This is a genomic window from Escherichia sp. F1, assembly GCF_046764225.1.
Taxonomy (GTDB): domain Bacteria; phylum Pseudomonadota; class Gammaproteobacteria; order Enterobacterales; family Enterobacteriaceae; genus Escherichia; species Escherichia coli.
Window position 1 is genome coordinate 115,343 of the sequence record NZ_CP177202.1, and the last position, 115,343, is coordinate 230,685.

97 protein-coding genes, 1 tRNA gene and 1 other RNA gene (2 of these 99 running past the window's edge) are annotated in these 115,343 nt (G+C 51.8%); 53 read left to right on the forward strand and 46 right to left on the reverse strand.

All coding sequences use genetic code 11. The features are described from left to right. The 3 genes in view from ACK8NJ_RS00500 to gpmM are tightly spaced (at most 33 nt apart) and all read right to left on the reverse strand, a layout consistent with a single transcriptional unit that may run on beyond the window. On the reverse strand, nucleotides 1-494 hold the 5' portion of the coding sequence (locus tag ACK8NJ_RS00500; RefSeq protein ID WP_032281840.1) for a divergent polysaccharide deacetylase family protein. It extends 466 nt beyond the left edge of the window; 494 of the gene's 960 nt are visible here — the first part of the coding sequence; it begins with the start codon at nucleotides 492-494; the stop codon falls past the left edge of the window. Nucleotides 495-497: 3 nt separating this feature from the next. Further along, the gene (envC, locus tag ACK8NJ_RS00505; protein ID WP_000196271.1) at nucleotides 498-1,757 is read right to left on the reverse strand and encodes a murein hydrolase activator EnvC; all 1,260 of its coding nucleotides are present in this window, start codon (nucleotides 1,755-1,757) and stop codon (nucleotides 498-500) included. 33 nt (nucleotides 1,758-1,790) lie between these two features. Then, entirely contained in the window at nucleotides 1,791-3,335 is a 1,545-nt protein-coding gene (gene gpmM, locus ACK8NJ_RS00510; protein ID WP_000116566.1) for a 2,3-bisphosphoglycerate-independent phosphoglycerate mutase, read from the reverse strand. 244 nt (nucleotides 3,336-3,579) lie between these two features. On the opposite strand from gpmM, the gene ACK8NJ_RS00515 reads away from it, so the two are divergent. From ACK8NJ_RS00515 to cysE, 5 genes are all read left to right on the forward strand, one after another. Continuing rightward, the gene (locus ACK8NJ_RS00515) at nucleotides 3,580-4,011 is read left to right on the forward strand and encodes a rhodanese-like domain-containing protein (protein ID WP_001156181.1); all 432 of its coding nucleotides are present in this window, start codon (nucleotides 3,580-3,582) and stop codon (nucleotides 4,009-4,011) included. A gap of 141 nt (nucleotides 4,012-4,152) precedes the next feature. Continuing rightward, a complete protein-coding gene (gene grxC / locus ACK8NJ_RS00520) occupies nucleotides 4,153-4,404 on the forward strand; it encodes a glutaredoxin 3 (RefSeq protein WP_000024392.1) in 252 nt (83 codons plus the stop codon). Between the two features lie 62 nt (nucleotides 4,405-4,466). Continuing rightward, nucleotides 4,467-4,934 carry a protein-export chaperone SecB gene (gene secB / locus ACK8NJ_RS00525; RefSeq protein ID WP_000003377.1) on the forward strand — a complete coding sequence of 156 codons (468 nt, stop codon included), beginning with the start codon at nucleotides 4,467-4,469 and terminating at the stop codon, nucleotides 4,932-4,934. Further along, entirely contained in the window at nucleotides 4,934-5,953 is a 1,020-nt protein-coding gene (gene gpsA, locus ACK8NJ_RS00530) for an NAD(P)H-dependent glycerol-3-phosphate dehydrogenase (RefSeq protein WP_001076194.1), read from the forward strand. Before secB ends, gpsA begins: the two co-directional genes overlap by 1 nt. A 79-nt stretch (nucleotides 5,954-6,032) precedes the next feature. Next, entirely contained in the window at nucleotides 6,033-6,854 is an 822-nt protein-coding gene (gene cysE, locus ACK8NJ_RS00535) for a serine O-acetyltransferase (protein WP_001277561.1), read from the forward strand. Nucleotides 6,855-6,906: 52 nt separating this feature from the next. Here the strand turns inward: cysE and trmL are convergent, their stop codons facing one another. The 7 genes from trmL to ACK8NJ_RS00570 all read right to left on the reverse strand — a co-directional run bounded on the left by trmL (nucleotide 6,907) and on the right by ACK8NJ_RS00570 (nucleotide 18,266). Next, a complete protein-coding gene (trmL, locus tag ACK8NJ_RS00540) occupies nucleotides 6,907-7,380 on the reverse strand; it encodes a tRNA (uridine(34)/cytosine(34)/5-carboxymethylaminomethyluridine(34)-2'-O)-methyltransferase TrmL (protein ID WP_000932347.1) in 474 nt (157 codons plus the stop codon). Nucleotides 7,381-7,452: 72 nt separating this feature from the next. Then, on the reverse strand, nucleotides 7,453-8,643 hold the full coding sequence (gene lldD, locus ACK8NJ_RS00545; protein ID WP_411962036.1) for a quinone-dependent L-lactate dehydrogenase: 1,191 nt from the start codon (nucleotides 8,641-8,643) through the stop codon (nucleotides 7,453-7,455). Beyond that, nucleotides 8,640-9,416: a transcriptional regulator LldR gene (gene lldR / locus ACK8NJ_RS00550; protein ID WP_001304974.1), complete on the reverse strand. Its 777-nt coding sequence runs from the start codon at nucleotides 9,414-9,416 to the stop codon at nucleotides 8,640-8,642. The genes lldD and lldR overlap by 4 nt, the downstream gene beginning before the upstream one ends. After that, nucleotides 9,416-11,071 (reverse strand): L-lactate permease, encoded by a 1,656-nt coding sequence (gene lldP / locus ACK8NJ_RS00555; RefSeq protein ID WP_001306611.1) that lies wholly within the window; start codon nucleotides 11,069-11,071, stop codon nucleotides 9,416-9,418. Before lldP ends, lldR begins: the two co-directional genes overlap by 1 nt. Before the next feature lie 297 nt (nucleotides 11,072-11,368). Continuing rightward, entirely contained in the window at nucleotides 11,369-16,618 is a 5,250-nt protein-coding gene (locus ACK8NJ_RS00560; protein ID WP_411962037.1) for a YadA-like family protein, read from the reverse strand. A 43-nt stretch (nucleotides 16,619-16,661) separates the two neighbouring features. Beyond that, nucleotides 16,662-17,345 (reverse strand): DUF3251 domain-containing protein, encoded by a 684-nt coding sequence (locus tag ACK8NJ_RS00565; RefSeq protein ID WP_001049677.1) that lies wholly within the window; start codon nucleotides 17,343-17,345, stop codon nucleotides 16,662-16,664. 558 nt (nucleotides 17,346-17,903) lie between these two features. Then, nucleotides 17,904-18,266, reverse strand: a complete 363-nt coding sequence (locus ACK8NJ_RS00570; protein WP_000665680.1) for a YibL family ribosome-associated protein — start codon at nucleotides 18,264-18,266, stop codon at nucleotides 17,904-17,906. Between the two features lie 283 nt (nucleotides 18,267-18,549). On the opposite strand from ACK8NJ_RS00570, the gene yibT reads away from it, so the two are divergent. Beyond that, nucleotides 18,550-18,759 (forward strand): protein YibT, encoded by a 210-nt coding sequence (gene yibT / locus ACK8NJ_RS00575; protein WP_000517100.1) that lies wholly within the window; start codon nucleotides 18,550-18,552, stop codon nucleotides 18,757-18,759. Nucleotides 18,760-18,770: 11 nt separating this feature from the next. On the opposite strand, the gene mtlR is transcribed toward yibT, so the two are convergent. The 3 genes from mtlR to mtlA form a co-directional block, all read right to left on the reverse strand. Further along, the gene (gene mtlR / locus ACK8NJ_RS00580) at nucleotides 18,771-19,358 is read right to left on the reverse strand and encodes a mannitol operon repressor MtlR (protein WP_000228269.1); all 588 of its coding nucleotides are present in this window, start codon (nucleotides 19,356-19,358) and stop codon (nucleotides 18,771-18,773) included. After that, complete coding sequence (mtlD, locus tag ACK8NJ_RS00585; RefSeq protein ID WP_411962038.1) at nucleotides 19,358-20,506, reverse strand: mannitol-1-phosphate 5-dehydrogenase; 1,149 nt, start codon at nucleotides 20,504-20,506, stop codon at nucleotides 19,358-19,360. The genes mtlR and mtlD overlap by 1 nt, the downstream gene beginning before the upstream one ends. Before the next feature lie 228 nt (nucleotides 20,507-20,734). Continuing rightward, nucleotides 20,735-22,648 carry a PTS mannitol transporter subunit IICBA gene (mtlA, locus tag ACK8NJ_RS00590; protein WP_000093245.1) on the reverse strand — a complete coding sequence of 638 codons (1,914 nt, stop codon included), beginning with the start codon at nucleotides 22,646-22,648 and terminating at the stop codon, nucleotides 20,735-20,737. Between the two features lie 536 nt (nucleotides 22,649-23,184). Between mtlA and ACK8NJ_RS00595 the strand changes: the two genes are divergently transcribed. From ACK8NJ_RS00595 to ACK8NJ_RS00635, 9 genes are all read left to right on the forward strand, one after another. Then, nucleotides 23,185-23,547 carry a DUF3302 domain-containing protein gene (locus ACK8NJ_RS00595; RefSeq protein WP_000479624.1) on the forward strand — a complete coding sequence of 121 codons (363 nt, stop codon included), beginning with the start codon at nucleotides 23,185-23,187 and terminating at the stop codon, nucleotides 23,545-23,547. A 2-nt stretch (nucleotides 23,548-23,549) separates the two neighbouring features. Then, nucleotides 23,550-24,686 (forward strand): HlyD family secretion protein, encoded by a 1,137-nt coding sequence (locus tag ACK8NJ_RS00600; RefSeq protein WP_000364939.1) that lies wholly within the window; start codon nucleotides 23,550-23,552, stop codon nucleotides 24,684-24,686. A gap of 70 nt (nucleotides 24,687-24,756) precedes the next feature. Next, nucleotides 24,757-25,365 (forward strand): glutathione S-transferase, encoded by a 609-nt coding sequence (locus ACK8NJ_RS00605; RefSeq protein ID WP_000779792.1) that lies wholly within the window; start codon nucleotides 24,757-24,759, stop codon nucleotides 25,363-25,365. A 97-nt stretch (nucleotides 25,366-25,462) separates the two neighbouring features. Then, nucleotides 25,463-26,854, forward strand: coding sequence for an L-seryl-tRNA(Sec) selenium transferase (gene selA, locus ACK8NJ_RS00610; RefSeq protein ID WP_000206247.1), 1,392 nt, complete (start codon nucleotides 25,463-25,465; stop codon nucleotides 26,852-26,854). Beyond that, nucleotides 26,851-28,695 (forward strand): selenocysteine-specific translation elongation factor, encoded by a 1,845-nt coding sequence (gene selB / locus ACK8NJ_RS00615; protein ID WP_411962039.1) that lies wholly within the window; start codon nucleotides 26,851-26,853, stop codon nucleotides 28,693-28,695. Before selA ends, selB begins: the two co-directional genes overlap by 4 nt. 189 nt (nucleotides 28,696-28,884) lie before the next feature. Next, on the forward strand, nucleotides 28,885-30,036 hold the full coding sequence (yiaY, locus tag ACK8NJ_RS00620; RefSeq protein ID WP_000741508.1) for an L-threonine dehydrogenase: 1,152 nt from the start codon (nucleotides 28,885-28,887) through the stop codon (nucleotides 30,034-30,036). A 200-nt stretch (nucleotides 30,037-30,236) separates the two neighbouring features. Then, nucleotides 30,237-31,775, forward strand: coding sequence for an aldehyde dehydrogenase AldB (gene aldB, locus ACK8NJ_RS00625; protein ID WP_000183978.1), 1,539 nt, complete (start codon nucleotides 30,237-30,239; stop codon nucleotides 31,773-31,775). A gap of 277 nt (nucleotides 31,776-32,052) precedes the next feature. Continuing rightward, nucleotides 32,053-32,238, forward strand: coding sequence for a type II toxin-antitoxin system HicA family toxin (locus ACK8NJ_RS00630; protein ID WP_000833473.1), 186 nt, complete (start codon nucleotides 32,053-32,055; stop codon nucleotides 32,236-32,238). 16 nt (nucleotides 32,239-32,254) lie between these two features. Further along, a complete protein-coding gene (locus ACK8NJ_RS00635) occupies nucleotides 32,255-32,665 on the forward strand; it encodes a type II toxin-antitoxin system HicB family antitoxin (RefSeq protein WP_000499744.1) in 411 nt (136 codons plus the stop codon). A gap of 71 nt (nucleotides 32,666-32,736) precedes the next feature. On the opposite strand, the gene ACK8NJ_RS00640 is transcribed toward ACK8NJ_RS00635, so the two are convergent. Both ACK8NJ_RS00640 and ACK8NJ_RS00645 read right to left on the reverse strand, forming a co-directional pair. Further along, nucleotides 32,737-34,701 carry a glycoside hydrolase family 127 protein gene (locus tag ACK8NJ_RS00640; RefSeq protein WP_085459996.1) on the reverse strand — a complete coding sequence of 655 codons (1,965 nt, stop codon included), beginning with the start codon at nucleotides 34,699-34,701 and terminating at the stop codon, nucleotides 32,737-32,739. A gap of 10 nt (nucleotides 34,702-34,711) precedes the next feature. Then, on the reverse strand, nucleotides 34,712-36,112 hold the full coding sequence (locus ACK8NJ_RS00645; RefSeq protein WP_000204800.1) for an MFS transporter: 1,401 nt from the start codon (nucleotides 36,110-36,112) through the stop codon (nucleotides 34,712-34,714). Between the two features lie 225 nt (nucleotides 36,113-36,337). Here ACK8NJ_RS00645 and ACK8NJ_RS00650 point away from each other — a divergent pair, with 225 nt between their 5' ends. Continuing rightward, nucleotides 36,338-37,153, forward strand: coding sequence for an AraC family transcriptional regulator (locus tag ACK8NJ_RS00650; RefSeq protein ID WP_000891823.1), 816 nt, complete (start codon nucleotides 36,338-36,340; stop codon nucleotides 37,151-37,153). A gap of 31 nt (nucleotides 37,154-37,184) precedes the next feature. Here the strand turns inward: ACK8NJ_RS00650 and araD are convergent, their stop codons facing one another. The 9 genes from araD to yiaK form a co-directional block, all read right to left on the reverse strand. Then, nucleotides 37,185-37,880 (reverse strand): L-ribulose-5-phosphate 4-epimerase, encoded by a 696-nt coding sequence (gene araD, locus ACK8NJ_RS00655; protein ID WP_328180643.1) that lies wholly within the window; start codon nucleotides 37,878-37,880, stop codon nucleotides 37,185-37,187. Continuing rightward, a complete protein-coding gene (locus ACK8NJ_RS00660; RefSeq protein WP_001329953.1) occupies nucleotides 37,874-38,734 on the reverse strand; it encodes an L-ribulose-5-phosphate 3-epimerase in 861 nt (286 codons plus the stop codon). The genes araD and ACK8NJ_RS00660 overlap by 7 nt, the downstream gene beginning before the upstream one ends. Then, nucleotides 38,727-39,389 carry a 3-keto-L-gulonate-6-phosphate decarboxylase UlaD gene (gene ulaD, locus ACK8NJ_RS00665; RefSeq protein ID WP_105476840.1) on the reverse strand — a complete coding sequence of 221 codons (663 nt, stop codon included), beginning with the start codon at nucleotides 39,387-39,389 and terminating at the stop codon, nucleotides 38,727-38,729. The genes ACK8NJ_RS00660 and ulaD overlap by 8 nt, the downstream gene beginning before the upstream one ends. Next, the gene (lyxK, locus tag ACK8NJ_RS00670) at nucleotides 39,386-40,882 is read right to left on the reverse strand and encodes an L-xylulokinase (protein WP_115186855.1); all 1,497 of its coding nucleotides are present in this window, start codon (nucleotides 40,880-40,882) and stop codon (nucleotides 39,386-39,388) included. The genes ulaD and lyxK overlap by 4 nt, the downstream gene beginning before the upstream one ends. A 3-nt stretch (nucleotides 40,883-40,885) precedes the next feature. After that, nucleotides 40,886-41,872 (reverse strand): 2,3-diketo-L-gulonate TRAP transporter substrate-binding protein YiaO, encoded by a 987-nt coding sequence (gene yiaO, locus ACK8NJ_RS00675; RefSeq protein WP_112065890.1) that lies wholly within the window; start codon nucleotides 41,870-41,872, stop codon nucleotides 40,886-40,888. Nucleotides 41,873-41,884: 12 nt separating this feature from the next. Then, the gene (gene yiaN, locus ACK8NJ_RS00680) at nucleotides 41,885-43,162 is read right to left on the reverse strand and encodes a 2,3-diketo-L-gulonate TRAP transporter large permease YiaN (protein WP_000279612.1); all 1,278 of its coding nucleotides are present in this window, start codon (nucleotides 43,160-43,162) and stop codon (nucleotides 41,885-41,887) included. Between the two features lie 2 nt (nucleotides 43,163-43,164). Then, the gene (gene yiaM / locus ACK8NJ_RS00685) at nucleotides 43,165-43,638 is read right to left on the reverse strand and encodes a 2,3-diketo-L-gulonate TRAP transporter small permease YiaM (RefSeq protein ID WP_000721664.1); all 474 of its coding nucleotides are present in this window, start codon (nucleotides 43,636-43,638) and stop codon (nucleotides 43,165-43,167) included. A 117-nt stretch (nucleotides 43,639-43,755) separates the two neighbouring features. Continuing rightward, a complete protein-coding gene (locus tag ACK8NJ_RS00690; RefSeq protein ID WP_001600681.1) occupies nucleotides 43,756-44,223 on the reverse strand; it encodes a YhcH/YjgK/YiaL family protein in 468 nt (155 codons plus the stop codon). Between the two features lie 11 nt (nucleotides 44,224-44,234). Beyond that, on the reverse strand, nucleotides 44,235-45,233 hold the full coding sequence (gene yiaK / locus ACK8NJ_RS00695; RefSeq protein WP_000869042.1) for a 3-dehydro-L-gulonate 2-dehydrogenase: 999 nt from the start codon (nucleotides 45,231-45,233) through the stop codon (nucleotides 44,235-44,237). 201 nt (nucleotides 45,234-45,434) lie between these two features. Here yiaK and yiaJ point away from each other — a divergent pair, with 201 nt between their 5' ends. Further along, nucleotides 45,435-46,283 (forward strand): IclR family transcriptional regulator YiaJ, encoded by an 849-nt coding sequence (yiaJ, locus tag ACK8NJ_RS00700; protein ID WP_000514241.1) that lies wholly within the window; start codon nucleotides 45,435-45,437, stop codon nucleotides 46,281-46,283. Between the two features lie 101 nt (nucleotides 46,284-46,384). Then, a complete protein-coding gene (locus tag ACK8NJ_RS00705; RefSeq protein WP_001296520.1) occupies nucleotides 46,385-46,858 on the forward strand; it encodes a 4Fe-4S binding protein in 474 nt (157 codons plus the stop codon). Between the two features lie 151 nt (nucleotides 46,859-47,009). Here the strand turns inward: ACK8NJ_RS00705 and avtA are convergent, their stop codons facing one another. Both avtA and malS read right to left on the reverse strand, forming a co-directional pair. Next, on the reverse strand, nucleotides 47,010-48,263 hold the full coding sequence (gene avtA, locus ACK8NJ_RS00710; protein ID WP_411962040.1) for a valine--pyruvate transaminase: 1,254 nt from the start codon (nucleotides 48,261-48,263) through the stop codon (nucleotides 47,010-47,012). Nucleotides 48,264-48,440: 177 nt separating this feature from the next. Continuing rightward, nucleotides 48,441-50,471, reverse strand: coding sequence for an alpha-amylase (gene malS, locus ACK8NJ_RS00715; RefSeq protein ID WP_411962041.1), 2,031 nt, complete (start codon nucleotides 50,469-50,471; stop codon nucleotides 48,441-48,443). Nucleotides 50,472-50,790: 319 nt separating this feature from the next. Between malS and ACK8NJ_RS00720 the strand changes: the two genes are divergently transcribed. After that, complete coding sequence (locus ACK8NJ_RS00720) at nucleotides 50,791-51,615, forward strand: protein bax (protein ID WP_001297957.1); 825 nt, start codon at nucleotides 50,791-50,793, stop codon at nucleotides 51,613-51,615. A gap of 107 nt (nucleotides 51,616-51,722) precedes the next feature. Here the strand turns inward: ACK8NJ_RS00720 and xylR are convergent, their stop codons facing one another. From xylR to xylF, 4 genes are all read right to left on the reverse strand, one after another. Then, the gene (xylR, locus tag ACK8NJ_RS00725) at nucleotides 51,723-52,901 is read right to left on the reverse strand and encodes a D-xylose utilization transcriptional activator XylR (protein ID WP_000494484.1); all 1,179 of its coding nucleotides are present in this window, start codon (nucleotides 52,899-52,901) and stop codon (nucleotides 51,723-51,725) included. Nucleotides 52,902-52,978: 77 nt separating this feature from the next. Then, a complete protein-coding gene (xylH, locus tag ACK8NJ_RS00730) occupies nucleotides 52,979-54,160 on the reverse strand; it encodes a xylose ABC transporter permease XylH (protein WP_000045984.1) in 1,182 nt (393 codons plus the stop codon). After that, the gene (xylG, locus tag ACK8NJ_RS00735) at nucleotides 54,138-55,679 is read right to left on the reverse strand and encodes a D-xylose ABC transporter ATP-binding protein (protein WP_001146509.1); all 1,542 of its coding nucleotides are present in this window, start codon (nucleotides 55,677-55,679) and stop codon (nucleotides 54,138-54,140) included. Before xylG ends, xylH begins: the two co-directional genes overlap by 23 nt. A gap of 77 nt (nucleotides 55,680-55,756) precedes the next feature. Beyond that, on the reverse strand, nucleotides 55,757-56,749 hold the full coding sequence (xylF, locus tag ACK8NJ_RS00740; RefSeq protein ID WP_001306606.1) for a D-xylose ABC transporter substrate-binding protein: 993 nt from the start codon (nucleotides 56,747-56,749) through the stop codon (nucleotides 55,757-55,759). A 365-nt stretch (nucleotides 56,750-57,114) separates the two neighbouring features. On the opposite strand from xylF, the gene xylA reads away from it, so the two are divergent. The 4 genes from xylA (at nucleotide 57,115) to yiaA (ending at nucleotide 60,955) form a co-directional block, all read left to right on the forward strand. Further along, on the forward strand, nucleotides 57,115-58,437 hold the full coding sequence (xylA, locus tag ACK8NJ_RS00745) for a xylose isomerase (protein ID WP_001149573.1): 1,323 nt from the start codon (nucleotides 57,115-57,117) through the stop codon (nucleotides 58,435-58,437). A gap of 71 nt (nucleotides 58,438-58,508) precedes the next feature. Then, entirely contained in the window at nucleotides 58,509-59,963 is a 1,455-nt protein-coding gene (xylB, locus tag ACK8NJ_RS00750; RefSeq protein WP_087890849.1) for a xylulokinase, read from the forward strand. Between the two features lie 168 nt (nucleotides 59,964-60,131). Further along, nucleotides 60,132-60,473 carry an inner membrane protein YiaB gene (gene yiaB / locus ACK8NJ_RS00755; RefSeq protein WP_001377116.1) on the forward strand — a complete coding sequence of 114 codons (342 nt, stop codon included), beginning with the start codon at nucleotides 60,132-60,134 and terminating at the stop codon, nucleotides 60,471-60,473. Between the two features lie 44 nt (nucleotides 60,474-60,517). Then, on the forward strand, nucleotides 60,518-60,955 hold the full coding sequence (gene yiaA / locus ACK8NJ_RS00760; RefSeq protein WP_085459120.1) for an inner membrane protein YiaA: 438 nt from the start codon (nucleotides 60,518-60,520) through the stop codon (nucleotides 60,953-60,955). Nucleotides 60,956-60,996: 41 nt separating this feature from the next. Here the strand turns inward: yiaA and wecH are convergent, their stop codons facing one another. Beyond that, the gene (wecH, locus tag ACK8NJ_RS00765) at nucleotides 60,997-61,992 is read right to left on the reverse strand and encodes an O-acetyltransferase WecH (RefSeq protein ID WP_001182663.1); all 996 of its coding nucleotides are present in this window, start codon (nucleotides 61,990-61,992) and stop codon (nucleotides 60,997-60,999) included. Between the two features lie 174 nt (nucleotides 61,993-62,166). On the opposite strand from wecH, the gene ACK8NJ_RS00770 reads away from it, so the two are divergent. The 4 genes from ACK8NJ_RS00770 (at nucleotide 62,167) to hokA (ending at nucleotide 66,034) form a co-directional block, all read left to right on the forward strand. Continuing rightward, nucleotides 62,167-62,475 (forward strand): YsaB family lipoprotein, encoded by a 309-nt coding sequence (locus ACK8NJ_RS00770; protein ID WP_000980158.1) that lies wholly within the window; start codon nucleotides 62,167-62,169, stop codon nucleotides 62,473-62,475. Nucleotides 62,476-62,569: 94 nt separating this feature from the next. Further along, complete coding sequence (glyQ, locus tag ACK8NJ_RS00775; protein WP_001168544.1) at nucleotides 62,570-63,481, forward strand: glycine--tRNA ligase subunit alpha; 912 nt, start codon at nucleotides 62,570-62,572, stop codon at nucleotides 63,479-63,481. Between the two features lie 9 nt (nucleotides 63,482-63,490). After that, nucleotides 63,491-65,560, forward strand: a complete 2,070-nt coding sequence (gene glyS, locus ACK8NJ_RS00780) for a glycine--tRNA ligase subunit beta (protein ID WP_001291786.1) — start codon at nucleotides 63,491-63,493, stop codon at nucleotides 65,558-65,560. Nucleotides 65,561-65,881: 321 nt separating this feature from the next. Beyond that, nucleotides 65,882-66,034, forward strand: a complete 153-nt coding sequence (gene hokA / locus ACK8NJ_RS00785; protein WP_001135738.1) for a type I toxin-antitoxin system toxin HokA — start codon at nucleotides 65,882-65,884, stop codon at nucleotides 66,032-66,034. Here the strand turns inward: hokA and ACK8NJ_RS00790 are convergent. The 3 genes from ACK8NJ_RS00790 to ACK8NJ_RS00800 all read right to left on the reverse strand — a co-directional run bounded on the left by ACK8NJ_RS00790 (nucleotide 66,011) and on the right by ACK8NJ_RS00800 (nucleotide 67,005). Beyond that, nucleotides 66,011-66,082: a hypothetical protein gene (locus ACK8NJ_RS00790; RefSeq protein ID WP_336477598.1), complete on the reverse strand. Its 72-nt coding sequence runs from the start codon at nucleotides 66,080-66,082 to the stop codon at nucleotides 66,011-66,013. The genes hokA and ACK8NJ_RS00790 overlap by 24 nt on opposite strands. A 139-nt stretch (nucleotides 66,083-66,221) precedes the next feature. Then, nucleotides 66,222-66,434 (reverse strand): transcription antiterminator/RNA stability regulator CspE, encoded by a 213-nt coding sequence (gene cspE, locus ACK8NJ_RS00795; protein WP_000014594.1) that lies wholly within the window; start codon nucleotides 66,432-66,434, stop codon nucleotides 66,222-66,224. 280 nt (nucleotides 66,435-66,714) lie between these two features. Then, complete coding sequence (locus tag ACK8NJ_RS00800) at nucleotides 66,715-67,005, reverse strand: HTH-type transcriptional regulator (RefSeq protein WP_000455798.1); 291 nt, start codon at nucleotides 67,003-67,005, stop codon at nucleotides 66,715-66,717. A gap of 433 nt (nucleotides 67,006-67,438) precedes the next feature. Between ACK8NJ_RS00800 and ACK8NJ_RS00805 the strand changes: the two genes are divergently transcribed. Then, entirely contained in the window at nucleotides 67,439-68,149 is a 711-nt protein-coding gene (locus tag ACK8NJ_RS00805; RefSeq protein ID WP_000190516.1) for a DUF3053 domain-containing protein, read from the forward strand. A 49-nt stretch (nucleotides 68,150-68,198) separates the two neighbouring features. On the opposite strand, the gene ghrB is transcribed toward ACK8NJ_RS00805, so the two are convergent. Together ghrB and ACK8NJ_RS00815 are read right to left on the reverse strand one after the other, a co-directional pair. Continuing rightward, entirely contained in the window at nucleotides 68,199-69,173 is a 975-nt protein-coding gene (gene ghrB / locus ACK8NJ_RS00810) for a glyoxylate/hydroxypyruvate reductase GhrB (RefSeq protein ID WP_000805027.1), read from the reverse strand. 103 nt (nucleotides 69,174-69,276) lie between these two features. Continuing rightward, nucleotides 69,277-69,936, reverse strand: coding sequence for an OmpA family lipoprotein (locus tag ACK8NJ_RS00815; protein WP_000747625.1), 660 nt, complete (start codon nucleotides 69,934-69,936; stop codon nucleotides 69,277-69,279). Nucleotides 69,937-70,088: 152 nt separating this feature from the next. On the opposite strand from ACK8NJ_RS00815, the gene bisC reads away from it, so the two are divergent. Then, on the forward strand, nucleotides 70,089-72,422 hold the full coding sequence (bisC, locus tag ACK8NJ_RS00820) for a biotin sulfoxide reductase (protein WP_411962042.1): 2,334 nt from the start codon (nucleotides 70,089-70,091) through the stop codon (nucleotides 72,420-72,422). On the opposite strand, the gene ACK8NJ_RS00825 is transcribed toward bisC, so the two are convergent. Together ACK8NJ_RS00825 and tag are read right to left on the reverse strand one after the other, a co-directional pair. Continuing rightward, the gene (locus ACK8NJ_RS00825) at nucleotides 72,391-72,831 is read right to left on the reverse strand and encodes an N-acetyltransferase (RefSeq protein WP_000617470.1); all 441 of its coding nucleotides are present in this window, start codon (nucleotides 72,829-72,831) and stop codon (nucleotides 72,391-72,393) included. The genes bisC and ACK8NJ_RS00825 overlap by 32 nt on opposite strands. Beyond that, nucleotides 72,828-73,391, reverse strand: a complete 564-nt coding sequence (gene tag, locus ACK8NJ_RS00830; RefSeq protein WP_000438962.1) for a DNA-3-methyladenine glycosylase I — start codon at nucleotides 73,389-73,391, stop codon at nucleotides 72,828-72,830. Before tag ends, ACK8NJ_RS00825 begins: the two co-directional genes overlap by 4 nt. Nucleotides 73,392-73,548: 157 nt before the next feature. Here tag and ACK8NJ_RS00835 point away from each other — a divergent pair, with 157 nt between their 5' ends. The 10 genes from ACK8NJ_RS00835 (at nucleotide 73,549) to dppF (ending at nucleotide 84,348) form a co-directional block, all read left to right on the forward strand. Next, a complete protein-coding gene (locus ACK8NJ_RS00835; protein ID WP_059341680.1) occupies nucleotides 73,549-74,247 on the forward strand; it encodes an autotransporter outer membrane beta-barrel domain-containing protein in 699 nt (232 codons plus the stop codon). Nucleotides 74,248-74,475: 228 nt separating this feature from the next. Then, nucleotides 74,476-75,684, forward strand: coding sequence for an L-lactate MFS transporter (locus ACK8NJ_RS00840; protein ID WP_411962043.1), 1,209 nt, complete (start codon nucleotides 74,476-74,478; stop codon nucleotides 75,682-75,684). Nucleotides 75,685-76,007: 323 nt separating this feature from the next. Continuing rightward, a complete protein-coding gene (gene eptB / locus ACK8NJ_RS00845) occupies nucleotides 76,008-77,699 on the forward strand; it encodes a kdo(2)-lipid A phosphoethanolamine 7''-transferase (RefSeq protein WP_001269195.1) in 1,692 nt (563 codons plus the stop codon). Between the two features lie 91 nt (nucleotides 77,700-77,790). After that, nucleotides 77,791-77,867 (forward strand) — tRNA-Pro (locus ACK8NJ_RS00850). Nucleotides 77,868-77,900: 33 nt separating this feature from the next. Next, nucleotides 77,901-78,035: non-coding RNA, RtT sRNA (locus tag ACK8NJ_RS00855), on the forward strand. A gap of 628 nt (nucleotides 78,036-78,663) precedes the next feature. Next, nucleotides 78,664-80,271, forward strand: coding sequence for a dipeptide ABC transporter substrate-binding protein DppA (gene dppA / locus ACK8NJ_RS00860; RefSeq protein WP_001222876.1), 1,608 nt, complete (start codon nucleotides 78,664-78,666; stop codon nucleotides 80,269-80,271). 150 nt (nucleotides 80,272-80,421) lie between these two features. Further along, nucleotides 80,422-81,441 (forward strand): dipeptide ABC transporter permease DppB, encoded by a 1,020-nt coding sequence (gene dppB / locus ACK8NJ_RS00865; protein WP_000938855.1) that lies wholly within the window; start codon nucleotides 80,422-80,424, stop codon nucleotides 81,439-81,441. Between the two features lie 9 nt (nucleotides 81,442-81,450). Beyond that, entirely contained in the window at nucleotides 81,451-82,353 is a 903-nt protein-coding gene (gene dppC / locus ACK8NJ_RS00870) for a dipeptide ABC transporter permease DppC (protein WP_411962044.1), read from the forward strand. Nucleotides 82,354-82,363: 10 nt separating this feature from the next. Next, the gene (gene dppD, locus ACK8NJ_RS00875; protein WP_256270623.1) at nucleotides 82,364-83,347 is read left to right on the forward strand and encodes a dipeptide ABC transporter ATP-binding protein; all 984 of its coding nucleotides are present in this window, start codon (nucleotides 82,364-82,366) and stop codon (nucleotides 83,345-83,347) included. Further along, the gene (gene dppF, locus ACK8NJ_RS00880) at nucleotides 83,344-84,348 is read left to right on the forward strand and encodes a dipeptide ABC transporter ATP-binding subunit DppF (protein ID WP_411962045.1); all 1,005 of its coding nucleotides are present in this window, start codon (nucleotides 83,344-83,346) and stop codon (nucleotides 84,346-84,348) included. Before dppD ends, dppF begins: the two co-directional genes overlap by 4 nt. Before the next feature lie 29 nt (nucleotides 84,349-84,377). Here the strand turns inward: dppF and ACK8NJ_RS00885 are convergent, their stop codons facing one another. Continuing rightward, nucleotides 84,378-85,649: an aromatic amino acid transport family protein gene (locus ACK8NJ_RS00885; protein ID WP_001313380.1), complete on the reverse strand. Its 1,272-nt coding sequence runs from the start codon at nucleotides 85,647-85,649 to the stop codon at nucleotides 84,378-84,380. Nucleotides 85,650-86,124: 475 nt separating this feature from the next. Here ACK8NJ_RS00885 and ACK8NJ_RS00890 point away from each other — a divergent pair, with 475 nt between their 5' ends. Together ACK8NJ_RS00890 and ACK8NJ_RS00895 are read left to right on the forward strand one after the other, a co-directional pair. After that, nucleotides 86,125-86,232 carry a type I toxin-antitoxin system toxin Ldr family protein gene (locus ACK8NJ_RS00890; protein ID WP_001295224.1) on the forward strand — a complete coding sequence of 36 codons (108 nt, stop codon included), beginning with the start codon at nucleotides 86,125-86,127 and terminating at the stop codon, nucleotides 86,230-86,232. Nucleotides 86,233-86,607: 375 nt separating this feature from the next. After that, nucleotides 86,608-86,715 carry a type I toxin-antitoxin system toxin Ldr family protein gene (locus ACK8NJ_RS00895; protein ID WP_001295224.1) on the forward strand — a complete coding sequence of 36 codons (108 nt, stop codon included), beginning with the start codon at nucleotides 86,608-86,610 and terminating at the stop codon, nucleotides 86,713-86,715. An 86-nt stretch (nucleotides 86,716-86,801) separates the two neighbouring features. Here ACK8NJ_RS00895 and bcsG read toward each other — a convergent pair whose 3' ends face one another. The 3 genes from bcsG to bcsE are packed head-to-tail and all read right to left on the reverse strand — an operon-like array spanning nucleotide 86,802 to nucleotide 90,237. Continuing rightward, nucleotides 86,802-88,481 (reverse strand): cellulose biosynthesis protein BcsG, encoded by a 1,680-nt coding sequence (gene bcsG / locus ACK8NJ_RS00900; RefSeq protein WP_000191581.1) that lies wholly within the window; start codon nucleotides 88,479-88,481, stop codon nucleotides 86,802-86,804. Next, nucleotides 88,478-88,669 (reverse strand): cellulose biosynthesis protein BcsF, encoded by a 192-nt coding sequence (gene bcsF / locus ACK8NJ_RS00905; protein WP_000988308.1) that lies wholly within the window; start codon nucleotides 88,667-88,669, stop codon nucleotides 88,478-88,480. Before bcsF ends, bcsG begins: the two co-directional genes overlap by 4 nt. Beyond that, nucleotides 88,666-90,237, reverse strand: a complete 1,572-nt coding sequence (gene bcsE / locus ACK8NJ_RS00910; RefSeq protein ID WP_001204912.1) for a cellulose biosynthesis c-di-GMP-binding protein BcsE — start codon at nucleotides 90,235-90,237, stop codon at nucleotides 88,666-88,668. The genes bcsF and bcsE overlap by 4 nt, the downstream gene beginning before the upstream one ends. Before the next feature lie 271 nt (nucleotides 90,238-90,508). Between bcsE and bcsR the strand changes: the two genes are divergently transcribed. The 9 genes from bcsR to ACK8NJ_RS00955 all read left to right on the forward strand — a co-directional run bounded on the left by bcsR (nucleotide 90,509) and on the right by ACK8NJ_RS00955 (nucleotide 106,249). Then, nucleotides 90,509-90,697 (forward strand): cellulose biosynthesis protein BcsR, encoded by a 189-nt coding sequence (gene bcsR / locus ACK8NJ_RS00915; RefSeq protein WP_001063314.1) that lies wholly within the window; start codon nucleotides 90,509-90,511, stop codon nucleotides 90,695-90,697. An 11-nt stretch (nucleotides 90,698-90,708) separates the two neighbouring features. Then, the gene (bcsQ, locus tag ACK8NJ_RS00920; protein WP_411962046.1) at nucleotides 90,709-91,461 is read left to right on the forward strand and encodes a cellulose biosynthesis protein BcsQ; all 753 of its coding nucleotides are present in this window, start codon (nucleotides 90,709-90,711) and stop codon (nucleotides 91,459-91,461) included. After that, on the forward strand, nucleotides 91,458-94,076 hold the full coding sequence (bcsA, locus tag ACK8NJ_RS00925) for a UDP-forming cellulose synthase catalytic subunit (protein WP_042096803.1): 2,619 nt from the start codon (nucleotides 91,458-91,460) through the stop codon (nucleotides 94,074-94,076). The genes bcsQ and bcsA overlap by 4 nt, the downstream gene beginning before the upstream one ends. A 10-nt stretch (nucleotides 94,077-94,086) precedes the next feature. Further along, a complete protein-coding gene (gene bcsB / locus ACK8NJ_RS00930) occupies nucleotides 94,087-96,426 on the forward strand; it encodes a cellulose biosynthesis cyclic di-GMP-binding regulatory protein BcsB (protein WP_411962047.1) in 2,340 nt (779 codons plus the stop codon). A 6-nt stretch (nucleotides 96,427-96,432) separates the two neighbouring features. After that, nucleotides 96,433-97,539, forward strand: a complete 1,107-nt coding sequence (gene bcsZ, locus ACK8NJ_RS00935; protein WP_001330682.1) for a cellulose synthase complex periplasmic endoglucanase BcsZ — start codon at nucleotides 96,433-96,435, stop codon at nucleotides 97,537-97,539. Then, nucleotides 97,521-100,994 carry a cellulose synthase complex outer membrane protein BcsC gene (gene bcsC, locus ACK8NJ_RS00940; RefSeq protein WP_328180649.1) on the forward strand — a complete coding sequence of 1,158 codons (3,474 nt, stop codon included), beginning with the start codon at nucleotides 97,521-97,523 and terminating at the stop codon, nucleotides 100,992-100,994. The genes bcsZ and bcsC overlap by 19 nt, the downstream gene beginning before the upstream one ends. A gap of 81 nt (nucleotides 100,995-101,075) precedes the next feature. Continuing rightward, nucleotides 101,076-103,064, forward strand: a complete 1,989-nt coding sequence (gene hmsP / locus ACK8NJ_RS00945) for a biofilm formation regulator HmsP (RefSeq protein ID WP_001266310.1) — start codon at nucleotides 101,076-101,078, stop codon at nucleotides 103,062-103,064. A 182-nt stretch (nucleotides 103,065-103,246) separates the two neighbouring features. Next, entirely contained in the window at nucleotides 103,247-104,533 is a 1,287-nt protein-coding gene (gene dctA, locus ACK8NJ_RS00950; RefSeq protein ID WP_000858213.1) for a C4-dicarboxylate transporter DctC, read from the forward strand. 219 nt (nucleotides 104,534-104,752) lie between these two features. After that, nucleotides 104,753-106,249 carry a M16 family metallopeptidase gene (locus ACK8NJ_RS00955; RefSeq protein WP_001562260.1) on the forward strand — a complete coding sequence of 499 codons (1,497 nt, stop codon included), beginning with the start codon at nucleotides 104,753-104,755 and terminating at the stop codon, nucleotides 106,247-106,249. Between the two features lie 95 nt (nucleotides 106,250-106,344). On the opposite strand, the gene kdgK is transcribed toward ACK8NJ_RS00955, so the two are convergent. Next, nucleotides 106,345-107,274 carry a 2-dehydro-3-deoxygluconokinase gene (gene kdgK / locus ACK8NJ_RS00960; protein WP_001296796.1) on the reverse strand — a complete coding sequence of 310 codons (930 nt, stop codon included), beginning with the start codon at nucleotides 107,272-107,274 and terminating at the stop codon, nucleotides 106,345-106,347. A gap of 231 nt (nucleotides 107,275-107,505) precedes the next feature. Here kdgK and pdeH point away from each other — a divergent pair, with 231 nt between their 5' ends. Together pdeH and ACK8NJ_RS00970 are read left to right on the forward strand one after the other, a co-directional pair. Beyond that, the gene (gene pdeH, locus ACK8NJ_RS00965; RefSeq protein ID WP_001469364.1) at nucleotides 107,506-108,273 is read left to right on the forward strand and encodes a cyclic-guanylate-specific phosphodiesterase; all 768 of its coding nucleotides are present in this window, start codon (nucleotides 107,506-107,508) and stop codon (nucleotides 108,271-108,273) included. A 69-nt stretch (nucleotides 108,274-108,342) separates the two neighbouring features. Continuing rightward, the gene (locus tag ACK8NJ_RS00970; protein ID WP_411962048.1) at nucleotides 108,343-110,403 is read left to right on the forward strand and encodes an AsmA family protein; all 2,061 of its coding nucleotides are present in this window, start codon (nucleotides 108,343-108,345) and stop codon (nucleotides 110,401-110,403) included. A 181-nt stretch (nucleotides 110,404-110,584) separates the two neighbouring features. Here the strand turns inward: ACK8NJ_RS00970 and ACK8NJ_RS00975 are convergent, their stop codons facing one another. The 3 genes from ACK8NJ_RS00975 to ACK8NJ_RS00985 form a co-directional block, all read right to left on the reverse strand. Then, a complete protein-coding gene (locus ACK8NJ_RS00975; RefSeq protein WP_001149003.1) occupies nucleotides 110,585-111,907 on the reverse strand; it encodes an MFS transporter in 1,323 nt (440 codons plus the stop codon). Between the two features lie 410 nt (nucleotides 111,908-112,317). Then, nucleotides 112,318-113,331, reverse strand: coding sequence for an inner membrane protein YhjD (gene yhjD / locus ACK8NJ_RS00980; protein WP_000191257.1), 1,014 nt, complete (start codon nucleotides 113,329-113,331; stop codon nucleotides 112,318-112,320). A 48-nt stretch (nucleotides 113,332-113,379) separates the two neighbouring features. After that, nucleotides 113,380-114,279: a LysR family transcriptional regulator gene (locus ACK8NJ_RS00985; RefSeq protein ID WP_054496099.1), complete on the reverse strand. Its 900-nt coding sequence runs from the start codon at nucleotides 114,277-114,279 to the stop codon at nucleotides 113,380-113,382. 519 nt (nucleotides 114,280-114,798) lie between these two features. Here ACK8NJ_RS00985 and ACK8NJ_RS00990 point away from each other — a divergent pair. Further along, a protein-coding gene (locus ACK8NJ_RS00990) for a helix-turn-helix transcriptional regulator (RefSeq protein ID WP_001167676.1) crosses the window boundary here: on the forward strand, nucleotides 114,799-115,343 show its 5' portion. The gene runs 58 nt beyond the window's last position; 545 of the gene's 603 nt are visible here — the first part of the coding sequence; its start codon is at nucleotides 114,799-114,801; its stop codon lies off the right edge, out of view.

Below are 115,343 nucleotides of genomic sequence, written 5' to 3' on the forward strand. Positions count from 1 at the left end.
TGTGCGGCGCGCATCGCTTGGGTATTACCGATGGTTACGCTGTCGAGGAAGTAAAGATTGTAACGCTCCAGCGCCTGCATCACTTTCTGCATACCAAACAGGTTAGAGGTCATCTTGCTGCCCATGTGGTTGTTGATCCCCACGGCATAGGGCACGTTATTGACCGCACTACGAATAATGCGCTCAATTTCGTCGCTGCTCATCTCCGGGCGTAGCGTATTTTTCTCCAGCGGCTGTTTACTCAACGGTGCCATTGGCAGATGAATCAACACTTCGTGACCGCTGTTATGCGCTTTGGTCGCCATCTCTCTGGCGTGCGGTGAATCGGGTAATACAGCGACGGAGATAGCGGAAGGCATCGCCAGCACCTGGTTTTCGTTGTGCGGGCGATACCCAAAATCATCAATGACGATGGCAAGTTTGCCAGCAATTACGGGGGAGGAGAGCGCCAACAGAGCGGCAAATGCAAGAACGTTACGACGAAATGGAAACAAAACTTATCTTCCCAACCACGGCTGTGGATTGACCGCCTGACCCTGGCGGCGAATTTCGAAATAGAGTGAAGGCCGACCCTGACCGCCACTGCTGCCCACCAGTGCAATCGGCTGGCCCGCGCGAACCTGCGAACCAACGCTCACCAGTGCGCTCTGATTATAGCCGTAAAGACTCATGTCGCCTTTACCATGCTCAACCACCACCACCAGACCGTAGCCTTGCAGCCAGTCAGCCAGAATCACCCGACCGTCGGCAATTGCTTTAACTTCAGTACCTTCAGAGGCACCGATAACCATTCCTTTCCAGCGTAATTCGCCCTGTAGCTGCTCGCCATAGCGATGCAGCGTCGGCCCGCGAACTGGCCAGAATGCCTGACCACGCGGCGCACCCAGGCCACCAGTTCGGGACATCAGCGATTTTTCGCTTTCGGTCGGTTTGTAGGTGGTGCCTTTGCGCGTCGCTTCTTTCTGGCGGTCGCGAACCGCCTGGGCCTCACGCGCTTCTCGTTCAGCACGCGCTTTCGCCGCGGCTTCCGCACGGGCAATGCTGTTACGCAGACGGGATTCGTTGGCGCGCAGCTCGCTCAACTGTTGCTGACCTTGCTGGATGGAAGACTCCAGCCCTGCCAGCGTCTTTTTACGTTCGTTCAGCGCCTGGGTCAGCTTCGCCTGTTGGGCGCGCTGCTCATACAACAGCGTTTGTTGCTCGCTCTGTTTCTCTTCCAGCTCGGCGCGTTGCATAGCGACTTCTTCACGCGTTTGTTTCAACTGAGCAATGGTTTCTTGTCGCGCCTGGTTGAGATAGCCGAAATAAGCCTGTAAACGCTGTCCACGCTGGCTTTCTTCACCGCTGAGAATCAGCTGAATACCGGTATGCTCGCCCTGACGGAATGCGGCATCCAGTTGTGCGGCGAGGCTGCGCTCCTGGGCGGCTTTTTGCTGCTCCAGTTTGGCAATCGACGCGTTCATCTCATCAATCTGTTTATTCAGTTGATTGAGCGTGTTTTGCGTTTCGCGCAGCTTACGGGTGGCTTCCGAGATCGCTTCTTCCTGCTTTTTCAACTGAGCAAGCAGGCTGGAGCGTTGTTGTTGCTTTTGGCGTACCGCGCGCTCTTTCGCGGCGATATCTGCCTGAATAGATTTGAGTTGGTCACGCTCATCCGCGTGGGCGGAAAAGGCGCACAACAATACGCCAGCGCTAAGAACGCTGGCGTAGATGATGGGCCTGATTGCAAACCTGCGCGGTTTCACGGCCCGTGTCATGGTATTAATCGCCTTTCCCCTCATGGGGAGGGATTATTCCACGATGAACAGCGGCTTACCAGTCATCTCTTGCGGGATTTCCATACCCATCAGCGACAACATGGTCGGCGCGATGTCAGAAAGTTTGCCGCCTTCAACCGCTTTCACGTTCTTATCACCAACGTAAATCAGCGGAACTGGCAGGTTGGTGTGTGCCGTGTGTGCCTGACCCGTTGCCGGATCGCGCATCTGTTCAGCGTTACCGTGGTCAGCGGTGATCAGCAGTTGTCCACCCACGGACTCAACCGCTTTCGCGACTTCTTCCACGCAGTGATCCAGCGCTTCAACCGCTTTAACCGCCGCTTCCATCACCCCGGTGTGACCTACCATGTCGCCGTTCGGATAGTTACAGATAATGGTGTCGTATTTGCCGCTCTTGATTGCCGCAACCAGTTTTTCGGTCAGCTCTGCGGAGCTCATTTCCGGTTGCAGATCGTAGGTAGCCACTTTCGGTGAGTTGATCAGAATGCGATCTTCGCCTTTGAACGACTCTTCTACGCCACCGTTGAAGAAGAAAGTAACGTGGGCATATTTTTCGGTTTCGGAAATACGCAACTGAGTTTTGTCGTTTTTCGCCATCCACTCGCCGAAGGTGTTAACCAGGGACGCTGGTGGGTAAGCAACCGCAGTTTTGATGTCAGCGGCGTATTCGGTCAGCATCACGAAATCGACGTTAACCACTTTCTTGCGCGCGAAGCCATCGAAATCAGCGTTCACGAATGCACGAGTGATTTCACGCGCGCGGTCAGCACGGAAGTTCATGAAAATTAGCGCATCGCCGTCTTCCATTGCCGCGTCTGGCTGACCTTCTGCACGAATAACGGTCGCTTTCACGAATTCGTCGTTTTCGTCGCGAGCATAAGCAGCCTGCAAACCAGCAACGGCGGTATCGGCCTGGAACTCACCCTGCGCCAGAGTCAGCAGGTCATAAGCTTTTTCAACGCGATCCCAGCGGTTATCGCGGTCCATGGCGTAGTAACGACCAATGATGGACGCTACGCGGCCTTTACCCAGCGCGGCAAATTTCTCTTCGAATTTTTTCAGCGAGGATTCAGCACTGCGCGGCGGAGTGTCGCGACCGTCAAGGAATGCGTGCAGGTAGATTTTTTCTGCGCCGCGTTCAGCGGCCAGTTCTACCATCGCCATGATGTGATCTTCGTGGCTGTGTACGCCGCCTGCGGAGAGCAGACCCATAATGTGAACTGCTTTGCCTGCGTTTTTCGCTTTATCTACCGCGCCAGTCAGTACCGGGTTAGCGAAGAAAGCGCGATCTTTGATTTCAACGTCCAGACGAGTCAGGTCCTGATACACGATGCGGCCGGCACCCAGGTTAACGTGACCTACTTCGGAGTTACCCATCTGACGGTCAGGCAGACCAACTTCCAGACCGGAAGCGTCGATCAGGGTATGCGGACGATTGGCCCACAGTGCATCCATTACCGGGGTTTTAGCACTAAAAATGGCGTTATCCTGCTGTTCTTCACGATAGCCATAGCCATCCAGAATCACCAGTACCATAGGTTTTTTAGAAACCGACATTGCGACAACCTCATACTCAAGAGTCAAAATTTGCGTAATTTTACTACAGCTGAATCGATAAAATAGCCTCTGAAGATCAAAATATACGACCGCTCGCAGCAAGCCGATGCCAGATTTGCGCTTTTTTTTCGTCGCGCCCCGCAAAATTGCATTCCAGTTAACGCGCTGGCTGTATTTGCCGCACCGCGCAGGTATACTCCTTTCCTGGTTTTTTTAATCACTACGTCGGGAGTTGTTACCCCCCATGCAAGAAATTATGCAATTTGTTGGCCGTCATCCCATACTGAGTATCGCCTGGATCGCGTTACTGGTGGCGGTTCTTGTGACTACGTTTAAGAGCCTGACCTCGAAAGTGAAGGTGATTACTCGTGGTGAAGCTACGCGTCTGATCAACAAAGAAGATGCTGTGGTTGTGGATTTACGTCAGCGTGATGACTTCCGTAAAGGCCATATCGCAGGTTCTATCAACCTGTTGCCGAGCGAAATCAAAGCCAACAATGTTGGTGAGCTTGAGAAGCACAAAGACAAACCGGTTATCGTGGTAGACGGTTCTGGCATGCAGTGCCAGGAGCCTGCAAACGCGCTGACGAAAGCTGGTTTTGCGCAAGTATTCGTGCTGAAAGAGGGCGTTGCTGGCTGGGCTGGCGAAAACTTGCCTCTGGTGCGCGGCAAATAATTTACCTGTCGTCTTTCATGATGCAGGCCGTTAGCTGCAATTAGGCCCCCAGCGACTTATTGTTATAAGCTTCTGGGGACACTCCATTTTGCAGCCGCCCTGCAACATGAAATTTCAGGGTAAAAAAACAGGAGCTAAGTTATGGCCAATGTTGAAATCTATACCAAAGAAACCTGCCCGTATTGCCATCGTGCAAAAGCACTGCTGAGCAGCAAGGGCGTGAGTTTTCAGGAGTTGCCGATCGATGGCAACGCCGCTAAGCGTGAAGAGATGATCAAACGCAGCGGTCGCACCACGGTTCCCCAGATTTTTATTGACGCACAGCACATTGGCGGCTGTGATGACTTGTATGCATTGGATGCACGTGGTGGACTGGATCCCCTGCTGAAATAACGTGTGAACGTTGGCATTACATTGCGCAGTATTTAAGGACAACACTTAAGGGTTTTCTACACATGTCAGAACAAAACAACACCGAAATGACTTTCCAGATCCAACGTATTTATACCAAGGATATTTCTTTCGAAGCGCCGAACGCGCCGCACGTTTTCCAGAAAGATTGGCAGCCAGAAGTTAAACTTGATCTGGATACGGCATCTTCTCAACTGGCAGATGACGTTTACGAAGTGGTACTGCGTGTTACCGTAACGGCCTCCCTGGGCGAAGAAACCGCGTTCCTGTGTGAAGTTCAGCAGGGCGGTATTTTCTCCATCGCGGGTATCGAAGGCACCCAGATGGCACATTGCCTGGGTGCATACTGCCCGAACATTCTGTTCCCGTATGCTCGTGAGTGCATCACCAGCATGGTATCCCGCGGTACATTCCCGCAACTGAACCTTGCGCCGGTTAACTTCGATGCGCTGTTCATGAACTATTTGCAGCAGCAGGCTGGCGAAGGTACTGAAGAACATCAGGATGCCTGATGAACCAACGTAATGCTTCAATGACTGTGATCGGTGCCGGCTCGTACGGCACCGCTCTTGCCATCACCCTGGCAAGAAATGGCCACGAGGTTGTCCTCTGGGGCCATGACCCTGAACATATCGCAACGCTTGAACGCGACCGCTGTAACGCCGCGTTTCTCCCCGATGTGCCTTTTCCCGATACGCTCCATCTTGAAAGCGATCTCGCCACTGCGCTGGCAGCCAGCCGTAATATTCTCGTCGTCGTACCCAGCCATGTCTTTGGTGAAGTGCTGCGTCAGATTAAACCGCTGATGCGTCCTGATGCGCGTCTGGTGTGGGCGACCAAAGGGCTGGAAGCGGAAACCGGGCGTCTGTTGCAGGACGTGGCGCGTGAGGCGTTAGGCGATCAAATTCCGCTGGCGGTTATCTCTGGCCCAACGTTTGCGAAAGAACTGGCGGCAGGTCTACCAACGGCTATTTCGCTGGCCTCGACCGACCAGACCTTTGCCGATGATCTCCAGCAGTTGCTGCACTGCGGCAAAAGTTTCCGCGTTTACAGCAACCCGGATTTCATTGGCGTGCAGCTTGGCGGCGCGGTGAAAAACGTCATTGCCATTGGCGCGGGGATGTCCGACGGTATCGGTTTTGGTGCGAATGCGCGTACGGCGCTGATCACTCGTGGGCTGGCTGAGATGTCGCGTCTTGGCGCGGCGCTGGGGGCCGATCCTGCCACCTTTATGGGCATGGCGGGGCTGGGCGATCTGGTGCTTACCTGTACCGACAACCAGTCGCGTAACCGCCGTTTTGGCATGATGCTCGGTCAGGGCATGGATGTACAAAGCGCGCAGGAGAAGATTGGTCAGGTGGTGGAAGGCTACCGCAATACGAAAGAAGTCCGCGAACTGGCGCATCGCTTCGGCGTTGAAATGCCAATAACCGAGGAAATTTATCAAGTATTATATTGCGGAAAAAACGCGCGCGAGGCAGCATTGACGTTATTAGGTCGTGCACGCAAGGACGAGCGCAGCAGCCACTAAACCAAGGGAACCTTTGTTACCTCTATGACCCGGCCCGCGCAGAACGGGCCGGTCATTATCTCATCGTGTGGAGTAAGCAATGTCGTGTGAAGAACTGGAAATTGTCTGGAACAATATTAAAGCTGAAGCCAGAACGCTGGCGGACTGTGAGCCAATGCTGGCCAGTTTTTACCACGCGACGCTACTCAAGCACGAAAACCTGGGCAGTGCACTGAGCTACATGCTGGCGAACAAGCTGTCATCGCCAATTATGCCTGCTATTGCTATCCGTGAAGTGGTGGAAGAAGCCTACGCCGCCGACCCGGAAATGATCGCCTCTGCGGCCTGTGATATTCAGGCAGTGCGCACCCGCGACCCGGCGGTGGATAAATACTCAACCCCCTTGTTATATCTGAAAGGTTTTCATGCCTTGCAGGCCTATCGTATCGGTCACTGGCTGTGGAATCAGGGCCGCCGCGCACTGGCAATCTTTCTGCAAAACCAGGTTTCTGTGACGTTCCAGGTTGATATTCACCCGGCAGCAAAAATTGGTCGCGGTATCATGCTTGACCACGCCACGGGCATCGTTGTGGGTGAAACGGCGGTGATTGAAAACGACGTATCGATTCTGCAATCTGTGACGCTTGGCGGTACGGGTAAATCTGGTGGCGACCGTCATCCGAAAATTCGTGAAGGTGTGATGATTGGCGCGGGCGCGAAAATCCTCGGCAATATTGAAGTTGGGCGCGGCGCGAAGATTGGCGCAGGTTCCGTGGTGCTGCAACCGGTTCCGCCGCATACCACCGCCGCTGGCGTTCCGGCACGCATTGTCGGTAAGCCGGATAGCGATAAACCGTCAATGGATATGGATCAGCATTTCAACGGTATTAACCATACGTTTGAATATGGGGATGGGATCTGACGTCCTGTGATTGTGCCGGATGCGATGTAATCATCTATCCGGCATACAGTAACTAATCTCTCAACACCGCTCCCGGATATCCCAGCTGCCGCCAGGCTTCATACACCACGACCGACACCGCATTGGACAGGTTCATGCTGCGGCTGTCCGGCACCATTGGAATGCGAATTTTTTGTTCAGCGGGCAGGGCATCAAGAATGCTTGCTGGCAGGCCGCGCGTTTCCGGGCCGAACATCAGATAATCGCCATCCTGATAGCTTACGGCGCTGTGAGCAGGCGTACCTTTCGTGGTGAGGGCAAACAGGCGCTGGGGATTTTCTGCTTCGAGGAACGCGCGATAGTCATGATGACGCGTAACGGCGGTAAACTCGTGATAGTCCAGCCCCGCGCGGCGCAGGCGCTTATCGTCCCAGGCAAATCCCATCGGTTCGATGATATGCAGACGAAAGCCGGTATTAGCGCAAAGACGGATGATGTTGCCAGTATTTGGCGGAATTTCTGGTTCGTAAAGTACGATGTTTAGCATACTGCCCCCTTAGTGCGGGGGCAGGATAGCAGAAAATTGGTGATTGGTACGGCCTTTTCCCCTCACCCCCAACTATGCCGCATTCCCTTTCGCCATCGGAGCCAGTGCCGCAGGCAATTCTTTACCCAGCCCCTGCACCAGCGAATCTTGCGTAATTTCGCTAATCGATTTCGCGCCAGTCAGCGTCATTGCCACTTTCATCTCTTTTTCGATCAGATTCAGCAGGTTAGCTACACCCGCCTGGCCCGCTGTTGCCAGCGCATACAGGAAAGCACGACCCAGCAGTACGGTGTCGGCACCGAGCGCAATCATACGCACGACATCAAGCCCGTTACGAATTCCGCTATCCGCCAGAATGGCTATATCACCTTTCACCGCATCTGCAATAGCGGGCAACGCACGAGCGGAAGAGAGTACACCGTCCAGCTGGCGGCCACCGTGGTTAGAAACTACAATCCCATCAGCACCAAAACGTACTGCATCGCGCGCATCTTCCGGATCGAGGATCCCTTTGATCACCATCGGACCATCCCAGAAATCGCGGATCCACTCAAGGTCTTTCCATGAGATGGATGGATCGAAGTTATTCCCCAACCAGCCGATGTAATCTTCCAGTCCGGTCGGTTTGCCGAGGTAAGCCGAGATATTACCTAAATCATGTGGACGACCGTTCAGGCCCACATCCCACGCCCATTGCGGATGCGTCACCGCCTGCAAGTAACGGCGCATTGCCGCATTTGGGCCGCTCATACCCGAGTGTGCATCACGGTAACGCGCGCCCGGTGTCGGCATATCCACGGTGAAAACCAGCGTCGAGCAGCCTGCCGCTTTTGCTCGCTCCAGCGCGTTACGCATAAAGCCGCGATCGCGCAGCACATAAAGCTGGAACCACATCGGACGTTTAATGGCTGGAGCGACTTCTTCAATCGGGCAAACGGAAACCGTCGAGAGAGTAAACGGAATGCCATGCGCATCCGCCGCTTTGGCAGCCTGAACTTCGCCACGACGCGCATACATGCCACACAAACCCACCGGAGCCAGCGCCACCGGCATCGACAATTTCTCATTAAACAGCGTCGTTTCCAGGCTTAAGTCAGACATGTTTTTCAGAATACGCTGGCGCAGCGCCACTTCTGACAAATCTTCCACGTTGCGGCGCAGCGTGTATTCAGAATATGCACCCCCATCCATATAGTGGAACAGGAACGGCGGCAGAATGCGTTGTGCTGCGCCGCGATAATCGCTGGCTGCGGAAATAATCATGCGTTTTTCTCCCTCGAATGCTCATTATGGTCACCAGGCAGGCGGGTAATGCGTGCATGGCGAGCTTGATCTTCATCGAATCGTTTCATGGTGGTGTGAACAAAGCTAAGGTGCGCCATCATTGCTTTACGCGCCCCGTCAGCATCACCGGCAAAAATGGCGTCAATGACTGCCTGATGTTGTTCGGTCAGCTGTGAAAAAACCGGGGGTACCAGATACATCCGCTGGCGGCTATGCTTCACAGAGGATTGCAGGACATCGAAGAAACCGCGCATGGTTTGCAGCAGCACGATGTTATGTGAGGCTTCGGCAATCGCCAGATGAAAACGAACGTCCGCTTGTGAGGCGAGATCCGGGTCTTCACTTAGCGTTGCTTCAAAGCAAAGCTGAATTTTCTCTTTTTCGCCAGGTGTGGCGCGCATTGCCGCATGCCACGCGGTGCTGGCTTCAATGGCGTAGCGAGCTTCCAGAATATCGAAACTGTAATCCGGATCATCGGCCATCAGCGTTTTCAGCGGCTGGACGATGTTTTGCTCCGACCATGTGTCATGACGCCAGCGAATAAACGTCCCGCCGCCGCGTCGGCTAAGCAGCACGCCTTCGCTCACCAGTTTTGCCAGCGCCTCGCGCAGTGAATTACGCGATACGCCGAGTTGCATCGCCAGTTGACGTTCAGCGGGCAACTTCATGCCCGCCTCCAGGTTTTTTTCATCAATCAGCGCCCGCACGCGATCGGCAACCTCGTCTGACAGGCGTCTGGGTAAAACAATCATTAAGGAATCATCCACGTTAAGACATAAGCCTGAAGCGTGGTGATCACGCCCACCATACAGGTGAAGATCAGGCTGTGTTTGACGGTAAAGCGGAACAGATCTGACTCTTTGCCTACCAGGCCTACCGCCGCACAGGCGATAGCGATAGATTGCGGAGAGATCATCTTACCGGTGACACCACCGGTGGTGTTGGCGGCAACCAACAACAGGTCAGAAACGCCAATTTGTTGTGCTGCAGTGGCTTGCAGCGCAGCGAACAGGGCGTTAGATGAGGTATCCGATCCGGTCAGGAAGACACCAAGCCAGCCGAGGAACGGCGAGAAGAAGGTGAATGCATGGCCGGTGTGCGCCAGTGCCAGCGCCAGCGTTGATGATAGTCCGGAATAGTTCGAGATAAAGGCGAACGCCAGCACCATACCGATGGAGTAGATAGGCAGAGCCAGTTCTTTCAGCGTGCTGCCGAAGGTGCTGATAGCGTCAGATGGTTTCATCTTCAGCCAGACAATCGAGAGCAGGGCAGCAAAAAGAATGGCGGTACCGGTGGCAGAGAACCAGTCGAACTTAAACACGGCGGCATACGCTGTCGCTTCGCTGACCACTGGCGGCATACGGGCAACCAGTTTATCGAGGTACGGCACCGGAATATTGATCACCCATTCATACAGCGCACCACCCGAAGCGAACAGGGCTTTAAACGGTGGAATACTCCACAGCGTTACGGTGGCGGTCAGGAACAGGAACGGTGTCCAGGCGCGAAGCACCTGACCTGCGGTGTAACCGGTGTGAGCCAGCGTCATATCAACCTGTGACGCCCCCAAGTCACCGAAGCGGAATACGCGCACTGGTTGCCAGCGTTTGAGGAACAGCGTCAGGCAGAGCAGTGATACCAGCGAAGAGATAATGTCTGGCAGTTCCGGCCCAATGAAGTTAGAGCTGAGGTATTGAGCAATGGCAAACGAACCACCTGCAACCACGACCGCAGGCCACGTTTCTTTGATTCCGCGCCAACCGTCCATAATCGCCATGATCCAGAACAGCACGATAATGGTCATAAACGGCAGCTGACGCCCCACCATCTGACCAATCTCAAAGCTGTCGATGCCTGTTACCTGCCCGGCGACCAGAATCGGAATGCCCATCGCACCAAATGCCACTGGCGCGGTGTTAACAATCAGGCACAGTCCGGCGGCGTACAGTGGTTTAAAGCCCAGACCGACCAGCAATGCGGCGGTAATTGCTACCGGTGCGCCAAAGCCTGCGGCTCCCTCAAGGAAAGCGCCGAAACAGAAACCGACGATCAGCATTTGCAGTCGCTGGTCAGGGGTTATCGAAAGAATAGACGAGCGGATGATGTCAAACTGCCCGGTTTTCACCGAGATCTTATAGACGAACACCGCTGCAATAATGATCCACGCGATGGGCCACAAACCGTAGAAGAAGCCATAAATCACCGAGGCCAGCGCGTTAGCGACCGGCATTTTATAGAACAGCAAAGCCACGGCAAGGGCGATTGCCACCGTCCATGAGGCGGCGACATAACCTTTGAGTTTGAGCTTAATCAGCGCAAAGAAGAAAAACAGGATGGGAAGCGATGCTATCAGGCTGGAAAGCCAGATATTCCCGGCGGGATCGTAGTTTTGTTGCCAGAGATTCATTGCAGGTCTCCTGCAGTCCACACACGCCGTGTAATGAGTCTGTTGCCCATCTCTTTGTCACACGTTGTGTAAAAGTGGCACTGCCAATTGTGTTGTGTAGGGATAATGACAATGAATGGTTAACTAAATGTTATGCATTGGCAACATTGATGTGAGTTTTAATTGGGGAATTGTGAACCAGAGGTCAGATAAGCGAAGAATTGGTAGGGCCAATTCTTGGTGGAGGGAGATGTCTGGTAAAGAAAAGGGCAATCCTCATCAGAGAATTGCCCTTAGTCACACTAAGTTAATGGATCATTACCACTGAATACCGGCACCGAGTGCGGCGGAGTATTCACCCTGGCTATTGGTACTACCTTGTAATTTGTAGACCCAACGACCATTGGCGCTCACCATCGACACACCTAAAGCAACAGCCGATTCACCATTGTAAGTACCGCCACCAATAGAGGCCATGCTGGCACCTGGAGTGTAAGCCTGCGGCAGACCGGTCATTGCCATTGCAGAAGCGATACCACCGCTCAACTTGCTTTCGGTTTTGGACAGTTTGTTATCCATCTCAACCATCCGCTGATCGGTATATTGCTTCGTTTCCTGCACGCTTTGCTTCAGCTGCGCATAGTTCACTGCGTCGTTGTTGTTGACGCCAGCGGAGACGTTGCTGATGCGAGTCGTACCGCCATTACCACCACCGAGAGTGATGTTGCTGTAGTCTACAGAGCCATCAGCTTTGGTGTCGTAACGAACGCCGCCTGCCTCAGAAGACTTCAGCTGCGAAACGTTAACCGCATCGGTGGCATTAACACCTGCAGCAACGTTGGTGATACGACGCTGGTTGGTAGAAGAACCCACAGAGATGGTGTTTTCTTCGTTGGCCACGGAACCGGTACCCAGCGCGACGCTGTTGTCAGCGGCAGCAATGGAACCAGAACCAATCGCAACACTGTCTTTACCCTGCGCGTTGGCATCTACGCCATCGGTGTTGGTCTTGAAGTATTTGGTGCTACCGGTGGTTACGATATCGCCAATGCCGTTTTCGATATTGGTAACGCGAGTATCCAGATTCGTCACCTGATTGTTCAGGTTAGTAATGCTCTGGGTATTCTGGGAAACCTGCGCGTCCGTTACTTTCAACTGACCCACGTTAACCGCATCGGTATCAGCCGAACCAGCCGCGACGTTGGTGATCTGACGTTGACCGTCTTCACTGCCGACAGAGAACTCACCCACAGAGTTCTGTGGTGCGTCCATGTTGTAGGCGGTGTAGCCAGTTTGAGCACCACGAGTCGTCTGTGAGCCATTACCCATAGCAATGCTGTTTGCATGGTTTGCACGCGCGTTGCTACCAATAGCAATACCGTTGATCGCATCAGACAGAACCAGAGTGTTCAGGCCGATACCAATGCCCGCATTACCATTAACGATAGTATTCGCGCCCATTGCCAGCGAGTCTTCCCCGACAGCCAGTGAGTCTTCAGCCGTTGAGTTGGCGTGGAAGTATTTAGTCGGCGTGGTTGCGACCGCACCAATGGCATTTTGCAACTGGCGAACCGTAACGGCGTCATGGGCTTCGGAACCATCGGCTACGTTGATGATTTGACGATATTTACCGTCATCACCAATAGACAACGCACCAAGTAGTTCGCCATCCGTGGTGTCATAACCAATCACAACACCTTCTTCCGACACGCTGGTGTCACGAGAACCTTTAACTATTACACGGCTGGAAACAGAACTGCTACCCAGGGCGATACCCGTATCAACGGAGCTGCTGCTGCCCTGACCGATGGCTACGCTGCTTTCGCCTGAGGCAACAGAGTTATAACCCACGGCGGTAGAGCCAATACCTGAAGCGCTGGCATCGTTGAATGCTAAGCCGTTGTCGTTGGTACGCACATAGTTAATACCCGCGCCATTTTCTTCGATATAGGTTTCGCTGGTGTTACCGGCAAGCTGATTGATGATTTCGCTGTTCTGCTGGATCAGCATATTGGTGTTAAACAGCTGAGAACCGTTGATGGCGTCGGTACTGCCTTCGCCAATGTTACCATCAGCAACGTTTGTGATGATGCTGGCCTTGCCGTCATGGCTGGCGTTGTAGGCACCTGCATCTTCGTCCCACAGTAGAGCATTCTCATCGAGCGCATCCAGAGCTTCACCAACGTTGTTGTAATCGGTATTTGCAATGGTGTAAGTCGGCGCAGTAATAGAACCATCAGCGTTGACTTCTGCGTCACCACCCAGCGCATCAGCGATGTACTTATTGGTGGTATAGAGTTGTGAGCCGTTAATAGCATCGCTGCTGGTGGAGGAAATTGCACCGTCTGCGACGTTAGTAATGACGCTGGCCGTTTTATCTACCCCGCGACCGGCGCTAAATGCACCATTGCCATCATTGGCTGTTGCATCCCACAACAGAGCGTCATCCAGCGTGGTATCGATCGCTTCCAGCGCGTCACCGACGTTGCTGTAACTGCCGCCAGCGATGGCATAAGTCGGTGCGGTGATTGTGCCGTCAGCATTGACTTCTGCGTCACCACCCAGAGTATCGGCAATGTACTTGCTGGTGTCATAGAGCTGTGAGCCGTTAATAGCGTCGCTGCTGGTAGAGGAAATTGCACCGTCTGCAACATTAGTAATGATGCTGGCTGTGTTATCTGTCCCGCGACCGGCGCTAAACGCACCGTCACCGCCCTTGGCGGTCGCATCCCAGAGTAGGGCATCACCGAGTGATGTGCTAAATGACGTGTTAATGGCAGCCAGAGCATCACCGACGTTATTGTAGTCAGTACCACCAATAGTGTAGGTTGGCCCGGTTAATACACCCGCATCACTGATATCAGCACCACCGCCAAGGTATGACGTAAATGAATCAGCTAAGCCATAAAGTTGTGAGCCATTAATGGCGTCAGTGCTATCAGAGGATACAGTGCCTGCCAGTAAGTTGGTGATTTTGCTATCAGTACCGTTGGTACCGTGTTTGGCACTGAATGCACCCGCCGTAGCATTCCACAGCAGAGAGTCGTCACCGAGACTGTCAACAGCATCAGTCAGGTTGTTGATATTGGTAGTGTTGGTGGTGATATTGGCAGTATTGGTCGCCACGTTATCGTTGGTGGTTTTCAGCTGAGAGCCGTTAACCGCGTCAGTACTGCCAGCCGCCAGTTCACCGTCTTTGACGTTAGTGATTTTGCTGGTGGCATCGGTGCCGTGCGCGGCGCTGAATGCTTTCGCTGCATCATTCCACAGCAGAGAGTCATCACCGAGACTGTCAACAGCATCAGTCAGGTTGTTGATATTGGTAGTGTTGGTGGTGATATTGGCAGTATTGGTCGCCACGTTATCGTTGGTGGTTTTCAGCTGAGAGCCGTTAACCGCGTCGGTGCTGCCAGCCGTCAGGTCACCGTCTTTGACGTTAGTGATTTTGCTGGTGGCATCGGAACCGTGAGCGGCGCTGAATGCTTTCGCTGCATCATTCCACAGCAGAGAGTCATCACCGAGACTGTCAACAGCGTCAGTCAGGTTGGTGATGTTGGTGGTGTTCGTGGCGATATTGGTGGTGTTGGCTGCCACGGCATCGTTAGTGGTTTTGAGCTGAGAGCCGTTAACCGCGTCGGTGCTGCCAGCCGTCAGGTCACCGTCTTTGACGTTGGTGATTTTGCTGGTGGCATCAGTACCGTGCGCGGCACTGAATGCCCCCGCAGTAGCGTTCCACAGCAGAGAGTCATCACCGAGACTGTCAACAGCGTCAGTCAGGTTGGTGATGTTGGTGGTGTTCGTGGCGATATTGGTGGTGTTGGCTGCCACGGCATCGTTAGTGGTTTTGAGCTGAGAGCCGTTAACCGCGTCAGTGCTGCCAGCCGTCAGGTCACCGTCTTTGACGTTGGTGATTTTGCTGGTGGCATCGGTACCGTGAGCGGCGCTGAATGCGGTGCCATTCCACAGCAGGGCATCGTCTTTAAGGTCGCCAACGGAATCAGTCAGGTTGGTGATATTGGTGGTGTTGGTCGCTACGTTATCGTTGGTGGTTTTCAGCTGAGAGCCGTTAATGGCGTCTTTACTGGTAGCCGAAATATCGCCATCTTTTACATTGATGATTTTGTTTTCTGCTACGGTACTGGCAATCGTTCCATCAGCATTTTTAACAATATAACTGGCGCTGAAAGCCCCTTTAGCTGAGTCCCAGTGCAGAGTTTCATTGTCAAGGTACTGGAGTGCTTCACCAACGTTATTGAAATCCCTTTTCTTCAGTTTATAAGACATCCCCTTTATTGTTCCGTTACTGGCTACATCTGCTCCGCCTCCCAGCCTGTCTGCTACCGACCGACTAATGGCGTAAAGTTGTGAACCGTTAATGGCTTCTTTACTGTCTGTTGAGATTTCACCTGCCGCCATATTGACGATGCGACGCTGTGCTGACCCTGAGCCGACCGACACAACGTTGTCTTCATCTGCAGTAGAGCTTGCACCAATCGCGACGGAATTATTCCCTCCTGCAGAAGATGAACTTCCCAATGCAAGACTGTTTGATCCAACCGCAGAACTTCCTGTACCGATCGCAATAGCATTTGCGGTTGATGCGCTGCTGTTCTGGCCTAATGCAATGGTGTTTGTGTTTGATGCTTGCGCATTTTGCCCCAAGGCAAGAGCACTTGCGCCAGCAGCCGCTGCTGTATATCCCAGGGCAACAGAACCTTCACCTGTTGAATCACTGTTTGCACCTAATGCAAGACTGTTTTTGCCTCGAGCTTTCGCTTTAGTACCTACAGCCGTCGCATTTTCAGCGGCTTCGCTTTCAGCACCAATCGTAATGGCGTTCGCTGCACTGGCAAGTGATTGTCTACCTAATGCGAGGCTGTCTACGCCAGCAGCAGCACTGTTGCGGCCTACTGCAATCGCGTTAGCCGCAGATGCGGCGCTACTTGCACCCAGCGCCATTGAATATTCTTTTGACGCATTGGCATTATCACCGAGGGCGATGCTCATAATTTCGTAAGCTTTAGCCGTATTTCCTAACGCAATAGTTTTTTCACCATCGGCAAGGGAGGAGTCCCCAACAGCAAGAGATGTAAAACCGTTCGTCTTTGCGTAACGACCAAGAGCCATCGAACGATCGCCAGTTGCTGTTGAAGATGCACCCAGCGCGACACTTCTGTCACCTAATGCTTTTGCACTAACCCCAAACGCCATGGATGCTCCACCACTTGCGAGGGTTTTTGACCCGATGGCAGAGCTGTACTCACCTTCGGCTATCGCGTCATAACCTAAAGCTGTACTCGCGCCGCTTGTGTTCATAAAGGTATTTGCTTTTGAACCTTTACCGATAGCAACCCAGCCGTCACCTGCTGAGCCATCGCCATAATCAGTTGGCTGCCCCTCGTAGTTATTAGCTAACGCTCCAAATGACGACAACAACCCACCCGCAACCAACGCAGAAATTAACAGCTTACTGCGCCCGCTCTTTTTGCCACGACTCTTCGCCGTTTCGCTGGCAACGCTGTAACTGCCCGTCGCTGGATTCCAGATAACTTTAAAAATTTTGTTCATTATTGATGCTCTCTATTCCTTGATATAAGCGCAGAAGCTGCATTTATTTTTTGTTTTTTCGCTGCCGAGTTTCAGCAGATTGAACAGTGTCGAACTGGAGATTTGCCATATTGATGGACAACTTCAGATACTTCAGGTTATTAGGCGAAACGCCTTTTAATGTCAGATTAATGTCTTGCCATTGACCAGGCATTAATTGCAGAGTGGAATTCATGGTGGTGTTGAAAAGTAATTGTTGCCACTTCGCCAGAGCTTTGGCATCGGTGGGTCTTTCATTGCCCCATGTCGCATGAAAGCCAATATTTGATACGGGAACGCTTAATAGATTGACTAGTGAAATACGAATAACGCTGCCGTTTTCAACCGCATCAATAGCCAGCACCCGACCTGCCAAACCGACAGAACCGTTATTTAGAATGAAGTATTGTGTTTGTGCCGGGTTAAATTCTGTAAAGACAAATTCGTCCTGTTTGTCTTTAACCGCCTTCACCACGCCAGCGAGCGTCTTGGTACTATTTATGATAGTAGTTTGTTGTTTTTCAAAATGTTCTATCTTTCGCTTATCGAGTTCCTGTTGTTTCTCAAGCGCCTCAATTTTGCTTTTTTGCAACTCTTGCTGTGTAACGAGGTCGTCGACCTTACTCGCTTTTTCAATATAGTCACACCCTGCCAATAAGCAGAGAGGCACTATTATTAACACGCTTAACAGTGTTTTCTTTAGGTTCATAGGATGAATTCCTTTTCATAATCCCGATACAGTTGATAATTACGGCACAATCATTTTTTTTATGAATGATTAGAGTGGAGCATATCCGACAAATAAATTTGTTAGAGAATTTTTGTATTAATTGGTTGTGCGAATATGTTATTAAGTGTCAAACAATTTCGGTTTGTAGCCAATAATATTAATCGCGCGGATTTTAATGATCGGTGTCAATCAATGTCAAATGTTTCACCGGATAAAGGCCTAGGGCAGGGAAAGGTAAATATTCAGTTGAGTGATGTTTTATTGCGAAGTTTGCGATGCTGATAGAAAAATTTAAATAATTAATTATGTTTCAAGCATTGATATGCGGCGATTCATTGTTAATATTGATACATCATTCTTTAATTTGTACCTGATTTTCAGAATTTAGCCTGCTCCGAGCGCTCAGAAGTGTAGGTGGAGTTAAATATATAATGTTAAGAACGTTATAAATATTCGATCTCTACAACAGGCTCCTGCATGTGCCAGCAGGAGCGAGTAAATCGTGAGTGGCTGTAATTACAGCGACGAGAAAGGAACTTAAAACGCGGTCTTAGAGAACCCTGTCATCTCTTGTAGGCCCATTTCGCGGCCCAGCGCGGTCATTGGGTGCACAACGACCAGTCCGCGAACGCTCTTCTTCAGTTTGCCCATATCAGCTTGCTCTTTTTTAGTAATCGCGCGCTGGAACGGCATCTTCATCAGCTTCTGTGCTTCCTTACTGAGTTTCTGGCTGTGAACTTCGCGCAGGCGAGCAATTTCTGCTTCCAGAGTGGCTTTCTCTTTTTCCAGTTCGGCGTATTTGTCTGCGGCTTCAACCAGCGACAGATCGGCCTGCTGGTGACGGATGGCGTCCAGGCGATCGCTGAGACGTTTGATTTCGTTTTTTTCGACTTCTTTCATGTGATGGCTTCTGATAAAGATAAATTTATAGCCCCTAGTATGCGCGACCAGGTGCTTTGTTCACAACTGATGACATTGCAATAGTTCTATAACGTAAACATTAACATGCTTAAAAACTACGCAATTTATTGATTAGTTAAGAAATTTAAAGAAAAAAGATAGTTAATAGAAACGGATGATTATTGAGGATTGAGCACGTTTTCCTTAATGTCATTTATACCGGGATCTAAACTAAAATTGGCGGCCGCGCATTCCCGGCGCGGGGTAATACGGAGATATCATCATGGGCAAATTAGGTGAAAACGTTCCGCTTCTTATCGATAAAGCCGTAGATTTCATGGCATCGAGCCAGGCGTTCCGGGAGTATCTGAAAAAACTACCTCCCCGTAACGCGATTCCGTCCGGAATACCTGATGAAAGCGTGCCGTTATATCTACAACGTCTGGAGTATTATCGTCGGCTTTATCGGCCGAAGCAGGTAGAGGGGCAGTAAGCAGACGTTGCTTACTTTTGGAAGGCTTTTTTTAAGCTGATTTTGGAAATCAGCTCTGTCAGTGAAAGGACCATTGTTGATCGCACAGCCTGTTGGTAACGCTGAATTTGCATTGCATACAAACTGGAGTCTGCAGGTTCAAACTGTGGCGGCGGTGGTAACGCCGCCACGCAATGCAGTTCACCAAAGGGTCCAAGGATTTCGTCGTCGGTAAACGCGTACTCGTTGCCGTCGTGATTTAGCTCTTCACGCAATGCCATCAGTAGCTCCGCATCTTCGTATTCCTGGCGGTTAATGACGCCCAACCCGTAAATGAGTTTTAAACGCACAGAAAGATCGCCCAGCGGACCGTCGCCGTCGAGTAACGGTTCTACAGCATACTTCACCGCGTAATCGTCTTTGCGGAATACCTGAAGCACCAGAAGATTTACCGCCTCGGTCAAAAGCTCGACGGCGGTGATCAGAAAGCTTCGCACGGTTTTGCCAGCATTCAGACGCTCAAGCACACGGTTTTCAAAGGCCTGGGTTTGTTCCATTGTTGCCTGCATATCTGACAATCTGTTATTCGGGCGCAGGGTGTCCTGCGCCTGGTCCACCATTATTGCATTGCTTTATAAGCGGTTACCGCCTCGGATACAACCTCGCTGTTGGCATCAAGACCAGAAATCTGTGCCAGCGCCGCCTGCGGACCTTTGTCGGCGATCAGCGCTGCCAGTTCCTGAGCCTGCGGATCATCTTCACTGCGGAAGTGCATTGCAGCGGCAATCCCCTGAATCAGATTCTTGTGCGGAAGGCCGTATTCCAGCGTACCGAGCAGTGGCTTGATCAGACGGTCGCCAGCACTCAGTTTACGCAGCGGCTGACGGCCTACGCGCTCTACATCATCTTTCAGATACGGGTTCTCAAAACGACCAAGGATTTTCTGGATGTACGCCGCATGTTTGTCAGCGTCAAAGCTGTAACGCTTGATCAGTACCGCGCCGCTTTCTTCCATCGCACCTTTTACCACCGCGCGGATTTTCTCGTCGAGAATCGCATCACGAATGGTCTGATGACCCGCCAGTTTTCCGAGGTACGCGGTTATAGCATGACCCGTATTCAGGGTGAAGAGTTTACGTTCGACAAATGCCATCAGGTTGTCGGTTAACTCCATGCCTGGGATGTTCGGCAGCGCGCCTTTGAACTGGGTTTTATCAACAATCCATTCGCTGAATGTTTCTACCGTCACTTCCAGCGGATCGTTGGTTGCAGAAGCCGAAGGCGGCACGATGCGGTCAACGGCGGAATCAACAAAGCCAACGTGTTCTTCTACCCACGCTTTGGCATCTTCCGGCAGGGCGTTCATCACATGGCCTTTCAGCTGCGTGGTGCCGCGTACCATGTTTTCACAAGCGATGATGTTCTGCGGGGATTCATTACCTTGTTCTTTACGTTTCACCAGCCCTTTGGCGATTGCCGGAGCAATACGTTCCAGCACAACCGGACCAACGGCGGTAGTGACTAAATCGACCTGAGCGATTAAATCAACGACATCATCACCAATGCTGCTGACGGCATCGACACCAGAAACGGTATCTACCTGCTCGGTTTCACCGACCACATGAACCTGATAGCTATGACGGGCATTCAGGGCATCAAGTACCACCTGATTGACATCGGCAAACGTCAGTTGGATACCCGCGTCTGCCAGCAGTTTACCGATAAAGCCACGACCGATATTACCTGCGCCAAAATGTAATGCTTTCATAGTATTAACCTTCATCAATGTTTTTACCCGAGAGGGCTGGGGTGAGGCTTTTCCCTCACCCAAACCCTCTCCATGTGGAGAGGGGCCGTGCCGGATGCGGCGTAAACGCCTTATCCGGCCTACAAGAACGTGCAAATTCAACAAACTGCGCTTTGTTTTGTAGGCCTGATAAGCGTAGCGCATCAGGCAATAAGCCCCACCTTCTCCATGTGGAGAGGTGGGATTGGATTACTTACGACCTGCCAGCAGTTCCAGCACTTCATCCACGCTGGTAGTGTGTGCCAGACGCTCGATGACAGACTCATCATCCAGTGCATTGGTCAGGCTGGTGATAACCTGAATGTGCTCGTTGTTACGGGCAGCAATACCAATCACCAGACGGGCAATGTCATCTTCTTCTTCACCGAAGCGTACGCCTTCCGGGTACTGGCAGAACACGACGCCCGTTTTGAGTACGCGATCTTTCGCTTCAACCGTACCGTGTGGCACCGCGATAGACTCACCCAGATAAGTCGGGGTCAGTTTTTCACGATCCAGCATCGCCTGAACGTATTCTGGCTCAACGTAACCGCCTTTCACCAGCTGCTCGCCAGCAAAACGAATCGCTTCTTCTTTGGTTGCCGCTTTGCGACCGAGGAAGATGTTCTCCGCGCCCAGTTTGAACAGGTTAGCACTGGAATCGTCAAAGCTGTCTTTCAGACTGTCTTTCACTTTTACTTCGTTTTCAGTATGGCGCTGGGCAGCAACCAGACGTTCGGTCAGGCTGGTGTACAAGCCGCTGTCGAGGAAGTTGGTCAGCGAAATATGCTGTGCCTGCGGAACCTGGCGCATAGCGCGTTCGGTCAGGTCACGGTGAGTGATGACCAGGTCCACATCTGGCGGCAGGTTGTTGATCGCGCTGTTAGTAACAGAAATCTGCGACAGACCTGCATCCTGAATTTTCTTACGCAGCACACCTGCGCCCATCGCACTGGAACCCATACCGGCGTCACAGGCAACGATGATTTTACGTACGTGGCTCAGGTCGTTAGTCACATCGCCCGCAGACAGCGGAGACGCACCTTTAGACTCAGCTTTCATTTCCTGAACGCGACGTGCAGCAGCTTCAATATCATCTTCTTCTTTCACTTTGCTGGTTTTCAGCAAAATAGCAGAGACAACGAAGGAGACAGCCATCGCCGCACACACACCCGCGATGTTAGCGAAATAAGCACCTTTTGGTGTCATCGCCAGTACAGCAAGGATAGAACCCGGAGATGCCGGAGAAACCAGACCACCGCCCAGGATAGTCAGCGTGAACACGCCAGTCATACCGCCGAGGATAACGGCCAGAATCAGACGCGGATTCATCAGCACATACGGGAAGTAGATTTCGTGGATACCACCCAGGAAGTGGATGATTGCCGCACCGCCCGCAGATTGTTTAGCACTGCCACGACCAAAGAACATGTACGCCAGCAGCACGCCCATACCTGGACCTGGGTTAGCTTCAATCAGGAAGAAGATGGATTTACCCAGTTCATGGGACTGCTGAATACCCAGCGGCGAGAAGATACCGTGGTTAATGGCGTTGTTGAGGAACAGGATTTTCGCCGGTTCAACAAAGATAGACGCCAGCGGCAGCATGTCATGGACAACCATGAAGTTAACGCCCGCAGCCAGCATTTTGGACAGGGCTTCAACAATCGGGCCAATGCCGAGGAATGCCAGAATAGCGAGGATCATCCCGATGATGCCTGCGGAGAAGTTATTCACCAGCATCTCAAAACCGGATTTGATCTTACCGTCTACCCAGCGGTCGAAGTGCTTAATGCACCAGCCGCCCAGTGGACCTGCAATCATCGAACCGAGGAACATCGGCATGTCTGCGCCGACGATAACGCCCATGGTAGTGATGGCACCGACTACGCCGCCACGTTCGCCGCCTACCAGCTTACCACCGGTATAACCGATCAGCAGCGGCAGGAGATAAGTGATCATCGGCCCGACCAGCTTCGCCAGCGTTTCGTTCGGTAACCACCCTGTTGGAATAAATAACGCGGTGATGATACCCCACGCGATAAACGCGCCGATATTTGGCATCACCATGTTGCTGAGGAAACGACCAAAGCTTTGCACTTTGATCTTAATATCGGATGACATAAAAACACCCCTTCTTATGTTTGCTGTCGCGCAGGCTGGAAGCCCGAGGTTTTTTGTTAATGTGGCGGCAGAGGTAGCCGGACCTTGTAGATACTGCGAAATCTGGCACTGAATCGGTTAACTGTCCAGTCGACGGCCTTTTGTGTGATATCGGTCACATAAATATAGGGGGTAGAGAGGTAATTGACGTGATGCTCATCACAAAACTCTTGTGTAAAAAAGCAACAAGGCGGCGATTTTCGCTAAAAATGGCATTTAAATGTGAGTAATGTCACATTTTTGTTTTGTTGGTTTGTTGAATCTTTGTGATCTGAATCACAAGATATTTTCTTACGGCGTTCACCTGATGTGATCTGCAGCATGTTATGCCCTCGTCATAAAATCGTTATGTAACTAAGCAACTCATCACCTCTAAAAATTATTCTTTGGTGTTATGGCGAGAATCGCGAACCCGAATTATTGTCAAAATATCAGCCTGACTCCCTTCTGGCTGCCAGCCAAAAAACAACACTGATAAACGTGAATCCGAGGCAGATATGTTTCTAAACTATTTCGCGTTGGGAGTGCTGATCTTCGTCTTTCTGGTGATTTTTTATGGAATCATCGCGATACATGACATCCCTTATCTGATTGCCAAAAAGCGCAACCATCCCCATGCCGACGCTATTCATACGGCGGGCTGGGTGAGCCTGTTTACTCTGCATGTTATCTGGCCGTTTCTGTGGATCTGGGCGACGCTCTATCAACCGGAGCGTGGCTGGGGTATGCAGTCACATGTTGCGTCGCAGGAGAAAGCGACTGACCCGGAAATCGCCGCACTTTCTGACCGAATTTCCCGGCTGGAGCATCAACTCGCCGCCGAGAAAAAGACTGACTATTCCACGTTCCCGGAGATCTAAATATGGATCTATTGATTGTATTAACTTACGTGGCGCTGGCGTGGGCGGTCTTTAAAATCTTCCGCATTCCGGTAAATCAGTGGACGCTGGCGACGGCGGCGCTGGGAGGCGTGTTTCTGGTGAGTGGTTTGATTTTGTTGATGAACTACAACCACCCTTACACTTTTACCGCGCAAAAGGCAGTGATTGCGATCCCTATCACGCCACAGGTGACGGGAATTGTTACTGAAGTCACCGACAAAAATAATCAGCTTATTCAAAAGGGCGAGGTGCTTTTTAAACTCGACCCGGTTCGTTACCAGGCGCGAGTTGACAGACTTCAGGCTGACCTGATGACGGCGACGCATAATATAAAGACGCTGCGCGCGCAGCTCACTGAAGCGCAGGCCAACACCACCCAGGTTTCAGCGGAGCGCGACCGTCTGTTTAAAAATTATCAACGTTATCTGAAAGGCAGCCAGGCGGCGGTGAATCCGTTCTCGGAACGTGACATCGACGATGCGCGGCAAAATTTCCTCGCGCAGGATGCGCTGGTGAAAGGCTCGGTGGCGGAGCAGGCGCAGATCCAGAGCCAGCTCGATAGTATGGTTAACGGCGAGCAATCGCAGATTGTGAGCTTAAGAGCGCAACTTACTGAAGCAAAATATAACCTTGAGCAGACTGTCATTCGCGCGCCGAGCAATGGCTACGTTACTCAGGTACTGATCCGCCCAGGTACATACGCAGCTGCCTTGCCGTTGCGTCCGGTGATGGTTTTCATCCCCGAGCAAAAACGGCAAATTGTCGCCCAATTTCGGCAAAACTCGCTGTTACGTCTGAAACCCGGCGATGATGCGGAAGTGGTGTTTAACGCGCTACCTGGGCAGGTGTTCCACGGCAAACTGACCAGTATTTTACCTGTCGTGCCAGGCGGTTCTTATCAGGCGCAGGGGGTATTGCAATCATTAACGGTCGTGCCCGGCACGGACGGTGTGCTGGGAACCATTGAACTGGACCCTAACGATGATATCGATGCCTTACCCGACGGCATCTACGCCCAGGTGGCGGTTTACTCCGACCATTTCAGCCATGTTTCGGTGATGCGGAAAGTGCTGCTAAGAATGACCAGCTGGATGCATTATCTTTATTTGGATCATTGAGACTTATATCACCTGTGTTTTGCGTGAGCCTGAGCCATACTGATATTTTTCCTCGCACAAAGGACTCGGCATGAAACTCGTCGGTAGCTACACCAGCCCGTTTGTACGCAAACTTTCTATTCTGTTGTTAGAAAAGGGCATAACTTTCGAATTTATTAATGAACTGCCCTATAACGCGGACAACGGCGTGGCGCAATTTAACCCGTTAGGGAAAGTGCCGGTGCTGGTGACCGAAGAGGGCGAATGTTGGTTTGATTCGCCGATCATCGCTGAATATATTGAATTAATGAATGTCGCTCCGGCGATGTTGCCGCGCGATCCGCTGGAGTCGTTGCGGGTGCGCAAAATTGAGGCGCTGGCGGATGGCATTATGGATGCCGGGCTGGTATCGGTGCGTGAACAGGCGCGTCCGGCGGCGCAGCAGTCTGAAGATGAATTGTTACGCCAGCGGGAGAAAATCAACCGCAGTCTGGATGTGCTGGAAGGATATCTGGTCGATGGCACGCTCAAAACCGATACGGTCAATCTGGCGACTATCGCCATTGCCTGTGCCGTCGGATATCTCAATTTCCGCCGCGTTGCGCCAGGCTGGTGTGTCGACCGCCCACACTTAGTCAAACTGGTCGAAAACCTGTTTAGCCGCGAAAGTTTTGCTCGCACCGAACCGCCAAAGGCTTGATGCGCGATATGTCCTCCTGACCCATCTCACGTTACAATCCGTGGTTATGTTAAACGCCCTTCTCCGTGTGAGAGGGCCTTGATCAGCCAGGTTTCCTATGACAACCGAAACGCGTTCCCTCTATAGTCAACTTCCGGCTATTGATCGCTTATTGCGCGATAGCTCCTTCCTTTCTTTGCGTGATACTTATGGTCACACCCGCGTGGTGGAATTGCTGCGTCAGATGCTTGACGAAGCGCGAGAAGTGATTCGTGACAGCCAGACGCTGCCCGCATGGTGTGAAAACTGGGCGCAAGAAGTCGATGCCCGACTGACGAAGGAGGCGCAGAGTGCGCTGCGTCCGGTGATCAACCTGACGGGAACCGTGCTGCATACCAATCTTGGGCGAGCTTTACAGGCAGAAGCCGCGGTGGAAGCCGTTGCGCAGGCTATGCGTTCGCCAGTGACCCTCGAGTACGATCTGGACGACGCCGGACGCGGACATCGCGATCGGGCGCTGGCGCAGCTGCTGTGCCGCATTACGGGAGCGGAAGATGCCTGTATCGTTAATAACAATGCGGCGGCGGTGTTATTGATGTTGGCGGCCACTGCCAGCGGGAAAGAGGTGGTGGTATCTCGCGGCGAACTGGTGGAGATTGGCGGCGCGTTTCGTATTCCTGATGTCATGCGTCAGGCAGGCTGCACCCTACACGAAGTGGGGACCACCAACCGCACGCACGCTAATGATTATCGTCAGGCGGTGAATGAAAATACCGCGCTGTTGATGAAAGTACATACCAGTAACTACAGCATTCAGGGATTCACCAAAGCGATAGATGAAGCGGAACTGGTGGCGCTCGGCAAAGAGCTGGATGTTCCCGTAGTGACTGATTTAGGCAGTGGCTCGCTGGTTGATCTTAGCCAGTACGGTTTGCCGAAAGAGCCAATGCCGCAGGAGTTGATTGCGGCGGGTGTCAGTCTGGTGAGCTTCTCCGGCGACAAGTTGTTAGGCGGGCCGCAGGCAGGAATTATTGTTGGTAAAAAAGAGATGATCGCCCGCCTGCAAAGCCACCCGCTGAAGCGTGCATTACGCGCGGATAAAATGACCCTCGCGGCGCTGGAAGCCACGTTGCGTCTTTATTTACACCCTGAAGCTCTGAGTGAAAAATTACCGACCCTGCGCCTGCTTACCCGCAGCGCAGAGGTCATTCAAATCCAGGCACAACGTTTACAGGCTCCCCTTGCCGCACATTACGGCGCGGAGTTTGCGGTACAGGTTATGCCATGTCTTTCGCAGATTGGCAGTGGTTCGCTGCCGGTTGATCGCCTGCCGAGCGCGGCATTAACGTTTACACCCCATGATGGACGCGGTAGCCACCTTGAGTCATTAGCCGCCCGCTGGCGTGAATTGCCAGTGCCGGTGATTGGTCGTATTTATGACGGACGATTGTGGCTGGATTTACGCTGCCTTGAAGATGAGCAACGGTTTTTGGAGATGTTGTTGAAATGATTATTGCGACTGCCGGACACGTTGACCACGGCAAAACAACCTTATTGCAGGCGATTACTGGCGTAAATGCCGACCGTCTGCCGGAAGAAAAAAAGCGCGGCATGACCATCGATCTCGGTTATGCCTACTGGCCGCAGCCGGATGGCCGCGTGCCTGGTTTTATCGACGTACCCGGTCATGAAAAGTTTCTTTCCAACATGCTGGCGGGCGTTGGTGGTATCGATCACGCGCTGTTGGTGGTGGCGTGCGATGACGGCGTGATGGCACAGACCCGTGAGCATCTGGCGATTTTGCAGCTGACCGGTAACCCGATGCTGACAGTGGCGCTGACCAAAGCCGATCGCGTGGACGAAGCGCGTGTTAATGAGGTTGAACGCCAGGTAAAGGAGGTGCTGCGGGAATACGGTTTTGCTGAGGCAAAACTGTTTATCACCGCAGCAACCGAAGGTCGGGGAATTGATGCCCTGCGCGAGCATTTGCTTCAGTTACCAGAACGTGAACACGCCAGCCAACATAGTTTCCGCCTCGCGATCGACCGTGCATTTACCGTAAAAGGTGCCGGGCTGGTCGTCACCGGTACGGCGTTAAGCGGGGAAGTGAAGGTAGGCGATTCACTCTGGCTGACTGGTGTAAATAAACCGATGCGCGTGCGTGCGCTACATGCGCAAAATCAGCCAACAGAAACTGCCCATGCCGGTCAGCGTATCGCGCTTAACATCGCGGGTGATGCGGAAAAAGAGCAGATTAACCGTGGTGACTGGCTGCTTGCCGATGCGCCGCCGGAGCCTTTCACACGGGTGATTGTCGAGCTTCAAACCCATACACCGCTGACCCAGTGGCAGCCGCTGCATATTCACCACGCCGCCAGCCACGTCACGGGACGCGTTTCGCTGCTGGAAGATAACCTTGCCGAGCTGGTGTTCGACACGCCGCTGTGGCTGGCGGATAACGATCGCCTGGTGCTGCGCGATATCTCGGCCCGCAACACGCTGGCGGGGGCGCGTGTGGTGATGCTTAACCCGCCGCGTCGCGGTAAGCGTAAGCCGGAATATCTGCAATGGCTGGCGTCTCTTGCACGGGTGCAGAGCGATGCCGATGCGTTATCTGTTCATCTGGAACGCGGAGCGGTTAACCTTGCAGATTTCGCCTGGGCACGGCAGCTCAACGGCGAAGGGATGCGCGAACTGCTGCAACAGCCTGGTTATATTCAGGCTGGTTATAGCTTGTTGAATGCGCCGGTTGCCGCCCGCTGGCAGCGGAAAATTCTCGACACATTAGCGACTTATCATGAGCAACATCGCGATGAACCTGGTCCTGGGCGAGAACGTCTGCGACGTATGGCGTTGCCAATGGAAGATGAAGCGCTGGTACTGTTGCTGATTGAAAAGATGCGCGAAAGCGGCGACATCCTCAGTCATCACGGTTGGCTGCATCTGCCGGATCATAAAGCGGGCTTCAGCGAAGAGCAGCAGGCCATCTGGCAAAAAGCAGAGCCGCTGTTTGGTGACGAGCCGTGGTGGGTGCGTGATCTGGCAAAAGAGACGGGAACCGACGAGCAGGCAATGCGCCTGACGCTACGCCAGGCGGCGCAGCAAGGAATTATTACCGCGATCGTTAAAGATCGTTATTACCGTAACGATCGGATTGTCGAGTTTGCCAATATGATCCGCGATCTCGATCAGGAGTGTGGTTCAACCTGCGCGGCGGATTTCCGCGATCGCTTAGGTGTTGGTCGAAAACTGGCAATTCAAATTCTGGAATATTTTGACCGCATTGGCTTTACGCGTCGTCGTGGAAATGATCATTTATTGCGCGACGCATTATTATTTCCGGAAAAATAAGGAAATGATTAATTAAGTTTTAAAATAAATTAATACAAAATTCTTATGAATTTAAAAAAAGCACATTGTTTAATGAATACAATGTGCTTTTTATTAGATTAATTTTGATAATCAATAATACTGATCATATTTTTGAATGAAAATCCTCAGTAAGCTGCCCGCCCTTTTTTACACTTTCAGGAGTGTGTTATGGCAGCTTCAACCTTTTTTATTCCTTCCGTGAATGTTATTGGTGCTGATTCATTGAATGATGCAATGAATATGATGGCAGATTATGGATTTACCCGTACCTTAATTGTCACTGACAATATGTTAACGAAATTGGGTATGGCGGGTGATGTGCAAAAAGCACTGGAAGAACGCAATATTTTTAGCGTTATTTATGATGGCACCCAACCTAACCCCACCACGGAAAACGTCGCTGCAGGTTTGAAATTACTTAAAGAAAATAATTGCGATAGCGTGATTTCCTTAGGCGGTGGTTCTCCACACGACTGCGCAAAAGGTATTGCGCTGGTGGCAGCCAATGGTGGCGATATTCGCGATTACGAAGGCGTTGACCGCTCTGCAAAACCGCAGCTGCCGATGATCGCCATCAATACCACGGCGGGTACGGCCTCTGAAATGACCCGTTTCTGCATCATCACTGACGAAGCGCGTCATATCAAAATGGCGATTGTTGATAAACATGTAACTCCGTTGCTTTCTGTCAATGACTCATCTCTGATGGTCGGTATGCCGAAGTCACTGACCGCCGCAACGGGTATGGATGCCTTAACGCACGCTATCGAAGCGTATGTTTCTATTGCCGCCACGCCGATCACTGACGCTTGCGCACTGAAAGCGGTGACCATGATTGCCGAAAATCTGCCGTTAGCCGTTGAAGATGGCAGCAATGCTAAAGCGCGTGAAGCAATGGCTTATGCCCAGTTCCTCGCTGGCATGGCATTCAACAACGCTTCTCTGGGTTATGTTCATGCGATGGCGCACCAGCTGGGCGGTTTCTACAATCTGCCGCACGGTGTATGTAACGCCGTTCTGCTGCCACACGTTCAGGTGTTCAACAGCAAAGTCGCTGCTGCGCGTCTGCGTGACTGTGCTGCTGCTATGGGCGTGAACGTGACAGGCAAAAATGACGCGGAAGGCGCAGAAGCGTGCATCAATGCCATCCGTGAACTGGCGAAGAAAGTGAATATCCCGGCAGGCCTACGCGACCTGAACGTGAAAGAAGAAGATTTCGCGGTTCTGGCGACTAATGCCCTGAAAGATGCCTGCGGCTTTACTAACCCGATCCAGGCAACTCACGAAGAAATTGTGGCGATTTATCGCGCTGCGATGTAATCATCATTCCCCCAATGGCTGGCTAATTGTCAGCCATTTTTTAAACTCTCTCAAAATTTGCGATTTTTGAGAGAGTTTTAGTTATCTCTGTAATCCTTGCCCGTAAATTCGTGATAGCCGTCGTAAAGCTGTTACCGACTGGCGAAGATTTCGCCAGTCACGTCTACCCTTGTTATACCTCACACCGCAAGGAGACGATCATGACCAATAATCCCCCTTCAGCACAGATTAAGCCCGGCGAGTATGGTTTCCCCCTCAAGTTAAAAGCCCGCTACGACAACTTTATTGGCGGCGAATGGGTAGCCCCTGCCGACGGCGAGTATTACCAGAACCTGACGCCGGTGACCGGGCAGCTGCTGTGCGAAGTGGCGTCTTCGGGCAAACGAGACATCGATCTGGCGCTGGATGCTGCGCACAAAGTGAAAGATAAATGGGCGCATACCTCGGTGCAGGATCGCGCGGCGATTCTGTTTAAGATTGCCGATCGGATGGAGCAGAACCTCGAACTGTTAGCGACCGCTGAAACCTGGGATAACGGCAAACCCATTCGCGAAACCAGTGCTGCTGATGTGCCGCTGGCGATTGACCATTTTCGCTATTTTGCCTCGTGTATTCGGGCGCAGGAAGGCGGTATTAGTGAAGTGGATAGCGAAACTGTGGCTTATCACTTCCACGAACCGTTAGGCGTGGTGGGGCAGATTATTCCGTGGAACTTCCCGCTGCTGATGGCGAGCTGGAAAATGGCTCCCGCGCTGGCGGCGGGCAACTGTGTGGTGCTGAAACCCGCACGTCTTACCCCGCTTTCTGTACTGCTGCTAATGGAAATCGTCGGTGATTTACTGCCGCCGGGCGTGGTGAACGTGGTTAACGGCGCAGGTGGGGAAATTGGCGAATATCTGGCGACCTCAAAACGCATCGCCAAAGTGGCGTTTACCGGCTCAACGGAAGTGGGCCAACAAATTATGCAGTACGCCACGCAAAATATTATACCGGTGACGCTGGAGCTGGGCGGCAAATCCCCAAATATCTTCTTTGCTGATGTGATGGATGAAGAAGATGCCTTTTTCGATAAAGCGCTGGAAGGCTTTGCACTGTTTGCCTTTAACCAGGGCGAAGTTTGCACCTGTCCAAGCCGTGCTTTAGTGCAGGAGTCTATCTACGAACGCTTTATGGAACGCGCCATCCGCCGTGTTGAAAGTATTCGTAGCGGTAACCCGCTCGACAGCGTGACGCAAATGGGCGCGCAGGTATCTCACGGGCAACTGGAAACCATCCTCAATTACATTGATATCGGCAAAAAAGAGGGCGCAGATGTGCTTACCGGCGGGCGGCGCAAGCTGCTGGAAGGCGAACTGAAAGACGGCTACTACCTCGAACCGACGATTTTGTTTGGTCAGAACAATATGCGCGTGTTCCAGGAGGAGATTTTTGGCCCGGTGCTGGCGGTAACCACCTTCAAAACGATGGAAGAAGCGCTGGAGCTGGCGAACGATACGCAATATGGCCTGGGCGCGGGCGTCTGGAGCCGCAACGGTAATCTGGCCTATAAGATGGGGCGCGGCATTCAGGCCGGGCGCGTGTGGACCAACTGTTATCACGCTTACCCGGCACATGCGGCGTTTGGCGGCTACAAACAGTCGGGCATCGGACGCGAAACCCATAAGATGATGCTTGAGCATTACCAGCAAACCAAGTGCCTGCTGGTGAGCTACTCGGATAAACCGTTGGGGCTGTTCTGATATAAGAAGCTGGTCGCATTGGGTATTCATTGCCTGATGCGACGTTTGCGCGTTTTATCAATTCAAATGTCTACGTCTTGAATGACTGAATATTGATTGAACTTAATTACGAGTCTCCTCGCATATTTTCTACCAATTACTGCACACCGTTATTCTTCTTCCGAGTGGCATTCCTGAGTCAACTTTATCCCCCTGACGGCCCATATAAATCGCGCTATCGTGATTGTTATCGCTAATTGTGTGTGTATCGTGTGTATAATCATGGAAGGGCAGGGATGTGAAAAGTGCAGACGTGATCGCCATCCTGAAGCAGCATGGCTGGGAACATATTCGAACCCGTGGCAGTCATCATCAGTTCCGCCACCCTGTTCATCCGGGTCTGGTGACGGTTCCGCACCCTAAAAAAGATATTAAGCCCGGTACGCTGGCGCAAATTGGGCGTCAGGCTGGTTTAACATTTTAAAATTTCAGGAGGCAATATGTTTTATCCCGCCTATATCCACAGTGATCCTGACGGCAGCGCCAGCGGTTTTTTCCCTGATGTTCCAGGCTGTTATTTTGCTGGTGATACGCTGGACAACGCTTTCCAGGATGCGCGAAGTGCACTGGTCGCGCACTTCGAAACCTTATGCGAGATGAATGAAGAGTTGCCGCTTCCAGGCTCTGTGGAAACACATCTGGTCCAGCGTGCGCAGGACTTTATTGGCGGGCAATGGTTGCTGGTGGATATCAATATGAATCAGTTCGAAGGTCGGGCTGAACGTATCAATATTACGATGCCGAAAAGGTTACTGAACAAGATTGATACCTACGTGCGCAATAACCCAGACTACGCCAACAGAAGTGCGTTTCTGGCAGAAGCTGCCCGGCGTGTATTGCCGGGCGTTTAATCTCGCGTTTCGATGGTTAGCGGGCAACCGCACCGATATGTTGATACTGATAAGACGCGTTAAGCGTCGCATCATGCGCTGGTTTCCTCATTCACCCAGATCCGCATTTCGCCTTCACCCCGGTTAGCCCAGCTAAACCACGGGATAAACGTCAGAGTTTGCGGCTGGCGTTTGGCTGGCGCACTGTCGTAATGCCAAAGCGGTTGCTGCTCTGGATTGCTCTGTTCATACCGGTAACCCGGTGCCTGGATTAAGATCTTATGGCTGAACAATCCCTTGCCTTCAAAGGTCGTAAATGGCGCATCGGCGGGCAGCCACAGGTTATGCAGTGACTCGCCGTTGTCGGCCTGTTCCAGGCAATACACCAGCGGGCCGCGCTGAATCGCCACTTTTCCGGCGACGTGACGCACCAGAGGGTTACCGTAAACGCGGCGTACCGGCATCGGCAAAGTCAGATTCAGCGTATCGCCCTCCTGCCATTCGCGGGTAATGTGCAAATACCCTTTACGAATATCCTGCTCGACCTCTTCCCCATTCAATATGATCTGCGGCTGTGTGCACCAGTCCGGCAGACGTAAAGCCAGCGTATGACGCACCGGCTGGGGCGATTCAACCGCAATTGTCACCTGTTCCTGCCACGGATAGTTCCCGCTAACCCGCAGGCACAACGTGCCATTTTCTACCGGCACTTCCATGCTGTTTCCTGCGTATATGTTGATATACAACGCATCTTCACGCGGCGTGTAGAGATAATGACCAATCGAGGTCAGTACGCGGGCGATATTTGGCGGACAACAAGCGCAACCAAACCAACGCTGGCGGATCGGCTTAACGTGATCGTAGATATGGTTGAATTTCAGCGATTTTGGATGTACTTCCAGCGGATTCACATAGAAGAAATGTTTGCCATCCAGTGCCATGCCGCCGAGCACAGTGTTGTACAGCGCGCGCTCCATCACATCGGCATATTGACTGTCGCCTTCCATTTCCAGCATTCGCCGGGCAAACATCATCAGGCCGATGGAGGCGCAACTTTCAGCGTATACCGTGTCATTCGGCAGATCGTAATCGCTGCTGAACGCTTCGCCGCTGCTTTGTGAGCCAATGCCGCCGGTAATATATAACTGACGCTGGGCCATATTGTTCCACAGCCGCAGGCAGTCCTGACGCTTGCTTTCATCGTGACTTAAACGCGCGAGATGCGCGACGCCGGTCATCAGGTAGACAAAACGTACCGCGTGACCAATAGCGGTTTGCTGCTGTGCGATGGGCAAATGTGCCTGGCTGTAGGCTTTGTCTTTCACCATCCACGCCGGGCCGTAGGTGTGCCAGTGCGAGGTCTGCCCGCGCTTTTCATATTCCTGGTCGTAATAGTGCGGTTGCGCACCACGCTGTTCGACAAAATAGTTCGTCAGCGCCAGGTAGCGCGGCTCTTCGGTCACTTCATACAGGCGCATTAGTGCCAGTTCAATTTCCGGGTGACCAGGATAACCGTGTAACTTACTTTCACCTGGACCAAATACGCTGTCGATATGATCGGCCAGACGGCAAACCACTTCCAGCAAGCGCCGCTTGCTCGTGGCCTGGAAGAAGGCGACTCCGGCTTCAATCAGATGACCGGCGCAGTAAAGTTCATGACACTCCGCCAGATTGCTCCAGCGTTCTTCGGGCGCTTTTACCGTAAAGTAAGTATTGAGATAGCCATCTTCGCACTGGGCGGAAGCGACCAGTTCGATTACCTCGTCGGCGGTTTTTTCCAGTTCGGCGTCCGGCTTCTGGCACAGCGACCAGGCTACCGCTTCCAGCCATTTGGCGACGTCGCTGTCCTGAAACACCATCCCGTAAAATTCACCGTCTTGCAGTCCGGCGGCAATGCGAAAGTTTTCAATCGCATGGCTGGGTTCCGCTTCTGGGATACGATCGTTCAAGGCATCCCACTGATAAGGAATCACCACGTCGCGGACCAGTTGTTGGTACTGACCGAGGAACGGATCGCTGACCGTCAGTTTATGCAGATCGACTTCCGAAATGTTCATCTTGTGCTCCTTAAGGCTGTACATGACGCTGACGCAGGTCGCTAGCAATGCGTGACATCATAGGGTTATTGAGTTTGCAAAAGCGGATCGCCCCTGCCAGCAGCAGGTGGAATAGCGCAGGCAGTAATGTTTCCATCGCCGCGATCCCGCCCAGCGAACTGGTGGTCTGGTTTTCCACGCCTGGCTGGTAGGCGACAAAAATAAACAGCAGGCTGATGATCCCGGCGCTGGAGGCCCAGGCCAGTTTGATGAAAAACAGATTGAAGGCGAAGTTCATGCCGGAAGAACGTACGCGGGTTTTCCACTCGCCGTAGTCATCGGCAAAGGCCATCAATGAGAAGTGCAATGGCAATGTGAAGCCAAGAATCACGCCATTACCGAGGATCACCGCCAGCCACAGCGTTTGATAAGCCGGGCCAGAAGGCAGGAACCACATCAACACCGCCAGCGCGGCGAGGAGCAGGTTGGTGTAGTAGTAAATTTTGACGGTATCGAAACGTCGCGTTAACGGGCTGACAATCACCGAGCCGATAATGGAGGCGAAGGTGACCATGGTGAAGAACAGCGACGTGTAGCCCGTACTGCCTTGTAAGACGTAGGTAATGAAGTACATATACCCACCGCCGCGAATGTTAAAGACGTTAATCAGCAGGAAAGACATGACCAGCATCAGCAGTAGTTGGTCGTTGTTCCGCAGCCCGGCAAGATGTTCGCGCAGGGTAAATTTCCCCATTGTGGAGAGCGGTACCCGTTCACGAACCCAGAAGAAACAGCACAGGAACATCACCACGGCGGTGGCGCACAGTACGCCGACGCCCAGTTGATAGCCGCGCGCGGCATTACCCTGACCGAAGAGATCCACCATCCACGGCAGGCCAACCGAAACCAGAAATCCCGCTACGCCGCAGAGAACGAATCGCCAGGACTGGCAGGAGATCACTTCATTGTGGCGGGTGGTCATGGTGTTGATCAGCGCGCAGTACGGCACGTTAATGGCGGTATAACCGACTGAAAGGAGCAGGTAAGTGCCGAACGCCCAGGCGATTTTTACTCCCATGCTGGCATCTGGCACGGTGAACGTCAGGATACCGATAATGCCGATGGGAATGGCAATCCATAACTGCCACGGACGAAAGCGCCCCCAGCGACTTTGCGTCCGGTCGGCAATGACGCCCATCACCGGGTCGGAGATGGCATCAAACACGCGCAGTGCAATAAACAGCGTGCCGACCAGCGCCGGAGTTAAGCCAAAAACGTCGGTGTAGAAAAAGGTGAGAAAGTTCATGATCAGGCAAGTTATTACGGTGCCGCCTGCGTCACCCAGGCCGTAGCCTATTTTTTCCCGTACAGATAACGCATCGTCAATTTTACCTTTAGCGATATCAGCGGCAGTAATCGGTGTAGAGGTCATAGATATTCCTCGTGAATAGGGAGCAATTTTTAGTTTTATTGCAATGACATGATTAATTCTGCCGTGAACGGGAATATCAACAAGGCGAGAAAAGAGTAAAAAAAGGTGACGATTCCGACCTGAATTTAAAAGTGTGAAATGGATCAGGTGAAATTAATGTTTTTGATTAATAATCAAAAGGTAATGTGTATAATCATTAATGAATAAGCGGGAAATTACATATCAATGCTCGAATTATCCATGACGTTACCGATTAAAGTGCAAAATGGTGGATTATTTATTTCCCGTGGCGTAGGGAGGCATCCGGCAAGGCGGCTGGAGTCATGGGAAATTATCTTTGTCGAAAAAGGTCGATTAGCGATTCAGGAAGAAGAGCGGATATTTCTGGTCGATGCGGGAGAGAGTTTATTACTCTGGCCGAACCGACAGCATGTTGGGGTAGAGGATTTTCCCGCCGATCTCAAATTTTACTGGCTGCATTTTGAGGTTAAAGCGCCGGATAGCGACCCGCGCTGGCTCACTCATCTTAGCGTGCCGCAACAAACGAAGGTTGCCGATCCGCAGGCGCTGGTGGCCCTGTTTCGCCAGTTCTTAAGCGAACAGGAAAAGCATCAACGCACTCCGGCGCTGGAGTTTATTGTGCTGCTGATTTTGCAGCAACTCACCCGTGACGCGCGTCTTGATGAACAGGCCGATGCCGCAGGTACCACGCTTGCCTGGAAAGCGCAGAAACTGATCCGCACGCAATATCATCGCCCGCTTTCTACGGCGCTTTTAGCCCGCGAGCTGTACTGCAATGCCGATTATCTTGGGCGCGTCTATCGGCGGGTGTTTCATCTGACGTTAACAGAAGCAATCCATCGCCAGCGAGTGCGCGAAGCCGAAAAGCTGTTAATTAGCGAAGCGCGATCGCTCACTGAAGTGGCGGCGTTGTGCGGGTTTAATGACGTTGGCTATTTCCGGCAGATTTTTCGCAAACACACTGGTTTAACGCCAGCAGCGTGGAAGCGGCGTTACAGCAAGGAACATATCAATTCGTAGTGCCGGGGCAATGAAGCCCCGGCGTGAGGGATTACTGCCCGTAATAGGCATTGGCCCCATGCTTACGCAGGTAGTGCTTATCCAACAGTTCGTTTTGCATCGCAGGGAGCTGCGGCGCAAGCTGGCGCGAGAACAGGCCCATATAGGCGCATTCTTCCAGTACTACGGCATTATGCACCGCATCGGCGGCGTTTTCACCCCATGCGAACGGGCCGTGAGAATGCACCAGCACCGCCGGGATTTGCGCCGGACTCCTGCTGCGTTCTTCGAAAGTTTCAATGATCACTTCGCCGGTCTGGTATTCATACTCGCCGTTGATCTCCTCTGCGGTCATCTGTCGCGTGCAGGGGATTGCGCCATAGAAATAATCAGCGTGCGTGGTGCCCCAGGCGGGGAGATCCAGCCCGGCCTGTGACCAGATGGTGGCGTGGCGCGAGTGGGTATGCACAATGCCACCGATTTCGGCATAGCGACGGTAAAGCGCCAGATGCGTTGGCGTATCGGACGAGGGCTTTTTGCTACCTTCCACCACCTTGCCGCTGGCTATCTCAACCACCACCATATCGTCGGCGGTCATCACGTCGTACTCGACGCCGGAAGGTTTGATTACCATCCATTGCCGCGTTTCGTCTACCGCGCTGACATTGCCCCAGGTGAACGTCACCAGATGGTGAGCGGGAAGTGCCAGATTTGCCGCCAGCACGTCGGCTTTCAGTTGCTCTAACATATAAATCCAGCCTCCTGCATACGCGCTTCAATCCAGCGCCGCGCCTGAATAATCTCCAGCACCGGCTCTTTGGCTTTTTCGGTCCACATCTCAATCAGGAAAGAACCGCGATAGTTCAGTTCATGCAGCGTTTTGAAGATGCCAACGAAATCGACGCAGCCTTCGCCAAACGGCACGTCGCGGAACTGTCCGGGGCTTTGCCCGGTGACTGGCAGGGTGTCTTTCAGGTGGATCGCGGCGATACGATCAATGCCCAGTTTCAGTTCGGCGGGAACATCATTGCCCCAGGCGCTGAGGTTGCCGACGTCCGGGTAGACGGTGAACCACGGCGAGGCGAGCATCTCGTCCCACTTTTTCCATTTGCTGATGGAGTTCATAAACGCGGTATCCATAATCTCCACTGCCAGCATTACTTGTGATGCCGCCGCCTGTTCGACCGCCCACGCCAGCCCTTCAGCAAAACGTTGCTGGGTGCCTTCGTCGTGGTCTTCGTAATAGACGTCGTAGCCCGCCAGCTGGATGGTGCGAATGCCGAGATCGCGCGCCAGGCGAATCGCTTTACTCATGATTTCCCGCGCCCGTTCGCGCACTGCCTCGTCCCGACTGCCAAAGGGGAAACGACGATGGGCAGACAGGCACATTGACGGAATGGCAACACCCGTTTCGATCATCGCAGTGACCAGCGAAGCACGTTGTGCGGCGCTCCAGTCAAGACGTGAGAGCCGTTCGTCAGTTTCATCCACCGACATTTCGACAAAATCAAAACCGCAGCTTTTCGCCAGCACCAGCCGCTCCGGCCAGGAGAGATCTTTCGCCAGCGCTTTTTCATAAATCCCTAACGGATGATTACGCACGCTTGCCTCCCCAGATAGCGTCGATTTGCGCATGGAAATCGCCAGCCACCTGCGCCGGATTTGCTGCGCCTGCCAGCGCCCGCCCGGCAATAAACGCTTTCACGCGGATATCTTTAAACAGCGGCAGGTCAGCAGGGGTAATCCCGCCGGTAATGGAAAGCTCAAGGCCGATATCGGAAAGTGCCTTCATGCGTGCCAGATCGGCTTCGCCCCACTGTTGCCCGCTGGCCTGTGCATCACGACCACGATGATAAATGGCCTGCCGCACGCCAATACGATGCCAGTCGCGGGCGTCGTCCAGCGTCCAGTTGCCGAACAGTTCTATCTGAATTTCACCACCGCAGCGTTGCGCCATGGCGTGGCCTTTTTCCACCGTCGCGAGCGGCGCGGCGCAGATGATGGTCATCCAGTTGGCACCCGCGCCAAACGCCTGTTGCGCGAGCGTTTCACCCGCGTCGGCGACCTTCCAGTCGGCAACGATGATTTTGTCCGGGCACTGTTCGCGCAAGGCTTTCACCGCGCCAAGCCCTTCGTTTAAACAGAGAATGGTGCCCGCTTCGACGATATCGACGCTGTCTTTTAACAGCGTCACGTCGCGCTGCGCGGCTTCAAGTGATGAGTGGTCGAGGGCCAGTTGCAGAAGTGGTCGGCTCATAATGTGTGCTCCTTGATGCGGGCGTGAAAGCCCTGAAGTGCGGCAATGAGATGCTGATAGCGTTGGTATTTTTGTTGGTAAAGCTGATGGGCGGTCATATCCGGCAGCAGGGTGCGTACCGGGTGCTGCAAGTCACGTTGGGCTTCGCTGAAATCGCGATAAACCCCGGTGCCGACGCGGGCGGCAAGCGCCGCGCCAAAACAGCCCGTTTCTTCCACCTGCGGCAACTCGATACGCAGACCGCTGACGTCCGCCAGCATTTGCATCCAGACATCGGAGTGCGCCGGGCCGCCAGTGACGCGCAGGGTGTGCACATCAGTAAAACGTTCGCGCATCCGGTTGAGATGGGTCATATGGCTGAACACCACGCCTTCATAAATGGCCTGCAACAGGTGTACGCGGGTGTGAATGGCCTGCATCCCGTAGAAACCGCTGGTCATCTCGAGTCCGGCGTTGCTGCCGTACAGGAACGGCAGGAAAAAGAGATCGCCACCGGCTTTCGGCAAGCTGGCAACGGCCTGGTTGATCTCATCAAACGAGATTTCTCCCCACTGTGCGGTAAACCATTCGAGGTTGCCGGAAGAAGTAGGGCTTGCTTCATGAACGATAAATTGACCATCGTTAACGTAGCGACCATAGACATACGGATGCGCTTCACCGTCACGTAAACCACGGGTTATGCCGCTGGTCACCGCCCAGGTTCCCATCACCGCATTGAGGGTAAATTCGTCTTCGAGCCCGGCGCAGAGTGCGGTGGAAACCACATCAAACAGGCCGCCGACAACGGGCGTACCCGCTTTCAGACCGGTCAGTGCGGCTGTCTGAGCGGTGATCTCCCCGCAGATTTCGGCAGATCCCACAACAGGCGGCAGGGCGTGGTTGATTTCAGCGATCCCCAGCCAGTCGGTGAGGCACGGGTCATATTCCCCAAGACTCATGTTGTAGAGATTTGACTCGGAAATATTGCTCTCTTCGCAGCCTTTGACGCCGGTTAAACACCAGCGCAGGTAGTCGTGCGTCATCATCACGCAGCCAATTTGCGCGTAGCGTTCCGGTTCGTGCTCTTTCAGCCAGCGTAACAGCGACACCGGATGCCCGGTCCACAAGGTTTGTCGGGTCAGCGGATAGAGTTTTTCCGGGATGCCATCTTCCTGCCAGCGACGAACGATTTCCATCGCCCGGCGATCCGAGGACAAAATGGCGTTACCGAGCGGCTTATCGTTTTTATCCAGCAAAAACAAGCCCTTTCCCTGTGCGGAGATACCGATACCCACTATTTGTTCCCCGCTAACGCCGGAATGGGTAAGCAGTTCGCGAATGACAGCCATGCAGCATTGCCACAGTTCTGCCATATCGCGCTCTGCCCAGCCTGGCTGCGGGCTTAATGCGCACAGCGGCAGGCGCTTCACGCCCGCCTCCCGGCCTTCGCGGTCATACAGCCCGGCTTTCAGCCAGCTACCGCCACAATCTAACCCCAGCCAGTATTGCGTCATGGTTTATTGCACCTCATCCACGGCTTTCAGCAGATCAGCGCCCTGCGGAACATCTTTAACAAACATGTCGCGGACCTGATTACCCAGCGCGTCGCTAAAGGCTTTGCGGTCGAGATCGGTAATCACTTCCACGCCCGCGTCTTTCATACCGTCGATGATTTTTTGCTGATCTTCGGCGACCAGTTTGCGCTGATAGCTACCCGCTTCCTGCGCAGATGAGATCAGTGCCTGCTGGAACTCAGGCGTTAAGCCATCAAACTTCGATTTGTTGATCACCACCAGAAGTGGCGAATAGGCGTGGTGCGTCAGAGAAAGGTACTTCTGTACTTCGAAAAATTTTGCTGACCAGACGACGTTGATCGGGTGTTCCTGAGCGTCGATAGTGCGCGTTTCCAGCCCGGTATAGACTTCGGCAAACGGCATCGGGATCGGGTTAGCGCCAAAGACTTTGAATGCGGCGATATTCATCGGGCTATTGTTGGTGCGGATTTTCAACCCTTTCAGGTCTGCGGGGGTTTTAACTGGTGCGCGGGAGTTGGTGACATCGCGCCAGCCGTTTTCCCAGTAGGCAAGTACTTTCAGTCCTTTACCTTCAAGTGAGGCTTTCAAATCATCACCGACTTTGCCGTCGAGCGTTTTATGCGCGTGAGCGGTATCGCGGAACAGGAAAGGGACATCAAGCAAGTTCATCACTGGTGATAACCCGGCAAAGTTATTCGAGCCGGACATTTCCATATCGATGGTGCCGCCACGTACGCCGCTGATCATCGCCTGCGCGTTACCGAGAGTGCTGTCCGGGAACAGTTTTAATTTCAGCTCGCCTTTGGTTCTCTCCTGCAATAAATCATTGAATTTTTTCGCCGCAATATGTTGCGAGTCGGTTTGTGAGGTTTCATAACCGAAACGTAAAGACTGCGCCGCCATTGAAGATGTACTAAATGCAGCCAGGCCAGCAATGAATAATGCGTAGGTTACAGAGCGTAATTTCATAATATTTTCCTTTTAATTAATCCATTTCAAAGGGAGGATGATGAGATCGGGAATAAAAACAAATACGACTAATAATGAATATAAAACCAGGACGTAAGGGAAAACGCCTCTGACTGCATCATCGAATTTGAGTTTTGCCACCCCTGAAATAACGTTAAGCACATTACCGATAGGCGGTGTAATTAAGCCGATTGAGCAGTTAATGATAAACATGACACCGAAATAAATCGGATCGATTCCTGCCTCTTTAACTAAAGGCATTAATACCGGGGTAAGAATTAATACCGTCGGCGTTAAATCCATGACCATGCCGACAATCAGGATAGCCACCATAATGACGATAAACAGCAGACGCGGTGAATCGACCAGCGGTTGCAGTAAATCAGAAACCATCATCGGCAGTTCAGCAATGGTGATCAGCCAGGCGGAAACTTGTGCCGAGGCCACCAGAAACATCACCACTGAGGTCGTTTTCGCTGCGCCAATGAGCACATGCCAAAGTGTGGCGAAGGTCATTTCACGGTAAATAACTGTGGCGACAAACAGCGCATAGAAAGCAGCAACGGCCCCGGCTTCGGTAGGGGTAAACAGACCGGAGCGAAACCCGCCAATAATGATGACTGGAAGAAACAGCGCCCAGATACCGGAGACAAAAGAGTGCCAGATTTCCTGCATCGTTGCTTTTTGCTGGCGGGGTAAATTAAGGCGACTGGCCTGCCACCACCAGGTAAGCATCAGCGTTGCGCCCATCATCATGCCAGGGGCAATGCCCGCCATAAACAGCTTACTGATGGATAATCCGCTGGAAACGCCGAAAATAATAAACGGAATGGAAGGGGGAATAATTGGCGCGATAATGCCGCCAGAGGCAATCAGCCCCGCCGCCCGGTTGACCGGGTAGTTGGCGCTGCGCATCATCGGCACCAGTAGAGCGGCAACGGCGGCGGTATCCGCAACGGCAGAACCAGAAAGGCTTGCCATAATCATAGCCGCCAGCACGCCGACGTAGCCCAGCCCGCCTGGTTTATGCCCCACCAGTTTCATCGGCAGGTCAACAATGCGTTTTGACAAGCCGCCCGCATTCATGATTTCACCCGCCAGCACAAAGAACGGAATCGCCAGCAGGGAGAAGCTGTCGGCTCCGTTCACCAGCGTTTGTGCCATGATCTGGACATCAAACATCTCCAGCCAGAACATTAACGCCGCCCCGCACAACAACAGTGCCCAGGCAATAGGCAAACCGATAGCAATACCACCCAACAGACAGCCCAGAAAAATCAGCACAGCCATGATTAAGCTCCTTGCGGTGGCGACGTTAGAGAATTGCTACGCGTGATGAGTTGATATAAATGACGCAGTTCAAAGAATGCGATAACGAGGCTGGTGGGCAGACAAGCGGCATACATCAGGCCGATGGGCAAACCGAGGATCGGTGAATAATCGCTCCAGTCCTGAATTGTTTTTAGCGTTGCGCCCCAGGCCAGTGCGCCACAAATAAATAAGATTAAGGAATGGGTAACCAGAGCGACTCGTCGCTGCCATGCGGGGGAGAGTTTCTCCACCAGAAAGGTGACCTGAACGTGGGCGTTATCCATAAAAGCCACAATCGCGCCAATAAATGTTAACCAGACAAATAAATAACGTGACAATTCATCTACAGATAAAATGCTTGTCTGAAAACCATATCTTAAAATAATGTTTATAAACACAATACAGGAAAGTACGGCGAGATTAATCGCCAGTATTGCTTCAAGTATTTTTTTCATAGCTATTCCTTGAGGCTATGTCTGTCATAATTCAAGTTGCATGTGCAGCAACCTAAATTATTAATATAGTTAGAGCAATAACATTACCCAGGCGTTCTGGCGTAGACGATTATTCGATTAATTCAGCGCTGTTAATGCGACTTTAACCACAATTTTTCGTATCTCAGAGGCTGTTTGCAGAATACAACCTGGTCGATGAACATCCTGCGGGAAGAAAATAGCGTAGCTGCCCGGTATCATTTCTATAAATGATTCATGTTCACTATCGTGATAAAAAATAATATCGCGCTGCTCTAATAGTGATTCGCTGACTTTATTATTTCCCGTATCAATAGCAATGCCGATTTTCTCTTCACCCCACGCCAGAAACTGAATATCGATATACCGACGATGCACTTCCGGACGGTTTTCGATTTTATCTCGCGTCGTTAAGTCGATAATTTGCGCATAAATATTCTTGCCGTCGATTTCGACAACACCCGGCTCCAGGGCGTTGAAATCGGTAGCGCGCAGAAAATCGAGCGCCTTTTCAATGGCGGCAGGCAAACGGCACGGGTCAGGCTGCGCGATATGTCCAAAAATCATGACTTATCTCCTCATAACGCCTGGATTTTGGCCCACACGCTGTCATCAACGGTGATGCCGTTACGGCGGTTTTCGGCCAGCAGGGTAGTAAATTCGTGGCCGGGTAAGCGGATGGCCTGGTTTTCGTCAGCGCGTTCAGCGGTAGTAACGTAATCCATGATGCGTTGCAGCTTGGCATCGCGGGTGGGGCCGTCGATCAATTTATCCACTTCGATGGCGATAAAGATTTGCGAAACGCCGTATTCGTCGCTGTTGTCCTGGGTGACTTCGGCAACCGATGCGCCGTCAGAAAGGAGAGTGGCGATCATATCCAGCACAATCGACATGCCCGAACCTTTCCAGTAACCCATCGGCAAAATGCGGCGATTTTTCTCGATAACGCCAGGTTCTTTGGTCAAATTGCCCTCATCATCAAAGCCACCATCTACCGGGAGCTGACGACCTGCCAGACGGTTAACTTCTAACATGCCGTAAGAGAACATCGACATCGACATATCGACCATGGTGATTGGGGTAGAAGGAATGGCGACGATCAGCGGGTTGGTGCCGATGCGACACTCTTTTGCGCCCCACGGCGGCATTACGGCGATGGAGTTGGTCCAGCAAATGCCAATATAGCCTTTTTCCGCCGCCTGCCAGCCGTAGCTGCCGCCGCGCATCCAGTGGTTGGCATTACGTAGTGCCACCAGACCAATACCATGATCGGCAGCCAGTTCGATGGCGCGATCCATCATCTTTTTCGCTGTCAGGTTACCGATCGAACGCTGGGCGTCCCACTGTTCAATTGCGCCGAGGCTGGTTATACGTTTGGGTTGGGCATCAGGAATGATATCGCCGTTTTCCAGTTGTTGAATGAAACGAGGGAAACGGTTGACGCCGTGAGAATAAACGCCGGATTCGGTGGTGCGGGCGAACATTTCGGCACAGGCATCAGCCGTTTCGCTGTCAACGCCGCGTGAAATTAAGACTCGATTAAAGGCTGCTTTTAACTGCTCAAATGTCACTTTCATCCCTGGCTTCCTTGTTTTTTTTGATCGCTTTTTTGGCTTAAAATTTCAATATGCGAAATCTGATTTCAAATATATCGATCGCTTTTTAACAAAGCAATCTGATTGATGAATTTCAAAAAACTTAAAAATCAAGTGGTTATAAATTATCTGTCGAGATCGTGAACTACGACACACTTTGCGCTACCATCAGGACGCGACAAAATGGGGAAAGAAGTGATGGGAAAAAAAGAGAACGAGATGGCGCAGGAAAAAGAGCGTCCAGCCGGAAGCCAGAGTCTGTTTCGCGGGTTGATGCTGATTGAGATTTTGAGCAACTATCCAAACGGTTGTCCGTTGGCGCATCTTTCGGAACTGGCTGGTTTAAATAAGAGTACCGTCCATCGCTTATTGCAGGGATTACAGTCCTGCGGCTATGTGACCACCGCGCCCGCCGCAGGGAGTTACCGCCTGACTACCAAATTTATTGCCGTCGGGCAGAAGGCGCTGTCTTCGCTGAATATCATTCATATCGCCGCTCCGCATCTTGAGGCACTGAACATCGCCACTGGTGAAACCATTAACTTCTCCAGCCGCGAAGACGATCACGCTATTTTGATTTATAAGCTGGAACCCACAACCGGGATGCTGCGAACCCGTGCCTATATAGGCCAGCATATGCCGCTCTACTGTTCCGCAATGGGCAAGATCTACATGGCGTTTGGTCACCCGGACTACGTGAAGTCATACTGGGAAAGCCATCAGCATGAGATCCAGCCGTTAACCCGCAATACCATTACCGAGCTGCCCGCGATGTTCGACGAACTGGCGCACATTCGTGAAAGCGGAGCGGCGATGGACAGAGAAGAAAACGAACTCGGCGTCTCCTGTATTGCTGTTCCGGTGTTTGATATTCATGGGCGGGTGCCGTACGCCGTGTCGATTTCTCTTTCGACATCACGTCTGAAACAGGTGGGGGAGAAAAATCTCCTGAAACCACTGCGTGAAACCGCGCAGGCTATTTCTAATGAACTGGGATTTACTGTCAGGGACGACCAGGGCGCGATCACATAACCCTTTGGACAAGTGCCAAAACTTTAACATTTCCTTCGTTGGATCAAAGCAGTAGAGACGCGCTCTCTGGCACTCTGCTGTTTTAGTGCAAAGGAGTGATCATGAACCGGTTTATTATTGCGGATGCGACGAAATGTATCGGTTGCCGTACCTGTGAAGTGGCTTGCGCAGTGTCGCATCAGGAGAATCAGGATTGCGCTGCGTTGTCACCAGACGAGTTTATTTCCCGTATTCGTGTTATTAAAGACCACAGCTGGACCACGGCTGTAGCCTGCCATCAATGTGAAGATGCACCGTGCGCGAATGTCTGCCCTGTTGACGCGATAAGCCGCGAACATGGGCATATTTTCGTTGAACAATCACGTTGCATTGGCTGTAAAAGCTGTATGCTGGCTTGCCCGTTTGGTGCGATGGAGGTCGTTTCTTCGCGCAAAAAGGCGAGGGCGATTAAGTGCGATCTGTGCTGGCATCGGGCGACGGGACCGGCCTGTGTTGAAGCCTGCCCGACAAAGGCGTTGCAGTGCATGGATGTCGAGAAAGTGCAGCGACATCGGCTACGGCAGCAGCCTGTTTGAAACGTTTTTCCGGCGTTTCTCAACGCCGGGATAGTGCGCTTTGTTTATGCCGGATGCGGCTAAAACGCCTTATCCGGCCTACAAATTCTACCAAATTCAATATATTGCAGAAATCATGTAGGCCTGATAAGCGTAGCGCATCAGGCAATTTTTAGTGACTTTCAGCCCAGGCTATTTCTATCTCTTCTGCCAGAATCTTCACACCCGCCTCAATTTTCTCCGGCTCCGGCACGTAGTTCATGCGCATACATTGATGTGTATGTGGCCACGGTTTATCCAGCCCTGGGAAGAAGTTGTGCCCCGGCACCATCAGCACGCCCCGTGCTTTCAGGCGCTGGTAGAGCTGCTCGGTCGTAATTGGCAAATCCTTAAACCATAGCCAGAGGAAAATGGCTCCTTCGGGTTTATGAATCAGGCAGCGATCTTCCGGTAAATAGCGGCGAATGATAGCGATAGTTTCCTGAACACGCTGGTAGTAAAACGGTTTGATGACTGTTTCAGACAGGCGCAGCAGATCGTTACGCTTAATCATTTCACACATCATCGCCGGACCAATACCGCCAGGTGCCAGGCTGATAATGCCGTTCATATTGGTGATGGCGGTGATGATTTTTTCATTGGCGATGATAATGCCGCAGCGGGAGCCTGGTAGACCCAGCTTGGAAAGACTCATGCACAGTACGATATTCGGATTCCACAGCGGGCGCGCTTCGCTGAAGATGATACCCGGGAACGGGACGCCATAAGCGTTATCAATCACCAGCGGAATGCCGTGTTGATTCGCCAGCGCGTCAAGCTTCAGCAACTCTTCGTCAGTAATCACATTGCCTGTTGGATTCGTCGGCCGGGAGACGCAAATCATCCCAGTTTCTTCGCCAATATGCAGATGCTCAAAATCGACGTGGTATTTAAACTGGCCTTCCGGCAGCAGTTCAATATTCGGACGCGCAGAGACAAACAGATCTTCTTCCAGTCCGGCGTCAGCGTAGCCAATGTACTCCGGTGCCAGCGGGAACAGCACTTTTTTGACCCGACCATCGGCACGGCGTCCGGCAAACAGATTAAATAAGTAGAAAAACGCGCTCTGGCTGCCGTTTGTTAGTGCAATATTCTGTGGTTCGATATCCCAACCCAACTTCTCGCGCAGCATTCCGGCAAGCAGTGTGAGTAGCTCCGTTTTCCCCTGTGGACCGTCGTAATTGCACAGTGCATCAGTCGCTTTGCCACTTTCCAGCATGTCGGTCAGTAGCGTCTGGAAGTAGTCCTGCATTTCCGGGATCTGCGCCGGATTACCGCCGCCGAGCATAATCGCGCCGGGCGTGCGTAAACCGTCGTTCAGATCTTCCATCAGCAGCGTAATGCCGGAGTGGCGGGTAAATTTGTCACCAAAAAGGGAGAATGTCATAGCGGGATATCTGTCGAACTCTGTAGCAAGGAAGGTAACAATAACGCTACATTTGCTGGGGTGCAAATCGCTCTGTTGAAGAGGGAGCGGTGCTTTATCCTGCAACGCTGATTAGCTCTGACATTTTATCCTGGTTGGCGGCTTCCCGAGGTACTGACGAACGGGAAGCCGGAAAAGTCACTGTTGCCCAGCCCAGATGACCAGCACTTTATCGTCGCCATGCTCACGAACAAAGCCGTAGCCCTGCTTCAGCGAAAGTGTCGTTTGTTTGCCCTCGCCAATTGCGGGATGGCGGGCGCGGAACTGGCTGATTTTCTGCCAGTGCGCGACGCTGGCGGCAGATTTACCGCTAACATCCTGCCAGTTCATATCCGAACGCGTACCTTGCAGCGGATCTGAACCGGTGGGGCCGAACGGACGTGAGGATTCATCACCATAAAAGATTTGTACCGCGCCTGGCGCTAATAATAATAACTCTGCTGCTTTGTCGCCCCCTTCACGGAACAGGCGGGTATCATGCGACGAGAGGTAGCTCAACACGTTGAAATCCTGCAATTTCTCCGCCATTTGCTGCCAGGTCGTATCCATCTGCGCCAGACAATCGACTGCTTTAGCCGCCTGCTCCTGATAATCGAAATTGATCATCGCATCGAAGCCGTGGCGATAGTAGTCACTTTGCATCACGCCGTGGCCCCAGGCTTCACCGGTCATCCAGAACGGTTTGTCATCTAATGTTTTGTCGGGGTTAGCTTTTTTCCATTCGCGAAGTGCGGCGCTGGCTTCGGTTTTCAGTTGCTGCCAGGCGGGCAACTCAACATGTTTGGCGGTGTCGACCCGAAAACCATCAATCCCATAGTCGCGGACCCACTGACTTAACCAGTGGGTTAAGTAATCGCGAGGGGTAAAGCCGTCGATGACTTTAGCGTGGGTATCCGTTTTGTTTTTATAGAATACCGGCAGACCAGAAGCGGTCGTTGATTCGGTTTTGATATCCGGCAAAAAGGCCAGCGACATAGTGAGATCGTCGAATCCAGGATTGTCGTAATCGCCGATATCGGTTCTGATCCAGTTTTTTCCCCACCATTTATCCCAGCCTGTTTTGTCGCTGAAATTAATGTAATCGTTAAAGCTATGCCAGGTTTGCCCGGCGGCAGGTTTCCAGTCGCTCCAGCGTTCACCCAACGTTTTTTTCACTTCGTCACCAGAAAGATATAACGCGCCAAACTGATACTCCTGCATATCCGCCAGTGTGGCATAGCCGGTGTGGTTCATCACGACATCAAAGAGAATACGAATACCGCGCTGATGCGCGCTATCAACCACTGTCCGTAGATCGGCTTCACTGCCCATATTGGCATCAAGATTCGTCCAGTCCTGTGTGTAATAACCGTGGTAGGCATAATGCGGGAAATCGCCTTTTGTACCGCCGCCGACCCAGCCGTGAATTTGCTCAAATGGGGCACTTATCCATAAAGCATTGACGCCCAGCTGCTGGAGGTAATCCAGTTTGTTGGTCAGGCCGCGTAAATCGCCGCCGTGAAAAGTGCCAATTTCTGCCATACCGTCTTTATGACGTCCGTAACTCTGGTCATTATTGGGATCGCCGTTTTCGAAACGATCTGTCAGCACAAAGTAAACCGTGGCGTTATGCCAGTCGAAAGGGGCGGATGTGTCAGTTTCTGCCCGTTCCAGCAGGAGTAAACCGTTGCTGGTGGCAGCGGGTTGTAACGTTATTTGACCGTTCTTCACTATCGCAATTTGCTGGCTGTAATAATCCCGGACAGCGGCTCCCTCCGGAAAAGTGGCGCTGACATCCAGTGTGAGCGGTAATCCATCCCATTTCGGGCATTCACGGACCAGGCTTGCTACCGGTTCGACGGCGTTCTGGATGGAAATCATCAATGTTGGTGTACCGGAGCGGGTGTCTAGTTGCAGCGTATATTCGCCGTCCCTGAACAATCGCCATTGAGGCGGCGTGTTGCTACAAGGTTGCAGGGAAAGCATCTGATTGAGTTTTATCGCATCCGCAGGCTGCCAGCACTGTTGGTCAAAATTTAGCGTTAGTGGACGCGTACCTTTGGGCAACTGCGCGTGGCTGACAAATGTTCCCGTCCCCTGTTCGCTAAAGGCAGGGAATCCCGGAGAAGTCCAGCTGGCGGCAACGGCGAAGCCAGGAAGGAGTGTCAGAAAACAGACGGCGAGTTTCATGGCGGATGAGTCCTTATTGCTGCGATTTCAGACAGTTTGCCAGCGATAAGCCAGACAAAACTCATCCCTGAGCGGTAAGTCCACAGGATGAGAAGCAAGGGTGAGCGATCGCGCGCAAAAAACGGCTGAATTTTGCGATAAACCCCACATTTTCTGCGATTTAGCGCCAATCTGAATCGTTAACTCGTGACATAGTTTCAGATTTGGACTATTCCTTGGGGTGCTCTTGACAGCTATTTTTGATATGATTTGAGATTCAACTCTCAAATTTGTGAAAAATATAAGGTGTTGGAATGATTAAATCCGACCAGGAGACCTGATGATTTTGACTCCCATACGACGATATGGGGCGATGATTCTTATGTTACTCACTCTGGTGTTTTCGAGTGAGGTGTTAGCGAAGACGCACACAACAACAGCGAGTCAAAAGTCCCACTTAACTAAAGCTAGTAATAAACAGGTAAGCAGTAAACAAGAGTATTCTCGCAATAGTGCAAAGAGTAGTTCACTTCCTGATTTGCGAAAATACCCTTCCGGAACACCAAGGAAAAAGGCGTTTCTCCGGACTGTAATGCCTTACATTACCAGCCAAAATGCGGCCATTACTGCGGAACGTAACTGGCTCATTTCAAAACAGTATCAGGGCCAATGGTCACCTGCTGAGCGTGCGCGTCTGAAAGACATCGCCAAACGCTACAAGGTGAAGTGGTCTGGTAATACGCGCAAAATCCCGTGGAATACCTTGCTTGAACGCGTAGACATTATCCCCACTAGTATGGTGGCGACGATGGCTGCAGCAGAAAGCGGTTGGGGAACGTCGAAGCTGGCGCGCAACAACAACAACCTGTTCGGCATGAAATGCATGAAAGGACGTTGTACTAATGCGCCGGGTAAAGTGAAGGGGTACTCACAGTTTAGTTCTGTCAAAGAATCGGTGAGCGCCTATGTCACTAACCTGAATACTCACCCGGCTTACTCTTCGTTCCGTAAATCGCGTGCACAGCTGCGTAAAGCGGATCAGGAAGTGACTGCCACAGCGATGATTCACAAGCTGAAGGGCTACTCGACCAAAGGGAAGAGTTATAACAACTACCTGTTCGCAATGTACCAGGATAACCAACGGTTAATCGCGGCACATATGTAATTGCATTTCCTCGAGCCTTATCCGACTTGTCAGTCGGATAAGGCTTTTGCTCGTATCAGGTGGTTGTGCTGGGTTACCTGATGTGACGCCGACAATTCTCATCATCGCTACAACATGACCTCGCTATTTACATCGCGATACTCTTTTGGCGTCGTGTCATATGCTTTTTTAAAAACAGAGTAGAAATATTGCAGCGATGGATAACCGCACATTTGCGATATCTCATTGATCGACAAGGTGGTTGAAATCAGCAGACTGCGCGCTTTCTCCAGCTTCTCGGCATGAATCATGGCATGGATGGTTTCACCCACCTCTTCTTTAAAACGCTTCTCAAGATTGGAGCGCGAGATCCCGACCGCATCGAGTACCTGATCCACTTTAATCCCTTTACAGGCGTGATTACGAATGTAATGCATGGCCTGAATAACGGCGGGATCGGTCAGCGAGCGGTAATCTGTTGAGCGCCGTTCAATGACGCGAACTGGTGGGACCAAAATCCGCTGTAGCGGCATTTCTTCTTTATCTAATAATCGATGCAACAGTTTTGCCGCCTGATAGCCCATTTGCCGCGCGCCCTGAGCGACCGAAGAAAGGGCGACACGCGACAGATAGCGGGTCAGTTCTTCGTTATCGATGCCAATCACGCATAATTTTTCCGGTACGGGAATGTGTAGATGTTCACATACTTGCAGAATATGCCGCGCCCGGGCGTCAGTAACGGCAATAATCCCGGTTTGCGGTGGCAGCGTTTGTAGCCAGTCTGCCAGCCGATTTTGCGCGTGTTGCCAGTTCTCTGGCGCGGTTTCTAATCCCTGATAAACCACTCCGCGATACTTTTCTTCGGCGACAAGCTGACGAAATGCATATTCGCGTTCAGTGGCCCAACGTTTACCGCTTGATTCCGGAAGACCATAAAAAGCAAAGCGGTTAACGCCTTTCTCTTTTAAATGCAAAAATGCGCTTTCAACCAGCGCATAGTTATCGGTGGCAATGTAATGAACGGGTGGGTAACTTTCGGCAAGGTGATACGAGCCACCAACCCCAACAATGGGGACGTCGACATCAGCCAGCGCTTGCTCGATTTGTTTGTCGTCGAAGTCGGCAATGACGCCATCTCCTAACCAGTCCTTGATTTTATCAATGCGGGCGCGGAAATCTTCTTCAATGAAAATATCCCATTCCGATTGTGACGCCTGTAAATATTCCCCTACGCCTTCTACTACCTGCCGGTCATAGGCTTTATTGGCATTGAACAGTAATGTGATGCGGTGACGTTTAGTAAACATGGTTCTTTTCCTGCTGAATCATGCAAAAACTCAAAACCGGTAATACGTTACCGGCTTTGAGAAAATTTTTATCAAAATCAAGAACGGCGTTTGGTTGCGGAGTCCATCCATACTGCCAGCAACAGAATCGCACCTTTAACGATATACTGCCAGAAGGTCGGTACATCCATCATACTCATGCCGTTATCCAGTGAAGCCATGATGAATGCCCCCATAACCGCTCCGGCCACGCTCCCGACGCCGCCTGCCAGACTGGTGCCGCCAATCACACATGCGGCAATTGCGTCCAGTTCGGCGATATTTCCCGCAGAAGGTGAACCAGCGCCAAGTCGAGAACTGAGGATTAATCCGGCGATAGCGACCATTAATCCGTTAATAGCGAATACGGCAAGTTTGGTGCGTTCAACGTTAATCCCGGAGAGACGTGCTGCTTCCAGATTGCCGCCGATGGCATAAATGCGTCGTCCAAATGCCGTCCGCGTTGCCATAAACATTCCGCCGAGTAACAGCAACGTCAGCATCAGAACAGGAGTGGGAACGCCACGGTAATCGTTCAACAGCCAGATTGCGCCTAAGACGATAATCGCCGTTAATGCCTGGCGACCGACAACTGCGGTAGAGGCCGGAGACTGCAAACCCAAAGCCTGACGGCGCATTCTTCCGCGCCATTGCCAGCCAACAAAAGCCATTAAGCCAAGCGCGCCAATGATGAAGCCGGTGCTGGCGGGTAGATAGCTTTGCCCGATTTGTGACATCGCGGCGCTGGTGGGGGAAACAGTCGTGCCGTTGGTGATGCCAATGAGTATGCCGCGAAATGCCAACATGCCCGCGAGGGTGACAATAAATGAAGGGACTTTGCGGTACGCGACCCACCATCCGTTCCAGGCACCGAGAAGCAGTCCCAGAACCAAAGTCACAATGATGGTAAGTGGCAAAGGCCAGCCTAGCCAGACGTCACAAATCGCCGCGACGCCACCTAATAGCCCCATCATTGAGCCGACGGAAAGGTCGATTTCAGCAGAAATTATGACGAACACCATTCCTACCGCGAGGATGCCGGTAATCGCGGTCTGGCGTAACAGGTTGGAGACGTTACGAGCGCTTAAGTAGGCACCATCGGTGGTCCAGGTAAAGAACAGCATGATTGCGATGATAGCTGCAATCATCACGAAGACCTGCAAATTCAGTGACTTCAACCCGGAAAAGCCACCGGATGTCGGTACGGCCAATTTCACTTCAGACGGATTGCTTTTCGACATGATGTTCGCTCCTCAATGCGGCTTCCATCACCTGCTCCTGAGTCAGGTTATGATTTATCAGGTTGGCTTTTAGTTTCCCTTCATGCATCACCAGTACACGATCGCTAAGGCCGAGCACTTCAGGTAATTCGGAAGAGATGACAATAACGGCAATACCCTGCTGGACGAGTTGGTTAATTAATTTGTAGATCTCGTATTTCGCGCCAATATCGATACCCCTGGTGGGCTCATCAAGAATGAGAATGCGCGGGTTGAGTAACAGGCAGCGAGCGAGGATCGCTTTTTGCTGATTACCGCCGCTCAAACGTCCAATAGCAAGGTCGGGGGACGACGTTTTAACTTTGAGTTGCTGGATTGATTCCAGAATACATTTTTGCTCTGCCGCGTCATCAAGCTGGCTAATACCGCCGGTAAATTTATTGAGTGCGGCGAGGGTAATATTTTTACCAACCGCCATTACCGGAACGATGCCGTCGCGCTTTCTGTCTTCGGGTACCATCGCAATCCCCTGGGCGATGGCTTGCTGACAGTTACGAATATCTACCTGTTTGCCATCAATATAAATTTTTCCTTCCCATTGTCCGGGCCACACGCCAAACAGGCACTGAATGGTCTCGGTACGTCCGGCACCAACGAGTCCGGCAATACCCAGTATTTCGCCACGTTTCAGGGAAAACGAGACATCATTAACTCGTTTAATATGACGATTGACCGGATGCCATGCCGTCAGATGTTCAATACGTAATATTTCATCTCCGGTGGTATGTGGTTCATTAGGGTAAAGCGCGGTTAACTCTCGCCCGACCATCATGGTGATAATATCGTCTTCACTCATTCCGGCAGCATCACGCGTACCAATGTGCTGACCGTCGCGAATAACGCAAATCGTATCGGAAATCGCTTTGACTTCGTTGAGTTTGTGCGAAATATAAATACAGGCGATACCGTGCTGTTGTAGATCGCGAATAATATCCAGTAAAACCGACGTTTCCTGCTCAGTTAATGAGGCTGTCGGCTCATCGAGAATTAACAAACGCACCTGTTTATTAAGTGCCTTGGCAATTTCAACCAGTTGTTGTTGCCCAAGCCCTAAATCGCCAACGCGGGTATCTGGTGAAATAGATAAACTGACCTGTGCGAGCAGCTTCTGACAGCGTAGCGTCATCAGATCATAATCCATAATGCCATTATGGGTTATTTCGTTACCCAGGAAGATATTTTCCAGCACGGTCAATTCTTTCACCAGGGCCAATTCCTGGTGAATGATGGCGATACCTTTGCGTTCGGTATCGCGGATGTGACTCGCCTGAATCTCTTCTCCCGCAAAAATAATTTCGCCTTCGTAGGAGCCATGGGGATAAATACCACACAGCACTTTCATCAGCGTTGATTTACCAGACCCATTTTCCCCACAGAGTGAGACGATTTCGCCAGCATTCAACCGCAAGCTGACGTTATCAATCGCCTTCACACTGCCGAAGGTTTTGGTAATGTTCTTCATTTCAAGTAGATAAGGCATAACGACTCCACCTAAGCCAATTCATTCACGCGGCATGGAGAGAAATCACGCCCCCGCTCCTCGCCGGGGCGTAACGCTTACAGCTCGCTCTCTTTGTGGAATCCGTCTTTAACTACCGTTTCTTTGATGTTGTTTTTATTCACATCGATCGGTGTCAGCAGGCGGGAGGGAACATCTTTCAGACCATTATTCAGAGTGGTATCTGCTTTTGGTTCCTGACCATTGCCCAACTCAACGGCAATTTCTGCGGCAGTATTTGCCAACAATGTAATAGGTTTATACACCGTCATAGTTTGCGTACCGGCAGCAATACGTTTAATACCTGCGAGATCCGCATCCTGGCCGGAAATTGCTACTTTCCCTGATAAACCTTGCGCGCTTAATGCCTGAATTGCCCCACCTGCGGTGGCATCGTTTGAGGCAACTACAGCATCAATTTTGTTATTATTGGCGGTTAGCGCGTTTTCCATAATTTTCAATGCGTTTTCCGGTAACCAGCCATCAACCCATTGGTCACCAACGACTTTAATTTTTCCGGAATCAACGTAAGGTTTTAACACTTTCATTTGCCCGGCGCGGAACAGCTTGGCGTTGTTATCTACCGGCGAGCCGCCCATCAGGAAGTAATTACCTTGCGGAACAATATCGACCAGGGCTTTTGCCTGCAGTTCACCGACTTTTTCGTTATCGAAAGAAATATAAAAATCGATATCCGCATCGTTAATCATACGGTCGTAAGCTAATACTTTAATACCTTCTTGTTTGGCTTCTTTTACAACGTTACTTAATACCTGACCGTTATACGGAATAATGACAAGAACATCGACGCCCCGGTTAATCATGTTTTCAATCTGCGACATTTGTGTTTCTTCATTGCCATTTGCAGACTGTACAAATACTTTCGCGCCGAGAGATTCTGCCTTTTTCACAAAAATATCTCGATCTTTTTGCCAGCGTTCAAGACGGAGATCATCAATCGCCATACCTATTTTGACTTCTTTGGCGTGTGCCGCAACGTTGGTAAGCAGAAGTGAGGTGCAAAGGGTGAGTAGAATGTTCTTTATTTTCATGGTGTAGGGCCTTCTGTAGGTAGAGGACAGCTTTAATAAGTAACAATCACCGCGATAAACGTAACCAATTTTTAGCAACTAAACAGGGGAAAACAATTACAGATTTTTATCTTTCGATTACGATTTTTGGTTTATTTCTTGATTTATGACAGAGATCTTACTTTTGTTGCGCAATTGTACTTATTGCATTTTTCTCTTCGAGGAATTACCCAGTTTCATCATTCCATTTTATTTTGCGAGCGAGCGCACACTTGTGAATTATCTCAATAGCAGTGTGAAATAACATAATTGAGCAACTGAAAGGGAGTGCCCAATATTACGACATCATCCATCACCCGCGGCATTACCTGATTATGGAGTTCAATATGCAAGCCTATTTTGACCAGCTCGATCGCGTTCGTTATGAAGGCTCAAAATCCTCTAACCCGTTAGCATTCCATCACTATAATCCCGACGAACTGGTGTTGGGCAAGCGTATGGAAGAGCACTTGCGTTTTGCCGCCTGCTACTGGCACACCTTCTGCTGGAACGGGGCGGACATGTTTGGTGTGGGGGCGTTTAATCGTCCGTGGCAGCAGCCTGGTGAGGCACTGGCGTTGGCGAAGCGTAAAGCAGATGTCGCATTTGAGTTTTTCCACAAGTTACATGTGCCATTTTATTGCTTCCACGATGTGGATGTTTCCCCTGAGGGCGCGTCGTTAAAAGAGTACATCAATAATTTTGCGCAAATGGTTGATGTCCTGGCAGGCAAGCAAGAAGAGAGCGGCGTGAAGCTGCTGTGGGGAACCGCTAACTGCTTTACAAACCCTCGCTATGGTGCGGGTGCGGCGACGAACCCAGATCCAGAAGTCTTTAGTTGGGCGGCAACTCAAGTTGTTACAGCGATGGAAGCAACCCATAAATTGGGCGGTGAAAACTATGTCCTGTGGGGCGGTCGTGAAGGTTACGAAACGTTGTTAAATACCGACTTGCGTCAGGAGCGTGAACAGCTGGGCCGCTTTATGCAAATGGTGGTTGAGCATAAACATAAAATCGGCTTCCAGGGTACGTTGCTTATCGAACCGAAACCGCAAGAACCGACTAAACATCAATATGATTACGATGCTGCGACGGTGTATGGCTTCCTGAAACAGTTTGGTCTGGAAAAAGAGATTAAACTGAACATTGAAGCTAACCACGCGACGCTGGCAGGTCACTCTTTCCATCATGAAATAGCCACCGCCATTGCGCTTGGCCTGTTCGGTTCTGTCGACGCTAACCGTGGCGATGCACAACTGGGCTGGGACACCGACCAGTTCCCGAACAGTGTGGAAGAGAATGCGTTGGTGATGTATGAAATTCTCAAAGCAGGCGGTTTCACCACCGGCGGTCTGAACTTCGATGCCAAAGTACGTCGTCAAAGTACTGATAAATATGATCTGTTTTACGGTCATATCGGCGCGATGGATACGATGGCGTTGGCGCTGAAAATTGCAGCACGCATGATTGAAGATGGCGAGCTGGATAAACGCATCGCGCAGCGTTATTCCGGCTGGAATAGCGAATTGGGCCAGCAAATCCTGAAAGGCCAAATGTCACTGGCAGATTTAGCCAAATATGCTCAGGAACATAATTTGTCTCCGGTGCATCAGAGTGGTCGCCAGGAGCAACTGGAAAATCTGGTAAATCATTATCTGTTCGACAAATAACGGCTAACTGTGCAGTCCGTTGGCCCGGTTATCGGTAGCGATACCGGGCATTTTTTTAAGGAACGATCGATATGTATATCGGGATAGATCTTGGCACCTCGGGCGTAAAAGTTATTTTGCTCAACGAGCAGGGTGAGGTGGTTGCTTCGCAAACGGAAAAGCTGACCGTTTCGCGCCCGCATCCACTCTGGTCGGAACAAGACCCGGAACAGTGGTGGCAGGCAACTGATCGCGCAATGAAAGCCCTGGGCGATCAGCATTCTCTGCAGGACGTTAAAGCATTGGGTATTGCCGGCCAGATGCACGGTGCAACCTTACTGGATGCCCAGCAACGGTTATTACGCCCTGCCATTTTGTGGAACGACGGGCGCTGTGCGCAAGAGTGCACTTTGCTGGAAGCGCGAGTTCCGCAATCGCGGGTGATTACCGGTAACCTGATGATGCCCGGATTTACTGCGCCTAAATTGCTATGGGTTCAGCGGCATGAGCCGGAGATATTCCGTCAAATCGACAAAGTATTATTACCGAAAGATTACTTGCGTCTGCGTATGACGGGGGAGTTTGCCAGCGATATGTCTGACGCAGCTGGCACCATGTGGCTGGATGTCGCAAAGCGTGACTGGAGTGACGACATGCTGCAGGCTTGCCACTTATCTCGTGACCAGATGCCCGCATTATACGAAGGCAGCGAAATTACTGGTGCTTTGCTACCTGAAGTTGCGAAAGCGTGGGGTATGGCGGCGGTGCCAGTTGTCGCAGGCGGTGGTGATAATGCAGCTGGTGCGGTTGGTGTAGGAATGGTTGATGCTAATCAGGCAATGTTATCGCTGGGGACGTCGGGGGTCTATTTTGCTGTCAGCGAAGGGTTCTTAAGCAAGCCAGAAAGCGCCGTACACAGCTTTTGCCATGCGCTACCGCAGCGTTGGCATTTAATGTCTGTAATGCTGAGTGCAGCGTCGTGTCTGGATTGGGCTGCGAAATTAACGGGCCTGAACAATGTCCCAGCTTTAATCGCGGCTGCTCAACAGGCTGATGAAAGTGCCGAGCCAGTTTGGTTTCTGCCTTATCTTTCCGGCGAGCGTACACCACACAATAATCCCCAGGCGAAGGGGGTTTTCTTTGGTTTGACTCATCAACATGGCCCCAATGAACTGGCGCGAGCAGTGCTGGAAGGCGTGGGTTATGCGCTGGCAGATGGCATGGATGTCGTGCATGCCTGCGGCATTAAACCGCAAAGTGTTACGTTGATTGGTGGCGGGGCGCGTAGTGAGTACTGGCGTCAGATGCTGGCGGATATCAGCGGTCAGCAACTCGATTACCGCACGGGGGGGGATGTGGGGCCAGCTCTGGGCGCAGCAAGGCTGGCGCAGATTGCGGCGAATCCAGAGAAATCGCTCATTGAGTTGTTGCCGCAACTGCCGTTAGAACAGTCGCATCTACCAGATGCGCAGCGTTATGCCGCTTATCAGCCACGACGAGAAACGTTCCGTCGCCTCTATCAGCAACTTCTGCCATTAATGGCGTAAACGTTATCCCCTGCCTGACCGGGTGGGGGATAATTCACATCTATATATCTCAGTAATTAATTAATATTTAGTATGAATTTATTCTGAAAATCATTTGTTAATGGCATTTTTCAGTTTTGTCTTTCGTTGGTTACTCGTAATGTATCGCTGGTAGATATGGAGATCGTTATGAAAACCTCAAAAACTGTGGCAAAACTATTATTTGTTGTCGGAGCGCTGGTTTATCTGCTTGGGCTATGGATCTCATGCCCATTGTTAAGTGGAAAAGGCTATTTTCTTGGCGTGTTAATGACAGCAACTTTTGGTAACTATGCATATCTTCGCGCAGAAAAACTCGGGCAACTGGATAATTTTTTTACCCATATCTGCCAGTTAGTCGCGTTAATCACTATCGGTCTCTTGTTTATCGGTGTTTTAAATGCACCTATCAATGCTTATGAAATGGTGATCTACCCCATCGCCTTTTTTGTCTGCTTGTTTGGTCAAATGCGTTTGTTTCGCTCGGCATGAGCAACATAAAGCTCTTACACATTCAGGAATGAAGGAATACTGTGATGGACAACAAAATATCAACCTATTCACCGGCCTTTAGTATTGTGTCATGGATAGCTCTCGTTGGTGGTATCGTTACCTATCTGTTAGGGCTATGGAATGCAGAGATGCAGTTAAATGAAAAAGGATATTATTTTGCCGTACTGGTATTAGGACTGTTTTCTGCTGCGTCTTATCAAAAGACCGTTCGGGACAAGTATGAAGGCATACCGACCACTTCCATTTATTATATGACCTGCCTGACTGTCTTTATTATCTCTGTTGCATTACTGATGGTAGGTCTGTGGAATGCGACATTATTACTCAGCGAGAAAGGTTTTTATGGACTAGCTTTCTTCTTAAGCTTGTTTGGTGCAGTAGCGGTGCAGAAAAATATTCGTGATGCCGGAATAAACCCACCAAAAGAAACACAGCTTACCCAGGAAGAATACAGCGAATAATTCACATAAGCCCGGTCAGTCCAATGTGACCGGGCTTTTATTTAACTCACTAGTCTGTTTCTGTCGATTCGTTGTACCAGCATAGAAAGTAACAAACTCGCTGCCAACGTCGCGCAAAAGATCCAAATAATATCGAGTATTGGCCAGTTTTTAAGCTCAATCCCCCGGGTGCGCAGTGCATGGATAATCAAGGCGTGGAATCCGTATATACCCAACGAATGGCGGGAGATTAAGCCAAGTCCACGAACGGTACGCGTATCCAGCGTGTTTTTAACCAGAGTCAATAGCGTGATTGCGCAGATAAAAACCATCGGCCCACAGTAAAGATACCAGGTATCGGCAAAATTTCCGCGCCACTGCAATTCATATAATGTCCCGCGAGAGATAATAAAAACCCCCGTCACAAACAGTGCGGCGCACACCCACGACAGTGCTTTATGCTGTGTGTCCATCATCCCTATAGCGCGGCCCAACATGCCATACAGGATGTAGTAAAAAGTATCGCCATTGATATATAAGTTAATTGGCAGCCATTCAAAACCGTCAATTTTCTGCGGCACTGTGTTTGGGTTAGCGATAATGCCAATCACCACCATTAGCACCAGCAACATTTTTCCGCCGACGTTCTTCACCTGAATCAGCGGTGAAACCAGATAAATCACCGCAATCGCGAAGAAAAACCACAAGTGGTAAAACACTGGCTTTTGCAGCAGGTTTTTCAGCGCTAACTCCATATTGATGGAGGTAAACAGCGCAATGTAGAGCAGTGCGATTGCGCTATAAAAAAGCAGACATAAGCCGATACGCAAGAAATGGCGCGGCTGGGCGCTGCGTTCGCCAAAAAAGAGATAGCCGGAAATCATGAAAAATAGCGGCACGCTGACACGAGAGGCAGAATTCAGAACATTGGCGATATCCCATGTGACGGGGCTAACACTATGAGCATTGGTCACATACCAGGTAGTGGTGTGAATCATCACCACCATTAAACACGCTATCCCTCGCAGGTTATCAATCCAGTAAATTTTGGGCTGCATCTGTGTCTCTGTATCTGGTTAAAAAAAGTCTGACCGATAAATCATTCGGTTGGCGCACTGGAATAATCTGAGTTTTATCACTACAGCTTATAGAGGCTTAAGGAAATTCGTAAGATATCAGCCACTATACCGATATAAATAATAAGACTCACCTGCAAACCAGACGGTAATTTAATGATGATGAACTCTTTCTTTCCGGCAATGGCGCTTATGGTGCTTATGGCGCTAGTGGGTTGTTCTACACCGCCACCCGTGCAGAAAGCACAACGGGTAAAGGTTGATCCTCTGCGTTCGTTGAATATGGAAGGGCTATGCAAAGATCAGGCGGCAAAACGCTATAATACAGGTGCGCAAAAAATCGACGTCACCGCATTTGAACAGTTCCAGGGGAGCTACGAAATGCGCGGTTATACCTTCCGTAAAGAGCAGTTTGTCTGTTCTTTTGACGCAGATGGCCATTTTTTGCATCTTTCCATGCGTTAAGCCCTGCTTTTTCCCGTTTCGTACTGTATATCTTCCATCCAGCGGGTATACTGATCCCTTCCTTTAAATCCACACGTATCCAGCACGAAATAATATGCAAAAGTTTGATACCAGGACCTTCCAGGGCTTGATCCTGACCTTACAGGATTACTGGGCTCGCCAGGGCTGCACCATTGTTCAACCATTGGACATGGAAGTCGGCGCGGGAACCTCTCACCCAATGACCTGTCTGCGCGCGCTGGGGCCAGAACCGATGGCGGCTGCTTATGTTCAGCCTTCTCGTCGCCCGACCGATGGTCGCTACGGCGAAAACCCCAACCGTTTACAGCACTACTATCAGTTCCAGGTGGTCATTAAGCCATCGCCGGACAATATTCAGGAGCTGTACCTTGGTTCTCTGAAAGAGCTGGGCATGGACCCGACCATCCACGACATCCGTTTCGTGGAAGATAACTGGGAAAACCCGACGCTGGGTGCCTGGGGGCTGGGCTGGGAAGTGTGGCTGAACGGCATGGAAGTGACGCAGTTCACTTACTTCCAGCAGGTTGGTGGTCTGGAGTGTAAACCGGTTACCGGCGAGATCACCTACGGTCTGGAACGTCTGGCAATGTACATTCAGGGCGTAGACAGCGTTTACGACCTGGTCTGGAGCGACGGCCCGCTGGGTAAAACCACCTACGGCGACGTGTTCCATCAGAACGAAGTGGAGCAGTCCACTTACAACTTCGAATACGCGGATGTGGACTTCCTGTTCACCTGCTTTGAGCAGTACGAGAAAGAAGCGCAGCAGCTGCTGGCGCTGGAAAATCCGCTGCCGCTGCCAGCCTACGAGCGTATTCTGAAAGCCGCCCACAGCTTCAACCTGCTGGATGCGCGTAAAGCCATCTCCGTCACCGAGCGTCAGCGCTACATTCTGCGCATTCGCACCCTGACCAAAGCAGTGGCAGAAGCATACTACGCTTCCCGTGAAGCCCTCGGCTTCCCGATGTGCAACAAAGATAAGTAAGAGGCGGCTATGTCTGAGAAAACTTTTCTGGTGGAAATTGGCACTGAAGAGCTGCCACCAAAAGCACTGCGCAGCCTGGCTGAGTCCTTTGCTGCGAACTTTACTGCGGAGCTGGATAACGCTGGCCTCGCACACGGCACCGTTCAATGGTTTGCTGCTCCGCGTCGTCTGGCGCTGAAAGTAGCTAACCTGGCGGAAGCGCAACCGGATCGTGAAATCGAAAAACGCGGCCCGGCGATTGCTCAGGCGTTCGACGCTGAAGGCAAACCGAGCAAAGCGGCAGAAGGCTGGGCGCGTGGTTGCGGTATTACCGTAGACCAGGCTGAGCGTCTGACTACCGATAAAGGTGAATGGCTGCTGTATCGCGCCCACGTGAAGGGCGAAAGCACCGAAGCACTGCTGCCGAATATGGTTGCGACTTCGCTGGCGAAACTGCCGATCCCGAAACTGATGCGCTGGGGCGCAAGCGACGTGCACTTCGTGCGTCCGGTGCACACCGTGACTCTGTTGCTGGGCGACAAAGTTATTCCGGCTACCATTCTGGGCATTCAGTCCGATCGCGTAATTCGCGGCCACCGCTTTATGGGCGAGCCGGAATTCACTATCGACAATGCCGATCAGTATCCGGAAATTCTGCGTGAGCGCGGGAAAGTCATCGCCGATTACGAAGAACGTAAGGCGAAGATTAAAGCCGATGCCGAAGAAGCGGCGCGTAAGATTGGCGGTAACGCTGACTTAAGCGAAAGCCTGTTGGAAGAAGTGGCTTCGCTGGTGGAATGGCCGGTTGTGCTGACCGCAAAATTCGAAGAGAAATTCCTCGCGGTGCCGTCTGAAGCGCTGGTTTACACCATGAAAGGTGACCAGAAATACTTCCCGGTGTATGCGAACGACGGCAAACTGCTGCCGAACTTTATCTTCGTTGCCAATATCGAATCGAAAGATCCGCAGCAAATTATCTCTGGTAACGAGAAAGTCGTTCGTCCACGTTTGGCGGATGCCGAGTTCTTCTTCAACACCGACCGTAAAAAACGTCTGGAAGATAACCTGCCGCGCCTGCAAACCGTGTTGTTTCAGCAACAGCTGGGTACACTGCGCGACAAAACTGACCGCATCCAGGCGCTGGCTGGCTGGATTGCTGAACAGATTGGCGCTGACGTTAACCACGCTACCCGTGCGGGCCTGCTGTCTAAGTGTGACCTGATGACCAACATGGTCTTCGAGTTCACCGACACCCAGGGCGTTATGGGGATGCACTACGCGCGTCACGATGGCGAAGCGGAAGATGTCGCGGTGGCGCTGAATGAGCAGTATCAGCCGCGCTTTGCCGGTGATGACCTGCCGTCCAATCCGGTAGCCTGTGCGTTGGCGATCGCTGACAAGATGGATACTCTGGCGGGTATCTTCGGTATCGGTCAGCATCCGAAAGGCGACAAAGACCCGTTTGCGCTGCGTCGTGCCGCACTTGGCGTGCTGCGTATTATCGTTGAGAAGAACCTCAACCTTGATCTGCAAACGCTGACCGAAGAAGCGGTGCGTCTGTATGGCGATAAGCTGACTAATGCCAACGTAGTTGATGATGTTATCGACTTTATGCTCGGTCGCTTCCGCGCCTGGTATCAGGACGAAGGTTATACCGTTGATACCATCCAGGCGGTACTGGCGCGTCGTCCGACTCGTCCGGCAGATTTCGATGCCCGTATGAAGGCGGTATCGCACTTCCGTACCCTGGATGCAGCTGCTGCACTGGCGGCGGCGAACAAGCGTGTATCTAACATTCTGGCGAAGTCTGACGAAGTGCTGAGCGATCGCGTGAATGCTTCTACTCTGAAAGAGCCGGAAGAAATTAAACTGGCGATGCAGGTGGTTGTGCTGCGCGATAAACTGGAGCCGTACTTTGCTGAAGGTCGTTACCAGGATGCGCTGGTCGAACTGGCTGAGCTGCGTGAACCGGTTGATGCCTTCTTCGATAAAGTGATGGTCATGGTTGATGACAAAGAATTGCGTATCAACCGTTTGACCATGCTGGAGAAACTGCGCGAACTGTTCCTGCGCGTTGCGGATATTTCGCTGTTACAGTAATAACGCCGTTATTAAAAAGCCTGCCATCTGGCAGGCTTTTTTATCGCTAAATAATAGAGCAACCTTTAATAATCTTCTGCTGAATAAAGATTGTCTCATATATTAATTTTATGAGATTTTTTTAGGATTATATCAAGGAGAAGAAACGAACTTATTAAGCTAGAATAGCTGCGGGTGCTTGAGACTGTTTGTCTCAGGTATTCACCGAAAGGCAGACAGAGAAAAGCCCCACCTGACTATAAATCAAAGTGAGGCTACCCTATGCCTGAACACCATAAGGTTAGCCTCTTACTCGTTGGAAATCAACACAGGGGGCTGGGAATGCCGCAGAAATATAGATTACTTTCTTTAATAGTGATTTGTTTCACGCTTTTATTTTTCACCTGGATGATAAGAGATTCACTGTGTGAATTGCATATTAAACAGGGGAGTTATGAGCTGGCGGCATTTTTAGCCTGCAATTTGAAAGAGTAAGAGTTTTCGGCGGGAAGTTATTCCCGCCTTTCTTACGGCGTTGCGCATTCTCATTGCACCCAAATTTATTTTTCACAAAAATAATAATAGATTTTATTACGCGATCGATTATTTATTTCCTGAAAAACAAATAAAAAAATCCCCGCCAAATGGCAGGGATCTTAGATTCTGTGCTTTTAAGCAGAGATTACAGGCTGGTTACGTTACCAGCTGCCGGGCCTTTAGCGCCGCTTTCGATGGTGAAGGACACTTTCTGACCTTCGTCCAGAGATTTGTAACCATCGTTCTGGATAGCAGAGAAGTGTACGAACACGTCTTTAGAGCCATCGTCAGGAGTGATGAAGCCGAAGCCTTTGTCAGCGTTGAACCATTTTACGATACCAGTCATTTTACCGGACATAGTGTATTACCTTTAATAATTAAGTGTGCCTTTCGGCGATATGGCGTGCTTTACAGATTTTGAAGCGTTAAAGGAATGTGCACTACGAGGGGTATCAACGATAACTCTTGAAGGGACTTGCCTTACTACACTGCTTTAATGGTCTGTACGTCAAACCGTTGATGTGCATTAAGCCACGCATTGGCGGGTGATGCAACAATTATTTTTCATATTTATGATTAATCGGTTGGAAAACGGTCCTGTCATCAGGACCGTAAACAGCAATAAAGTGGATAAAAGTCTATTCCATCAACTGCTTACTTAATGCCGGGTTGGCTTGAATCAAACGCATCAATTTTAGTTCGGCACTTGAAGGCTTCACGCGTCTGGATTCCCATTCCTTTACCATGGCGACTGATACGCCCAAAACCCGGGCGAAATCATCGATTTTTAATCCTGTCCCTTTTCGTAACTGCTCAATTTCGGTACAGGATGTTGTTCTGTGCGTCAGGGTAATTTTCTGCGTTTCATCTTTAAAAACAATCTGTTCCAGGCTGCTCAACAGCTCATGCATTGGATCTTTATATTCCATTGAAAACTCCTCAAATCACACTGCGGGATCGTGAATTGCATCGAAGCTCATTAAGAATAGTCGGGAAAAACAGACACAGCGGGGTGTAGTCAGGGCATGCTCTGGCTATGATTCGATTCAGCCAGTCATTTAGCGTGACTTATAGCCACCTAACGATCTGATAAATGCCGATATATCTCTTACCACTCCCGGTTTGTAAAGATTTCGAAAATCTAACGTTCTGAGAAGGCGTAAATCTCTGGCAACAAAAAAAGCAACGGCACTATCATTTTTTAACAATGAAACAACAAATTAACCTTGTTTCATTTTCTCCATGATTTTACCAGGAAGATTACGTAGAAAGGGTATCCTGCAAGCCTGTCCTGGACTATCCTTGTCACGTCAGACACGCGTGTGTCGTTGTGCGCTTTTTTTGGGTGAAAGGAGTAAGAAAATGGCGACAGGAAAGTCCTGCTCTCGCTGGTTTGCGCCTCTTGCGGCGTTATTAATGGTAGTTAGCCTGAGTGGGTGTTTTGATAAAGAAGGCGATCAGCGTAAAGCGTTTATCGACTTCCTGCAGAATACAGTGATGCGTAGCGGTGAACGTCTACCAACCCTGACTGCCGATCAGAAAAAACAGTTTGGTCCTTTTGTCTCTGATTACGCGATTCTGTATGGTTATTCTCAGCAGGTGAATCAGGCGATGGATTCCGGTCTGCGCCCGGTTGTAGACAGCGTTAACGCAATTCGCGTACCGCAGGATTACGTTACGCAAAGCGGCCCACTGCGTGAAATGAACGGTTCTCTGGGTGTACTGGCGCAACAGCTGCAAAATGCGAAGTTGCAGGCCGATGCTGCGCACTCTGCGCTAAAACAGAGCGATGACCTGAAACCGGTCTTCGATCAGGCATTCACCAAAGTGGTAACGACGCCAGCTGATGCGTTGCAACCGTTGATTCCGGCGGCACAAACTTTCACGCAACAACTGGTGATGGTTGGAGACTACATTGCCCAGCAAGGTACTCAGGTGAGCTTTGTAGCAAATGGCATCCAGTTCCCGACGTCACAGCAGGCAAGTGAATATAACAAACTGATTGCGCCATTACCGGCACAGCATCAGGCGTTTAATCAGGCCTGGACTACAGCAGTTACTGCAACCCAATAAAGAGTAAAAGCCCGAGCGATTATCGGGCTTTACTCCACGCAGTCGCGGCTTAGTCCGCGACGTGCGGATTCACACAGTTCTTCTCAACCTTTCCTTGTAACGCATCAATCAAATTATCCACGGCACAGGCGGCCATGCCATAACGCGTCTCATGAGTGGCAGATCCAATATGCGGTACTGCGACGACGTTGGCCATTGAGAGCAACGGCGAATCTACAGACAGTGGCTCTTGTTCGAAGACATCCAGCCCGGCAGCGTGAATTTCCCCTTTCTGCAATGCAGCAATCAGTGCATTTTCATCAACCACCGGGCCACGTCCGGCATTAATGAATATGGCGGAGGATTTCATTTTGGCGAATTGTTCTGCGCCAAACAGATGATGCGTTTCATCAGTTAACGGCAGGATCAGGCAAACGAAATCTGACTCTTGTAACAGTGTATCCAAATCGCAGTAGCGGGCGTTGAAGCGTTCTTCTGCTTCTTTATGGTGGCGGCGCGCGTTATAGAGGATGGGCATGTTGAAGCCAAAGTGCGCACGTTGTGCCAGCGCCATGCCGATCCGTCCCATCCCGACAATGCCCAGTGTTTTATGGTGAACGTCAGTGCCATACCAGTCCGGGCCTATGCTCGCGGTCCATTCGCCTGCTTTTACCCGTTCTGCTACCTCCACAACACGACGAGCGGTAGACAACACCAGCGCCATCAGCGTATCGGCGACGGTTTCTGTTAATACGGTTGGCGTGTGCATCAGCAGAATTTTTCGGGCGGTAAGCGCATCGACATCAAAATTGTCATAGCCTACGGAGATCGTTGATGTGGCACGCAGTTTCGGCATTTTTTCCAGCAATGCGGCATCAACATTCTCGTTTGAACCCAGTAAACCTTCAGCTTCGGCAAAAATTGCTGCATTTTGTTCGACGGTTTGTGGGCTGAGGTTTGCCACCTGGTGAACGGTGAAATGCTCTTGCAGGCGTTGCAGTAAATCATCAGGTAAGGCTTTGTAGAGGATAACGGACGGCTTCATGCTTCTCTCCATTCACTGATAAGGCGATCACCTTAGCCTGAAATATGATGAAGGAAAACTGAAGAATGCCAGGTGATTTTTGCATCACCTGGCATGAAAGGGATTACAGCGGGCTTAAGGTAATTTCTACACGGCGGTTTTGCGCCTTACCTTCTGCGGTGCTGTTGCTGGCGATTGGGTTAGCCGGGCCAAGGCCCTGAGTACGGATGCGGCTGGCGTCCACGCCCTGGGTGATCAACGCGCTGGCAACGGAATCCGCACGCTGCTGGGAGAGACGCATGTTCAGGTCGTGCCCACCCGTGCTATCGGTATAACCAATCACGTTAACCGCCGTTTTCGGATACTCTTTCAGCACCATTGCCACGCCGGTCAGGGTGTTAGCGCCTGCCGGTTTCAGGGTCGCGCTGCTGCTGTCGAAGGTCACATTGTTCGGCATATTGAGGATAATGTTATCCCCGCTGCGGGTTACGCTAACACCAGTGCCGCGCATTTTGTCACGCAGCTTCGCTTCCTGCACATCCATGTAATAACCAACGCCGCCGCCCAGAGCTGCACCCGCTGCTGCGCCAATCAGCGCGCCTTTACCGCGATCTTTCTTCGAAGAAGAGAGCGCACCAATACCTGCGCCAACGAGAGAGCCCAGACCTGCGCCGATAGCAGATTTACCTGCTTCGCGTTCGCCGGTGTAAGGGTTAGTTGTGCAGCCAGATACCGCCAGAGCGCCACTCACTACGGCGGCAATAAGATAAACACGTTTCTTCATTGTTAATCCTTAATAACCTTTTTATTCTTTGCCACGGGTTCCGTGGCGGGAGATTATGCCGCGTGAACATGAAGATTATTCCTGGGAATACTCGGAAATTTGTAAGTAATATTTAACTGCTCAATACATCTAACCTTTCAGGAGTCTTCGGTTTGGCCAACTCATCCTCACGATATTCCGTTCTGACTGCCGCCCACTGGGGGCCCATGCTGGTTGAAACCGACGGCGAAACCGTGCTTAGCTCGCGTGGCGCGTTAACCACAGGAATGGAAAACTCCTTGCAGAGCGCGGTTCGCGACCAGGTTCACAGCAATACGCGGGTACGATTTCCAATGGTGCGCAAAGGCTTTCTTGCGTCACCGGAAAAACCGCAAGGCATTCGCGGGCAGGATGAATTTGTTCGTGTGAGTTGGGATGAGGCGCTGGATCTTATTCACCAACAACATAAACGCATTCGTGAGGCTTATGGTCCGGCATCGATTTTTGCTGGTTCCTACGGCTGGCGTTCAAACGGCGTGCTGCATAAGGCCTCGACATTATTACAACGCTATATGGCGCTGGCAGGCGGTTATACCGGGCATCTGGGGGATTATTCGACCGGCGCGGCACAGGCGATCATGCCGTATGTCGTGGGTGGCAGCGAAGTTTATCAACAGCAAACCAGTTGGCCGCTGGTGCTGGAATATAGCGATGTTGTGGTGCTGTGGAGTGCTAATCCACTCAATACGCTGAAAATTGCTTGGAATGCATCCGATGAGCAGGGGCTTTCTTACTTTTCCGCACTGCGTGACAGCGGGAAAAAGCTGATCTGCATTGATCCAATGCGATCGGAAACCGTCGATTTCTTTGGCGATAAAATGGAGTGGGTGGCACCGCACATGGGCACCGATGTTGCGCTGATGCTGGGGATCGCCCATACGCTGGTGGAAAATGGTTGGCACGACGAAGCGTTTCTGGCGCGTTGCACCACCGGTTATGCCGTCTTCGCCTCTTATTTGCTGGGCGAGAGTGACGGAATAGCCAAAACCGCCGAATGGGCGGCAGGGATTTGTGGGGTTAACGCAGAGAAAATCCGCGAGCTGGCGGCTCTTTTCCACCAAAACACGACCATGCTGATGGCTGGCTGGGGAATGCAGCGTCAACAGTTTGGTGAGCAAAAACATTGGATGATCGTCACGCTGGCGGCAATGTTGGGGCAAATCGGCACACCCGGCGGCGGTTTTGGTCTTTCTTATCATTTTGCCAATGGTGGTAACCCCACGCGGCGTTCTGCGGTGCTCTCTTCCATGCAGGGCAGCTTGCCTGGCGGCACCGATGCGGTAGATAAAATCCCTGTTGCCCGCATTGTTGAAGCACTGGAAAACCCTGGTGGCGCATATCAACACAACGGTATGAACCGACATTTCCCGGATATTCGTTTTATCTGGTGGGCGGGCGGTGCCAACTTTACTCATCATCAGGATACCAATCGCCTGATCCGTGCCTGGCAAAAACCGGAGCTGGTGGTGATCTCTGAATGCTTCTGGACGGCTGCGGCGAAACACGCGGATATCGTTCTGCCTGCGACTACCTCTTTTGAGCGTAATGATCTCACCATGACCGGTGATTACAGTAATCAGCATCTGGTGCCGATGAAACAAGTGGTGCCGCCACGTTATGAAGCGCGTAATGATTTTGATGTCTTTGCCGAGTTGAGTGAGCGTTGGGAGAAGGGCGGCTATGCGCGGTTTACGGAAGGAAAAAGTGAGCTGCAATGGCTGGAAACGTTTTATAACGTTGCCCGGCAACGCGGGGCAAGCCAGCAGGTTGAATTGCCGCCATTTGCTGAGTTCTGGCAAGCCAACCAGTTAATTGAGATGCCGGAAAACCCGGACAGCGAGCGGTTTATTCGCTTCGCCGATTTTCGCCGCGATCCGCAGGCGCATCCATTAAAAACCGCCAGCGGCAAGATTGAAATCTTCTCGCAGCGTATTGCCGATTACGCTTATCCGGATTGCCCTGGGCATCCAATGTGGCTGGAGCCGGACGAATGGCAGGGCAATGCCGAACCGGAACAGTTGCAGGTACTTTCTGCTCATCCGGCACATCGTCTGCATAGCCAGCTGAATTACAGTTCTCTGCGCGAATTGTACGCGGTGGCAAATCGTGAGCCTGTCACCATTCATCCTGACGATGCCCAGGCGCGCGGCATACAAGATGGCGATATTGTTCGGTTGTGGAACGCACGCGGGCAAATTCTTGCCGGAGCGGTCATTAGCGAGGGAATTAAACCTGGCGTGATTTGTATTCATGAAGGGGCATGGCCGGATCTGGATTTAACCGCTGACGGTATTTGTAAAAACGGCGCGGTGAACGTTCTGACCAAAGATCTCCCCAGCTCGCGGCTGGGGAATGGCTGTGCGGGTAATACGGCGCTGGCATGGCTGGAAAAATACAACGGTCCGGAACTGACACTTACAGCGTTTGAACCACCGGCCAGCTCATAATCCAGGTGGGTAGTTGGGTTTCATCCTGCCATGCGCAGTCGACAATGTGAAAACCCTGCGCATGGTAAAAATCTATCGCCGGTTGATTTTTTTGATAAACCTCCAGCATCAGATGGGGATGGCGCTGCTGCACATACTGCATTAGCGCCTTACCAATACCGCGTCTGACGGCCTTCGGTGCGACAAACATTGCAGCCAGAAATCGGCCTTCCATAATGCTGACAAAACCGAGAAGCTTACCGTCTTCTTCCCAGACCCAGTTTTGCGCGTTGGCAAGATAGGCATCCCGCACCAGCGGAATGCAATCACGCCAGTAATTCGCTTTTATAAAGGGATGCCCCCAGGTTGTACTTTCCAGCCACAGTTCGAGGATCGCGGGGAGTTCTGAACGTTGCGCTTCCCGAATCATGGTTTATTTCCCGGATAGCAACAGCAGCCAACCACATGATCATTCACCAGCCCACATGCCTGCATAAAGGAGTAACAGATTGTGGTACCAACAAACTTAAAACCACGCTTTTTCAGGGCTTTAGATAGAGCGTCGGAGGCGGGCGTAGATGTAGGGATTTCGCTCAACGTTGTGGCTTGTGTCACCTGTGGTTGATGATTGACAAACGACCAGACAAAGTCGGCAAACGGTTCGCCGTTCTGTTCCATTTGCAGGTACGCCCGCGCATTACCAATAATTGCCTGAATTTTCCCGCGATGGCGGATAATCCCGGCGTCCTGTACCAGTCTTTCGACATCCTCTTCCTGCATTGCAGCCACCTTCACCGGATCGAACTGATGAAAGCTGGCGCGATAGTTTTCGCGTTTTTTGAGGACGGTGATCCACGATAATCCAGCCTGCTGCCCTTCAAGGCAGATCATTTCGAACAGTTTTTTACTGTCAGTTTCAGGCACGCCCCATTCATTATCATGGTAGGCAATATAAAGCGGGTCCTGACTCACCCAGCCGCAACGTTCCATACTTTCCCTCGCTATGTACCCGATCGTAAAAATTTCAGCAGCTTTTCTTGACGCATCGGTGAAAAAGTCAATATTTAATACAGGGCTACTATGCCCGATATCCTTCATACAATGACAATAATATTGCCGAATTCGGCTCTTCCCTGGAGTCGTGTTAATGATCATAAAAAAAAGCGGTGGTCGCTGGCAGCTAAGCCTGCTGGTGAGCGTGGTAATCAGTGCCTTTTTTCTCAACACAGCTTACGCCTGGCAACAAGAATATATCGTTGATACGCAACCCGGACATTCCACAGAGCGTTACACCTGGGATAGTGATCATCAACCTGATTACAACGATATTTTGTCGCAACGTATTCAAAGTAGCCAAAGGGCGCTGGGACTGGAAGTCAATCTGGCGGAAGAAACCCCTGTGGATGTCACAAGTAGTATGAGTATGGGCTGGAATTTTCCTTTATATCAACAGGTTACAACCGGTCCGGTCGCGGTATTACATTACGATGGCACAACCACCTCGATGTATAACGAGTTTGGCGACAGTACTACCACGCTGACCGATCCGTTATGGCATGCCAGCGTGAGTACTTTAGGCTGGCGTGTTGACTCCCGGCTTGGCGATCTCCGACCCTGGGCGCAAATCAGCTATAACCAGCAATTTGGCGAGAATATCTGGAAGGCGCAATCAGGCCTGAGCCGGATGACGGCGACAAACCAGAACGGCAACTGGCTGGATGTCACCGTAGGCGCTGATATGTTGCTCAATCAAAATATTGCTGCCTATGCTGCGCTATCTCAGGCAGAAAATACCACTAACAATAGCGACTATCTGTATACGATGGGGGTTAGTGCCAGATTTTAACGTTATAGATACAATTGAAACCATTGGATAACAACAGTTGTGGCGATAGTGGGTGCTAACTTACTAAATAATAAATTTGGTGAATAATTGTCGAGTCATTCATTCCTGAACTAATGCATTTCATTCCGTTCTGATGGCATTTCATGCCGTTTTTCCCCAGGCATAAAGTGCACTTCGTTATGGTTGTCAGCAGAGATTTTTCCTTTTTATTACTGCAGGAATACTGCCATGACACCTTCAAATTATCAGCGTACCCGCTGGTTGACACTCATCGGTACTATCATTACCCAGTTTGCCCTTGGGTCGGTTTATACCTGGAGCCTGTTTAACGGCGCGCTTTCTGCCAAGCTGGATGCGCCGGTAAGCCAGGTCGCTTTCTCTTTCGGCTTGTTAAGTCTGGGGCTGGCAATTTCATCTTCTGTTGCGGGGAAATTACAGGAACGTTTTGGCGTTAAACGCGTCACTATGGCTTCCGGCATTTTGCTGGGATTAGGCTTCTTCCTGACAGCGCATTCTGACAACCTGATGATGCTGTGGTTAAGCGCCGGTGTGCTGGTCGGTCTGGCGGATGGCGCGGGTTACCTGCTGACGCTCTCTAACTGCGTGAAGTGGTTCCCGGAGCGTAAAGGTCTGATCTCCGCGTTCGCTATCGGTTCTTATGGTCTGGGTAGCCTGGGTTTCAAATTTATCGACGCGCAGCTGCTGGAAACGGTGGGTCTGGAAAAAACATTTGTGATTTGGGGAGCGATTGCGCTGGTGATGATTGTTTTCGGCGCAACGTTAATGAAAGACGCACCAAAACAGGAAGTGAAAACCAGCAATGGTGTCGTGGAGAAAGATTACACGCTGGCAGAGTCGATGCGTAAACCGCAGTACTGGATGTTAGCGGTAATGTTCCTGACTGCCTGCATGAGCGGCCTGTACGTGATTGGGGTAGCGAAAGATATAGCCCAAAGTCTGGCGCATCTTGATGCAATTTCCGCAGCCAATGCTGTGACGGTTATTTCCATCGCCAACCTTTCAGGTCGTCTGGTTCTGGGGATACTGTCTGACAAAATCGCCCGAATCCGTGTTATCACCATTGGTCAGGTGATTTCGCTGGTGGGTATGGCGGCCCTGCTGTTTGCACCATTGAATGCAGTGACGTTCTTTGCAGCGATTGCCTGCGTGGCGTTTAACTTTGGCGGCACCATTACCGTTTTCCCGTCACTGGTCAGTGAGTTCTTCGGCCTCAATAACCTGGCGAAAAACTACGGTGTGATTTATCTCGGTTTCGGTATCGGCAGCATTTGTGGGTCGATTATCGCCTCACTGTTTGGCGGGTTCTATGTGACGTTCTATGTCATCTTTGCTCTGCTGATTCTGTCATTGGCGCTTTCTACGACCATTCGCCAGCCAGAGCAGAAAATGTTGCGTGAGGCGCATGGCTCCCTTTAATGCTCAGCCGTGAGCTACTGGGCTTCAGCTTCAGTGTGCATCAAACGCATCAACGAAATGTATAAACAATAACGCGTAAAATTTGGGCCAGTTAACTGGCCCTTTTTACTGCTTTTTGTAACGCTAAAGTCTCTTTTCAAACTTGCATTTTTGTAAATTTGTGCTTCGTGCACACTCTTTCCCCACACTTTTTCCCTTTGCTGTGGTCTACTTATTCGCGCGTGTAGATTTTACTTATCTGACTACCTCCGCACTTTTCCCCTGCCTGGCCTGAAAAGCCACTAAGCAGGGTGTTATCACCTGTTTGCCCAGGGTTTGTTTGCATGAGATACATCAAATCGATTACACAGCAGAAGCTGAGCTTTTTGCTTGCAATCTATATTGGCCTTTTTATGAATGGCGCGGTTTTTTACCGCCGCTTCGGCAGCTATGCGCACGATTTTACCGTCTGGAAAGGCATTTCTGCTGTTGTTGAACTGGCCGCCACCGTACTGGTGACCTTCTTTTTACTACGTCTTCTTTCGCTGTTTGGCCGCCGCAGCTGGCGTATTCTGGCATCGCTAGTTGTGCTCTTTTCCGCCGGTGCCAGCTATTACATGACCTTCCTTAATGTGGTCATTGGTTATGGCATCATCGCTTCCGTCATGACCACCGATATCGACCTGTCAAAAGAAGTTGTTGGTCTGAACTTTATTCTCTGGTTAATCGCCGTTAGCGCATTGCCTCTTATCCTTATCTGGAATAACCGCTGTCGCTACACCTTGCTCCGACAACTGCGAACCCCAGGGCAGCGTATTCGCAGCCTGGCGGTCGTCGTACTGGCGGGTATTATGGTTTGGGCACCGATTCGTTTGCTGGATATCCAGCAGAAGAAAGTGGAGAGGGCGACCGGCGTTGATTTGCCCAGCTATGGCGGCGTCGTAGCGAACTCTTATCTGCCATCAAACTGGCTTTCTGCGTTGGGGTTGTATGCCTGGGCGCGGGTCGATGAATCTTCCGATAATAATTCATTGCTTAATCCGGCGAAGAAATTCACTTATCAGGCACCGCAAAACGTTGATGACACTTATGTCGTGTTTATCATCGGTGAAACCACGCGTTGGGACCATATGGGCATTTTCGGCTATGAGCGTAATACCACGCCGAAGCTGGCCCAGGAGAAAAATCTGGCGGCGTTCCGTGGCTATTCTTGTGACACGGCGACCAAACTTTCTCTGCGTTGCATGTTTGTACGAGAGGGTGGAGCGGAAGATAATCCGCAGCGCACATTAAAAGAACAGAACATTTTCGCGGTGCTGAAGCAGTTAGGATTCAGTTCTGACCTCTACGCTATGCAGAGCGAAATGTGGTTCTACAGCAATACGATGGCGGACAACATTGCTTATCGTGAGCAGATTGGTGCGGAGCCACGTAACCGTGGCAAGCCGGTAGATGATATGTTGCTGGTAGACGAAATGCAGCAATCGCTGGGGCGCAACCCGGATGGTAAGCATCTGATCATTCTGCATACCAAAGGCTCACACTTTAACTACACCCAGCGTTACCCGCGCAGCTTTGCGCAGTGGAAGCCGGAATGTATTGGTGTTGATAGCGGCTGTACCAAAGCGCAGATGATCAACTCCTATGACAACTCGGTGACCTATGTGGATCACTTTATCTCCAGCGTGATTGATCAGGTTCGCGATAAGAAAGCGATTGTGTTCTACGCAGCTGACCACGGTGAGTCAATTAATGAACGCGAGCACCTGCACGGCACACCGCGTGAACTGGCACCGCCGGAGCAGTTCCGTGTGCCGATGATGGTCTGGATGTCAGATAAATATCTGGAAAATCCGGTCAATGCGCAGGCATTTGCGCAGCTGAAAAAAGAAGCCGACATGAAAGTGCCACGCCGTCACGTAGAGCTGTACGACACCATCATGGGGTGTCTTGGCTATACTTCACCTGATGGTGGAATTAACGAAAACAACAACTGGTGTCACATCCCGCAGGCAAAAGAGGCTGCGGCTAACTAAGCGGCCTGCTGACTTTCTCGCCGATCAAAAGGCATTTTGCTATTAAGGGATTGACGAGGGCGTATCTGCGCAGTAAGATGCGCCCCGCATTCGGTGATTGGCGCAGCCTGGTAGCGCACTTCGTTCGGGACGAAGGGGTCGGAGGTTCGAATCCTCTATCACCGACCAAATTCGAAAAGCCTGCTCAACGAGCAGGCTTTTTTGCATCTGCAGCTCATGAGGATGAGAACCTCCGGGGGCAGGGAGGTTCGACTCGAGCGAAGCGAGAGAACGTTGCGTCAGCAACGGCCCGCAGGGCGAGCCACGAAGTGGCGAGTAATCCTCTGGCACCGACCAAATTCGGCACCGCACTCATTGTGGGATACAGCGTATCCGTCTTATCCGATCTAAACGGCAACACACCACACATTTCCCTGCCAAATTTGCGCCCCATATCTCACTATTCATTAACGGATTTGTGACAGAAACCATTGTCTTTTTTTATATTTGCTTAAATCTTTTTTTGCGTTACTTATGACTGGCGCTGGCATTTTCCGCTGTGCGTTTTAGCGTTCATGGTATTAATCGCTCAGATATCCACCTTTTCCTCAGATTTTTTTCACAAAATGCATAAAACTTAATCACCAATTGTTGCTAAATATTAAGCTGATTGTTCTGGTCATGTTGGAGTAGCACAAATTTCTCTGCTGCAAATAGCTGTTTGAAGTTTTTTTAATCTTTGTTTGTGGATTCTCACCGTTGGTGTAAATCCCGGTTGGCTGTATTGACGTTTTCACATTCTGTTGACAGATTGTAGGTCACGAGGGGCATTTTATGGAGGATCCGCACTGTTACACTGATGTTAATTAGTACGGCATCCCCACCTCATAACGTTGACCCGACCGGGCAAAAAACAAAAAAGGTCAGGCAGCGACAACCCACTGCAAAGGGTTAAAACAACAAACATCACAATTGGAGCAGAATAATGCGTATTTCCTTGAAAAAGTCAGGGATGCTGAAGCTTGGTCTCAGCCTGGTGGCTATGACCGTCGCAGCAAGTGTTCAGGCTAAAACTCTGGTTTATTGCTCAGAAGGATCTCCGGAAGGGTTTAACCCGCAGTTGTTTACCTCCGGTACTACCTATGACGCCTCTTCCGTGCCGCTTTATAACCGCCTGGTTGAATTTAAAATCGGCACCACCGAAGTGATCCCGGGCCTCGCTGAAAAGTGGGAAGTCAGCGAAGACGGTAAAACCTATACCTTCCATCTGCGTAAAGGTGTGAAGTGGCACGACAATAAAGAATTCAAACCGACGCGCGAACTGAACGCCGATGACGTGGTGTTCTCGTTCGATCGTCAGAAAAACGCGCAAAACCCGTACCATAAAGTTTCTGGCGGTAGCTACGAATACTTTGAAGGCATGGGCTTGCCGGAGCTGATCAGCGAAGTGAAAAAGGTGGACGACAACACCGTTCAGTTTGTGCTGACTCGACCGGAAGCGCCGTTCCTCGCTGACCTGGCAATGGACTTCGCCTCTATTCTGTCAAAAGAATATGCTGACGCGATGATGAAAGCCGGTACACCGGAAAAACTGGACCTCAACCCAATCGGCACCGGTCCGTTCCAGTTACAGCAGTACCAAAAAGATTCCCGTATCCGCTACAAAGCGTTTGATGGCTACTGGGGCACCAAACCGCAGATCGATACGCTGGTTTTCTCTATTACCCCTGATGCTTCCGTGCGTTACGCGAAATTGCAGAAGAATGAATGCCAGGTGATGCCGTACCCGAACCCGGCAGATATCGCTCGCATGAAGCAGGATAAATCCATCAATCTGATGGAAATGCCGGGGCTTAACGTCGGCTATCTTTCATATAACGTGCAGAAAAAACCACTTGATGACGTGAAAGTTCGCCAGGCTCTGACCTACGCGGTGAACAAAGACGCTATCATCAAAGCGGTTTATCAGGGCGCGGGCGTGGCAGCGAAAAACCTGATCCCGCCAACCATGTGGGGCTATAACGACGACGTTCAGGACTACACCTACGATCCCGAAAAAGCGAAAGCCTTGCTGAAAGAAGCGGGCCTGGAAAAAGGCTTCTCCATCGACCTGTGGGCAATGCCGGTACAACGTCCGTATAACCCGAATGCTCGACGCATGGCAGAGATGATTCAGGCAGACTGGGCGAAAGTGGGCGTGCAGGCCAAAATTGTCACCTACGAATGGGGTGAGTATCTCAAGCGTGCGAAAGATGGCGAGCATCAGACGGTAATGATGGGCTGGACTGGCGACAACGGGGATCCGGATAACTTCTTCGCCACCCTGTTCAGCTGCGCCGCCTCTGAACAAGGCTCCAACTACTCAAAATGGTGCTACAAACCGTTTGAAGATCTGATTCAACCGGCGCGTGCTACCGACGACCATAACAAACGCGTTGAACTGTACAAGCAAGCGCAGGTGGTGATGCACGATCAGGCTCCGGCACTGATCATCGCTCACTCCACCGTGTTTGAACCGGTACGCAAAGAAGTTAAAGGCTATGTGGTTGATCCATTAGGCAAACATCACTTCGAAAACGTCTCTATCGAATAATTAAAAGCCATACCCGGTGGCGCTGTGCCTCTGCGTGCAGCGCCATCCGGCAGCAATACTTCATTCCCTGCCCGACCTGGGCGGGAATTGATTTGTGAGCAATACAGACACGCAGTTCCAGGCTGCGGGTCACTACAGAGAATCCGGGTTATGTTGCAGTTTATTCTCCGACGTTTGGGACTCGTCATCCCCACGTTTATCGGTATTACCCTTCTCACATTTGCCTTTGTCCACATGATCCCGGGCGATCCGGTGATGATCATGGCGGGCGAACGTGGGATCTCCCCAGAGCGTCACGCGCAGCTGCTGGCTGAACTCGGCTTAGATAAACCGATGTGGCAGCAGTATCTCCATTACATTTGGGGCGTTATGCATGGCGATCTAGGCATTTCAATGAAAAGCCGCATCCCGGTTTGGGAAGAGTTTGTGCCGCGCTTTCAGGCCACGCTGGAGCTTGGTGTCTGCGCGATGATTTTTGCGACTGCGGTCGGCATTCCGGTTGGTGTGCTGGCTGCGGTTAAACGCGGTTCCATTTTCGATCACACAGCGGTTGGCCTGGCGCTGACCGGCTACTCCATGCCGATCTTCTGGTGGGGCATGATGCTGATCATGCTGGTTTCGGTGCACTGGAACCTGACGCCTGTCTCCGGTCGGGTGAGCGACATGGTGTTCCTCGATGATTCCAATCCGTTAACCGGTTTTATGCTGATCGACACCGCCATCTGGGGTGAAGACGGTAACTTTATCGATGCCGTCGCCCATATGATCCTGCCCGCCATTGTGCTGGGTACGATACCGCTGGCGGTGATTGTGCGTATGACGCGCTCCTCGATGCTTGAAGTGCTGGGTGAAGATTATATCCGCACCGCGCGTGCCAAAGGGCTAACCCGGATGCGGGTGATTATCGTCCACGCGCTGCGTAACGCGATGCTGCCGGTAGTGACCGTTATCGGCCTTCAGGTGGGAACATTGCTGGCGGGGGCGATTCTGACCGAAACCATCTTCTCGTGGCCTGGTCTGGGGCGCTGGTTGATTGACGCACTGCAACGCCGCGACTATCCGGTAGTGCAGGGCGGCGTATTGCTGGTGGCGACGATGATTATCCTCGTCAACTTGCTGGTCGATCTGCTGTACGGCGTGGTGAACCCGCGTATTCGTCATAAGAAGTAAGGGGACATCATGTCAAAGGTTACTGAAAATAAAGTGATTAGCGCACCGGTGCCGATGACCCCGTTACAGGAGTTCTGGCACTATTTTAAACGCAACAAAGGCGCGGTCGTCGGGCTGGTTTACGTCGTCATCGTGCTGTTTATCGCGATCTTTGCCAACTGGATTGCACCCTATAACCCGGCGGAACAGTTCCGCGATGCACTGCTCGCCCCGCCAGCCTGGCAGGAAGGCGGCAGCATGGCGCACTTGCTGGGCACCGATGACGTAGGCCGCGATGTGCTGTCGCGTCTGATGTACGGTGCGCGATTGTCACTGCTGGTTGGCTGTCTGGTAGTTGTGTTATCGCTGATTATGGGCGTTATTCTCGGCCTGATCGCCGGTTACTTCGGCGGCCTGGTCGATAACATCATCATGCGCGTGGTCGATATCATGCTGGCGCTGCCAAGTCTGCTGTTGGCACTGGTGCTGGTGGCGATTTTCGGCCCGTCGATTGGTAACGCCGCGCTGGCGCTGACCTTCGTTGCCTTGCCGCACTATGTGCGCTTAACACGCGCCGCCGTGCTGGTGGAGGTGAATCGCGATTACGTTACCGCGTCTCGCGTGGCAGGTGCCGGGGCGATGCGTCAGATGTTTATTAACATCTTCCCGAACTGCCTTGCGCCTCTGATTGTTCAGGCGTCGCTCGGTTTCTCTAACGCCATTCTCGATATGGCTGCTCTTGGTTTCCTCGGCATGGGCGCGCAGCCGCCAACGCCGGAGTGGGGCACCATGCTCTCCGATGTGTTGCAGTTCGCGCAAAGCGCCTGGTGGGTCGTGACCTTCCCGGGTCTGGCGATCCTGCTGACGGTGCTGGCATTTAACCTGATGGGTGACGGTCTGCGTGACGCGCTCGATCCCAAACTGAAGCAGTAAGAGGTTCGAGATGGCGTTATTAAATGTAGATAAATTATCGGTGCATTTCGGCGACGAAAGCGCACCGTTCCGCGCCGTAGACCGCATCAGCTACAGCGTAAAACAGGGCGAAGTGGTCGGGATTGTGGGTGAGTCCGGCTCTGGTAAATCGGTCAGTTCGCTGGCGATTATGGGGCTGATTGATTATCCGGGCCGCGTAATGGCGGAAAAGCTGGAGTTTAACGGTCAGGATTTACAGCGTATCTCAGAAAAAGAGCGCCGCAACCTGGTGGGTGCCGAAGTGGCGATGATCTTCCAGGACCCGATGACCAGCCTTAACCCGTGCTACACCGTGGGTTTCCAGATTATGGAAGCGATAAAGGTGCATCAGGGCGGCAACAAAAGTACCCGCCGTCAGCGAGCGATTGACCTGCTGAATCAGGTCGGTATTCCCGATCCGGCATCGCGTCTGGATGTTTACCCGCATCAGCTTTCCGGCGGCATGAGCCAGCGCGTGATGATCGCCATGGCGATTGCCTGTCGGCCAAAGCTGCTGATTGCCGATGAACCAACCACTGCGCTGGACGTGACCATTCAGGCGCAAATCATTGAACTACTGCTGGAGCTACAGCAGAAAGAGAACATGGCGCTGGTGTTGATCACTCATGACCTGGCACTGGTGGCGGAAGCGGCACATAAAATCATCGTGATGTATGCAGGCCAGGTAGTAGAAACGGGCGATGCGCACGCTATCTTCCATGCGCCGCGTCACCCGTATACTCAGGCATTGCTGCGTGCGCTGCCGGAATTTGCTCAGGACAAAGAACGTCTGGCGTCGTTGCCAGGTGTCGTTCCCGGCAAGTACGACCGCCCGAACGGCTGCCTGCTTAACCCGCGCTGCCCCTACGCCACTGACAAATGCTGTGCTGAAGAACCGGCGCTGAATATGCTCGCTGACGGGCGTCAGTCCAAATGCCACTACCCACTTGATGATGCCGGGAGGCCGACACTATGAGTACGCAAGAGGCCACCTCGCAACAACCGCTGTTGCAGGCTATCGACCTGAAAAAACATTATCCGGTGAAGAAAGGTATGTTCGCGCCGGAACGTTTGGTTAAAGCGCTAGACGGCGTTTCGTTTAACCTTGAACGCGGCAAAACGCTGGCGGTAGTAGGGGAGTCTGGCTGCGGTAAATCGACCCTCGGTCGGTTGCTGACGATGATCGAAACGCCCACCGGTGGTGAACTGTATTACCAGGGGCAGGATCTGCTCAAGCACGATCCGCAGGCGCAGAAGCTGCGTCGGCAGAAAATCCAGATTGTCTTCCAGAACCCTTACGGTTCGCTGAACCCGCGTAAAAAAGTCGGGCAAATTCTTGAGGAGCCGCTGCTGATTAATACCAGCTTAAGCAAAGAACAGCGTCGGGAAAAAGCCCTGTCGATGATGGCGAAAGTCGGCCTGAAAACCGAACATTATGACCGCTATCCGCATATGTTCTCCGGCGGTCAGCGTCAGCGTATCGCCATTGCCCGAGGTCTGATGCTCGACCCGGATGTGGTGATTGCCGATGAGCCGGTTTCTGCGCTGGACGTCTCGGTGCGTGCGCAGGTGCTCAACCTGATGATGGATTTGCAGCAGGAGTTGGGGCTGTCTTATGTCTTTATCTCCCACGACCTGTCGGTTGTGGAGCACATTGCCGATGAAGTGATGGTGATGTACCTGGGCCGCTGCGTGGAGAAGGGAACGAAGGACCAAATCTTCAATAACCCGCGTCATCCGTACACTCAGGCGCTACTCTCCGCGACGCCGCGCCTGAACCCGGACGATCGCCGCGAGCGCATCAAGCTCACCGGTGAACTGCCAAGCCCGCTCAATCCACCGCCGGGCTGCGCGTTTAACGCCCGCTGTCGTCGGCGCTTCGGCCCCTGCCCCCAGTTGCAGCCGCAGCTAAAAGACTACGGCGGTCAACTGGTAGCTTGTTTTGCTGTTGATCAGGATGAAAATCCGCAGCGTTAACTCACAAAACCGGGGCCATGCGCTCCGGTTTACTCAATCAACTTCAACAGTGGCGACAAGCATAACAAAATGCCGTACAGCAGAATCAGCCAGGCTTTAAACCCGCGAAGTTTTTCCAGTTGTGCGACTTTATAGATCAGGAAAAATGGAATGAGGCACGACACAATGCCATATAACGGGCTTCCCAACTGAAAGAACACCAGCACCGATACACGAAACGAAACCCAAATCGTCAACGTAATGACGATAAAAGCGCAGATCGCCAGAGTCAGCATGCGTGAGTTAATTTTCTTGGTATCAATAATTCGGCTTAACAGATTGAGAATAATGCCTTTAATGGCCTCGTGGAAACCGAGATAAATGCCAAAGAATGCGGTCAGTACGGCAAAGATATTCAGCACCGTAGAGGTGATATGAATGATATGCCCAGGGATCACCTGCGCGGCCAGTGCCAGTGCCGAGATATTTTGTTCAAAGGCAGAAACGGCTTCTTCGTGGCTAATTGAGAAGGTAAACGAAAAGGCAAAAAACAGTATCACCGCGATGAGCGTGATATAACTAATTCGGTGGGTACGCAGCGCGAGCCGGGTTGCCAGTACTTTATCCGCTTCCCGTTTACGATAGGCAATATTCATTGGGTTAAGTACCTGAATAAATACTGCAGAAAAGAAGCAAAATGGAATGGTAAGCAGGACATCGCGGAAAAAGACGGAGGCTTGCGGGAAGGCGGTTATATTGGCGAAATTCCAGTGCGGGATCATCGCAAAACCGAACACGACAATAATCCCTACTTTGACCACCACCATTGGCCCAGAAATCTTAAACAGTAATCGTTCACCACCAGACGCAATCGCCACCAGTACGGCGAAAATAGCGACTTTATAAAGTAGAGATTGTGAAAGATCGGCATCGGTTAAACCGAAGGTTTTCAGGTACGAGGCGCTGTCGAAAACCACGGAGAGAGAGTAGATAAAAATCCCGTGGATAATCATCAAAAAGTAGATAACCCCGAGGAAAATTCCCCAGTTCTTCCCCAGGTAATGACTGATAATATCGGTGTAGTCATTACAGGAATCGCTTTCAGAAAGGGTTTTTAAATAAATGTCCTGCACTACCCAGGTGGCAGGATAAGCAATGATCGCTGCGGTAATAAATACCCAAATTCCCTTCAAGCCAATTTGTACTGGCATCAGCACGGTTCCGGCACCAATCGCCATGCCTATGCATAATAAAACCCAGCCGAAGTCGTAGCGTGTAAACGGCAATTTCTGATCGTGTTTCGGTAGTGTGTTGTGCTGCATAAAGTCCTGTCCAGAAAGAAGTCGGCCTCGCAAAAATGAATAAACCCAGTTTCTCTTGCGCAACAGGTGGAGAAGTCGAATACGCAGTATGTAAAAAATGAGGCAACAGATTCACTGGGGAGGTCGCGAGGAGGCGCAATTCTACAAAATTGCGCATTTCACTACCAGTCTGGAGTCAGCCCGGATATGAACTGCAACTATTGCAAATAAAGAAATTAAGCTGGAAGGCATCACGCAATGAGGAAGATAGCCGGGTGCTGACAGTAAAAAGCAATCGTAAAATCAGCGGCAAGCCGGAAAGGTTCCGGTGAGGCGCAATGTTGCGGGGGCTTAATCCCTGGTGGCATTGGTTGCTGGAGAGAGAAAACCCCCGCACGTTGCAGGTATGCACCTGACAACATCACGGGGGCTAATCTTGACTCTAGACCACTCAAGAATAGCCGCGAAACGTTGTCATTACAACAGAGGCGGCTATATGACGCTCGCAGAGCTGGGCATGGCCTTCTGGCATGATTTAGCGGCTCCGGTCATTGCTGGCATTCTTGCCAGCATGATCGTGAACTGGCTGAATAAGCGGAAGTAACGTGTCAGACGGGCGTCAGGCTGCCGTAATGGCAATTTGCGCCCGGACCAGGCCGCAGGGATAAAACTCTGCGGCCTTTTTCGTAAGAAAAATGCAACGGTTGCAAGCGGATAATATTCTGCGGAATGCGCAGCACAGAGTGAAGAAGTGATGGATTTCGACGAACAAAAATGGCCGTAGAATCAGCAGCAAGCCGGAAGGGTTCCGGTGAGGCGCAATGTTGCGGGGGCTTTATCCCTGGTGGCATTGGTTGCTGGAGAGAGAAAACCCCCGCACGTTGCAGGTATGCACCTGACAACATCACGGGGGCCATTCTTGCATCCAAACAATACAAGAATAGCCGCGAAACGTTGTCATTACAACTCAGGCGGCTATATGACGCTCGCAGAACTGGGCATGGCCTTCTGGCATGATTTAGCGGCTCCGGTCATTGCTGGCATTCTTGCCAGTATGATCGTGAACTGGCTGAACAAGCGGAAGTAACGTGTCATGCGGGTGCCAGGCTGCCGTAATGGCAATTTGCGCCCGGACCAGGCCGCAGGGGTGAAACTCTGCGGCCTTTTTCGTGCTTACTGCGGGTAAGGCACCCAGTCGCCGCCGTTCAGGCGAACGTACGGTTTATCCTGGTATTGAATAACTACTGCATTTGAGTTCTCGGAGACCGGTGCTGTTTGTGGTAACCCACTGGTGAGTTTTTTCCAGTCAACATTGTCTTCGGAGAAAATCTTGCCATCAAGAACGCGAACCACCAGATCGGAGATAGCCAGGAAGCTGCTCGGTTGGTCGATGACAATCGGTGCCCCCTGATGTGGTGCCTTCATGCCGAAGAATTTCACCCCAACGGGGACGTCTGTGATAGACGGGCTAGGGATATCACGTAGGCCAGATACCTGCATTCTGTCGCCCTTCAGCGCGCCACCGTGTTCCGGCACCACGACCACCATCACTTTACGACCCGATTTCTCCAGTTCTGTAAAGAAGGCGTCCAGTTCATCAAAGAATTTCTGCGCCCGCGCTTTGTAATCCGCTGTTTTGCTGACGCCCGGATAATGGTTGCCGTCATGCAGTGGAAGCGTGTTGTAGAACGTGGCACTACGGCTGTTTTTATCTTTTTCGGTAACGTCCAGCCAGCGGTTAAGCACGGCGGTATCGTCATAAACCGGCGAACCATCAAAGCCCAGCAAAATAACCGGCAGATTTGTTTGATCCATCAATTCGGTCTGCATGCCGCCATTTTCGCGAACTTCTTTCAAAAAACCGCCGAACTGGCCGTTATGTCCCATCATCAGGTGCTGGGTAAAGCCCAGTTTCGACAGGTTATCAAACAGATAGCAGTCATTATTTGCCGGTTGATACAGATTAGTGTGCGAAGTCTGCCCGCAGCTGGCGCGCAGTAAACGGATCGCTGCCGGGCCACTGTAGGAGGTGGCGGAGTTAAAGTTCTTGAACTCAATATCGAAATGCGACCACAGCGGATGCGACATCAACCCGGCGGCTTCTATATCCGACCAGGAAAGCGAACAGATATTAATCACCAGTAGTTCAAATGGCTGAGCATCAGCGGGCAGCGAAGATGGGAAGATCGATTTACGTTTCGCCTCTGCGTTATAGAAATTATTCAGCCAGGCGTTAAGGTTCGCCGTTGTTGGCGGTGCTGTTTGTGCGGGCATATCACCCACTACCGGTGCGCCACCCGTCGCCGCAACGGTTGCCGCTGCGTTACCACCCGTCGTTGTTACAGTGGTCGTCGGTTGACCGGCTGGCCACAAGGAGAAACTTGGTCCCGCCAGGGTAAGTACGTTCAGCCATAGCAGAATGGCAACCACAAAAACGGTAATGCGAATCCATTGTGACAGGAATAACCAGGCCACTAATAAAACAAAAATGGCCCCAATCATCTGCCAGTTAATAAAGCGTGTGACAAGGTCGATTAAATAATCGGTACTGAACCCCGCCACCTGCGAACCCTGGCTCATTATGCTTTCCGGGCCAGGCAACCAGGTGTCATGCCAGAACAAAGCAAAGCCGATCGGCAGGGCAATCCAGTGGCGTAAGCGATGCAGGCTGTAGCGCGGAATGGGCATCAGCAGAAACGCGGCAAACACCAGATTGAGGAGCGGATGGAAGTTAAGATATCCCGCCCACAACAGGCCGAACTTAACCAGAAAATAGAAGTTCCAGCCGGAAAGGCCGCGCCAGTATTGCCAGAGGGAAGAAGGCATGGCGGTATTTTGCGTAAATTGAGTCATTTTTTGGTTGCCCTGGCTTTTTCCGTGCGGCGTAACGTCCCGGCCGGTTTAACATAACGAGGTTTAGCAAAGAACAAACGTAAGGTGTCGCGAATGCGTCGCAAAGAGTGCCGCGCCAGATAGCCCAGCGGGAAAAATATCAGTGCGCAAACGACAATAATTTCAATGATATCGCTGATGGTCATCATGATGAGCGCTCCACAGCATCATCTAACAGTCGCATTGGTTCTGGTATTCGTCGCCAGTGGCGACCATCGTGCTCGGCATTAATGACCGGTTTAGAATTTTGCGTTAAAGGCAGCGGCATGCCCCATTGTTCTGGGGCAAGCAGGCGCATCTGCACCAGCTCGGCACTGATTTGATCATCTTCAAACCAGACCATACGGTTTGAGAAAATGTCGCCAGTCGGCAATGGGAAAATATGGTTCAACGCGGTATCCAGATCGTTAATCCGACAGAATGAGAGAAACAGCACCAGCCGATTACCGCCAATAGTCATGATATCGCCGGTGCGGTTAGGGCGACACAGCGTCAGGGCTTGCTCAACGCGGATACCCGGTACCGGACGTAGGGCAACCAGAACGCCTTTACCGTGGGCAGGCAAGAGGGGGTTATTCATCATGTTGTTGACGGCATTACAGAACACATCCCACTTCTGGAAACCACGCAGTTTGAGCGGCTGGGTCATTGACAGCAAGGTAGTGATATCTTCCGGCACATAGCGACTAAACTTCTGCCCTTGCACGCTTTCGATCATCGTCAGACAGCGGGAGAGTGGGGCATTCCATGGGATAACCATATTTGCACCGCAGGCCAATAACAAACGTTCATCGGTGGCGCGCAGGCTTGCGGTATTTTCCCGTACGAGGATTTTCATCGCACTACCGCGCTGGCGACGCAGAGTATGAATGCTGCGGGCCAGTGGCTCGATTTGCGCATTTTGTTGTAAAGAAAAGACCACCGTCGCCGCCTGAGCGGTACGGGCTTCATTGAACAGGACTTCGTTATTGTTGAACAGTTGCCAGTGTTCTGATAGCGGCGGCGCACCTTCCAGTACAGCAACATTACTCAGAATGCGTTTTTCGTCGCTGCGTGGTTGGATCTCCGCCTCTTCGCTTTGAACTAAGGTCCAGATACCCTTTTGTTGCTGAACGCTAAGCTGCTGACGGGCGCTGACCCCTTTTTCGTTGCACCAGAAGGCAATATCCAGCAAATGTTGGTCGCCCTGAAAACGCAAACTGGCAAGACCAAAAAGTGAACGGTATTCCTCAAGCAACAATGAAAATTGTTTATCGTTATTATTTCCGGGATTAATTACCAAAAGCGAACAATGGTTTAACCTGCTCCATTTATTCATTTTATCCAACCATGAGCGAAGCCGCTCGGCAGGAATGTTTTGCCATGCGTTATTTGCGCAAACAAGAATAAAAAGGTAATTATGGGGATCAATAGAACACTGCAAATCACGGGCCAAATAGTATAGACCTTTTTCATGATTTAGCATTGAAAATAATTTTATTTTTTCCGGCCCTTGAGAATCATCTAATTGAAAGATTTTCGCCGGATCGCTGTCCATGCTAATGACCGCGACGTGTGCGGTTTCAGCCTGGGATGCAATTGTTTGATTCGCCAGACTGATAGCATCTTCATGGCGATCGACGTTAAACCACCAGACGCCGCCTGCTGGCATATGTCGCAGCTCATCCCATAATGATGAGATACCGATAGAGAATACAGGGTCCACAATGTCCCTCATGTCATCATTTTGTCTGATTATCAGTTTACTAGCGAAAGCTAAGAAATAAACCTACCATTGAAATTAAAACTTATCAGATTTAGCATGTGAATCAATTTAGCAGGTCACAAGACGTGTGATTTTAGTCTTTTCGTTTTTAACTTTTTTTGTTGCGTAACGGAAAGTCAAAAAGTGAGCAAATTCCCGTCTCGCCGTAAACAATAAACCGGCGAAATGCTCACGGTTAGAATTGTCTCATGAACGGTACGGTTATTTCATAGGGATCAAGCAAATGAATAACAATGAACCAGATACTCTGCCTGATCCCGCGATAGGCTATATCTTCCAGAATGATATTTTGGCGTTAAAGCAGGCATTTTCACTGCCTGATATTGATTATGCCGATATTTCCCAACGCGAACAGTTGGCCGCGGCATTAAAACGCTGGCCGTTGCTGGCAGAGTTTGCGCAACAAAAGTAGGGGATTGGTGAATGGCCGTACTGGGATTGCAGGGGGTGCGGGGAGGCGTGGGGACAACAACCATCACCGCCGCATTAGCCTGGTCATTACAAATGTTGGGAGAAAATGTCCTGGTGGTCGATGCCTGCCCGGACAACTTGTTGCGCCTGTCATTTAACGTTGATTTTACCCACCGTCAGGGCTGGGCCAGAGCTATGCTGGATGGCCAGGACTGGCGTGACGCTGGGTTGCGCTATACCTCGCAACTCGATTTGCTGCCTTTTGGTCAGTTATCCATTGAAGAACAAGAAAATCCACAGCACTGGCAAACCCGGCTGAGCGATATTTGCTCCGGCTTACAGCAACTAAAAGCCAGCGGGCGTTACCATTGGATTTTAATCGACTTACCGCGTGATTCCTCGCAGATAACCCACCAGCTGCTGAGTTTGTGCGATCACTCGCTGTCAATCGTCAATGTGGATGCCAACTGCCATATCCGACTGCATCAGCAAGCGCTGCCGGATGGCGCGCATATTTTGATTAATGACTTCCGTATCGGCAGTCAAGTTCAGGACGATATTTACCAGCTTTGGTTGCAAAGCCAGCGCCGATTACTGCCGATGCTCATTCATCGTGATGAAGCGATGGCTGAATGCCTGGCGGCTAAGCAACCAGTCGGTGAATATCGCAGTGATGCGCTGGCGGCTGAAGAGATACTGACGCTGGCGAACTGGTGCCTGTTGAACTATTCCGGGCTGAAAACGCCAGTCGGGAGTGCATCATGAGTATCCTGACCCGGTGGTTGCTTATCCCGCCGGTCAACGCGCGGCTTATCGGGCGTTATCGCGATTATCGTCGTCACGGCGCGTCGGCTTTCAGCGCGACGCTCGGCTGTTTTTGGTTGATCCTGGCCTGGATTTTTATTCCGCTGGAGCACCCGCGCTGGCAGCGTATTCGCGCAGAACATAAAAACCTGTATCCGCATATCAACGCCTCGCGTCCGCGTCCGCTGGACCCGGTCCGTTATCTCATTCAAACATGCTGGTTACTGATCGGTGCATCGCGCAAAGAAACGCCGAAACCGCGCAGGCGGGCATTTTCAGGTCTGCAGAATATTCGTGGACGTTACCATCAATGGATGAACGAGCTGCCTGAGCGCGTTAGCCATAAAACACAGCATCTTGATGAGAAAAAAGAGCTCGGCCATTTGAGTGCCGGGGCGCGGCGGTTGATCCTCGGTATCATCGTCACCTTCTCGCTGATTCTGGCGTTAATCTGCGTTACTCAGCCGTTTAACCCGCTGGCGCAGTTTATCTTCCTGATGCTGCTGTGGGGTGTAGCACTGATCGTACGGCGGATGCCGGGGCGCTTCTCGGCGCTAATGTTGATTGTGCTGTCGCTGACCGTTTCTTGCCGTTATATCTGGTGGCGCTATACCTCTACGCTGAACTGGGACGATCCGGTCAGCCTGGTGTGCGGGCTTATTCTGCTCTTCGCTGAAACGTACGCGTGGATTGTGCTCGTGCTCGGCTACTTCCAGGTGGTATGGCCGCTGAATCGTCAGCCGATGCCATTGCCGAAAGATATGTCGCTGTGGCCGTCGGTGGATATCTTTGTCCCGACTTACAACGAAGATCTCAACGTGGTGAAAAATACCATTTACGCCTCGCTGGGTATCGACTGGCCGAAAGACAAACTGAACATCTGGATCCTCGATGACGGCGGCAGGGAAGAGTTTCGCCAGTTTGCGCAAAACGTGGGGGTGAAATATATCGCCCGCACCACTCATGAACATGCGAAAGCGGGCAACATCAACAATGCGCTGAAATATGCCAAAGGCGAGTTCGTGTCGATTTTCGACTGCGACCACGTACCAACGCGATCGTTCCTGCAAATGACCATGGGCTGGTTCCTGAAAGAAAAACAGCTGGCGATGATGCAGACGCCGCACCACTTCTTCTCACCGGACCCGTTTGAACGCAACCTGGGACGTTTCCGTAAAACACCTAACGAAGGCACGCTGTTCTATGGTCTGGTGCAGGATGGCAACGATATGTGGGACGCCACTTTCTTCTGCGGTTCCTGTGCGGTGATTCGCCGTAAGCCGCTGGATGAAATTGGCGGCATTGCTGTCGAAACTGTGACTGAAGATGCGCATACTTCTCTGCGTTTGCACCGTCGTGGCTATACCTCCGCGTATATGCGTATTCCGCAGGCGGCGGGGCTGGCGACCGAAAGTCTGTCGGCGCATATCGGTCAGCGTATTCGCTGGGCGCGCGGGATGGTGCAAATCTTCCGTCTCGATAACCCGCTCACCGGTAAAGGGCTGAAGTTTGCTCAGCGGCTATGTTACGTCAACGCCATGTTCCACTTCTTGTCGGGCATTCCACGGCTGATCTTCCTGACTGCGCCGCTGGCGTTCCTGCTGCTTCATGCCTACATCATCTATGCGCCAGCGTTGATGATCGCCCTGTTCGTGCTGCCGCATATGATTCATGCCAGCCTGACCAACTCGAAGATCCAGGGCAAATATCGCCACTCTTTCTGGAGTGAAATCTACGAAACGGTGCTGGCGTGGTATATCGCACCACCGACGCTGGTGGCGCTGATTAACCCGCACAAAGGCAAATTTAACGTCACCGCCAAAGGTGGACTGGTGGAAGAAGAGTACGTCGACTGGGTGATCTCGCGGCCCTACATCTTCCTTGTTCTGCTCAACCTGGTGGGCGTTGCGGTAGGCATCTGGCGCTACTTCTATGGCCCGCCAACCGAGATGCTCACCGTGGTCGTCAGTATGGTGTGGGTATTCTACAACCTGATTGTTCTTGGCGGCGCAGTTGCGGTATCGGTAGAAAGCAAACAGGTGCGCCGATCGCACCGCGTGGAGATGACGATGCCCGCGGCAATTGCCCGCGAAGATGGTCACCTCTTCTCGTGTACCGTTCAGGATTTCTCCGATGGTGGTTTGGGGATCAAGATCAACGGTCAGGCGCAGATTCTGGAAGGGCAGAAAGTGAATCTGTTGCTTAAACGCGGTCAGCAGGAATACGTCTTCCCGACCCAGGTGGCGCGCGTGATGGGTAATGAAGTTGGGTTGAAATTAATGCCGCTCACCACCCAGCAACATATCGATTTTGTGCAGTGTACGTTTGCCCGTGCGGATACATGGGCGCTCTGGCAGGACAGCTATCCGGAAGATAAGCCGCTGGAAAGTCTGCTGGATATTCTGAAGCTCGGCTTCCGTGGCTACCGCCATCTGGCGGAGTTTGCGCCTTCTTCGGTGAAGGGCATATTCCGTGTGCTGACTTCTCTGGTTTCCTGGGTTGTATCGTTTATTCCGCGCCGCCCGGAGCGGAGCGAAACGGCACAACCATCGGATCAGGCTTTGGCTCAACAATGATGATAACGCGATGAAAAGAAAACTATTCTGGATTTGTGCAGTGGCTATGGGGATGAGTGCGTTCCCCTCTTTCATGACGCAGGCGACGCCAGCAACGCAACCACTGATCAATGCTGAGCCAGCTGTAGCCGCCCAGACGGAACAAAATCCGCAGGTTGGGCAAGTGATGCCGGGCGTGCAGGGCGCTGATGCCCCCATCGTGGCGCAGAACGGTCCTTCGCGTGATGTGAAGCTGACCTTTGCGCAAATTGCGCCGCCGCCGGGCAGCATGGTGCTACGTGGCATTAACCCGAACGGCAGCATTGAGTTTGGTATGCGCAGCGATGAAGTGGTGACGAAGGCGATGCTCAACCTCGAATACACGCCATCGCCATCGTTACTGCCTGTCCAGTCGCAGTTAAAGGTTTATCTCAATGATGAACTGATGGGCGTGCTGCCAGTGACCAAAGAACAGTTGGGTAAAAAAACGCTGGCACAAATGCCCATTAACCCACTGTTTATTACCGACTTCAACCGTGTGCGGCTGGAGTTTGTCGGTCATTATCAGGACGTGTGCGAAAACCCGGCCAGCACCACGCTTTGGCTGGATGTTGGGCGGAGCAGTGGACTGGATTTGACCTATCAGACCCTGAATGTGAAGAATGACCTGTCACACTTCCCGGTACCATTCTTTGACCCGCGTGATAACCGTACTAACACCTTGCCGATGGTCTTTGCGGGTGCGCCGGATGTCGGGCTGCAACAAGCATCTGCCATTGTCGCCTCGTGGTTTGGTTCGCGTTCTGGCTGGCGTGGGCAGAACTTCCCGGTGCTCTATAACCAATTGCCGGATCGCAATGCCATCGTTTTTGCCACCAATGACAAACGCCCGGATTTCCTGCGCGATCATCCGGCGGTAAAAGCCCCGGTGATTGAGATGATCAACCATCCGCAGAATCCTTACGTCAAACTGCTGGTGGTGTTTGGTCGTGACGACAAAGACCTGTTGCAGGCAGCGAAAGGTATCGCTCAGGGTAACATCCTGTTCCGTGGTGAAAGCGTGGTAGTGAATGAAGTGAAACCGCTGCTACCGCGTAAGCCGTACGATGCGCCGAACTGGGTGCGTACCGATCGTCCGGTCACCTTTGGTGAACTGAAAACCTATGAAGAACAGTTGCAATCCAGCGGTCTTGAGCCAGCAGCGATTAATGTTTCGCTAAACCTGCCGCCAGATCTCTACCTGATGCGCAGTACCGGCATTGATATGGATATCAACTATCGCTACACCATGCCGCCGGTGAAAGACAGTTCGCAGATGGATATCAGCCTGAATAACCAGTTCCTGCAATCCTTCAACCTGAGCAGTAAACAGGAGGCGAACCGCCTGCTGCTGCGGATTCCGGTATTACAAGGTTTGCTGGATGGCAAAACGGATGTCTCTATTCCGGCGCTGAAACTGGGCGCGACCAACCAGCTGCGCTTCGACTTTGAGTATATGAACCCGATGCCGGGCGGTTCGGTGGATAACTGCATTACCTTCCAGCCGGTGCAGAATCATGTGGTGATTGGTGACGATTCCACCATCGACTTCTCGAAGTATTACCACTTCATCCCGATGCCGGATCTACGCGCCTTTGCTAACGCGGGCTTCCCGTTCAGCCGGATGGCGGATCTGTCACAAACCATCACCGTGATGCCGAAAGCGCCTAACGAAGCACAGATGGAAACCTTGCTGAATACCGTTGGCTTTATCGGTGCGCAGACGGGCTTCCCGGCGATTAACCTGACGGTGACCGATGATGGCAGCACCATTCAGGGCAAAGATGCCGACATCATGATCGTCGGTGGTATCCCGGACAAACTGAAAGACGATAAGCAGATCGACCTGTTGGTGCAGGCGACCGAAAGCTGGGTGAAAACGCCGATGCGCCAGACCCCGTTCCCCGGCATTGTACCGGATGAGAGCGATCGCGCGGCAGAAACTCAATCAACGCTGACCTCTTCCGGTGCGATGGCGGCGGTGATTGGCTTCCAGTCGCCGTATAACGACCAGCGTAGCGTGATTGCGCTGCTGGCAGATAGCCCACGCGGTTATGAAATGCTTAACGATGCGGTGAACGATAGCGGCAAACGCGCCACCATGTTCGGTTCGGTCGCGGTGATCCGCGAGTCCGGTATCAATAGCCTGCGTGTTGGCGACGTCTATTACGTTGGCCATCTGCCGTGGTTCGAACGCTTATGGTATGCCCTGGCAAACCATCCGATTCTGCTGGCGGTGCTGGCGGCAATCAGCGTCGTGCTGCTGGCCTGGGTACTGTGGCGTCTGCTGCGTATTATCAGCCGTCGTCGTCTTAACCCGGATAACGAGTAATTGAAGATGAATGTGTTGCGTAGTGGACTCGTGACGATGCTGCTGCTGGCTGCCTTTAGTGTTCAGGCAGCCTGCAACTGGCCTGCCTGGGAGCAGTTCAAAAAGGATTACATCAGTCAGGAAGGGCGCGTCATTGACCCAAGTGACGCGCGTAAAATCACCACTTCCGAAGGGCAAAGTTACGGCATGTTCTTTGCCCTGGCGGCTAACGACCGTGCAGCTTTCGATAATATTCTCGACTGGACGCAGAACAATCTCGCTCAGGGTTCTTTAAAAGAACGTTTGCCCGCATGGCTGTGGGGCAAGAAAGAGAACAGTAAGTGGGAAGTGCTGGACAGCAATTCGGCCTCCGATGGTGATGTCTGGATGGCCTGGTCGTTGCTGGAGGCGGGGCGTTTGTGGAAAGAGCAGCGTTATACCGACATCGGCAGCGCATTGTTAAAACGTATTGCGCGGGAGGAAGTGGTGACGGTGCCTGGACTGGGTTCCATGTTGTTGCCAGGCAAAGTGGGATTTGCTGAGGATAACAGCTGGCGTTTTAACCCCAGCTACCTGCCGCCGACGCTGGCGCAGTATTTCACCCGCTTTGGCGCGCCGTGGACCACGCTGCGCGAAACCAATCAACGTTTATTGCTGGAAACCGCCCCGAAAGGCTTTTCGCCAGACTGGGTGCGCTATGAGAAAGACAAAGGCTGGCAGCTAAAAGCCGAAAAAACATTGATCAGCAGCTACGACGCTATCCGCGTTTACATGTGGGTAGGCATGATGCCTGACAGCGATCCGCAAAAAGCGCGGATGCTCAACCGGTTTAAACCGATGGCGACATTCACTGAGAAAAACGGCTATCCGCCAGAAAAAGTGGATGTGGCTACGGGGAAAGCGCAGGGTAAAGGACCGGTCGGTTTTTCTGCCGCCATGCTGCCCTTTTTACAAAACCGCGATGCGCAGGCCGTTCAGCGCCAGCGCGTGGCCGATAACTTTCCCGGCAGCGATGCCTATTACAACTATGTGCTGACCCTGTTTGGACAAGGCTGGGATCAACACCGTTTCCGCTTCTCGACAAAAGGTGAGTTATTACCTGACTGGGGCCAGGAATGCGCAAATTCACACTAAACATATTCACGCTTTCCCTCGGTCTGGCCGTCATGCCGATGGTCGAGGCAGCACCAACCGCTCAGCAACAGTTGCTGGAGCAAGTTCGGTTAGGCGAAGCGACCCATCGTGAAGACCTGGTGCAACAGTCGTTGTATCGGCTGGAACTTATTGATCCGAATAACCCGGACGTCGTTGCCGCCCGTTTCCGTTCTCTGTTACGTCAGGGCGATATTGATGGCGCGCAAAAACAGCTCGATCGGCTGTCGCAGTTAGCGCCGAGTTCAAATGCGTATAAATCGTCGCGGACCACAATGTTGCTTTCCACGCCGGATGGTCGTCAGGCACTGCAACAGGCAAGATTGCAGGCGACTACTGGTCATGCAGAAGAAGCTGTGGCGAGTTACAACAAACTGTTCAACGGTGCGCCGCCGGAAGGTGACATTGCCGTCGAGTACTGGAGTACGGTGGCGAAAATTCCGGCTCGCCGTGGCGAAGCGATTAATCAGCTAAAACGCATTAATGCGGATACGCCGGGCAATACGGGCCTGCAAAACAATCTGGCGCTATTGCTGTTTAGTAGCGATCGCCGTGACGAAGGTTTTGCCGTCCTGGAACAGATGGCGAAATCAAACGCCGGGCGCGAAGGGGCCTCTAAAATCTGGTACGGGCAGATTAAAGACATGCCCGTCAGCGATGCCAGTGTGTCGGCGCTGAAAAAATATCTCTCGATCTTTAGTGATGGCGATAGCGTAGCTGCGGCGCAATCGCAACTGGCAGAACAGCAAAAACAGCTGGCCGACCCTGCTTTCCGCGCTCGTGCGCAAGGTTTAGCGGCGGTGGACTCTGGTATGGCGGGTAAAGCCATTCCCGAACTACAACAGGCAGTGCGGGCGAACCCGAAAGACAGTGAGGCTCTGGGGGCGCTGGGCCAGGCGTATTCTCAGAAAGGCGATCGCGCCAATGCGGTGGCGAATCTGGAAAAAGCCCTCGCCCTGGATCCGCACAGCAGCAACAACGACAAATGGAACAGTCTCCTGAAAGTAAACCGCTACTGGCTGGCGATCCAGCAGGGCGATGCTGCGCTGAAAGCCAATAATCCTGACCGGGCAGAACGGCTGTTCCAGCAGGCACGTAATGTCGATAACACCGACAGCTATGCAGTGCTTGGGCTGGGCGATGTGGCGATGGCGCGCAAAGATTATCCCGCCGCCGAACGCTATTACCAGCAGACCTTGCGTATGGACAGCGGCAACACTAACGCCGTGCGCGGGCTGGCGAATATATACCGCCAGCAATCACCAGAAAAAGCTGAAGCGTTTATCGCCTCGCTCTCTGCCAGTCAGCGGCGCAGCATTGATGATATCGAACGCAGCCTGCAAAACGACCGTCTGGCACAGCAGGCAGAGGCACTGGAAAAGCAGGGCAAATGGGTGCAGGCGGCAGCACTTCAGCGGCAACGACTGGCGCTGGACCCCGGCAGTGTATGGATTACTTACCGACTTTCACAGGATCTCTGGCAGGCCGGACAACGCAGCCAGGCCGATACGTTAATGCGTAATCTGGCGCAGCAGAAGCCGAACGACCCGGAGCAGGTTTACGCTTATGGGCTGTATCTCTCTGGTCATGACCAGGACAGAGCGGCGCTGGCGCATATCAACAGCCTGCCGCGCGCGCAGTGGAGCAGCAATATTCAGGAGCTGGTTAATCGACTGCAAAGCGATCAGGTACTGGAAACCGCTAATCGCCTGCGAGAAAGCGGCAAAGAAGCTGAAGCGGAAGCGATGCTGCGCCAGCAACCACCTTCCACGCGCATAGACCTCACGCTGGCTGACTGGGCGCAACAACGACGTGATTACACCGCCGCTCGCGCTGCATATCAGAATGTCCTGACGCGGGAGCCAACTAACGCCGATGCCATTCTTGGTCTGACGGAAGTGGATATTGCTGCCGGTGACAAAGCGGCGGCACGTAGCCAGCTGGCGAAGCTGCCTGCCACCAATAACGCCTCGCTGAACACTCAGCGGCGCGTGGCGCTGGCACAGGCGCAGCTTGGCGATACCGCAGCGGCGCAGCAGACATTTAATCAGTTGATCCCGCTGGCAAAATCTCAGCCGCCGTCGATGGAAAGTGCGATGGTGCTGCGCGACGGTGCGAAGTTTGAAGCGCAGGCGGGCGATCCAAAGCAGGCGCTGGAAACCTACAAAGACGCGATGGTCGCATCCGGTGTGACCACGACGCGTCCGCAGGATAACGACACCTTTACCCGGCTGACCCGTAACGACGAGAAAGATGACTGGCTGAAACGCGGCGTGCGCAGCGATGCAGCGGACCTCTATCGCCAGCAGGATCTTAACGTCACCCTCGAGCACGATTACTGGGGGTCGAGCGGCACCGGTGGTTACTCCGATCTGAAAGCGCACACTACCATGTTGCAGGTGGATGCGCCGTATTCTGACGGGCGGATGTTCTTTCGTAGTGATTTCGTCAATATGAACGTCGGCAGTTTCTCCACTAATGCCGATGGCAAATGGGATGACAACTGGGGCACCTGTACATTACAGGACTGTAGCGGCAACCGCAGCCAGTCGGATTCCGGTGCCAGCGTGGCGGTCGGTTGGCGAAATGACGTCTGGAGCTGGGATATCGGCACCACGCCGATGGGCTTCAACGTGGTGGATGTGGTCGGCGGCATCAGTTACAGCGATGATATCGGGCCGCTGGGTTACACCGTTAACGCCCATCGTCGGCCCATCTCCAGTTCTTTGCTGGCCTTTGGTGGGCAAAAAGACTCTCCGAGCAATACCGGGAAAAAATGGGGCGGCGTGCGTGCCGACGGCGTGGGGCTAAGCCTGAGCTACGATAAAGGTGAAGCAAACGGCGTCTGGGCATCGCTTAGCGGTGACCAGTTAACCGGTAAAAATGTCGAAGATAACTGGCGCGTGCGCTGGATGACGGGCTATTACTATAAGATCATCAACCAGAATAATCGCCGTGTGACCATTGGTCTTAACAATATGATCTGGCATTACGACAAAGACCTGAGTGGCTACTCACTCGGTCAGGGCGGTTACTACAGCCCGCAGGAATACCTGTCGTTTGCCATACCGGTGATGTGGCGGGAGCGCACGGAAAACTGGTCGTGGGAGCTGGGGGCGTCTGGCTCGTGGTCGCATTCACGCACCAAAACCATGCCGCGTTATCCGCTGATGAATCTGATCCCGACCGACTGGCAGGAAGAAGCTGCGCGGCAATCCAACGATGGCGGCAGCAGTCAGGGCTTCGGCTATACGGCGCGGGCATTACTTGAACGACGTGTTACTTCCAACTGGTTTGTCGGCACGGCAATTGATATCCAGCAGGCGAAAGATTACGCACCCAGCCATTTCCTGCTCTACGTACGTTATTCCGCCGCCGGATGGCAGGGTGACATGGATTTACCGCCGCAGCCGCTGATACCTTACGCCGACTGGTAAGTTTTCAGATAGCGCCTCTCTTAATGCCGCTGCGATCGGGTATACTCGGGCGGCAATCTGGGATTTCCGGGGGGAGACAATTTGCGCGTAAGTCGCTCGTTAACAATCAAGCAGATGGCAATGGTGGCAGCCGTTGTCCTGGTGTTCGTTTTTATTTTTTGCACCGTTTTGCTGTTCCATCTGGTCCAGCAGAATCGCTATAACACGGCTACGCAACTGGAAAGCATTGCTCGCTCTGTCCGCGAACCCTTATCTTCAGCTATTTTGAAAGGCGATATTCCCGAAGCGGAAGCTATTCTTGCCAGCATTAAACCGGCAGGCGTGGTCAGCCGTGCCGATGTAGTGCTGCCTAACCAGTTCCAGGCGCTGCGTAAAAGTTTTATTCCAGAGCGTCCGGTGCCGGTAATGGTTACTCGCCTGTTTGAGCTACCGGTGCAAATCTCGCTGGGCGTCTACTCGCTGGAACGTCCGGCAAATCCGCAGCCAATTGCCTATCTGGTGCTACAGGCGGATTCCTTCCGTATGTATAAGTTCGTGATGAGTACCCTCTCAACGTTAGTGACCATTTACTTACTTTTGTCGTTAATATTGACGGTGGCGATTAGCTGGTGCATTAACCGCCTGATTTTGCATCCGTTACGCAATATTGCTCGCGAACTTAACGCCATCCCTGCCCAGGAGCTTGTTGGTCACCAACTGGCATTACCACGTCTGCATCAGGACGATGAAATCGGTATGCTGGTGCGCAGTTACAACCTCAACCAGCAATTGCTGCAGCGCCATTATGAAGAACAGAACGAAAACGCGATGCGCTTCCCGGTGTCGGATTTGCCGAACAAAGCCTTGCTGATGGAGATGCTGGAGCAGGTTGTCGCGCGTAAACAAACCACCGCGCTGATGATCATCACCTGTGAAACCCTGCGTGATACTGCGGGCGTGCTGAAAGAGGCGCAACGAGAAATTCTGCTGCTGACGCTGGTGGAAAAACTCAAATCGGTACTGTCGCCACGTATGATCCTCGCGCAGATTAGTGGTTATGACTTTGCTGTCATTGCCAATGGTGTACAGGAACCGTGGCACGCAATCACTTTAGGTCAGCAAGTGCTCACTATCATGAGCGAGCGCCTGCCGATTGAACGTATTCAACTCCGTCCGCACTGTAGCATTGGCGTGGCGATGTTCTACGGCGATCTCACCGCCGAACAGCTTTACAGTCGTGCTATTTCTGCGGCATTTACCGCTCGCCATAAAGGCAAGAATCAGATTCAGTTCTTTGATCCGCAGCAGATGGAAGCCGCCCAACAGCGGTTGACGGAAGAGAGCGATATCCTTAATGCACTGGAAAATCATCAGTTTGCGATTTGGTTACAGCCACAGGTCGAGATGACCAGCGGTAAACTGGTCAGTGCGGAAGTGTTACTGCGTATCCAGCAACCGGATGGCAGTTGGGATCTGCCGGATGGCTTAATCGATCGCATTGAATGCTGTGGGCTGATGGTTACCGTTGGTCACTGGGTGCTGGAAGAGTCCTGTCGACTGCTTGCTGCCTGGCAAGAGCGCGGCATTATGCTGCCCTTGTCGGTAAACCTCTCAGCGCTGCAACTGATGCACCCGAATATGGTGGCGGATATGCTGGAACTGTTAACCCGCTATCGCATTCAGCCGGGAACACTGATTCTGGAAGTGACAGAAAGCCGACGTATTGACGACCCTCATGCTGCGGTGGCAATCCTCCGTCCGCTGCGCAATGCCGGAGTTCGGGTGGCGCTGGATGATTTCGGCATGGGCTATGCGGGGCTGCGTCAGCTGCAGCATATGAAATCGTTGCCAATCGACGTACTGAAAATCGACAAAATGTTTGTTGAAGGCTTGCCGGAAGATAGCAGCATGATTGCTGCAATTATCATGTTGGCGCAAAGCCTGAACTTACAAATGATTGCCGAAGGCGTGGAGACTGAAGCACAACGCGACTGGCTGGCAAAAGCGGGCGTTGGTATTGCCCAGGGCTTCCTTTTTGCTCGCCCACTCCCTATTGAAATCTTCGAAGAGAGTTACCTGGAAGAAAAGTAGCTACCCCAAACTGATTACAAAACTTTAAAAAGTGCTGGTTTGTGCGAGCTAGCTCAAACTTTTTAACCTTTTTGTTTCAATTATGATCCAGGTACATTTCTGTGATGTTGTCTGGGTGTTATTTTAAGGCCGCAGGTACCCCATAACCTTACAAGACCTGTGGTTTTACTAAAGGACACCCTATGAAAACCTCTCTGTTTAAAAGCCTTTACTTTCAGGTCCTGACAGCGATAGCCATTGGTATTCTCCTTGGCCATTTCTATCCTGAAATAGGCGAGCAAATGAAACCGCTTGGCGACGGGTTCGTTAAGCTCATTAAGATGATCATCGCTCCTGTCATCTTTTGTACCGTCGTAACGGGCATTGCGGGCATGGAAAGCATGAAGGCGGTCGGTCGTACCGGCGCAGTCGCACTGCTTTACTTTGAAATTGTCAGTACTATCGCGCTGATTATTGGTCTTATCATCGTTAACGTCGTGCAGCCTGGTGCCGGAATGAACGTCGATCCGGCAACGCTTGATGCGAAAGCGGTAGCGGTTTACGCCGATCAGGCGAAAGACCAGGGCATTGTCGCCTTCATTATGGATGTCATCCCGGCGAGCGTCATTGGCGCATTTGCCAGCGGTAACATTCTGCAGGTGCTGCTGTTTGCCGTACTGTTTGGTTTTGCGCTCCACCGTCTGGGCAGCAAAGGCCAACTGATTTTTAACGTCATCGAAAGTTTCTCGCAGGTCATCTTCGGCATCATCAATATGATCATGCGTCTGGCACCTATTGGTGCGTTCGGGGCAATGGCGTTTACTATCGGTAAATACGGCGTCGGCACACTGGTGCAGCTGGGGCAGCTGATTATCTGTTTCTACATTACCTGTATCCTGTTTGTGGTGCTGGTATTGGGTTCAATCGCTAAAGCGACTGGTTTCAGTATCTTCAAATTTATCCGCTACATCCGTGAAGAACTGCTGATTGTACTGGGGACTTCATCTTCCGAGTCGGCGCTGCCGCGTATGCTCGACAAGATGGAGAAACTCGGCTGCCGCAAATCGGTGGTGGGGCTGGTCATCCCGACAGGCTACTCGTTTAACCTTGATGGCACATCGATATACCTGACAATGGCGGCGGTGTTTATCGCCCAGGCCACTAACAGTCAGATGGATATCGTCCACCAAATCACGCTGTTAATCGTGTTGCTGCTTTCTTCTAAAGGGGCGGCAGGGGTAACGGGTAGTGGTTTTATCGTGCTGGCGGCAACGCTCTCTGCGGTGGGCCATTTGCCGGTAGCGGGTCTGGCGCTGATCCTCGGTATTGACCGCTTTATGTCAGAAGCTCGTGCGCTGACTAACCTGGTCGGTAACGGCGTAGCGACCATTGTCGTTGCTAAGTGGGTGAAAGAACTGGACCACAAAAAACTGGACGATGTGCTGAATAATCGTGCGCTGGATGGCAAAACGCACGAATTATCCTCTTAATCTCACCACTTATGCCCGCACTCCCTTCCCCGAGTGCGGGTGTTTGCGCATAATTGACCCCTGTGCCTGAACTTACCACCTGGGTGAGTTCAGGTTTATTTCACTTCTTCCGTGACATTTTCATGTTCTTGCGGTCTAACACGAAGTGTTTTTAACGTCATTTAGACTGACCGACAACGGGCAGTTTTTTATTACCAGGATAGTTGATCAGGGGTTCACATGCAGGGCACAAAAATTCGACTTTTAGCGGGCGGTTTGCTGATGATGGCCACTGCTGGCTATGTGCAGGCAGATGCGCTCCAGCCTGATCCAGCATGGCAACAGGGGACGCTTTCCAACGGTTTACAGTGGCAAGTGCTGACCACGCCCCAGCGTCCCAGCGATCGTGTTGAAATTCGCCTGCTGGTTAATACCGGTTCGCTCGCCGAAAGTACACAACAGAGCGGTTACAGCCACGCCATCCCTCGTATTGCGTTAACGCAAAGCGGTGGCCTTGAAGCAGCACAGGCGCGTTCATTGTGGCAGCAGGGGATCGACCCTAAACGCCCGATGCCGCCGGTAATTGTCTCTTATGACACCACGCTGTTTAATCTGAGTTTGCCCAATAACCGTAACGACTTGCTGAAAGAAGCGCTCTCTTATCTGGCAAATGCCACTGGCAAACTGACTATCACGCCAGAAACCATCAACCACGCGCTGCAAAGTCAGGACATGGTGGCAACCTGGCCTGCCGATACTAAAGAGGGCTGGTGGCGCTATCGTCTGAAAGGATCAACCTTGTTAGGTCACGATCCTGCCGATCCGCTGAAACAACCCGTTGAAGCGGAAAAGATTAAAGATTTCTATCAGAAATGGTACACCCCGGATGCAATGACGCTGCTGGTGGTGGGAAACGTGGATGCGCGCTCGGTCGTCGACCAAATCAATAAAACGTTTGGCGAACTGAAAGGCAAACGTGAAACACCGGCTCCGGTGCCGACGCTTTCTCCGCTGCGTGCGGAAGCGGTGAGTATTATGACCGACGCGGTGCGTCAGGACCGGCTATCTATCATGTGGGATACGCCGTGGCAGCCGATTCGTGAATCAGCCGCACTGCTGCGCTACTGGCGTGCGGACCTGGCCCGTGAGGCGCTGTTCTGGCATGTTCAGCAAGCGTTAAGCGCCAGTAACAGTAAAGATATCGGTCTTGGATTTGACTGTCGTGTGCTGTATCTGCGTGCGCAGTGTGCCATCAACATCGAATCACCAAACGACAAGCTGAACAGCAACCTTAATCTGGTGGCGCGTGAACTGGCGAAGGTTCGCGATAAAGGTCTGCCGGAAGAAGAGTTCAATGCGTTAGTGGCGCAAAAGAAACTGGAGCTGCAGAAACTGTTTGCCGCCTATGCGCGAGCTGATACCGATATTCTGATGGGGCAGCGGATGCGTTCGTTGCAAAATCAGGTCGTCGATATCGCGCCGGAGCAATATCAGAAACTGCGTCAGGATTTCCTTAACAGCCTGACGGTGGAGATGTTAAATCAGGATCTGCGTCAGCAGTTGTCGAATGATATGGCGTTAATACTGCTGCAGCCGAAAGGCGAGCCGGAATTTAACATGAAAGCGTTGCAGGCGGCCTGGGATCAAATCATGGCCCCATCGACTGCGGCTGCCGCCACCTCTGTCGCCACGGATGACGTACATCCTGAAGTGACGGATATTCCACCTGTACAGTAATGCCTGATGGTGATGAGTTAGCACAACCATCAGGTATTTATGGATGAGCTGGATAGAGGGGTAACACTCTATCCAGCCTTTTGCATATGCTGCTTTTACGCTGGCATCGCTTCACGCGGGATAATCGCGCCGCGATACTGAATAACGGTACTTGCGGTCAGGTGCCCGCGTTTCGCCGCGTTTTCCGCACTGCCGCCCGTCAAACGTACCGCCAGATAACCGGCACTGAAAGAGTCGCCAGCTGCGGTGGTATCGATCACTTTTTCTTTCGGCAGTTTCACCGCTGGAACATCCACTAACCCTTCGCCAGCAATGGACACCAGGCAAGAATCCGCCCCGCGTTTCACCACCACTTCTTTCACGCCCGCGTTATGGGTGCGCGCAATGACATCTTCCACCGGCTGTTGACCCCATAGCGCGTCTTCGTCGTCCAGCGTCAGGAAGGCGATATCCGTGCATTCCAGCATTTGCTGGTATACCTGCTGTGTCTCTTCTTTGCTGGCCCACAGGCGCGGACGATAGTTATTGTCGAAAATTACTTTTCCGCCGTTGGCGCGGCATTCGCGCAACAAAGAAAGCAGTTTCTCGCGGCTGGTCGGGCTTAAGATCGCCAGGCTAATCCCGCTCAGGTAGAGATAATCGAAATTCGCCAGCTCTTCGCAAATCGCCGCAGACTGCTCGCTCTCCAGCCAGAATTTGGCGGCGGCTTCGTTACGCCAGTAGTAGAACGTACGTTCGCCGGTGCTGTCGGTTTCAATGTAGTAAAGGCCCGGCAGACGGTTTTCCATCCGTTGGGTCAGGGAAGTATCAACGTTCTCGCCGTGCCAGGCGTCCAGCATTTGCTGGCTAAAACTGTCCGTTCCCAGCGCCGTTACGTAATGAACGGTTAATGCCGCAGGATCGACCTGACGGGCGATATAGACGGAAGTGTTCAGGGTATCGCCGCCGAAACCGCGCTTAACGTCCGCGCCTTTCTCGGAAAGCTCAATCATGCATTCGCCAATCACGGCAATCTTTTTGGACATAGTCGTGAACCTGATCTGTAAAAAATTAGCGTTAGTTTGCGCTGTGGTGGTTTGCTGGTCAACCATATTAAAACAGTGTTCCATTATTTTTTTGAGCCAGCACGTATTCCTGAAAGATTCCGTTGTGGAGTGGGGAAATTTACTCCGGTCAGGCGGTAAAGTTCTGCCCTTGCGCGCCGATAATCTTTGTCGAGTCCGGGCAGCATCACTTTTAAACACAGGACATCTTTGATGATAAGGCAGGTTATCCAGCGAATAAGCAACCCTGAAGCAAGCATCGAGAGCTTGCAGGAACGGCGTTTTTGGTTGCAGTGTGAGCGTGCTTACACCTGGCAGCCGATCTATCAAACATGCGGACGGTTAATGGCCGTGGAGCTATTAACGCTGGTCACGCATCCCTTGAACCCTTCGCAACGCCTGCCACCGGATCGCTATTTTACTGAAATCACCGTCAGCCACCGGATGGAGGTTGTGAAAGAGCAGATTGATTTGCTGGCGCAAAAAGCCGACTTCTTTGTAGAGCACGACCTGCTGGCATCGGTCAATATTGATGGCCCTACGCTCATCGCCCTGCGTCAGCAACCAAAAATCCTGCGCCAGATTGAGCGTCTTCCCTGGCTGCGTTTCGAACTGGTGGAACACATCCGTCTGCCGAAAGATTCAACCTTTGCCTCGATGTGTGAATTTGGCCCGCTGTGGCTGGATGATTTTGGCACCGGGATGGCAAATTTCTCTGCGCTAAGTGAAGTGCGTTATGACTACATCAAAATCGCGCGAGAGCTGTTTGTGATGCTGCGTCAGTCGCCGGAAGGACGCACACTCTTTTCTCAGCTTTTACATTTAATGAATCGCTATTGTCGCGGGGTGATTGTCGAGGGCGTAGAAACACCGGAAGAGTGGCGTGATGTTCAGAACTCGCCCGCATTCGCCGCACAAGGCTGGTTTCTTTCACGCCCGGCACCGATAGAAACGCTGAATACGGCGGTTCTGGCGCTATAAGCTGCCTCATTTTCCGCCTGGCTGGACTATCTTTAGGACTGGCACAGGAAGAATATGAGGAAGCGAACGATGAGCAAGGCAGGCAAAATAACCGCTGCGATTTCAGGGGCTTTCTTGTTGTTGATTGTCGTGACGATCATTTTGATTGCAACTTTTGACTGGAATCGACTCAAACCGACCATCAACCAGAAAGTCTCTGCGGAGTTGAATCGTCCGTTCGCTATCCGTGGCGATCTGGGCGTGGTGTGGGAGCGACAAAAACAAGAAACTGGCTGGCGCAGCTGGGTGCCGTGGCCCCATATACACGCGGAAGACATCATTCTCGGCAACCCACCAGATATTCCCGAAGTCACAATGGTGCATTTGCCACGCGTAGAGGCAACACTGGCCCCGCTGGCGCTGCTGACCAAAACGGTCTGGCTACCGTGGATCAAACTGGAAAAGCCCGACGCACGCCTGATTCGCCTCTCTGAAAAGAACAACAACTGGACATTTAATCTCGCCAGCGATGACAACAAAGACACGAATGCAAAGCCGTCGGCATGGTCGTTTCGGCTGGATAATATTCTGTTCGATCAAGGGCGGATCGCCATTGATGACAAAGTAAGCAAAGCGGATCTGGAAATTTTTGTCGATCCGTTAGGCAAGGCGCTGCCGTTCAGCGAAGTTACTGGATCGAAAGGTAAAGCGGATAAAGAAAAGGTGGGTGATTACGTTTTTGGCCTGAAGGCGCAGGGACGTTATAACGGTGAACCGCTCACTGGTAAGGGAAAAATAGGCGGTATGCTGGCGCTGCGTGGCGAAGGGACGCCGTTTCCGGTACAGGCTGATTTCCGCTCTGGTAACACCCGTGTTGCTTTTGATGGCGTCGTGAATGACCCAATGAAGATGGGTGGTGTCGATTTACGGCTTAAATTTTCTGGCGATTCGCTGGGTGATCTCTATGAACTGACGGGCGTTCTGCTGCCCGATACCCCGCCGTTTGAAACGGATGGTCGGCTGGTAGCGAAAATCGACACTGAAAAATCGTCGGTCTTTGATTATCGCGGTTTTAATGGGCGAATTGGCGATAGCGATATCCACGGTTCTCTGGTCTACACCACCGGCAAGCCACGACCAAAACTGGAAGGTGATGTCGAGTCGCGGCAATTGCGGCTGGCGGACTTGGGACCGTTGATTGGCGTTGATTCCGGGAAAGGAGCTGAAAAGTCGAAACGGTCTGAACAGAAGAAGGGGGAAAAAAGCGTTCAGCCTGCGGGCAAAGTGCTGCCTTATGACCGCTTCGAAACCGATAAATGGGACGTCATGGATGCCGATGTTCGCTTCAAAGGGCGGCGCATTGAGCATGGCAGTAGCCTGCCGATTAGCGATCTTTCTACTCATATCATCCTCAAAAATGCTGACCTGCGCCTGCAACCGCTGAAATTTGGCATGGCGGGCGGCAGCATTGCGGCGAATATTCATCTGGAAGGTGATAAAAAACCGATGCAAGGGCGGGCAGATATTCAGGCTCGTCGGCTGAAACTGAAAGAACTGATGCCCGATGTAGAACTGATGCAGAAGACGCTGGGGGAAATGAACGGTGACGCGGAACTACGCGGTAGCGGTAACTCGGTGGCGGCGCTTTTAGGCAACAGTAACGGCAACCTGAAACTGTTGATGAATGACGGGCTGGTGAGCCGCAACCTGATGGAGATTGTCGGGCTGAATGTCGGTAACTACATTGTCGGTGCGATATTTGGTGACGATGAGGTGCGGGTGAACTGTGCGGCGGCGAATCTGGATATTGCCAACGGCGTGGCGCGTCCGCAGATTTTTGCTTTTGATACTGAGAATGCGTTGATCAATGTTACCGGCACGGCAAGTTTTGCTTCGGAGCAACTGGATTTGACTATCGATCCAGAAAGTAAAGGGATTCGGATTATCACGCTGCGTTCGCCGCTGTATGTGCGTGGGACATTTAAAAATCCGCAGGCTGGGGTGAAAGCCGGGCCGTTGATTGCCCGTGGTGCTGTTGCGGCGGCACTGGCAACGCTGGTTACGCCAGCGGCGGCGTTACTGGCGCTGATCTCACCTTCCGAAGGGGAGGCTAATCAGTGCCGGACAATTTTGTCGCAGATGAAGAAGTGATGATAATTGCCGGATGTCTGACATCCGGCAATTAAACAGATTTAGAGTGTTGGCAAAGTGTGCTTTGTTCATGCCGGATGCGGCGTGAACGCCTTATCCGTCCTACAAATCTTTGCGAATTCAATATATTGTATGGAAATTCAGGCCTGATAAGCGTAGCGCATCAGGCTTTTCACTCTTATTACAACGATTGATGTCGCGTCTCATGGGTCAGCAGTAGGGCGATTAAGGTCAAGCCAGCCATCGCCGCCAGATATAACCCCACCGCACCTAACCCGTAGTTAGTCTGCAACCAGGCTGCGATATACGGCGCAACGGAAGCCCCGAGAATCGACGCTACGTTGTAAGAGAACGATGCTCCGGTGTAACGCACTTCTGTCGGGAACAGCTCTGGTAACAGCGCGCCCATCGGCCCGAAGGTCAGTCCCATCAGACTTAACCCCAGCAGCAGGAAGGCAAAAACCAGAATCGGGTTGCCAGAACCGAGCAGAGGGTTAAAGGCGAACAGCGCGAACAGGATGATCAGCGTGGTGATGATTACCATGCTTTTACGGCGACCAAAGGCATCAGCCAGTAATCCGGCGACTGGCACCATCACGCCAAAACCAATCACTGCCATCATCAGCATCCACAACACTTCGTTACGCGGCAGGCCAAGCCCAACTGGCGCGGCGGCGGTACTAAAGGTCATAGAGTAGACCGTCATGATGTAAAACAGCGTATAGGTTGCCAGCATAATGAACGTACCCAGTACGGTTACGCGAACATGTTTGGTCAGCAGCGTACCCAGCGGGATCTTCACCTGTTTTTTCGCTTTAGCGACTTTCTCAAACACCGGCGACTCATGCAGCGACACGCGAACATACAGGCCGATAATGACCAGCACCGCCGAGAAGATAAACGGCACGCGCCAACCCCAGCTCATAAACTGCTCGTCGGTCAGTAGCCAGGAAAGCAGTAAGAAAGTGCCGTTGGCAAAGAAGAAGCCAATCGGTGCGCCCAGCTGCGGGAAGGAGCCGTACAGTGCACGTTTGCGCGGTGGGGCGTTTTCAGTCGCCAGCAGCGCCGCTCCGCCCCATTCGCCGCCTAAGCCCAGACCCTGACCAAATCGAGCCAGTGCCAGCAGCAGCGGGGCGAAAATACCAATCGTGGCATAGCCCGGCAGCAGACCAATCACCACGGTCGAAATCCCCATCGTTAGCAACGAGGCGACCAGCGTCGCTTTACGCCCAACGCGATCGCCAAAATGACCAAAAACGGCAGAGCCAATGGGGCGCGCGACGAAGGCGATGGCGAAGGTGGCGAGCGACTGGAGCGTTGCTGCCGTAGGATCGCCCTGCGGGAAGAAGATATGCGGAAACACAATAACGGCCGCAGTGGCGTAAATATAAAAGTCGAAGAACTCAATGGCCGTGCCAATGAGAGAGGCGACAAGGACTTTATTACGCGAGTTGATCGGCGTGTATTCTTGCTCGTGGTCGAGTGTTGTGGCTGTTGCTTGCATAATCTTTTCTTATTTTTTGGCTAACGAATAGCCATATTACGCACAGCAAAAGTGATATTTCAATGTGTAACAAATCGCGGAAATGGTCAAAAATCAGGCAAAAAGGGGATAATGTTTAGGCCAGTGATTTTTCTTCTATGAAATGCTTCACATAATTTTATAAATGGTGGATAAAACTGGTTTCAGGTTAAATAAAAGTTACCAACTGGATTTATATGCTGGGGTTATGAGTTGGTATGAAATTGTTTGCTCCCGAATAGATGGCTAAAGAGGCTCTGGGAAAGAGTTTTAAGAGGTTATGTGCGCATTATAGCCGGATGCGATGCTGGCGCATCTTATCCGGCCTACGGGGAGCCAGGCCGAATAAATTCGTATGCCGGATAAGGCGTTTACGCCGCATCCGGCATATTTTAAGGCTGCGTTTTCCCCGGCATTCGCGGGTCGTCTTTATATTCGGCGGTGGCAATCCACGCCGCGCAAAACAGCGTCAAACGGGCGAAGAAGTAGAAAAACGCCATCAGTCCCAGCACGGAACCAAATGCTGCGCCAGAGGGGGATTTCATCAGCGATGGCAGGGTGTAGGTCATCACGATTTTAATCACTTCAAAACCAATCGCAGCCAGAAATGTTCCGCGAATCAGGGCTTTTTTGCGCGGACGGTGGCGCGGCAAGCGCCAGAAGATCCAAAAGAAAAGCAGATAGTTGGCGAAGATGGAAATCGCCAGGCCAATCAACCGCCACGTCGGTTTCAGCCACTCAATGCTGTTCAGGTGCAGGGCGCTAATAATCATTTGCTGCGCCGAACCGGCAACCGAGGTGATCGAAAGCGTCACAATCAGTGCAATCAACAAACCAATCAGCGAAATAAAATCACGCAGATATTTTACCCAGAACTTCTCCTGATCTTGCGGCGAGCGTTCCCAGACATCGCGTGACTGGGCGCGAATCGCTTCACGCAGGTTACCCATCCAGTTGATGCCGGAATAAAGCGCCACCGCCAGGCCGACAAGCCCTACGGTAGTACGCTGCTGAACGGCGGTGTTGATGGTGTTTTTCAACGTGGCGGCTAGCGTCGGATCGCTGATGTTTTGCAGAATTTTGTCGAAGATATCCTGTAGCAACATCGGATGGGAGGCCAGCACAAAGCCCCCTGCGGCAAACGACACCATCAAAATCGGGATCATCGATAAAAATGAGAAATAGGTGATAGCCGCACCAAACTGGTTACCCAGCCGATCGTTAAAGCGTTCTGTCGCGCGAATCAGGTGCGCAATAACCGGTTGGCGTTGGACTTTTTCGGCCGTGGTGGTGACGGTTTCCAGCGCCTGGCTAACTTTGCCGCCTTTCTCGCTATTATCCAACTGCTTAATCGGCTCGTGCTCCAGATCCTGGGTGGGACGTTTGATCTCGTTTTCCTGCGTCATCCGCTCTTTTGTCCTTCTGTCGTGGTCATTCTTAAAAAGTATAGTCGGTCAGTCCAGGTGCTCTTTCACTACGCCAGCCAGCCACTGCATAAACAGGTTTACACGCCGGGAAAGCTCCCGACGCTGCGGATAAATCAGCGAAAGGGAGAGCGGCTCGGCACGGTAGCCAGGCAACACTTCAATAAGCCGCCCGGCACGCAGGGCTTCGCGCACGGCAATGCGCGGGATCTGAATAATCCCCAGACCGGCAAGACCGGCGGCGAGATAGTTTTCGCGACTGTTTACCGTCAACATGCCGCCAGACTTAAACCACTGGACGCCATTAACGCTGGCAACCTCAAAACCTAACGGATGTACACCCAGGTGCGGTGTGTAACGCACTATTGCGTGCGAAGTCAGATCGTCGGGGCTTTGCGGATAACCAAAGCGCGTCAGATAGTGCGGACTGGCACAGTTGACCATGGTCAGTTTGCCGAGGGGACGGGCGATAACGCCATCTTCCGGTAACGCGCCAGTGCGTATCACGCAATCAAAACCATCATGAAGAATATCTACCGGACGGTCATGGCTACTCAGTTCCAGCTCAATTCCCGGATGCAGATAGAGAAATTCCGACAGGCGCGGCAGTAACAGGCTTTTCGCGATTCCTGGCGGGATGTCGATGCGTAATTTACCGCTGATACTGGTGGCATCCTGTTGAAACAGACCGTCCAGTTCGTTGAGATTACTCAACACATCTTTTGCCCGTTGATAATAGGTCATGCCTTCTGGCGTGAGTTTGACCCGCCGCGTGGTGCGCTGGAGAAGCTGGGTGCCAAGTTGATGTTCCAGTGCCTGTATCTGGCGCGAAACACTTCCCTTTGGCAAAGCAAAGAAATCCGCTGCGCGGGAAAAACTTTCCAGCTCCGCGACTTTGATGAACAACTGCATTGCGTGAATTTTATCCATTTCTTTGACCGATTGTTGTTCACAGCGAAACAGTAACGCGCATATCGCATTGTTTATTGTTTTTTCTAACATCTAATGCCGGGTTTCACAATGTTGTCATGACGAATGTGGCGATTTCTCAGCAGGAAAAGGGCGGAATAGCTTTATGAGAAAGGTGAATTTACCTAAACAGAGCGTATTTTTCAGCGATTCCCTTTAAAGTGAACAGAGGACGTATTGGCTATTTGTGCTTATTTTTGTCTCATTGCCATTTGTTATTTTGGCTTGTGGTCGCGGAATTTCATTTTTAATTGCATGCGTACTAACCACTAATATAAGGAAATCCTCAAAATTGTTTTAAATAGTGCCCTCGACATGTAATTTCAGGCGTTTAGCTGTAACTATTTATATCGGTAACTATTTTCTACGCGTCATCTCTGTAGAATGGCCACCGCCAAATGGCGAATTCTTATTTTTTCTCGCGGGTAATACCCTTCCACTACTTAAGTCTTTTTAACGTATTCAGGTGGAGATTCAGTTATGCAAATAGTCATGTTTGACAGGCAGTCAATATTTATTCATGGAATGAAAATCAGTTTACAGCAACGTATTCCAGGAGTGAGTATTCAGGGGGCCAGTCAGGCAGACGAGTTATGGCAAAAGCTGGAAAGTTACCCTGAAGCCTTAGTGATGCTCGATGGCGATCAGGATGGTGAGTTTTGTTACTGGTTGCTGCAAAAAACCGTGGTGCAATTTCCTGAGGTTAAGGTGTTAATTACGGCGACGGATTGCAATAAACGGTGGTTACAGGAAGTTATCCATTTTAATGTGCTGGCCATTGTGCCTCGTGATTCAACCGTCGAGACATTTGCGTTGGCGGTAAATAGTGCGGCGATGGGGATGATGTTTCTGCCTGGAGACTGGCGGACGACGCCGGAAAAGGACATTAAAGATCTCAAATCGTTAAGCGCCCGCCAGCGGGAGATTTTAACCATGTTAGCGGCGGGCGAATCAAATAAGGAGATCGGCAGGGCGCTGAATATCAGTACCGGAACGGTAAAAGCGCATCTGGAATCCCTGTATCG

Bases quoted from the DNA above. Each gene is read 5' to 3' on its own strand.
- bcsZ (WP_001330682.1), top strand. From the start codon at position 96,433: ATGAATGTGTTGCGTAGTGGACTCGTGACGATGCTGCTGCTGGCTGCC.
- ACK8NJ_RS00605 (WP_000779792.1), top strand. From the start codon at position 24,757: ATGAAACTCGTCGGTAGCTACACCAGCCCGTTTGTACGCAAACTTTCT.
- ACK8NJ_RS00650 (WP_000891823.1), top strand. From the start codon at position 36,338: ATGCTCGAATTATCCATGACGTTACCGATTAAAGTGCAAAATGGTGGA.
- yiaJ (WP_000514241.1), top strand. From the start codon at position 45,435: ATGGGGAAAGAAGTGATGGGAAAAAAAGAGAACGAGATGGCGCAGGAA.
- bcsC (WP_328180649.1), top strand. From the start codon at position 97,521: ATGCGCAAATTCACACTAAACATATTCACGCTTTCCCTCGGTCTGGCC.
- bcsG (WP_000191581.1), bottom strand. From the start codon at position 88,481: ATGACTCAATTTACGCAAAATACCGCCATGCCTTCTTCCCTCTGGCAA.
- dppD (WP_256270623.1), top strand. From the start codon at position 82,364: ATGGCGTTATTAAATGTAGATAAATTATCGGTGCATTTCGGCGACGAA.
- glyS (WP_001291786.1), top strand. From the start codon at position 63,491: ATGTCTGAGAAAACTTTTCTGGTGGAAATTGGCACTGAAGAGCTGCCA.
- bcsE (WP_001204912.1), bottom strand. From the start codon at position 90,237: ATGAGGGACATTGTGGACCCTGTATTCTCTATCGGTATCTCATCATTA.
- ACK8NJ_RS00600 (WP_000364939.1), top strand. From the start codon at position 23,550: ATGGATCTATTGATTGTATTAACTTACGTGGCGCTGGCGTGGGCGGTC.
- pdeH (WP_001469364.1), top strand. From the start codon at position 107,506: ATGATAAGGCAGGTTATCCAGCGAATAAGCAACCCTGAAGCAAGCATC.
- ACK8NJ_RS00835 (WP_059341680.1), top strand. From the start codon at position 73,549: ATGATCATAAAAAAAAGCGGTGGTCGCTGGCAGCTAAGCCTGCTGGTG.
- yiaN (WP_000279612.1), bottom strand. From the start codon at position 43,162: ATGGCTGTGCTGATTTTTCTGGGCTGTCTGTTGGGTGGTATTGCTATC.
- xylG (WP_001146509.1), bottom strand. From the start codon at position 55,679: ATGCCTTATCTACTTGAAATGAAGAACATTACCAAAACCTTCGGCAGT.
- ACK8NJ_RS00970 (WP_411962048.1), top strand. From the start codon at position 108,343: ATGAGCAAGGCAGGCAAAATAACCGCTGCGATTTCAGGGGCTTTCTTG.
- aldB (WP_000183978.1), top strand. From the start codon at position 30,237: ATGACCAATAATCCCCCTTCAGCACAGATTAAGCCCGGCGAGTATGGT.
- lldP (WP_001306611.1), bottom strand. From the start codon at position 11,071: ATGAATCTCTGGCAACAAAACTACGATCCCGCCGGGAATATCTGGCTT.
- ACK8NJ_RS00805 (WP_000190516.1), top strand. From the start codon at position 67,439: ATGGCGACAGGAAAGTCCTGCTCTCGCTGGTTTGCGCCTCTTGCGGCG.
- glyQ (WP_001168544.1), top strand. From the start codon at position 62,570: ATGCAAAAGTTTGATACCAGGACCTTCCAGGGCTTGATCCTGACCTTA.
- ACK8NJ_RS00895 (WP_001295224.1), top strand. From the start codon at position 86,608: ATGACGCTCGCAGAACTGGGCATGGCCTTCTGGCATGATTTAGCGGCT.
- ACK8NJ_RS00560 (WP_411962037.1), bottom strand. From the start codon at position 16,618: ATGAACAAAATTTTTAAAGTTATCTGGAATCCAGCGACGGGCAGTTAC.
- gpsA (WP_001076194.1), top strand. From the start codon at position 4,934: ATGAACCAACGTAATGCTTCAATGACTGTGATCGGTGCCGGCTCGTAC.
- bcsF (WP_000988308.1), bottom strand. From the start codon at position 88,669: ATGATGACCATCAGCGATATCATTGAAATTATTGTCGTTTGCGCACTG.
- ACK8NJ_RS00690 (WP_001600681.1), bottom strand. From the start codon at position 44,223: ATGATTTTTGGACATATCGCGCAGCCTGACCCGTGCCGTTTGCCTGCC.
- yiaK (WP_000869042.1), bottom strand. From the start codon at position 45,233: ATGAAAGTGACATTTGAGCAGTTAAAAGCAGCCTTTAATCGAGTCTTA.
- xylH (WP_000045984.1), bottom strand. From the start codon at position 54,160: ATGTCGAAAAGCAATCCGTCTGAAGTGAAATTGGCCGTACCGACATCC.
- lldR (WP_001304974.1), bottom strand. From the start codon at position 9,416: ATGATTGTTTTACCCAGACGCCTGTCAGACGAGGTTGCCGATCGCGTG.
- ACK8NJ_RS00840 (WP_411962043.1), top strand. From the start codon at position 74,476: ATGACACCTTCAAATTATCAGCGTACCCGCTGGTTGACACTCATCGGT.
- dppC (WP_411962044.1), top strand. From the start codon at position 81,451: ATGTCAAAGGTTACTGAAAATAAAGTGATTAGCGCACCGGTGCCGATG.
- selA (WP_000206247.1), top strand. From the start codon at position 25,463: ATGACAACCGAAACGCGTTCCCTCTATAGTCAACTTCCGGCTATTGAT.
- ACK8NJ_RS00595 (WP_000479624.1), top strand. From the start codon at position 23,185: ATGTTTCTAAACTATTTCGCGTTGGGAGTGCTGATCTTCGTCTTTCTG.
- ACK8NJ_RS00705 (WP_001296520.1), top strand. From the start codon at position 46,385: ATGAACCGGTTTATTATTGCGGATGCGACGAAATGTATCGGTTGCCGT.
- xylF (WP_001306606.1), bottom strand. From the start codon at position 56,749: ATGAAAATAAAGAACATTCTACTCACCCTTTGCACCTCACTTCTGCTT.
- yiaO (WP_112065890.1), bottom strand. From the start codon at position 41,872: ATGAAATTACGCTCTGTAACCTACGCATTATTCATTGCTGGCCTGGCT.
- ACK8NJ_RS00800 (WP_000455798.1), bottom strand. From the start codon at position 67,005: ATGGAATATAAAGATCCAATGCATGAGCTGTTGAGCAGCCTGGAACAG.
- bcsB (WP_411962047.1), top strand. From the start codon at position 94,087: ATGAAAAGAAAACTATTCTGGATTTGTGCAGTGGCTATGGGGATGAGT.
- ACK8NJ_RS00815 (WP_000747625.1), bottom strand. From the start codon at position 69,936: ATGAAGAAACGTGTTTATCTTATTGCCGCCGTAGTGAGTGGCGCTCTG.
- envC (WP_000196271.1), bottom strand. From the start codon at position 1,757: ATGACACGGGCCGTGAAACCGCGCAGGTTTGCAATCAGGCCCATCATC.
- lldD (WP_411962036.1), bottom strand. From the start codon at position 8,643: ATGATTATTTCCGCAGCCAGCGATTATCGCGGCGCAGCACAACGCATT.
- lyxK (WP_115186855.1), bottom strand. From the start codon at position 40,882: ATGACGCAATACTGGCTGGGGTTAGATTGTGGCGGTAGCTGGCTGAAA.
- ACK8NJ_RS00635 (WP_000499744.1), top strand. From the start codon at position 32,255: ATGTTTTATCCCGCCTATATCCACAGTGATCCTGACGGCAGCGCCAGC.
- ACK8NJ_RS00570 (WP_000665680.1), bottom strand. From the start codon at position 18,266: ATGAAAGAAGTCGAAAAAAACGAAATCAAACGTCTCAGCGATCGCCTG.
- eptB (WP_001269195.1), top strand. From the start codon at position 76,008: ATGAGATACATCAAATCGATTACACAGCAGAAGCTGAGCTTTTTGCTT.
- yiaY (WP_000741508.1), top strand. From the start codon at position 28,885: ATGGCAGCTTCAACCTTTTTTATTCCTTCCGTGAATGTTATTGGTGCT.
- dppF (WP_411962045.1), top strand. From the start codon at position 83,344: ATGAGTACGCAAGAGGCCACCTCGCAACAACCGCTGTTGCAGGCTATC.
- ACK8NJ_RS00720 (WP_001297957.1), top strand. From the start codon at position 50,791: ATGATTTTGACTCCCATACGACGATATGGGGCGATGATTCTTATGTTA.
- bcsR (WP_001063314.1), top strand. From the start codon at position 90,509: ATGAATAACAATGAACCAGATACTCTGCCTGATCCCGCGATAGGCTAT.
- yiaA (WP_085459120.1), top strand. From the start codon at position 60,518: ATGGACAACAAAATATCAACCTATTCACCGGCCTTTAGTATTGTGTCA.
- kdgK (WP_001296796.1), bottom strand. From the start codon at position 107,274: ATGTCCAAAAAGATTGCCGTGATTGGCGAATGCATGATTGAGCTTTCC.
- malS (WP_411962041.1), bottom strand. From the start codon at position 50,471: ATGAAACTCGCCGTCTGTTTTCTGACACTCCTTCCTGGCTTCGCCGTT.
- xylR (WP_000494484.1), bottom strand. From the start codon at position 52,901: ATGTTTACTAAACGTCACCGCATCACATTACTGTTCAATGCCAATAAA.
- ACK8NJ_RS00890 (WP_001295224.1), top strand. From the start codon at position 86,125: ATGACGCTCGCAGAGCTGGGCATGGCCTTCTGGCATGATTTAGCGGCT.
- ACK8NJ_RS00955 (WP_001562260.1), top strand. From the start codon at position 104,753: ATGCAGGGCACAAAAATTCGACTTTTAGCGGGCGGTTTGCTGATGATG.
- yibT (WP_000517100.1), top strand. From the start codon at position 18,550: ATGGGCAAATTAGGTGAAAACGTTCCGCTTCTTATCGATAAAGCCGTA.
- avtA (WP_411962040.1), bottom strand. From the start codon at position 48,263: ATGACATTCTCCCTTTTTGGTGACAAATTTACCCGCCACTCCGGCATT.
- ACK8NJ_RS00770 (WP_000980158.1), top strand. From the start codon at position 62,167: ATGATGATGAACTCTTTCTTTCCGGCAATGGCGCTTATGGTGCTTATG.
- selB (WP_411962039.1), top strand. From the start codon at position 26,851: ATGATTATTGCGACTGCCGGACACGTTGACCACGGCAAAACAACCTTA.
- secB (WP_000003377.1), top strand. From the start codon at position 4,467: ATGTCAGAACAAAACAACACCGAAATGACTTTCCAGATCCAACGTATT.
- dppB (WP_000938855.1), top strand. From the start codon at position 80,422: ATGTTGCAGTTTATTCTCCGACGTTTGGGACTCGTCATCCCCACGTTT.
- wecH (WP_001182663.1), bottom strand. From the start codon at position 61,992: ATGCAGCCCAAAATTTACTGGATTGATAACCTGCGAGGGATAGCGTGT.
- trmL (WP_000932347.1), bottom strand. From the start codon at position 7,380: ATGCTAAACATCGTACTTTACGAACCAGAAATTCCGCCAAATACTGGC.
- ACK8NJ_RS00515 (WP_001156181.1), top strand. From the start codon at position 3,580: ATGCAAGAAATTATGCAATTTGTTGGCCGTCATCCCATACTGAGTATC.
- xylA (WP_001149573.1), top strand. From the start codon at position 57,115: ATGCAAGCCTATTTTGACCAGCTCGATCGCGTTCGTTATGAAGGCTCA.
- ACK8NJ_RS00985 (WP_054496099.1), bottom strand. From the start codon at position 114,279: ATGGATAAAATTCACGCAATGCAGTTGTTCATCAAAGTCGCGGAGCTG.
- mtlD (WP_411962038.1), bottom strand. From the start codon at position 20,506: ATGAAAGCATTACATTTTGGCGCAGGTAATATCGGTCGTGGCTTTATC.
- yiaB (WP_001377116.1), top strand. From the start codon at position 60,132: ATGAAAACCTCAAAAACTGTGGCAAAACTATTATTTGTTGTCGGAGCG.
- ACK8NJ_RS00885 (WP_001313380.1), bottom strand. From the start codon at position 85,649: ATGCAGCACAACACACTACCGAAACACGATCAGAAATTGCCGTTTACA.
- ACK8NJ_RS00640 (WP_085459996.1), bottom strand. From the start codon at position 34,701: ATGAACATTTCGGAAGTCGATCTGCATAAACTGACGGTCAGCGATCCG.
- gpmM (WP_000116566.1), bottom strand. From the start codon at position 3,335: ATGTCGGTTTCTAAAAAACCTATGGTACTGGTGATTCTGGATGGCTAT.
- cspE (WP_000014594.1), bottom strand. From the start codon at position 66,434: ATGTCCGGTAAAATGACTGGTATCGTAAAATGGTTCAACGCTGACAAA.
- mtlR (WP_000228269.1), bottom strand. From the start codon at position 19,358: ATGGTGGACCAGGCGCAGGACACCCTGCGCCCGAATAACAGATTGTCA.
- araD (WP_328180643.1), bottom strand. From the start codon at position 37,880: ATGTTAGAGCAACTGAAAGCCGACGTGCTGGCGGCAAATCTGGCACTT.
- ghrB (WP_000805027.1), bottom strand. From the start codon at position 69,173: ATGAAGCCGTCCGTTATCCTCTACAAAGCCTTACCTGATGATTTACTG.
- bcsA (WP_042096803.1), top strand. From the start codon at position 91,458: ATGAGTATCCTGACCCGGTGGTTGCTTATCCCGCCGGTCAACGCGCGG.
- xylB (WP_087890849.1), top strand. From the start codon at position 58,509: ATGTATATCGGGATAGATCTTGGCACCTCGGGCGTAAAAGTTATTTTG.
- tag (WP_000438962.1), bottom strand. From the start codon at position 73,391: ATGGAACGTTGCGGCTGGGTGAGTCAGGACCCGCTTTATATTGCCTAC.
- ACK8NJ_RS00825 (WP_000617470.1), bottom strand. From the start codon at position 72,831: ATGATTCGGGAAGCGCAACGTTCAGAACTCCCCGCGATCCTCGAACTG.
- mtlA (WP_000093245.1), bottom strand. From the start codon at position 22,648: ATGTCATCCGATATTAAGATCAAAGTGCAAAGCTTTGGTCGTTTCCTC.
- ACK8NJ_RS00975 (WP_001149003.1), bottom strand. From the start codon at position 111,907: ATGCAAGCAACAGCCACAACACTCGACCACGAGCAAGAATACACGCCG.
- cysE (WP_001277561.1), top strand. From the start codon at position 6,033: ATGTCGTGTGAAGAACTGGAAATTGTCTGGAACAATATTAAAGCTGAA.
- ACK8NJ_RS00645 (WP_000204800.1), bottom strand. From the start codon at position 36,112: ATGACCTCTACACCGATTACTGCCGCTGATATCGCTAAAGGTAAAATT.
- grxC (WP_000024392.1), top strand. From the start codon at position 4,153: ATGGCCAATGTTGAAATCTATACCAAAGAAACCTGCCCGTATTGCCAT.
- ACK8NJ_RS00565 (WP_001049677.1), bottom strand. From the start codon at position 17,345: ATGAACCTAAAGAAAACACTGTTAAGCGTGTTAATAATAGTGCCTCTC.
- yiaM (WP_000721664.1), bottom strand. From the start codon at position 43,638: ATGAAAAAAATACTTGAAGCAATACTGGCGATTAATCTCGCCGTACTT.
- hokA (WP_001135738.1), top strand. From the start codon at position 65,882: ATGCCGCAGAAATATAGATTACTTTCTTTAATAGTGATTTGTTTCACG.
- dppA (WP_001222876.1), top strand. From the start codon at position 78,664: ATGCGTATTTCCTTGAAAAAGTCAGGGATGCTGAAGCTTGGTCTCAGC.
- ulaD (WP_105476840.1), bottom strand. From the start codon at position 39,389: ATGAGCCGACCACTTCTGCAACTGGCCCTCGACCACTCATCACTTGAA.
- bcsQ (WP_411962046.1), top strand. From the start codon at position 90,709: ATGGCCGTACTGGGATTGCAGGGGGTGCGGGGAGGCGTGGGGACAACA.
- dctA (WP_000858213.1), top strand. From the start codon at position 103,247: ATGAAAACCTCTCTGTTTAAAAGCCTTTACTTTCAGGTCCTGACAGCG.
- yhjD (WP_000191257.1), bottom strand. From the start codon at position 113,331: ATGACGCAGGAAAACGAGATCAAACGTCCCACCCAGGATCTGGAGCAC.